108 protein-coding genes and 2 riboswitches are annotated in these 97,767 nt (G+C 40.3%); of the genes, 21 read left to right on the top strand and 87 right to left on the bottom strand.

The genetic code is table 11. The annotated features are described in order from the left end of the window. Window positions 1-241: 241 nt before the first annotated feature. From ACFSY7_RS06395 to dapB, 11 genes are all read right to left on the bottom strand, one after another. Entirely contained in the window at window positions 242-589 is a 348-nt protein-coding gene (locus tag ACFSY7_RS06395; protein ID WP_020189633.1) for a YpoC family protein, read from the bottom strand. Then, window positions 586-1,245: an endonuclease III gene (nth, locus tag ACFSY7_RS06390; RefSeq protein ID WP_126990654.1), complete on the bottom strand. Its 660-nt coding sequence runs from the start codon at window positions 1,243-1,245 to the stop codon at window positions 586-588. The genes ACFSY7_RS06395 and nth overlap by 4 nt, the downstream gene beginning before the upstream one ends. Before the next feature lies 1 nt (window position 1,246). Next, the gene (locus ACFSY7_RS06385) at window positions 1,247-1,966 is read right to left on the bottom strand and encodes a DnaD domain protein (RefSeq protein ID WP_380147245.1); all 720 of its coding nucleotides are present in this window, start codon (window positions 1,964-1,966) and stop codon (window positions 1,247-1,249) included. A 248-nt stretch (window positions 1,967-2,214) separates the two neighbouring features. Then, window positions 2,215-3,507 carry an asparagine--tRNA ligase gene (gene asnS / locus ACFSY7_RS06380; RefSeq protein WP_126990656.1) on the bottom strand — a complete coding sequence of 431 codons (1,293 nt, stop codon included), beginning with the start codon at window positions 3,505-3,507 and terminating at the stop codon, window positions 2,215-2,217. Between the two features lie 90 nt (window positions 3,508-3,597). Continuing rightward, window positions 3,598-4,083, bottom strand: coding sequence for a cell wall elongation regulator TseB-like domain-containing protein (locus ACFSY7_RS06375; RefSeq protein WP_380147244.1), 486 nt, complete (start codon window positions 4,081-4,083; stop codon window positions 3,598-3,600). A gap of 36 nt (window positions 4,084-4,119) precedes the next feature. Next, entirely contained in the window at window positions 4,120-6,927 is a 2,808-nt protein-coding gene (dinG, locus tag ACFSY7_RS06370; RefSeq protein WP_449274623.1) for an ATP-dependent DNA helicase DinG, read from the bottom strand. Between the two features lie 96 nt (window positions 6,928-7,023). Then, entirely contained in the window at window positions 7,024-8,007 is a 984-nt protein-coding gene (locus ACFSY7_RS06365; protein ID WP_380147243.1) for a biotin--[acetyl-CoA-carboxylase] ligase, read from the bottom strand. Then, a complete protein-coding gene (locus ACFSY7_RS06360) occupies window positions 7,991-9,154 on the bottom strand; it encodes a CCA tRNA nucleotidyltransferase (RefSeq protein ID WP_380147242.1) in 1,164 nt (387 codons plus the stop codon). The genes ACFSY7_RS06365 and ACFSY7_RS06360 overlap by 17 nt, the downstream gene beginning before the upstream one ends. Then, the gene (gene bshA, locus ACFSY7_RS06355; RefSeq protein WP_020189625.1) at window positions 9,135-10,280 is read right to left on the bottom strand and encodes an N-acetyl-alpha-D-glucosaminyl L-malate synthase BshA; all 1,146 of its coding nucleotides are present in this window, start codon (window positions 10,278-10,280) and stop codon (window positions 9,135-9,137) included. The genes ACFSY7_RS06360 and bshA overlap by 20 nt, the downstream gene beginning before the upstream one ends. 78 nt (window positions 10,281-10,358) lie before the next feature. Continuing rightward, the gene (gene mgsA / locus ACFSY7_RS06350; RefSeq protein WP_380147240.1) at window positions 10,359-10,778 is read right to left on the bottom strand and encodes a methylglyoxal synthase; all 420 of its coding nucleotides are present in this window, start codon (window positions 10,776-10,778) and stop codon (window positions 10,359-10,361) included. Between the two features lie 17 nt (window positions 10,779-10,795). Continuing rightward, window positions 10,796-11,593 carry a 4-hydroxy-tetrahydrodipicolinate reductase gene (gene dapB, locus ACFSY7_RS06345; RefSeq protein WP_020189623.1) on the bottom strand — a complete coding sequence of 266 codons (798 nt, stop codon included), beginning with the start codon at window positions 11,591-11,593 and terminating at the stop codon, window positions 10,796-10,798. A 200-nt stretch (window positions 11,594-11,793) separates the two neighbouring features. On the opposite strand from dapB, the gene ACFSY7_RS06340 reads away from it, so the two are divergent. Beyond that, the gene (locus ACFSY7_RS06340; RefSeq protein ID WP_020189622.1) at window positions 11,794-12,654 is read left to right on the top strand and encodes a YitT family protein; all 861 of its coding nucleotides are present in this window, start codon (window positions 11,794-11,796) and stop codon (window positions 12,652-12,654) included. A gap of 124 nt (window positions 12,655-12,778) precedes the next feature. On the opposite strand, the gene ACFSY7_RS06335 is transcribed toward ACFSY7_RS06340, so the two are convergent. The 26 genes from ACFSY7_RS06335 to prsW all read right to left on the bottom strand — a co-directional run bounded on the left by ACFSY7_RS06335 (window position 12,779) and on the right by prsW (window position 36,295). Further along, window positions 12,779-13,504 carry a C40 family peptidase gene (locus tag ACFSY7_RS06335; RefSeq protein WP_380147239.1) on the bottom strand — a complete coding sequence of 242 codons (726 nt, stop codon included), beginning with the start codon at window positions 13,502-13,504 and terminating at the stop codon, window positions 12,779-12,781. Between the two features lie 251 nt (window positions 13,505-13,755). Beyond that, a complete protein-coding gene (locus tag ACFSY7_RS06330; RefSeq protein ID WP_044527275.1) occupies window positions 13,756-14,436 on the bottom strand; it encodes a zinc metallopeptidase in 681 nt (226 codons plus the stop codon). Between the two features lie 58 nt (window positions 14,437-14,494). Then, on the bottom strand, window positions 14,495-15,088 hold the full coding sequence (locus ACFSY7_RS06325) for a DUF1405 domain-containing protein (RefSeq protein WP_126990658.1): 594 nt from the start codon (window positions 15,086-15,088) through the stop codon (window positions 14,495-14,497). Between the two features lie 273 nt (window positions 15,089-15,361). Beyond that, window positions 15,362-15,916, bottom strand: a complete 555-nt coding sequence (locus tag ACFSY7_RS06320) for a ReoY family proteolytic degradation factor (protein WP_380147238.1) — start codon at window positions 15,914-15,916, stop codon at window positions 15,362-15,364. Window positions 15,917-15,937: 21 nt separating this feature from the next. After that, window positions 15,938-17,197, bottom strand: coding sequence for a tetratricopeptide repeat protein (locus tag ACFSY7_RS06315; RefSeq protein WP_020189617.1), 1,260 nt, complete (start codon window positions 17,195-17,197; stop codon window positions 15,938-15,940). Window positions 17,198-17,367: 170 nt separating this feature from the next. After that, the gene (gene aroA, locus ACFSY7_RS06310; protein ID WP_380147237.1) at window positions 17,368-18,654 is read right to left on the bottom strand and encodes a 3-phosphoshikimate 1-carboxyvinyltransferase; all 1,287 of its coding nucleotides are present in this window, start codon (window positions 18,652-18,654) and stop codon (window positions 17,368-17,370) included. Between the two features lie 16 nt (window positions 18,655-18,670). Beyond that, on the bottom strand, window positions 18,671-19,768 hold the full coding sequence (locus tag ACFSY7_RS06305; protein ID WP_126990660.1) for a prephenate dehydrogenase: 1,098 nt from the start codon (window positions 19,766-19,768) through the stop codon (window positions 18,671-18,673). Continuing rightward, complete coding sequence (gene hisC / locus ACFSY7_RS06300) at window positions 19,765-20,868, bottom strand: histidinol-phosphate transaminase (RefSeq protein ID WP_380147235.1); 1,104 nt, start codon at window positions 20,866-20,868, stop codon at window positions 19,765-19,767. Before hisC ends, ACFSY7_RS06305 begins: the two co-directional genes overlap by 4 nt. A 24-nt stretch (window positions 20,869-20,892) precedes the next feature. Beyond that, complete coding sequence (aroH, locus tag ACFSY7_RS06295; protein WP_020189614.1) at window positions 20,893-21,255, bottom strand: chorismate mutase; 363 nt, start codon at window positions 21,253-21,255, stop codon at window positions 20,893-20,895. Further along, window positions 21,252-22,340, bottom strand: a complete 1,089-nt coding sequence (gene aroB / locus ACFSY7_RS06290) for a 3-dehydroquinate synthase (RefSeq protein ID WP_380147234.1) — start codon at window positions 22,338-22,340, stop codon at window positions 21,252-21,254. Before aroB ends, aroH begins: the two co-directional genes overlap by 4 nt. A gap of 3 nt (window positions 22,341-22,343) precedes the next feature. Continuing rightward, on the bottom strand, window positions 22,344-23,525 hold the full coding sequence (gene aroC, locus ACFSY7_RS06285; protein WP_020189612.1) for a chorismate synthase: 1,182 nt from the start codon (window positions 23,523-23,525) through the stop codon (window positions 22,344-22,346). A 228-nt stretch (window positions 23,526-23,753) separates the two neighbouring features. Continuing rightward, window positions 23,754-24,524 (bottom strand): CheR family methyltransferase, encoded by a 771-nt coding sequence (locus tag ACFSY7_RS06280; RefSeq protein WP_380147249.1) that lies wholly within the window; start codon window positions 24,522-24,524, stop codon window positions 23,754-23,756. A 131-nt stretch (window positions 24,525-24,655) separates the two neighbouring features. Beyond that, window positions 24,656-25,075 (bottom strand): nucleoside-diphosphate kinase, encoded by a 420-nt coding sequence (gene ndk, locus ACFSY7_RS06275; protein WP_380147233.1) that lies wholly within the window; start codon window positions 25,073-25,075, stop codon window positions 24,656-24,658. Window positions 25,076-25,173: 98 nt separating this feature from the next. Beyond that, entirely contained in the window at window positions 25,174-26,148 is a 975-nt protein-coding gene (hepT, locus tag ACFSY7_RS06270; protein WP_380147232.1) for a heptaprenyl diphosphate synthase component II, read from the bottom strand. A gap of 18 nt (window positions 26,149-26,166) precedes the next feature. After that, window positions 26,167-26,871 carry a demethylmenaquinone methyltransferase gene (locus ACFSY7_RS06265; protein WP_020189608.1) on the bottom strand — a complete coding sequence of 235 codons (705 nt, stop codon included), beginning with the start codon at window positions 26,869-26,871 and terminating at the stop codon, window positions 26,167-26,169. Window positions 26,872-26,891: 20 nt separating this feature from the next. Beyond that, window positions 26,892-27,638: a heptaprenyl diphosphate synthase component 1 gene (locus ACFSY7_RS06260; protein ID WP_126990664.1), complete on the bottom strand. Its 747-nt coding sequence runs from the start codon at window positions 27,636-27,638 to the stop codon at window positions 26,892-26,894. A gap of 33 nt (window positions 27,639-27,671) precedes the next feature. Continuing rightward, entirely contained in the window at window positions 27,672-27,893 is a 222-nt protein-coding gene (gene mtrB / locus ACFSY7_RS06255) for a trp RNA-binding attenuation protein MtrB (protein WP_126990665.1), read from the bottom strand. 64 nt (window positions 27,894-27,957) lie between these two features. Then, window positions 27,958-28,551 carry a GTP cyclohydrolase I FolE gene (gene folE / locus ACFSY7_RS06250; RefSeq protein WP_020189605.1) on the bottom strand — a complete coding sequence of 198 codons (594 nt, stop codon included), beginning with the start codon at window positions 28,549-28,551 and terminating at the stop codon, window positions 27,958-27,960. Between the two features lie 223 nt (window positions 28,552-28,774). Further along, complete coding sequence (locus tag ACFSY7_RS06245) at window positions 28,775-29,050, bottom strand: HU family DNA-binding protein (protein WP_020189604.1); 276 nt, start codon at window positions 29,048-29,050, stop codon at window positions 28,775-28,777. A gap of 644 nt (window positions 29,051-29,694) precedes the next feature. Further along, window positions 29,695-30,714, bottom strand: coding sequence for an NAD(P)H-dependent glycerol-3-phosphate dehydrogenase (locus ACFSY7_RS06240; RefSeq protein WP_126990666.1), 1,020 nt, complete (start codon window positions 30,712-30,714; stop codon window positions 29,695-29,697). 13 nt (window positions 30,715-30,727) lie between these two features. Further along, window positions 30,728-32,038 (bottom strand): ribosome biogenesis GTPase Der, encoded by a 1,311-nt coding sequence (der, locus tag ACFSY7_RS06235; RefSeq protein WP_020189602.1) that lies wholly within the window; start codon window positions 32,036-32,038, stop codon window positions 30,728-30,730. 179 nt (window positions 32,039-32,217) lie between these two features. After that, complete coding sequence (gene rpsA, locus ACFSY7_RS06230) at window positions 32,218-33,399, bottom strand: 30S ribosomal protein S1 (protein WP_020189601.1); 1,182 nt, start codon at window positions 33,397-33,399, stop codon at window positions 32,218-32,220. Window positions 33,400-33,486: 87 nt separating this feature from the next. Next, on the bottom strand, window positions 33,487-34,077 hold the full coding sequence (locus ACFSY7_RS06225) for a lysophospholipid acyltransferase family protein (RefSeq protein WP_020189600.1): 591 nt from the start codon (window positions 34,075-34,077) through the stop codon (window positions 33,487-33,489). A 1-nt stretch (window position 34,078) separates the two neighbouring features. Continuing rightward, window positions 34,079-34,750 carry a (d)CMP kinase gene (cmk, locus tag ACFSY7_RS06220; protein WP_020189599.1) on the bottom strand — a complete coding sequence of 224 codons (672 nt, stop codon included), beginning with the start codon at window positions 34,748-34,750 and terminating at the stop codon, window positions 34,079-34,081. Between the two features lie 108 nt (window positions 34,751-34,858). Then, window positions 34,859-35,515, bottom strand: coding sequence for a flagellar brake protein (locus ACFSY7_RS06215; protein ID WP_126990668.1), 657 nt, complete (start codon window positions 35,513-35,515; stop codon window positions 34,859-34,861). Between the two features lie 93 nt (window positions 35,516-35,608). After that, entirely contained in the window at window positions 35,609-36,295 is a 687-nt protein-coding gene (gene prsW, locus ACFSY7_RS06210) for a glutamic-type intramembrane protease PrsW (RefSeq protein ID WP_020189597.1), read from the bottom strand. Between the two features lie 52 nt (window positions 36,296-36,347). On the opposite strand from prsW, the gene ACFSY7_RS06205 reads away from it, so the two are divergent. Further along, window positions 36,348-37,319, top strand: a complete 972-nt coding sequence (locus tag ACFSY7_RS06205; protein WP_020189596.1) for an asparaginase — start codon at window positions 36,348-36,350, stop codon at window positions 37,317-37,319. Window positions 37,320-37,534: 215 nt separating this feature from the next. Here the strand turns inward: ACFSY7_RS06205 and ACFSY7_RS06200 are convergent, their stop codons facing one another. The 5 genes from ACFSY7_RS06200 to ACFSY7_RS06180 all read right to left on the bottom strand — a co-directional run bounded on the left by ACFSY7_RS06200 (window position 37,535) and on the right by ACFSY7_RS06180 (window position 42,847). After that, on the bottom strand, window positions 37,535-38,197 hold the full coding sequence (locus ACFSY7_RS06200; protein WP_020189595.1) for a GntR family transcriptional regulator: 663 nt from the start codon (window positions 38,195-38,197) through the stop codon (window positions 37,535-37,537). A 163-nt stretch (window positions 38,198-38,360) separates the two neighbouring features. Beyond that, entirely contained in the window at window positions 38,361-39,320 is a 960-nt protein-coding gene (locus ACFSY7_RS06195; RefSeq protein WP_380147248.1) for a YpdA family putative bacillithiol disulfide reductase, read from the bottom strand. 125 nt (window positions 39,321-39,445) lie between these two features. Then, window positions 39,446-40,330: a LysM peptidoglycan-binding domain-containing protein gene (locus tag ACFSY7_RS06190; RefSeq protein ID WP_380147231.1), complete on the bottom strand. Its 885-nt coding sequence runs from the start codon at window positions 40,328-40,330 to the stop codon at window positions 39,446-39,448. 75 nt (window positions 40,331-40,405) lie between these two features. Further along, a complete protein-coding gene (locus ACFSY7_RS06185; RefSeq protein ID WP_380147230.1) occupies window positions 40,406-41,827 on the bottom strand; it encodes a RecQ family ATP-dependent DNA helicase in 1,422 nt (473 codons plus the stop codon). A gap of 3 nt (window positions 41,828-41,830) precedes the next feature. After that, the gene (locus tag ACFSY7_RS06180; RefSeq protein WP_380147229.1) at window positions 41,831-42,847 is read right to left on the bottom strand and encodes a helix-turn-helix domain-containing protein; all 1,017 of its coding nucleotides are present in this window, start codon (window positions 42,845-42,847) and stop codon (window positions 41,831-41,833) included. Window positions 42,848-42,952: 105 nt separating this feature from the next. On the opposite strand from ACFSY7_RS06180, the gene ACFSY7_RS06175 reads away from it, so the two are divergent. After that, window positions 42,953-43,201, top strand: a complete 249-nt coding sequence (locus ACFSY7_RS06175; protein WP_020189590.1) for a ferredoxin — start codon at window positions 42,953-42,955, stop codon at window positions 43,199-43,201. Between the two features lie 88 nt (window positions 43,202-43,289). Continuing rightward, window positions 43,290-44,072 carry an enoyl-ACP reductase FabI gene (locus ACFSY7_RS06170; RefSeq protein ID WP_380147247.1) on the top strand — a complete coding sequence of 261 codons (783 nt, stop codon included), beginning with the start codon at window positions 43,290-43,292 and terminating at the stop codon, window positions 44,070-44,072. Between the two features lie 79 nt (window positions 44,073-44,151). Here the strand turns inward: ACFSY7_RS06170 and nikC are convergent, their stop codons facing one another. From nikC to ACFSY7_RS06145, 5 genes are all read right to left on the bottom strand, one after another. After that, window positions 44,152-45,033: a nickel transporter permease gene (gene nikC / locus ACFSY7_RS06165; RefSeq protein WP_020189588.1), complete on the bottom strand. Its 882-nt coding sequence runs from the start codon at window positions 45,031-45,033 to the stop codon at window positions 44,152-44,154. Window positions 45,034-45,044: 11 nt separating this feature from the next. After that, complete coding sequence (locus tag ACFSY7_RS06160; protein WP_020189587.1) at window positions 45,045-46,049, bottom strand: ABC transporter permease; 1,005 nt, start codon at window positions 46,047-46,049, stop codon at window positions 45,045-45,047. A 115-nt stretch (window positions 46,050-46,164) separates the two neighbouring features. Continuing rightward, the gene (locus tag ACFSY7_RS06155) at window positions 46,165-47,772 is read right to left on the bottom strand and encodes an ABC transporter substrate-binding protein (RefSeq protein ID WP_380147228.1); all 1,608 of its coding nucleotides are present in this window, start codon (window positions 47,770-47,772) and stop codon (window positions 46,165-46,167) included. An 11-nt stretch (window positions 47,773-47,783) separates the two neighbouring features. Further along, on the bottom strand, window positions 47,784-48,785 hold the full coding sequence (locus ACFSY7_RS06150; RefSeq protein ID WP_020189585.1) for an ABC transporter ATP-binding protein: 1,002 nt from the start codon (window positions 48,783-48,785) through the stop codon (window positions 47,784-47,786). Further along, window positions 48,760-49,767 carry an ABC transporter ATP-binding protein gene (locus tag ACFSY7_RS06145; RefSeq protein ID WP_126990676.1) on the bottom strand — a complete coding sequence of 336 codons (1,008 nt, stop codon included), beginning with the start codon at window positions 49,765-49,767 and terminating at the stop codon, window positions 48,760-48,762. Before ACFSY7_RS06145 ends, ACFSY7_RS06150 begins: the two co-directional genes overlap by 26 nt. Before the next feature lie 335 nt (window positions 49,768-50,102). Here ACFSY7_RS06145 and ACFSY7_RS06140 point away from each other — a divergent pair, with 335 nt between their 5' ends. After that, entirely contained in the window at window positions 50,103-51,020 is a 918-nt protein-coding gene (locus tag ACFSY7_RS06140) for an MHYT domain-containing protein (protein WP_380147227.1), read from the top strand. Then, window positions 50,965-52,173: an EAL domain-containing protein gene (locus ACFSY7_RS06135; RefSeq protein ID WP_380147246.1), complete on the top strand. Its 1,209-nt coding sequence runs from the start codon at window positions 50,965-50,967 to the stop codon at window positions 52,171-52,173. The genes ACFSY7_RS06140 and ACFSY7_RS06135 overlap by 56 nt, the downstream gene beginning before the upstream one ends. Before the next feature lie 46 nt (window positions 52,174-52,219). On the opposite strand, the gene ACFSY7_RS06130 is transcribed toward ACFSY7_RS06135, so the two are convergent. Together ACFSY7_RS06130 and ACFSY7_RS06125 are read right to left on the bottom strand one after the other, a co-directional pair. Next, a complete protein-coding gene (locus tag ACFSY7_RS06130; RefSeq protein WP_380147226.1) occupies window positions 52,220-53,410 on the bottom strand; it encodes an MFS transporter in 1,191 nt (396 codons plus the stop codon). A 78-nt stretch (window positions 53,411-53,488) separates the two neighbouring features. Then, a complete protein-coding gene (locus tag ACFSY7_RS06125) occupies window positions 53,489-54,835 on the bottom strand; it encodes a C40 family peptidase (protein ID WP_380147225.1) in 1,347 nt (448 codons plus the stop codon). Window positions 54,836-54,952: 117 nt separating this feature from the next. Here ACFSY7_RS06125 and ACFSY7_RS06120 point away from each other — a divergent pair, with 117 nt between their 5' ends. The 3 genes from ACFSY7_RS06120 to ACFSY7_RS06110 all read left to right on the top strand — a co-directional run bounded on the left by ACFSY7_RS06120 (window position 54,953) and on the right by ACFSY7_RS06110 (window position 57,156). After that, complete coding sequence (locus ACFSY7_RS06120; protein WP_126990682.1) at window positions 54,953-55,531, top strand: metallophosphoesterase family protein; 579 nt, start codon at window positions 54,953-54,955, stop codon at window positions 55,529-55,531. 60 nt (window positions 55,532-55,591) lie between these two features. Next, window positions 55,592-56,482 (top strand): LysR family transcriptional regulator, encoded by an 891-nt coding sequence (locus ACFSY7_RS06115; RefSeq protein ID WP_126990683.1) that lies wholly within the window; start codon window positions 55,592-55,594, stop codon window positions 56,480-56,482. A 119-nt stretch (window positions 56,483-56,601) separates the two neighbouring features. Continuing rightward, window positions 56,602-57,156, top strand: coding sequence for a biotin transporter BioY (locus ACFSY7_RS06110; protein ID WP_380147224.1), 555 nt, complete (start codon window positions 56,602-56,604; stop codon window positions 57,154-57,156). Window positions 57,157-57,302: 146 nt separating this feature from the next. Here the strand turns inward: ACFSY7_RS06110 and ACFSY7_RS06105 are convergent, their stop codons facing one another. Both ACFSY7_RS06105 and ACFSY7_RS06100 read right to left on the bottom strand, forming a co-directional pair. Continuing rightward, window positions 57,303-57,521, bottom strand: coding sequence for a hypothetical protein (locus ACFSY7_RS06105; protein WP_020189577.1), 219 nt, complete (start codon window positions 57,519-57,521; stop codon window positions 57,303-57,305). Between the two features lie 54 nt (window positions 57,522-57,575). Further along, complete coding sequence (locus tag ACFSY7_RS06100) at window positions 57,576-58,160, bottom strand: ECF transporter S component (RefSeq protein ID WP_020189576.1); 585 nt, start codon at window positions 58,158-58,160, stop codon at window positions 57,576-57,578. Window positions 58,161-58,335: 175 nt separating this feature from the next. Continuing rightward, a riboswitch (FMN riboswitch) is annotated at window positions 58,336-58,469 on the bottom strand. Window positions 58,470-58,633: 164 nt separating this feature from the next. On the opposite strand from ACFSY7_RS06100, the gene ACFSY7_RS06095 reads away from it, so the two are divergent. Then, window positions 58,634-59,017 (top strand): GNAT family N-acetyltransferase, encoded by a 384-nt coding sequence (locus ACFSY7_RS06095; protein WP_380147223.1) that lies wholly within the window; start codon window positions 58,634-58,636, stop codon window positions 59,015-59,017. Between the two features lie 23 nt (window positions 59,018-59,040). Here ACFSY7_RS06095 and ACFSY7_RS06090 read toward each other — a convergent pair whose 3' ends face one another. The 8 genes from ACFSY7_RS06090 to ACFSY7_RS06055 form a co-directional block, all read right to left on the bottom strand. Beyond that, on the bottom strand, window positions 59,041-60,831 hold the full coding sequence (locus tag ACFSY7_RS06090; RefSeq protein WP_380147222.1) for an ATP-binding protein: 1,791 nt from the start codon (window positions 60,829-60,831) through the stop codon (window positions 59,041-59,043). Further along, window positions 60,821-61,540 carry a response regulator transcription factor gene (locus tag ACFSY7_RS06085; RefSeq protein WP_020189574.1) on the bottom strand — a complete coding sequence of 240 codons (720 nt, stop codon included), beginning with the start codon at window positions 61,538-61,540 and terminating at the stop codon, window positions 60,821-60,823. Before ACFSY7_RS06085 ends, ACFSY7_RS06090 begins: the two co-directional genes overlap by 11 nt. A gap of 67 nt (window positions 61,541-61,607) precedes the next feature. Then, the gene (ccsB, locus tag ACFSY7_RS06080) at window positions 61,608-62,792 is read right to left on the bottom strand and encodes a c-type cytochrome biogenesis protein CcsB (protein ID WP_380147221.1); all 1,185 of its coding nucleotides are present in this window, start codon (window positions 62,790-62,792) and stop codon (window positions 61,608-61,610) included. Next, window positions 62,782-64,362, bottom strand: a complete 1,581-nt coding sequence (gene resB / locus ACFSY7_RS06075; RefSeq protein ID WP_380147220.1) for a cytochrome c biogenesis protein ResB — start codon at window positions 64,360-64,362, stop codon at window positions 62,782-62,784. Before resB ends, ccsB begins: the two co-directional genes overlap by 11 nt. Window positions 64,363-64,373: 11 nt before the next feature. Further along, window positions 64,374-64,901, bottom strand: coding sequence for a thiol-disulfide oxidoreductase ResA (resA, locus tag ACFSY7_RS06070; protein ID WP_380147219.1), 528 nt, complete (start codon window positions 64,899-64,901; stop codon window positions 64,374-64,376). 96 nt (window positions 64,902-64,997) lie between these two features. After that, window positions 64,998-65,732, bottom strand: a complete 735-nt coding sequence (locus ACFSY7_RS06065; RefSeq protein ID WP_020189570.1) for a pseudouridine synthase — start codon at window positions 65,730-65,732, stop codon at window positions 64,998-65,000. Between the two features lie 77 nt (window positions 65,733-65,809). Continuing rightward, the gene (scpB, locus tag ACFSY7_RS06060; RefSeq protein WP_020189569.1) at window positions 65,810-66,400 is read right to left on the bottom strand and encodes an SMC-Scp complex subunit ScpB; all 591 of its coding nucleotides are present in this window, start codon (window positions 66,398-66,400) and stop codon (window positions 65,810-65,812) included. Further along, window positions 66,372-67,148 (bottom strand): segregation/condensation protein A, encoded by a 777-nt coding sequence (locus ACFSY7_RS06055; protein WP_380147218.1) that lies wholly within the window; start codon window positions 67,146-67,148, stop codon window positions 66,372-66,374. The genes scpB and ACFSY7_RS06055 overlap by 29 nt, the downstream gene beginning before the upstream one ends. Window positions 67,149-67,205: 57 nt before the next feature. Here ACFSY7_RS06055 and ACFSY7_RS06050 point away from each other — a divergent pair, with 57 nt between their 5' ends. Beyond that, window positions 67,206-67,697 carry a DUF309 domain-containing protein gene (locus ACFSY7_RS06050; protein ID WP_126990690.1) on the top strand — a complete coding sequence of 164 codons (492 nt, stop codon included), beginning with the start codon at window positions 67,206-67,208 and terminating at the stop codon, window positions 67,695-67,697. A gap of 43 nt (window positions 67,698-67,740) precedes the next feature. Here ACFSY7_RS06050 and ACFSY7_RS06045 read toward each other — a convergent pair whose 3' ends face one another. Continuing rightward, window positions 67,741-68,112: a GNAT family N-acetyltransferase gene (locus tag ACFSY7_RS06045; protein ID WP_020189566.1), complete on the bottom strand. Its 372-nt coding sequence runs from the start codon at window positions 68,110-68,112 to the stop codon at window positions 67,741-67,743. Window positions 68,113-68,211: 99 nt separating this feature from the next. Continuing rightward, a complete protein-coding gene (lysA, locus tag ACFSY7_RS06040) occupies window positions 68,212-69,519 on the bottom strand; it encodes a diaminopimelate decarboxylase (RefSeq protein WP_380147217.1) in 1,308 nt (435 codons plus the stop codon). Between the two features lie 291 nt (window positions 69,520-69,810). On the opposite strand from lysA, the gene ACFSY7_RS06035 reads away from it, so the two are divergent. After that, entirely contained in the window at window positions 69,811-70,086 is a 276-nt protein-coding gene (locus ACFSY7_RS06035; protein WP_380147216.1) for a hypothetical protein, read from the top strand. A gap of 302 nt (window positions 70,087-70,388) precedes the next feature. On the opposite strand, the gene ACFSY7_RS06030 is transcribed toward ACFSY7_RS06035, so the two are convergent. The 6 genes from ACFSY7_RS06030 to ACFSY7_RS06005 form a co-directional block, all read right to left on the bottom strand. Then, window positions 70,389-71,528 (bottom strand): amidohydrolase, encoded by a 1,140-nt coding sequence (locus ACFSY7_RS06030; RefSeq protein WP_380147215.1) that lies wholly within the window; start codon window positions 71,526-71,528, stop codon window positions 70,389-70,391. Between the two features lie 113 nt (window positions 71,529-71,641). Beyond that, window positions 71,642-72,946, bottom strand: a complete 1,305-nt coding sequence (locus ACFSY7_RS06025; RefSeq protein WP_380147214.1) for a pyrimidine-nucleoside phosphorylase — start codon at window positions 72,944-72,946, stop codon at window positions 71,642-71,644. A gap of 35 nt (window positions 72,947-72,981) precedes the next feature. Continuing rightward, window positions 72,982-74,181 carry a phosphopentomutase gene (gene deoB, locus ACFSY7_RS06020; RefSeq protein WP_020189561.1) on the bottom strand — a complete coding sequence of 400 codons (1,200 nt, stop codon included), beginning with the start codon at window positions 74,179-74,181 and terminating at the stop codon, window positions 72,982-72,984. Window positions 74,182-74,265: 84 nt separating this feature from the next. Beyond that, window positions 74,266-75,168 (bottom strand): site-specific tyrosine recombinase XerD, encoded by a 903-nt coding sequence (gene xerD, locus ACFSY7_RS06015; RefSeq protein WP_020189560.1) that lies wholly within the window; start codon window positions 75,166-75,168, stop codon window positions 74,266-74,268. A 99-nt stretch (window positions 75,169-75,267) separates the two neighbouring features. After that, entirely contained in the window at window positions 75,268-75,729 is a 462-nt protein-coding gene (fur, locus tag ACFSY7_RS06010) for a ferric iron uptake transcriptional regulator (RefSeq protein ID WP_020189559.1), read from the bottom strand. A gap of 208 nt (window positions 75,730-75,937) precedes the next feature. Beyond that, window positions 75,938-76,480: an NUDIX domain-containing protein gene (locus ACFSY7_RS06005; RefSeq protein WP_380147213.1), complete on the bottom strand. Its 543-nt coding sequence runs from the start codon at window positions 76,478-76,480 to the stop codon at window positions 75,938-75,940. A gap of 71 nt (window positions 76,481-76,551) precedes the next feature. Between ACFSY7_RS06005 and ACFSY7_RS06000 the strand changes: the two genes are divergently transcribed. Next, the gene (locus tag ACFSY7_RS06000) at window positions 76,552-77,454 is read left to right on the top strand and encodes an aldo/keto reductase (RefSeq protein WP_020189557.1); all 903 of its coding nucleotides are present in this window, start codon (window positions 76,552-76,554) and stop codon (window positions 77,452-77,454) included. A 325-nt stretch (window positions 77,455-77,779) separates the two neighbouring features. Here the strand turns inward: ACFSY7_RS06000 and ACFSY7_RS05995 are convergent, their stop codons facing one another. The 5 genes from ACFSY7_RS05995 to yneA all read right to left on the bottom strand — a co-directional run bounded on the left by ACFSY7_RS05995 (window position 77,780) and on the right by yneA (window position 81,340). Next, window positions 77,780-78,040, bottom strand: coding sequence for a YqkE family protein (locus ACFSY7_RS05995; protein WP_126990696.1), 261 nt, complete (start codon window positions 78,038-78,040; stop codon window positions 77,780-77,782). Between the two features lie 72 nt (window positions 78,041-78,112). Next, window positions 78,113-78,358, bottom strand: coding sequence for a YneF family protein (locus ACFSY7_RS05990; protein WP_126990697.1), 246 nt, complete (start codon window positions 78,356-78,358; stop codon window positions 78,113-78,115). A 160-nt stretch (window positions 78,359-78,518) separates the two neighbouring features. Continuing rightward, a complete protein-coding gene (gene tkt, locus ACFSY7_RS05985) occupies window positions 78,519-80,513 on the bottom strand; it encodes a transketolase (protein WP_380147211.1) in 1,995 nt (664 codons plus the stop codon). 203 nt (window positions 80,514-80,716) lie between these two features. Continuing rightward, window positions 80,717-80,962 carry a DUF896 domain-containing protein gene (locus ACFSY7_RS05980; RefSeq protein ID WP_020189553.1) on the bottom strand — a complete coding sequence of 82 codons (246 nt, stop codon included), beginning with the start codon at window positions 80,960-80,962 and terminating at the stop codon, window positions 80,717-80,719. Between the two features lie 72 nt (window positions 80,963-81,034). Then, window positions 81,035-81,340, bottom strand: coding sequence for a cell division suppressor protein YneA (yneA, locus tag ACFSY7_RS05975; RefSeq protein ID WP_126990699.1), 306 nt, complete (start codon window positions 81,338-81,340; stop codon window positions 81,035-81,037). Window positions 81,341-81,499: 159 nt separating this feature from the next. On the opposite strand from yneA, the gene lexA reads away from it, so the two are divergent. Next, window positions 81,500-82,120, top strand: a complete 621-nt coding sequence (lexA, locus tag ACFSY7_RS05970; RefSeq protein ID WP_020189551.1) for a transcriptional repressor LexA — start codon at window positions 81,500-81,502, stop codon at window positions 82,118-82,120. A 100-nt stretch (window positions 82,121-82,220) separates the two neighbouring features. On the opposite strand, the gene ACFSY7_RS05965 is transcribed toward lexA, so the two are convergent. Beyond that, window positions 82,221-82,670, bottom strand: a complete 450-nt coding sequence (locus tag ACFSY7_RS05965) for a hypothetical protein (RefSeq protein ID WP_380147209.1) — start codon at window positions 82,668-82,670, stop codon at window positions 82,221-82,223. A gap of 423 nt (window positions 82,671-83,093) precedes the next feature. Here ACFSY7_RS05965 and ACFSY7_RS05960 point away from each other — a divergent pair, with 423 nt between their 5' ends. From ACFSY7_RS05960 to ACFSY7_RS05950, 3 genes are all read left to right on the top strand, one after another. Next, window positions 83,094-84,335 (top strand): 5'-nucleotidase C-terminal domain-containing protein, encoded by a 1,242-nt coding sequence (locus ACFSY7_RS05960; protein WP_380147208.1) that lies wholly within the window; start codon window positions 83,094-83,096, stop codon window positions 84,333-84,335. Between the two features lie 20 nt (window positions 84,336-84,355). After that, the gene (locus tag ACFSY7_RS05955; RefSeq protein WP_380147206.1) at window positions 84,356-84,682 is read left to right on the top strand and encodes a 5'-nucleotidase C-terminal domain-containing protein; all 327 of its coding nucleotides are present in this window, start codon (window positions 84,356-84,358) and stop codon (window positions 84,680-84,682) included. A gap of 229 nt (window positions 84,683-84,911) precedes the next feature. Continuing rightward, complete coding sequence (locus tag ACFSY7_RS05950) at window positions 84,912-85,538, top strand: DUF4309 domain-containing protein (protein ID WP_380147205.1); 627 nt, start codon at window positions 84,912-84,914, stop codon at window positions 85,536-85,538. A 328-nt stretch (window positions 85,539-85,866) separates the two neighbouring features. Then, a riboswitch (cobalamin riboswitch) is annotated at window positions 85,867-86,053 on the bottom strand. Window positions 86,054-86,095: 42 nt separating this feature from the next. Here the strand turns inward: ACFSY7_RS05950 and ACFSY7_RS05945 are convergent. From ACFSY7_RS05945 to ACFSY7_RS05935, 3 genes are read right to left on the bottom strand one after another with little or no spacing between them, the layout of a single operon-like run. Further along, on the bottom strand, window positions 86,096-86,572 hold the full coding sequence (locus ACFSY7_RS05945; RefSeq protein WP_380147204.1) for a glutathione peroxidase: 477 nt from the start codon (window positions 86,570-86,572) through the stop codon (window positions 86,096-86,098). Between the two features lie 12 nt (window positions 86,573-86,584). Next, window positions 86,585-88,600 (bottom strand): FRG domain-containing protein, encoded by a 2,016-nt coding sequence (locus ACFSY7_RS05940; protein WP_126990703.1) that lies wholly within the window; start codon window positions 88,598-88,600, stop codon window positions 86,585-86,587. A gap of 49 nt (window positions 88,601-88,649) precedes the next feature. Then, window positions 88,650-89,537: a LysR family transcriptional regulator gene (locus tag ACFSY7_RS05935; RefSeq protein ID WP_380147203.1), complete on the bottom strand. Its 888-nt coding sequence runs from the start codon at window positions 89,535-89,537 to the stop codon at window positions 88,650-88,652. Between the two features lie 103 nt (window positions 89,538-89,640). On the opposite strand from ACFSY7_RS05935, the gene ACFSY7_RS05930 reads away from it, so the two are divergent. Then, on the top strand, window positions 89,641-90,810 hold the full coding sequence (locus ACFSY7_RS05930) for an MFS transporter (protein WP_380147202.1): 1,170 nt from the start codon (window positions 89,641-89,643) through the stop codon (window positions 90,808-90,810). 114 nt (window positions 90,811-90,924) lie between these two features. On the opposite strand, the gene ACFSY7_RS05925 is transcribed toward ACFSY7_RS05930, so the two are convergent. After that, window positions 90,925-91,287: an immunoglobulin-like domain-containing protein gene (locus ACFSY7_RS05925; protein ID WP_380147200.1), complete on the bottom strand. Its 363-nt coding sequence runs from the start codon at window positions 91,285-91,287 to the stop codon at window positions 90,925-90,927. Between the two features lie 445 nt (window positions 91,288-91,732). Here ACFSY7_RS05925 and ACFSY7_RS05920 point away from each other — a divergent pair, with 445 nt between their 5' ends. The 3 genes from ACFSY7_RS05920 to ACFSY7_RS05910 all read left to right on the top strand — a co-directional run bounded on the left by ACFSY7_RS05920 (window position 91,733) and on the right by ACFSY7_RS05910 (window position 92,959). Then, complete coding sequence (locus ACFSY7_RS05920) at window positions 91,733-91,960, top strand: hypothetical protein (RefSeq protein ID WP_380147199.1); 228 nt, start codon at window positions 91,733-91,735, stop codon at window positions 91,958-91,960. A gap of 135 nt (window positions 91,961-92,095) precedes the next feature. Continuing rightward, the gene (locus tag ACFSY7_RS05915) at window positions 92,096-92,611 is read left to right on the top strand and encodes a DUF4352 domain-containing protein (RefSeq protein WP_380147198.1); all 516 of its coding nucleotides are present in this window, start codon (window positions 92,096-92,098) and stop codon (window positions 92,609-92,611) included. Window positions 92,612-92,629: 18 nt separating this feature from the next. Beyond that, complete coding sequence (locus tag ACFSY7_RS05910) at window positions 92,630-92,959, top strand: hypothetical protein (protein WP_380147197.1); 330 nt, start codon at window positions 92,630-92,632, stop codon at window positions 92,957-92,959. Between the two features lie 71 nt (window positions 92,960-93,030). Here ACFSY7_RS05910 and ACFSY7_RS05905 read toward each other — a convergent pair whose 3' ends face one another. The 10 genes from ACFSY7_RS05905 to ACFSY7_RS05860 all read right to left on the bottom strand — a co-directional run. Next, window positions 93,031-93,465 carry an HNH endonuclease gene (locus ACFSY7_RS05905; protein ID WP_380147196.1) on the bottom strand — a complete coding sequence of 145 codons (435 nt, stop codon included), beginning with the start codon at window positions 93,463-93,465 and terminating at the stop codon, window positions 93,031-93,033. Window positions 93,466-93,514: 49 nt separating this feature from the next. Continuing rightward, a complete protein-coding gene (locus ACFSY7_RS05900) occupies window positions 93,515-93,979 on the bottom strand; it encodes a hypothetical protein (protein WP_380147195.1) in 465 nt (154 codons plus the stop codon). 95 nt (window positions 93,980-94,074) lie between these two features. Next, complete coding sequence (locus ACFSY7_RS05895) at window positions 94,075-94,488, bottom strand: hypothetical protein (RefSeq protein WP_380147194.1); 414 nt, start codon at window positions 94,486-94,488, stop codon at window positions 94,075-94,077. Window positions 94,489-94,502: 14 nt separating this feature from the next. After that, window positions 94,503-94,919: a hypothetical protein gene (locus ACFSY7_RS05890; RefSeq protein WP_380147193.1), complete on the bottom strand. Its 417-nt coding sequence runs from the start codon at window positions 94,917-94,919 to the stop codon at window positions 94,503-94,505. A gap of 165 nt (window positions 94,920-95,084) precedes the next feature. Next, entirely contained in the window at window positions 95,085-95,342 is a 258-nt protein-coding gene (locus tag ACFSY7_RS05885) for a hypothetical protein (RefSeq protein WP_380147192.1), read from the bottom strand. A 52-nt stretch (window positions 95,343-95,394) separates the two neighbouring features. Further along, a complete protein-coding gene (locus tag ACFSY7_RS05880) occupies window positions 95,395-96,180 on the bottom strand; it encodes an N-acetylmuramoyl-L-alanine amidase (protein WP_380147191.1) in 786 nt (261 codons plus the stop codon). Window position 96,181: 1 nt separating this feature from the next. Next, window positions 96,182-96,589, bottom strand: coding sequence for a phage holin family protein (locus ACFSY7_RS05875; protein WP_380147190.1), 408 nt, complete (start codon window positions 96,587-96,589; stop codon window positions 96,182-96,184). Between the two features lie 72 nt (window positions 96,590-96,661). Further along, window positions 96,662-97,042 (bottom strand): hypothetical protein, encoded by a 381-nt coding sequence (locus tag ACFSY7_RS05870; RefSeq protein ID WP_380147189.1) that lies wholly within the window; start codon window positions 97,040-97,042, stop codon window positions 96,662-96,664. A 78-nt stretch (window positions 97,043-97,120) separates the two neighbouring features. Then, window positions 97,121-97,300 carry a hypothetical protein gene (locus tag ACFSY7_RS05865; RefSeq protein ID WP_380147188.1) on the bottom strand — a complete coding sequence of 60 codons (180 nt, stop codon included), beginning with the start codon at window positions 97,298-97,300 and terminating at the stop codon, window positions 97,121-97,123. Between the two features lie 67 nt (window positions 97,301-97,367). Next, the coding region (locus tag ACFSY7_RS05860) for a collagen-like triple helix repeat-containing protein (RefSeq protein WP_380147187.1) at window positions 97,368-97,767 on the bottom strand (400 nt) is incomplete at its 5' end.

Genomic DNA, 97,767 nt, shown 5'->3' with positions numbered 1-97,767 from the left:
GCTTGCGAGCGAGGCGGCTTCCGCCATGCCCCAGGAAAGCGTCCGTCAAATTTAGCTGAAAGAACGTGTCTTTTTCTTTGTCTCACTTTCGTGGGTCAGTTCCAAACACGTTATTTTCTTTTTTTAGCGTTCGCAACGAAAAACCGGCACCGCGCCACAGCGCGATGCCGGTTTTTCTTATGCTCATAGGAGCGGTTGTCTTTACACGTATGTCAAAGCCTCTTTTTTTGCGTAAGTCTCATTATTTTTTCAAGCGCAGACGTGCACAGCGTTTTTTCGTTTCAATGAATAATTCATCTAACTGACGATAGCATGCATATTGTCCTGGACGTGTTTTTACAAATTGCAAACGTTCCATACCATTGATTGGCAACACTTCATATGTTTCGCTCACTTGTAAGGCATCTGTTGTATTTGAAGCATTTTGAATAAATTGCTCGTAATGTACAATCGCTTGCTCCATTAAAGCTTTCACCGCTTTATCACGATTATGATGTGCTTCATGAATTGCACGTTCTTGTGTTTCCCACATTGCAAACCATTCATCTACCGCTTCTTTTGAAATTTTTTCTTTATGTGCTTCTATCATCGGGTGACAAGTCCTTTCTTAAAACGCTTCTGCCCTTCTCGACAGTCATCAAATAATGGGCATGTATGACACCCTGGACGTTGCGCCTTACAATGATAGCGACCAAAGAAAATCATTTGATGATGTGCTTTATTCCAGCGCTCAATTGGCGTTTTACGCATAATTGTTTGTTCAACCTCTAAGACACTATCTTTCCAGCGACAAAGGCCTAAACGCTTCGTAATACGCTCTACATGCGTATCAACTGCCATTGCAGGTACATTGAAGGCAACCGATAATACGACATTTGCTGTTTTACGCCCTACGCCGGGCAAAGTAACAAGTTCTTCACGGTCTGCTGGAATCTCGCCATTATAAACGTCTAATAAACGCTGGCATAGCTTTTGAATATTTTTCGCTTTACTACGAAATAAACCGATTGAACGAATATCTTGCTCAAGCTCTTCAAGAGGCACCGCCAAATAATCTTCTGGTGTTTTATATTTTTGAAACAATGTTTTCGTCACTTTATTAACGAGTACATCGGTACATTGCGCAGATAATAACGTCGCAATCGTTAATTCAAACGGATTATCATGGACGAGTTCACATTGCGCATCTGGGAACATCGCATCCATCTCATCTAAACAATGTAACCATTGCTTAATTGTTAACATGCTATTCCTCCTCTTCTAGCCAATTGTAAAAAGGCGCCCGTTTGACAGGTTGCGTTAGTTCAGGCTGCTGTTGTAGTTGCTTTTTCAAATTATGATCACGGAAGTTCTGCGCATAACGATCCGCTTCTTCAACCGTTTTAATATTGTTTTTCTTCCAATCAAATAAAATACGGTCAATGTAACGCATCGTTACTTTTTGTGCTAATACGGCTTCCATAAGTGCCTTACGAATTAAAGCAGGTGTGTGATGATCTTGGTCTAACCACATCGCCACAGTTTCTGCTTCCATTGGTGATAAAAGACGACCAAATTCTTGCTCAAATAAGCGGAATAATTCGCCTTCTTCAATCTCAATTTGTTGTTCTTGCACTTGTTGTTTTTCATTTGTTGCACAATCTAGTAATCGCATCCACAGTGGCATTAAATTAATTTGTTCATAAAGAACACCATCTGTAATATTTTGTACAATTTCAATGTAGCCATTTTGCATTAAGCGTTGCATCGCAGCTGAAATCGCATCAGCTGATAAATGCATACGTTCTGCAATACGATTTGGCGTTGGGAATAATTCGCCTTCATCATGAAATGCCTGTAAATGCATAATAAGCATGGCATCATTGTCGGCAATCATAAGCTCTTTATAATATTGAAAAAAGAGCTGTGAAATGGTCACATTTCCACGCTCAATCCACGTTTGGAGCCTTTTTTGTTGTTCGTTCACGTATGACTCCTCCAATGCAAAATTGTTATGTCTTCTCAGACGTTCAATGCTCATTATAACACTACCTATTCGCGCTTTGCTACCTTTGAAATGGTTCAACTTTTTTATCGTTTCTATAAAAAAGAACCACATTTCTTTTGAAATGTGGTTCGACTGACTGTTGTAACTTTTCCTGCCCTGTCTGGTGGGCAAGGTCATTGCTAGAAATGGTCTGGATTTCTAGCAATGCTAGCTGCTTACTAAACGTACTATGGGTAAATACGGTTTAATAAACGTGGGAATGGAATTGTTTCACGTACATGCTCTGCACCTGTAATCCATGCAACGGTACGTTCTAAACCTAAACCAAAACCTGAGTGAGGAACTGAACCGAATTCGCGTAGTTGTAAGTACCATGCGTATGCTTCTGGGTCTAAACCAGCTGCTTCGATTTGTTCTTTCATTAATTTATGATCCCAAATACGTTCAGAACCACCGATAATTTCACCATAGCCTTCTGGTGCGATTAAGTCAGCGCAAAGCACGACATCGTCACGATCTGGGTGTGGTTGCATATAGAATGGTTTGATACCTTTCGGATAACATGTGATAAATACTGGTAAATCAAAGTGATTTGCAATAGCTGTTTCATGTGGTGCACCGAAGTCATCACCCCACTGAATATCATCAAAGCCTTCTTTGTGTAAAAATTCGATGGCATCATCATAAGAAATACGTGGGAATGGCGCTGTTACTTTTTCAAGCTTCGCTGTGTCACGACCAAGTACTTCAAGCTCTAATTTACAATTTTTCAGTACAGATTGAACAACATGTGCAACAAATTGTTCTTGTACTTCAAGTGATTCATCATGTTCAACGAACGCCATTTCTGGTTCAATCATCCAGAACTCGATTAAGTGGCGACGTGTTTTTGATTTTTCGGCACGGAATGTTGGACCGAATGAGAAAACTTTACCAAGTGCCATTGCAGCAGCTTCCATGTAAAGTTGGCCTGATTGAGAAAGGTATGCATCTTGATCGAAATATTTTGTATGGAATAATTCAGATGTTCCTTCTGGTGCAGAACCTGTTAAGATTGGTGGATCGACTTTTTTGAAGCCATTATCATTAAAGAACTCATATGTTGCACGAATAATTTCATTACGTACGACCATATTAGCGTGTTGTTTTTTAGAACGTAACCATAAGTGACGGTTGTCCATTAAAAATTCAACACCGTGTTCTTTTGGTGTGATCGGATAATCATGTGCTTCTCCGATAACTTCAATTCCTGTTACTTGTAGTTCGTAACCGAATGAAGAGCGTGTATCTTCTGTTACTTCACCTGTTACATACATTGATGTTTCTTGGTGAAGTGCTTTTGCTGTTGCAAAAACCTCTTCATCGTTTGCTTTTACGACAACGCCTTGCACGAAGCCTGAGCCGTCACGTAATTGTAGAAATGCGATTTTACCGCTTGAACGTTTGTTAAATAACCAAGCGCCAATGGTAACTGTTTCACCGACATGCTTAGGCATATCTGAAATCATAATTTTTGTCATAGTATCCTCCATTTAACAGCGATTCGCTATAGTTTTCATTACCATTATATACAAACATCTAGCAAAAGACATAATTATTTCTATTTTACATTACAAATTCGTAATTCGCTTCCACCAATTACCTGAAGTGTATGTGATATACACGTAATTCAGTTTGTCATTTTTTGTTTTATACGTTATTTCCCATACCGCACCTGGTTTTTCTAAACCCAGCTTCGTATGGAGCACGCGTTTCATATTTGGATCTTTTTTCTTGACGATTTCCACTGCTTCTTCTGCTGAAATGCCATTTTTCATTTTCAGTGCAGGTCCTTTTTGATTGACCTGATCTTGCAATACAAAGATCGCCTTATCTTTATTTTTGCTATCCTTACCAATTACCGTCACATACGAAGATGTCCCATTGTAGACGTAAGATTCGCTTACTTCTTTTAACTGCTTATTTTGAATGACGGCATCTTCTGCTTGGCTTTCAATGCTACGAAACGGTGAGTATGCACTCCAACCGATAATAACGACTAACACGAGTGCCAAACAAACGAAAAATATGGATAAGAATTTTAACCAGTTTTTCATGTTATCACCTTATACGTTTAAGTTGTACGAACCTGTTCATACTTCATCATTATACCAATGTTCTAATTGTAACACCATATCCCCAAGCGGAACTTTTTCAACAGGGACATTTGGTAGAGCATCTAAAAACTGATGGCCATATGATTTTGTCTCAATTCGGCGATCCAAAATAATAAATGCCCCCTTATCATGTGACGAACGAATTAAACGGCCAAAGCCCTGTTTAAAGCGAATAATCGCCTCGGGAAGAGATAGTTTATAAAATGAATTCATGCCTTTTGCCTGTAATGCATCTGCTTTTGCTTTAAACACCGGTTCGTTTGGTGAGGTAAAAGGCAAACGCACAACAATAACTGCTGACAATGCATCCCCTGGTACATCAACACCTTCCCAGAAGGAATTTGTGCCAAATAATACCGAGCGCTCGAATTTTTGGAACATTTTTAATAGCTTCATGCGGCTACCACTTGAAACACCTTGTGCAAACAGCATAAATTCTTCAAGTTGGTCGGTTTCTTGAATAAGCATAACGGTCTTTTTCAACATTTCCTGCGATGTAAATAATACAAAGCATCGACCATTTGTAGCAAGCACCGTTTCAACAATCGCCTGTGCCACATGCTCAATGTAAATCATTTGTGATACGCCTTTAATATCTGGCATATCGTCCACAATATATACTTGTGCGCCTTCATAATAGGAAGCAGGTGCTTGGAATTGATACAACGGCACCGACGCATCAATTCCTAGCTGATTGGCAATAAAGCGCGTATTCTCGGGAGCTGTTAATGTACCAGATGCCCATACAATTCCCATTTTGCCACGGAATTTATCAAAAACACTCATAACCGTGCGCTTAATACTTAACGGTTTTTTCATAATTTGAATACTTCCTGGTAAGCTACGGGCATCAAGCTCTAGCCACATCGTTTCAGCACGGCGTTGTTGTAAGAACAAAGCATCCCACTCTGCATGTTTTAATGCTAATTCGTCTAGCCAGTAATGCCAATCATCTAATGTTGCCTGCTGTGATAAAGGCAATTCATCTACTTGTTGTAAATAAACAGTCGTCAGTTGCTTAGCACTTGCTAAAAAGCGTCCTAAATGTTGACTAACTTCGCGTAGTAAAAGTTGCTCAATTTGCACATCTTGCCATAAAAATGTATATTTCATTGACCTTGTAACACCGGCTGGTAAATTTAAATACTTCGTCATTTGTTTCATGGCGCGTTCAAAGGAATCCAGCATATTGCCAAAATATTGCTGACACTCGAGCACCTTGCGAATATGAACACGTCCTGATGACTCGATACGTGCATAGAAATCATGCTCGAGTGTGCGCTGAGACATCGAGCCTAATTGACCGAGTACATACTTCCATTCTCGATATAAAAACACCGTTTCTTCACGTACCATTGCCGCTTGCACCATCTGATGCGCCTCATCAATAATCCAGCCATCAATATTGTTTAGAATCGGTTCTGAACGCTGTAGATCCGCAACAACCATCGCATGATTCGTCACAATTAAATCGGCTGACTTACATTGCTCAAGTGCTGCCAAATAAAAGTCAAAAGCTCCCTTGCGACGCGTATCTTTTGTGGTGTCACTACGACGTACCTTTTCTAAAAATAAATGGCCGCCACCTGATAAATTTAGTTCCGTCAAGTCCCCAGATGTCGTTTCTGCTAACCACGTAATAAATTGCATCTTCGCAAAGTTCTCATCATAGGAATCATCGAATACTTGAACCATATCACTAAAACGGTCAATATCGACATAATGCTTCATGCCTTTTAATACCGCAATATTCGCTTTCATACCAATAATGGCTTCGGCTTTTGGCAATTCCTCCATTAACAACTGCTCTTGTAAATGTGAGGTATATGTACTAATGACCATTTTGCCGTCATGACGCGCCGTATAAATCATCGCTGGAATCAAATAGGCTAATGTCTTGCCGATACCTGTTGATGCTTCCATCAATACTTCTTGTCGATTATTTAATGAATTCCAGACACTATCCATCATACGGAATTGACCGTCACGAATTTCAAATCGTTCAAACTGAGCTTCAAACAATGTTTTCTTCGCTTCTAGTGATGCTGGGTAACTACATTTTTTCACCTGTTCTTTTACTACAGGTACCTGTTCTTTTAATGTGACGCCACGGTATATCGTATACCCTATTGGTTTTTTCGTACCTTGCCTTTTCTCACGAATAACGTCAAAAAGCAACGCTGAAATATTGGTTTTCGCCTTAAAAGAACGCTTATGCAATTGTTCAAGCACACGTAGTGGTAACTGTAGCATTTTATCGTAACATGCCTTTAATAAATAGGCGGTCGCTAAGGCATCATCATCTGCACGATGGGCTTTTTGGTGAATGATACCAAGCTCTAACGCTAAGTCTTGCAACTTATAGCTATACGATGTTGGGAATAAAATTTTCGCTAATTCAACCGTATCAAGTGATTTCCCTTGCCATAACGGAATCCCACAGCGCGTAAACTCTGATTGTAAAAATGGTAAATCAAAGTCGATGTTATGCGCGACAAAAACCGTCCCCTGTAGTTTTTCATATACGTCGTATGCGATGTCCTGAAATGGCAACGCATGCGCGACATCCGCGTTTGAAATATCAGTTAAATCCTCAATAAACGACGGGATGTTTTGCTCTGGATTAACAAATTTCGTGTAAGTATCCACGACTTGCCAATCTTTCATAAACACAATCGCAATTTGAATAATGCGGTCGCCTTGCTTTGAAGAATGCCCTGTTGTTTCTAAATCAACAACAGCATACGTTTGACTTTCCATAAATACTTCACACTTTCCGTTCATAATATACTTGATTTTATCATATATCCTACATGTAAGCCTACTAGATTCCTGTAATAAAAAAGAGAGGCTCCGCGTATAATGCGAATCCTCTCCTTTTTATGGTTCTAATGAAATATCGGCCGAATAAACACCTTTAATTTCACCATTATCTAATTTAATTTTTAAGACGCCATCATCTGTAATTTCAACAGCTTCCCCAATTAGAACATCACGTAATGTTGTCGCTTTAATGCGCTGACCTAGTGTGCATGAATAGCTTTCCCATTGTTTTTTAATGTTTTCAAAGCCTTCTATTACATACTCAGCGCTATAGTGTTCTAGATAGAATAAAATACGCGCAGTTAATTCTGCACGATCAATTTCTTTTTTTGCCTGTAATTTTAATGACGTCGCAATGCCTTGAATTTCTTCAGGGAAATCTTGTTGCTCATGGTTCACATTAATACCAATACCCATAATAAGTGCATTCACAAGATCTGGTTCAGACTGCATTTCAGTTAAAATGCCGGTGCATTTCAAGCCATTAATTAATAAGTCATTTGGCCATTTAATTGCCGGGCGCACGCCTGTTACGTCTTCAATACCTCGCGCAACAGCAACTGCTGCTACGAGCGTAAACTGCGGTGCTTTATGTGTTGGCACATCTGGACGTAAAATAACACTCATCCAAATTCCTTTCCCCTTTTGTGACTGCCATTCGCGCATCATACGACCGCGTCCTGCTGTTTGCTCCTCACAAATAACAAGTGTGCCTTCTTTTGCACCCTCCTGTGCAAGTCGGTGAGCAGTTGGTTGTGTCGAATCGAGTACTTCTTCATAAAAAATAGTATGGCCGAAATGTGTTGTTTCAAGTAGGGCTTTAATTTTTGCTGGGTCTAAATTATTCGCTGCTTGTTTTAAAATATAGCCTTTTTTACGAATGGTTTCGATTTCATAGCCTTCTTCTTTTAATTGGTTAATATGTTTCCAAATCGCTGTGCGTGAAATATTTAATTCATCTGCGATTTGTTGACCAGATAGTGGTTCATTTCCAGCCGCTTGGAGCCGTTTTAGTAATTCATATTTAAAATTTCCACTCACGTTCAAACCATCCCCTTATGTGTTGTTCGTCGTTTAGAATCGTCCCATCCAACACACCATTTAATAGTTGTTGTAATGCTTCTTTTAACCATGGCCCACCCTTCTGACCACTCCAGGCTAAAAATTCCTTGCCTGTTACGGCAAGATCATTTTTTTGTTGAATCGGTAGCGCTGCTTTAGTTGCTAAAATGTCTTCCACGGTATGATTCGTCTGCCATACATGGTTGGCAATCATCGTAGCGGCTTGCCACACCACTTCGTCAAGATCAAATAACTCACGTGGTGTCGGTGCCGTTTTTAGCGTTTGTAATGCCTGAAATACATGCTTCACAAAGCGCTGTTCCTTATTTGATCCACGATAGCGAGAAATCAGCTGCACATCTTGCTCTAGGTAACTAAAGAACGCCCAACCAGTTAATGAATCTTGTGCTTTAAAGCCGCGCCACTGCTCAATTGTTTGAAATGAACCCGGTAAATATGTAGAGAGCCCTGTATCAACAAGTAACTGAAAAGCTCGATATGGCTGTCCACTACGAACAATTTGATCAAACTCCGCTTTAATGCGCTCAATGGCAATAAAGCGTAAATCTGCAGCGCGTTTTTTCATCGCGGTATACGTCTGCTGTTCAACATCAAAGTTTAATTTTGCGCTAAAACGTACAGCACGTAACATACGCAGTGCATCTTCTGCAAAGCGTTCCTCGGCCACACCAACTGCGCGAACGATATGTGCTGCTAAATCATCTTGCCCACCAAATAAATCAACGATGTCCGTTTTTGAACGTAGTGCCATTGCGTTAATCGTAAAATCACGACGACGCAAATCCTCCGCTAAATCCGTCACAAAATCAACGTTATCCGGGCGCCGGTGGTCTGCATATGTGCCTTCTGTACGGAATGTTGTGACCTCAATTGGTTCACCCATATCAAGTACAAGAATCGTGCCATGTTCAATACCAATATCGACCGTTTTTTGAAAAACCGTTTTCGTTTGTTTCGGCGTTGCACTCGTTGCGACATCGACATCATGCACGGGTACACCTAATAATGTATCGCGCACTGCGCCGCCAACAACGACTGCGTCATAGCCTGCTAGCTGCAAAGCATCAATAACCTTGAAGGCTGCATCAAATTGCATCGTTGTCATGACGTGCCACCTTCTCATACAATACTTCATATTGTTCAACAATTTTTTCTGCACGGAAATGCTCATGTGCATGTTTTCGTGCTGCTTCACTAAATGAAGCTAGCTTCGCATCATCCTGTAATAACGAAATAGCTTTTTTTGCTGCCGCTTCGGTATCGCCTAATTCAACAATATAGCCATTTTCACCTTCGACAATGACTTCTGGAATCCCACCAATATTCGTTCCAATACCTGGTACACTACAAGCCATTGCTTCGAGCAATACAAGACCAAACGCTTCTTTTGAAGACATCAGTAGTTTTAAATCACTAATAGAATATAATTCAGCTAAATTATCTTGACGACCAAGGAATAAAATATCATCTGTATAGTCGCTCGCACGTGCTTGTTTCATCACTTCATGCTTTTCTGGTCCATCTCCAACAAGTAATAACTTCGCTGGAACTTCTCGGCGAATTTTCAAAAATGTTTCCACAACATCAGGTACATGCTTCACCTTACGGAAGTTCGACACATGGATAATGACTTTTTCATGGGCTGCAATGCCAAAGCCTTCTTTTAACTCTGCATTATCACGTTTATAATATTCACGCATATCGACAAAATTATAAATCGTTTCAATTGGTTTTGTCGTGTCGATTAATTCATAGGTTTGTTGTTTTAGTGAATCTGAAACAGCTGTAACAATATCTGATTTATCGATACCGTATTTAATAGCTGTTTGTAATAATGTATCCTCTCCTAGTACAGTAATATCCGTACCATGAAGTGTTGTGACGATACCGATATTACAGCCACACATATCTCTCGCAAGCACTGCGCAGACCGCATGTGGAATCGCATAATGCATATGCAACACATCCAATTGTTCTTCTTTTATTACATCTGCAATTTTACTTGCCAGCGCTAAATCGTACGGTGGATATTGGAATACCGAATAATTATTAACTTCCACTTCATGGAAGAAAATATTTGGATACACTTTATTTAAGCGAAACGGCATGCTGGATGTAATGAAATGAATTTCATGCCCGCGCTCCGCTAGCATTTTCCCAAGCTCTGTCGCCATAACGCCAGAGCCACCGACTGTCGGATAGCACGTAATTCCTATTTTTAATTTTCTCATCCGACCCGTCCTTTCTTTGTTGTTCAATATCATACTAAAGGTGTAGCTACGATTAGCTACACCTTATACAGTATCATATTATTTCGTTTGTGAGGCACTGCGACGCTCAGCAAGTAAGCGCCAGTCAATAAAGCCCTCTTGTAAACCTTTTAACAGCACTTCCGCTGTCCCCATATTCGTAGCAAGGGGGACTTGATAAACGTCACACAAACGCATTAACGCCGAAATATCCGGCTCATGTGGTTGCGCTGTCAATGGATCGCGGAAAAAGAGCACTAAATCCATATCATTGATGGCTATCATGGCACCAATTTGTTGGTCACCGCCAAGTGGACCCGAACGGAAGCGTGTAATCGTTAAATCCGTTGCTTCCATAATACGCAGTCCCGTTGTCCCTGTGGCAAACAACTCATGTTCAGCCAAAATTTGCTCATATGCTACTGAGAATTGCACGATATCATCTTTCTTTTTATCATGCGCAATTAAAGCGATTTTCATAAAAAAACGCTCCTATCTTATAATAAATTTTCTAAGCCGTAAACTAGTTCATTTAAGTCGACTACTTTTTCAATACATAATTTCACACCCGACATAAACGAAGCGCGATTATATGAATCGTGACGAATTGTCAGCATTTGGCCTTCGCCACCAAATAACACTTCTTGATGTGCAACAAGGCCTTGTAAACGTACGCTATGAATACGCATCCCTTCGATATCGCCACCGCGTGAACCTTGGATTGTTTCATGTTCCTCAGGATGCCCTTGTTTATGGGCTGGGCGATTTTGAGCGATTAACTGTGCTGTTTTGACACCTGTACCAGATGGTGCATCTAATTTTTGGTCATGATGTAGTTCGATAATTTCAACATCTGGCATATATTTCGCCGCTTCTGCCGCAAATTTCATCATTAACACTGCACCAATCGCAAAGTTTGGTGCGATAATTGCGCCTGTGCCATTTGCTTTCGCTAAATCCGTTACTTCTTGCAATTGCTCATCTGTAAAACCTGTTGTGCCGATAACTGGACGTACATGATGCTCGAGCAATGTTTTCGTATGTGTATAGACGGCTTTTGGTGTCGTTAAATCAACAAATACGTCCGGCTTGGTATCCTTGATTAACGCTTCTAAATCTGTATAAACCGCAACGTCATAGTTTTCTGGAAATTCACTATATGCTGTTAGGTTCATCGCAATCTCACGATGGTCCAATACAGCTACAAGCTCCATATCGGTCGCTTTCATTACGGTATGTACTGCTTCTTTCCCCATTTTACCTCGTGGTCCTGCAATTGCTACGCGAACTGTCATTATTTCATTCCTCCAATGTGTATGTATCCCCTTGTTATCGCTTAGAACGTAAAACGTGTCGCGATTAAGGTTGTCAATTATGTGTAAATAAACGATAATAGAAACCTATGAGCCAGCTGATAAACGGCTTACACATAGTGTACCAAAATTTTTTGTAGTCGTGTATGACTTGACTGAAAAATCATCTAGGAGGGACTTGTTTGAAACTCAAAAACATTGTGTTCATCATGCTAGGTGCTGCGCTTTACTCATTTGGTCTCGTTAACTTTAATATGGAAAACGAGCTCGGTGAAGGTGGCATTACTGGTGTCACACTAATTTTATACTTCGTCTTTAGCCTTGACCCCGCTTTAATGAACATCATCTTAAATATTCCGATGTTTATTATCGGCTGGAAAATTCTCGGACGTCGTTCATTTATTTATACATTAATTGGAACTATTTCTGTATCACTCTTTATTAAAGTGTTCCAGCATATGAACTTCCATATTGACCTACATGACGATATGCTTCTTGTAACACTGCTTGCTGGTGTCTTTTTAGGTGGGGGTCTTGGTATTGTATTCCGCTACGGGGGTACAACAGGTGGTGCAGATATTATCGCGCGTGTTGTTCATAAATATTTTGGTTGGTCGATGGGCAAGACGATGTTATTAATTGATGCCATTGTTATTTCTTTATCGATGTTGACGTATTTAAATGCACGTACAACAATTTATACGCTCGTATTTGTATTTGTTTGTGCAAAAGTTATTGATTTTGTGCAAGAAGGTGCATATGCTGCACGTGGCGCATTTATCATTTCAGGTGAATATGAAGCCATTGCTGCTAAAATTGCGAAACAACTTGATCGTGGTGTCACATTGCTACATGGGAATGGCTATTATACACGCGAAGAAAAACGCGTTATTTATTGTGTCGTTTCTAAAAATGAATTATTTAAATTAAAATCGATTGTGAATGGGATTGACCCACACGCGTTCATGAGTATTTCAGAAGTTCATGACGTTGCAGGTGAAGGCTTTACACTCGATGATAAAAAGCAACCAATCAACCGATAGACAAAAAACGACCGAATGTATAAAAATTTATACATTCGGTCGTTTTTCGTTATATTATCAAAAGACTTCATTATCATAATAAAATAAAAAAGGATGCCTCATAAGAGACACCCCATTGTATGAACTAGCGGAATGTACCGTAACCTACGATACGTTTGTTCCAGTAACCATCATAAAGGTTTGAGTATTTAACTTGTTTACCAGCAGCATGTAATAATTTATTGTTACCAGCGTAGATTGATACGTGTGATACACCGCCACCTGATGTGTTAAAGAATACTAAGTCACCAACTTGTAATTGTGATTTAGAAATTTTCTTAGATGCTGTGTATTGTGCACCTGATGTACGTGGAATTGATTTACCTAACGCATTGCGATATACATAACTAGTGAAACCTGAGCAATCAAATCCTGATGGTGTTGTGCCGCCCCATACATATGGTATGCCTAAGAAGCGTGCGCCATAAGAAATTGCTGAGCTAAAGTTTGAAGAATTTGATACTTGTGTAACTTTTTTAGAAGATAAATATTTAGCATTCATCCAACCTTTTTTACCTGAAGCTGTACCATATAGCCACGTTGCACCACCAACAACTTTTTTCTTTGTTACATTTACTTGTTTGCCTTGTTTTAATGTTTGAACTTTTGCAGATGTAGCACTTGCAGATTTACGCATGTTTAATGTACCATCTGAAGAGTTTACAAATAATTTTGCTTTGTATGCAATTGTTGTTGCTGCTTTTGCTTCAATTGAATCTACTGGTGAAAATGTTGTAGATGTAGTTACTACTCCTGATAGTCCTACTGTAAATGCTAGCGCTAGTGATGTCATCGTTTTTGTTAATTTCATAGTGTTTATGTTCTCCATTCATATTCGTTATTTTTTTTATATAATTAAGTTAGTATTTTTAAATGTTAGTTTGTGTTGCTTTTCACAATCATTACTTTACACAATAAACAATACGATAAGAGGTCAAAAACATTACAAAAATGTAACAAACATAATACATTATATGACGAATTTTGATATAAAACTGATTTTCGAATTAAATAAACATAAAAAAACATCAATTCCCATAATAGAAATTGATGTTTTTTTGATTAGTCTTCTCTGTTATTTCCCATACCTGTATACATTAGTAATAAACGTGCTAATTCCATAACAGCCGTTGCTGCTGCTGCAACATATGTCATCGCTGCGGCATTTAATACTTTACGAGCGGAAGCTTCTTCTTCATTGCGAATAATGCCTAATTCAACAATTTGGTTCATTGCGCGCTTAGAAGCATCGAATTCTACTGGTAATGTCACCAACTGGAATACCACACCGATTGCTAATAGGATAATACCGATTAACATTAGTGGTTGCCAAGAAGCAATCATCCCAATCATAATGAAAATCCATGAAGCATTTGATGAAATAGTAGCAGCAGGAACTAATTTAGAACGTACTGTTAAGAAATTATACGATTCTTTATGTTGAATCGCATGACCAACTTCATGGGCTGCTACTGCAGTACCTGCAACAGAGGCCTCATAAAAATTACTCTCTGATAAGCGAACAACGCGGTCAGTTGGATCATAATGATCCGATAACACGCCCGCTACTGGCTCCACGCGAACATTCTCTAAACCATTCATATCTAAAATACGACGCGCCACTTCTGCCCCCGTCATATTAGAAGTCGATTGAACTTGTGAATATTTTTTATATGTCGACTTCACTTTTCGCTGTGCATAAAGTGGTAATAACATTAAAACAGCGAAATAAACAATCATCATACCGATAGACACTGTTTACATTCCTCCTATATCATTCATAGTTCTATTGTATAAGGCGCTAGTACTTCCTCGCAACTAAAAGGCTTCGTTTATACACAAAAAGCGCAAGTAAAATACTACCAATTGATAGCCAGAATGTGAAATAGGCAATTCCGTTCATATACTCATTTAATACACTATAAATCGGCATTTGACCAAAAACATAATCAATGATTTCATTATGCAAGACGATAATCGCTGTAATGATAATATGCACCGGTTTAAAATCATATTTCGGTATGTACAGCAGTGCCTGTACTGCCATTAGCCCATGACTTGCAATGAGCATATACGCCTGCCAGCCCACATTGCCATCTAATTGAATGATTGTAAAGATATTCATAACAACAGCCCAAATTCCATACTTTACATTCGTAACGAGTGCTAATGCTTCAAATATGCGAAAATGGCGATCCATGAGCCAACCGACAATGGCAAAGCAGAAAAATAATGTCGCTGTTGGACTATCTGGTACGAAAAGCCAAAAGATTGGCGCAGTTTGTTCTAGCTGCCAACCGTACCAGATATAGCCATAAACTGTTCCACCAATATTAATGAGCAATAGTAAAACTAAAAACCATTTTGCGAATAATATATTTCGTATCAATTGCATCGTTCTCCCCCTTTATTTGATTATAGGTGAAAAGCGCCTACTTGCGTAGAAAAAGACAACTCAAGCTCAAAAAAGGAGCATAAGAAAAGAAGAGGCTGGGACAAAACACGCCATTTTCCTTTTTTAGCGTTCGCAATGAAAAAACCGGAACCGCGCTACAGCGCGATTCCGGTTTTTCTTATGCTCATATGAACGGTTGTTTTTATACGTATGTCAAAGCCTTTTCCTTTTACTTTCAATTGATAAATTGAGTTTGAATCTGTCCTAGTCTTTTTATTGCGCTGTCTCTGCTTCTAAATCGTTTAATAAAGCGGTTAGTTCTAAAAACTTGTCTTTATTGCCTGCATCGAGTGCTGCATCGATTTGCTGTAATAAATTACTATGTTGGAATTCATAGACGCTTTTCGATAACATTTTCTGCGCTACTTGCTTATCTTCCGACGAAATTTGCATATACGAAGAAATAAACGGATTCTCTTCTAGTACCGCTAAGTATTGTTCAGCTGGCGGTTGTTTCGGAAAGTTCAATTGAATATAAATTGCTTTTTCATTATTCATACGTAAATCATGGAACGATTTCTCTGGATCCGCTGTCATAATATTGCCTTTATAAAAGCGGAATGGGATACCACTTGATTCAGTCGTTGAAATAACGAGTGCACGCGGACAGTAATGCGCATCTTCTACAAAATGCACTTGGCTTAATAAATCATCATCGCCAATAATATAATTTAAAATCCATACGCATTCGCGACGTTTTAAATCAAAACGTTTTAAAAACCAACGGACAAATGTTTTTTTATCTTTGTTTGAAATAGATGTTTCCATTAATATCACTTCCCCAAATGATTATTGTTCATCAAAACGAGTAAGTAAATCTAGCCATTCTTGTTCTTCTGGCTGTAAGGCATTTAATTTTTTCGCCACTTCTTTCGCTTTATCATGCTGGCCATCTTCCAATAGGAAGTATACATACTTCTCTAAGAATAAAGCATCGTCATCATGATCTTGATACGCATTTGCATAATGTTTACTCGCTTTCTCATAATCCTCTAAGCGATCGTATGCAGCTGCAGCAAATGTAGATAATGTTGACCATTCAAAATCGATTGTGTGTAATCCTTCAACAATTTCAATAAGTTCTTCATCGCGTTCATCATTTGATAGCATTGACACAAGCGTTAACACCGCTTCCATATACTCTGGGTCTAATGCAATCGCTTGACGTAAAAATGCCTCTGCTTCTTCTGGTAAGCTATTTTTAATGGCCATTTTACCAGCAAATAAATACAGTTCCTTATCGTACTCATCTCTAGTAATACCCTCTTTGATTACTTCTAACGCCTTTTTATTGTTTTCTTGCATAGCATAGCTTTGCGCTAACAATAAGTATCCTGCGAAGTAGTCAGGGTCAAATACTTTCAAGTCTTCTAAATAGCGGATGGCTTGCTCATATTGCTCCGCTTGAAATGACGCATACGCCGCACCAAATAATAAATCGGCTGATGTCGTATCTTTTAGCGCATGCTGATAATAATGAAGCGCTTCTTCATACGAGCCGCCTTGGCGATGAACGTCCGCTAAGCGTTCGATAATACGAACCCCTGCAATTTCTTTATCGGTTGCATACACTTCTTCGTAAAGTCGTGCTGCTTCAGATAAACGGCCCATTTCCATCATTAATTCGGCTTTTGCGAATAATAATAACGGCTCTGCGGGAAGTAACTCCATCGCGTGATCAATATGACGCTCTGCTACCTCATATAGCCCTTGCATTTGATAATAATCCGCTAAAGCTAATAGCGCCTGTGGGTACTCAGGTGCATCTTCTTTGACGTCCATTAACATTTCAAGTGCTTCATCCTCTGCTTCAAGTTCCATTAAAACGGTTGCGCGGTCAATTTTCAACTGTGCTTCCTCTGGGAATAAATAAACAAGATGTGCATAAATTTCATCGGCTTGTTTTAAATAACCGAAGTTCATTAAGTAATCAGCCATTTCATATTGTTCGTTGGCATCGGCTGATACGAGTAAATCCTCGATAGCATGATGTAATGCATGTAAATCACCATTTTGAATGGCCTCAATAATTGGTTGTTGCGTGTTCATAATACTCACCTGATTCTACGAAATTTGTCATTCCTTTATCGTACAGGAGCGCATCTTTTTTCTCAAGAAAAATGCCTAAAAAGCACAACTTCGCTCATAACTATATCGAATCAGTGAATTTAAAGACATAAAAAGCAGAAATCATGCTCACGCACAACTCCTGCTTCTCATTATTGTAACGTTGATAAATCATCAAAGAATGTTGGATACGATACAGCAATACAATCCGCATCATCTAACGTAACATCACCATCTGTAATTAATGCTGCAATAGCACCCATCATTCCAATACGGTGGTCACCATATGTATGAAGTGTTGCACCATGTAGCGGTGTTGGTCCTTCAATAATCATGCCATCCTCTGTTGCAGTAATGTTTGCACCAAGTTTTGTCAGTTCATCAACAACCGCATCAATACGATTGGTTTCTTTTACTTTCAATTCTTCCGCATCTTTAATAATCGTTTTCCCTTGTGCTTGTGTCGCAAGAAGCGCAATAATCGGAATTTCATCGATTAATCGCGGAATAACAGCGCCGCCAATCGTTGTAGCCTTTAAGTTAGACGTTTTCACAACAATCTTACCGGTTGGCTCTGCAGCCGCTTCGTCATCGATTGTAATTGTCATATTGGCACCCATTGCTTCAAGTGCCTCAATAATACCTGTACGTGTTGGATTTAAGCCGACATTATGCAGTGTAATCTCACTCTCATTCGCTAGCGCGCCCGCTACTAAGAAAAAGGCTGCTGATGAAATATCACCAGGGACAGATACATGTGTTGCAGTAAGTTTTTGCCCACCTCTAAAAGTAATGACGCCATCTTTAGATGTAATGTCCGCACCAAACTGGCGTAGCATGCGCTCCGTATGGTCACGAGAAGGTTCCTGCTCACGAACAATCGTTGTCCCGTCTGCATTTAGCGCTGCTAATAAAATTGCCGACTTCACTTGTGCACTTGCTACAGGCATCGTGTAATCGATTGGTGTAAGTATTTTCCCTTGTACGGCAAGCGGCGTGTACTGACCATCTGCACGCCCTGTAATATGGGCGTTCATGTCGCGTAGTGGATTGATGACACGCTTCATTGGACGTTTACCAATTGAGGCGTCACCGTTTAACACGGCATGGACGGATGAGCCTGCTAATAGACCAAGCATTAGTCGCGTCGTTGTGCCTGAATTGCCGGTATATAAAATGTCGGTTGGCTCCTGCCACGCATCCATGCCATCGCTTGTAATCGTAACATTTGTATCATCAAGCGTGATATCGACACCGAGTTTACGGAAGCAATCGATTGTGCTCAAACAATCATCACCTAGTAAAAAGCCTTCCACCGTTGTTGTACCTTTTGCAATCGCACCAAACATTACCGAACGATGCGAAATAGATTTATCTCCCGGTACAGTAATCGTCCCCTTCAATGAAGGTTTTTTAAATTGTAACGTTTTAGACGTCATTAAAATTCCTCCTCGGTTACGCAATATAATATTCGTATGGGCTACGTGTTTTAATGCATTCAGCCGCACGATTACGGTCCTCTTCACTCGTAAAGCTTACGACTAAAATACCGAATACATCTTCACGCGTTTCAACGATTCGAATATTGGTAATACTAATGCGTTCTTGTGCAAGTAATGCCGTTACTTCCGCAATACTACCAGGATGATCAGGTACGTCAATATATAAATCATACGTCGAGAACATCGCTCCTTGCGTTAATGGTAAGTCATCACGGAAGTTCTTTGCCCCTGCAAAAAACGCGGTAATTTCTTCTTCATTGTCACGCTCGATAATCGCTTCAACCCGAGTCATCTCCGCCTGCCAACGATGAAGTTGTTCTAATATATGTTTCTTATTTTGCTGTACAATATCGCTCCACATTTGTGGCTCTGAGGCAGCGATTCTTGTCATATCACGAAAACCACCCGCAGCTAATTGTTTCGTTAACTTGTTTCCGTCGTTTTCTTCGGATAATTGATGCACAAGTGATGCGGCAACAACATGTGGAAAGTGTGACACAATCGACGTCATATGGTCATGCTCATCGGCATCAACAACCATCAATTTCGCATTTGTTAACTTTAATAGCTCATGAAGCTGGTCGACATGTGCAGGGTTTTCACCTGCTAATGGTGTCAGCATATAATATGCATTTTCAAATAAAATTGGTTTTGCCGCAAGCACTCCACTTTTATGTGATCCTGCCATTGGATGTCCACCAATAAATGAAATGCCTTTCGCTTGTAACTCACTCGCCTTATCCATAATTAAACTCTTTGTACTTCCCGTATCAGAAACAATTAAATTCGGCGGAAGTTCCCATGATTTTAATTTTTCCATCCATTCAAGCGTAGCATTGACAGGCGTTGCAAAAATACACACATCTGCATAACGAATTGCTTGCTGTGGATCTAGCGTCGTTTCATTAACAACACCTAACACTTTTGCACTTTGAAGCGTATCTGGATTTGCATCATAACCGATCACCCAGTTTTGCGGTGATTTTTGTAGAGCGAGCGCGATGGAGCCGCCAATGAGTCCGAGCCCTACGATCAGAACGGTTTGTCTCAAGCAAGTACGCCTTTTTTCGTTAAGATATCTTCCAGTTGTGCAAGTAATCCAGCATTTTGTTGTTCAGTGCCAATCGTAATACGTAAATAATTTGGTACGCCAAGTGCCGCACCGCTACGAACGATATAACCGCGAGACATTAACTCTTGGAATACTTCATTACTATCTGCTTTAATTTCGAATAAAATAAAGTTTGTTTCAGATGGGTAATAATCTAAGCCGTGTTTTTCACAAAAAGCAATATATTGTTGCTTACCTGCTGCATTAATTGCGCGACATTTTTCAATATAACCTGTATCACTTAGAGCAATTGGAATAATCGCTTGTGATAACACAGTGTTGTTAAATGGTCCACGAACAGGATCTAATTTACGCACTAATGCTTCTTGACCAATCGCATAACCAACGCGGAAAGCCGCAAGACCGTATGCTTTTGAGAATGTACGCATTAACAGCACATTGCTATACTGTTTATAAAGTGGTAATGTATCTGCATAATCTGGGTCCATCACATATTCGACATACGCTTCATCTAATACGACTAAAACATCTTCTGGTACTTTTGCTAAAAAGTTTTGAATCGCAGCAGTTGGTGTAATACCACCTGTTGGATTATTCGGGCTACATACCCATACAACCGATGTTTGATCATCAATTGCCGCAAGCATTGCATCTAAATCATGTTCACGATTCGCATTTAATGGTACTTCACGTACTTCAGCGCCTTCGATAACCGCATTTAATTTATATTGTGAGAATGTTGGTGTTGCCATCACTGTATTCGTTTCTGGTGATAAAAGCGCGCGGCAAATAATGCTAATTAACTCATCTGAGCCATTGCCGAACAATAAGTCTTTTTCTGCAACACCGGCATGGTTAGCCACAGCTGTACGCATATCTTGTGCGTAACCGTCTGGATATAGCGCAAAATTAAAATCGGTATTTTTTAAGAATGCATTTACTTTTGGTGAGCATCCTAGTGGATTTTCATTTGATGCTAATTTTGTAATTTCATCTAAACCAAATTCACGTTTTACCGCGTCAATCGGCTTACCTGGTTCATATGCTTTTAATCCTTTTACTGTTTCTTTCCATTTCATCAAAATCGCCTCTTTATAAATTGTTTATTTCACTAAATCCGGTCGTAATTTTACGGCTTCATTTAAGTAAATATGCTGTATATCTTTTTGTGCTACAGTTGTTTCGACATGTACCATCAAGCGGATGCAAAGCGGCAAAGCGCCTTCTACATTCATCTCATGCATACACATAACAGGTACATAATCCCAGCCGTCATATGTACGTACTGCTTTTGCTGGGAATGCGGCTGTAATATCCGGTGTCGTCGTCGCAATAACAGATGCTACATCTGCTGCATCAACATCATTCGCTGCAATAATCGCATGTAATAGCTTCGTTGTTTCTGCTAATACAAGAGCTGCATCATTTTGAGCTACGGTAATGGCTCCTCGAATTCCTCGAATCATTTCTCCACCTCCTGTAAAAGTGCACGTAAGCGCGCATCTGTTTGACGCGCTTCTTCGGCTGAAATTTTCTGTACAAATGGCTCCCCTACTTCGTTTAGTAATACAAATTGTAGCTCGCCATACTCGACTTTTTTATCTTTCATCATATACGTCAGTAGCTCATCGAATGAAAACTCGTGCACGGCTTCAAATGGATACGCACTACGTAGCGCAAACGCAAATACCTCTTTCGTGAACTCATGTGTCAGCTTACTATGATTTTCTCCGAGTAACAGTGCGTACACGATACCAATCATGACCGCTTCACCATGTGCTACTTTTCCAAAGCCAGACGCCGCTTCAATTGCGTGACCGTATGTATGACCAAAGTTTAAAAACTTACGCACTGAATGCTCTTCCTCATCCCGCTTGACGATGTCCGCTTTGACGCGAATGCCATTTTCAAGCTGCTGTTCAAGTTCTTGCTGTTTAAAATCATAAACAGTATGTTGCAATAATTGTTCAAGCCATTGTTTATTCGAAATCAATGCATGTTTTACCGTTTCTGCCATTCCAGAGCGCACTTCACGTTTTGGTAATGTCTCTAAGAAACGAATATCATATAACACGGCTTCTGGCTGATAGAAAGCGCCAATCATATTTTTACCAAGTGGATGATTAATTGCTGTTTTACCGCCTACTGCTGAGTCATGTGCTAAAATTGTCGTCGGAATTTGCACGAATGGCACACCGCGCATAAACGTCGCTGCTACATACCCTGTTAAATCTCCTACTGCACCGCCACCAAAAGCGAAAATCATCGTTTTACGTGTCGCTTTTTGCTCAAGTAAAAATGTTTGTACAGCATAGTAATTTTCGAATGTTTTACATGCTTCCCCAGCTGGCATCACATGCACTGTAAAATCATAAGGGAATACGTCTGTAAAGGTTTGCTTATGTGCCGCCCAAACATGTTCGTCCGTTAGCACAATTAGCTTATCCGCCTTGTTGATTTTGTCATCAATCGTCGCGACAGCCTCCGTTAAATTACGGTTGCCAATCACTACTTCATATTGGTGAGAAGGCGTTTCAACAGGTATTTTCATGACTTAAAACTCCTTCGCGTATTGTTTAATATCATCAATTTGTTTTTTCAGTTGTGGAAATTGATCCGCATGGAATTGATCTAGTAATGCTTTCGCGATTTCAAATGCAATGACATGCTCTGCCACAACAGATGCTGCAGGCACTGCACAGGCATCACTGCGCTCAACACTCGCTTTAAATTCCTCTTTTGTTTCGATGTCCACTGATTTTAATGGTTTATATAATGTTGGAATTGGCTTCATAACCCCACGTACAACGATTGGCATACCTGTAGACATTCCGCCTTCAAGACCACCTAAGCGATTTGTACGACGTGTATAGCCTTGCTCTTCATCCCAAATAATTTCGTCATGCACTTGAGAGCCTGGCACATGTGCCGCATCAAAGCCAATCCCGAATTCAACACCTTTAAAAGCATTAATTGATAGCATTGCTTGTGCTAATTTCCCGTCTAATTTACGGTCATAATGGACATATGAACCAACGCCTGCTGGCATCCCTTCTACGACAACTTCGACAATGCCGCCGATTGAATCGCCCGCTTTTTTCGTAGCATCAATTAATTCCACCATTTTAGCTGAAGCCTCTGCATCTGCACAGTAACAAGCATCCTCTTCAATAATGGCACGAATTTCTTCTACAGATTTGCCAGCAGTTGCAGCCTTATCTGCTTCTACACCACCGATTTCTGTTACGTAGCCAACAATATTAATGCCTAACTCTGCTAATAATTGTTTTGCTACTGCACCAACAGCGACACGTACCGTTGTTTCACGTGCTGATGAGCGTTCTAAGACATTTCGTAAATCGCGGTGACCATACTTCATCCCACCAACTAAATCTGCATGTCCGGGGCGTGGACGTGAGATTTGACGTTTAATTTCTGAAGGATCGATATCTTCAGCTAACGGCTCTGCACCCATAATTTTTGTCCAGTGCGACCAGTCATCATTTGTTACAACAAGTGCGACCGGTGAACCTAATGTTTTACCGTGACGTACACCTGATGTAATTTCCACTGTATCGGTTTCAATTTGCATACGACGACCACGACCGTGACCACCTTGACGACGTTTTAACCCTTTATTAATATCTTCTGCTTTTAATGGTAATAATGAAGGAAGCCCCTCAATAATTGTTGTTAATTGCGGTCCATGTGACTCGCCTGCTGTTAAATATCTCATATTAAACACTTTCTCCCTTCAACGCATTAAATTATATGTTTTTCACTATAACATATTTTTTCGTAAATTACAGTACTAATTCCTATTATACACATAAATTGACTGAACTTTTTAATAATTTTAACGTGTTATTTTTTTGTAGCATAGTTTGTAAGAGCTTACATATTCGTGAAATTAAAAAAACGAGAAATTGTATATTGCACAAATTCTCGTTTAAATGTTGTTTTATTATTTTTTTCGGTAGAAGAATGTATCCTCAATTTCAAAATCATAACGTGCTGGATTAAAGATTTGCTCCGTACTGCCAACAAATAGCACACCACCTGGACGTAATGCTTTACTGAAGTTTGTATAGATTTGATCCTTTGCTTCCTCAGTAAAATAAATCATGACGTTACGACAAACGATTAAATCAAAATTACTATCATACTTATCTTTTAATAAATTATGATTTTTAAACGTCGTCGTTTGCTTAATATCATTCGATACTTTATAAAACGAGCCATCCTGTGTGAAATATTTAGATTTCATATTGGCTGGTACTTCTGCTAATGAGCGTTCTGGGTAAATACCCGCTTTCGCTTTCGCAATCGCATTATTATCTAAATCCGTCGCCTGAATCGCAATTTGTGATAACGGTACATGATTAGATAATACCATTGCTAATGAATAAGGCTCTTCTCCAGTCGAGCATGCCGCACTCCAAACTTTCAAGCGCTTATTATCTTTTAACAGTCTCGGGAAGATTTTTTGCTGCAATACTTCCCAACGCTTGCCGTTACGATAAAATTCTGAAACATTAATCGTCATACGGTCTAAAAATTCATCAAGTAACGCACGGTCGGCTTCAATGCCTTGATAAAAATCAACAAAACTTTTAAAGCCTTTCTTTTCATAAAGCGATGTTAAACGTCGTTTCATTTGCGCTTCTTTATATAAAGCTAAATCGATGCCTGTTTTTCGTTTAATGCTTGCCACAAACTGTTCATAATCTGTCATATGCATTCGTTTCCTCTCCTAAAGTCCTATGTCTATTATACTGTATGATGACCTATAAAAAAAGCACACTATCCGAAAAGATAGTGTGCTTTCAAGCGAAGCGTTATGCTTCTACTTATTCAAAAGTCGAATTAGTGTAATTCGTTTTCGTTGAAGAATAAGCCGATTTCACGTTCAGCTGATGCTAAAGAGTCAGAACCGTGGATTACGTTGTGTGATACTGTAGTTGAGTAGTCACCGCGGATTGTTCCAGGAGCTGATTCAGATGGGTTAGTAGCGCCCATCATAAGACGTGCTACAGAAATAACGTTTTCGCCTTCCCATACCATAGCAAATACTGGACCAGAAGTGATGAAATCAGTTAATTCACCGAAGAATGGTTTTTCAGCGTGCTCTGCGTAGTGTTTTTCAGCAAGCTCTTGAGAGATTTGCATAAGTTTAGCACCTTTAAGTACGAAACCTTTACGTTCGAAACGATCTACGATATCACCGATTAATTGACGTTTAACGCCGTCTGGTTTAACCATTAAAAATGTTGTTTGGATAGCCATGTTTAATTACACTCCTTCAAGTTATATACAGGTTTTGAACCCAAAATAAATAGTATCATTGAATAAAGCAAGATTCAACAAATTATATGCAGAATCGCTTAAAATTTACGTTTCCCCATGTATAAAGCGATATCTCGTAATGATTTCTTCACTTTATTGTCAGGTAATGCGTCAATTTCACGCAATGCTTTTGCTAAATATAAATCGCTTACGTGCTGTGCGCGCTTTATCGCATCAGACTTACGCATCAGTCTCAGCATATCTTGGCGCTGTGATTCAGTCATTGAACCATCAAGTGCCTTTTCCATTAACGGACGAATTGCTGCATCACTACGTGCATAGAGTGCCGGCAACGTAACATTCCCTTGCATCAAATCACTGCCTGCTGGTTTACCGAGCTTTTTATCTGTCGATGTGAAGTCTAAAATATCATCGATGATTTGAAAGCTCATGCCAACATAATAGCCAAAACGCTCTAAATGCCAGGCAGTACGTGCATCCGTCCCCCCAGCAATCGCACCTAAGCGACAGCTTGAGGCAATTAAGATGGCCGTTTTCCGCTTAATACGACGGAAATAATCACGTAAGTTTTGGTCGAGTGTACGTTTATCTTCGACTTGTAAAATTTCGCCGATACAAATCTCTACCATCGTTTTTGACAGTACTTGATGCGCTTCTGCTTCATCAATATACGTCATATGTTCTAATGCTCTCGCAAAAATAAAGTCGCCGTTATACATCGCAATGCGATTGTTAAACTGTGCTTTAACTGTTGGACGACCTCTTCGCATTTCTGAATTATCAATGACATCATCATGCACTAACGACCCCATATGGATAAGCTCTAGCGGCACCGCTACATGCTTAACCTTTTGGATATCGTATTGTCCGAACTTAGCTGCTAGCAAAACAAAAACTGGGCGAAGACGTTTCCCCCCAGCTTGTAATAGATGTAGAGAAGCTTCATTCAGAAAGTGTGAAGACGAGCCCACCGCTTTTTCTAATTCTTTTTCGATGACATCGATATCTGACTTTAAGTCAGCATAAAGCATTTTTAGCTTCATCTTTTCCACTTGAATACCTTCTCTCGCCTATTGCTGTTTTTTATAGCCAATGTGCACCGCTGCTGCGCCACCGCTATATGGTTTGTATGTGACGTTCTCCATACCTGCTTTTTCGAACATTTTTTTCAGTTGTTTGACACCTGGGAATACGTTCGCAGATTCTTGTAACCAAGAATATTCTTTGAAGCTTTTCGCAAATAATTTCCCAAATACAGGCATAACATAATGGAAATAAAAGCGGAATAGTTGACGGTAGCCTGGAATTTCTGATTGGGATGTTTCAAGGCAAACTACTTTACCACCCGGTTTTACAACACGATTCATTTCGCGTAATGCTTGTAAATAATCTGGAACATTACGAAGGCCAAAACCAACTGTTACATAATCAAATGTATTATCTTCAAAAGGTAACTCCATTGCATTCCCTTGAAGTAAGGTAATGTTGTCGATATCCTTTGTTTTTTCAATGCCAACGTTTAACATGTTTTGGCTAAAGTCTAGACCATATGCTTCTCCTGTTGGTCCAACAGCTTCAGACATTGCTATCGTCCAGTCTGCCGTACCACAGCATACATCAAGCGATTTAGAGCCAGGTTTTACTGCCATACGCTCCATCGTATCTTTACGCCATAATTTATGCAATTGGAAACTGATGACCGAGTTCATCGTATCGTAACTGCCTGAAATATTTTCAAAAACTTCATGTACACGTTGTTCTTTCGTTTGTGCCATTGTGTCAACCTTCTCTCAAATTAATTCGTTTTTAGCTCATGAATGCGACTTACAATCCATTCTTTCACATCATCATGCACTAGTGGAGAAGTGGAAACAACATTTTCATACGTTGTAGCGAGCATCTCTTGTGCTTGTCGTAATAACGCTTCTACGTCATCATGGTGTGTCGCTAACGCTTTATAAAAGAGCGTAGTTTCGCCTTTTGACAACGCAGCTAATTCCTCTGCAAGTCTATTAAGTAATAAGCCATTTTCAGCAAATGGAATGTATTGTTCAAGATGATAGTGTTTGAAGAAATGACGAATTGAATCGCTTTCAATTGTCGTCAGCATCTGTAACCACACATCCATCGTTTGCTGTGCGTTTTCATAGAGCTTCGTTTTCTCCTCACTTATTGTAGCAACAGCTTCGGTAATTGTGCGAATCAAAAGCACATCCCCTACTTCAGCAAGCGTCGCATAATAAGCACCACTATACAAATCCCCTGCTAATACAGCCAGTTGTTGTGCCTTTGATGTTGCGTCAAATTCTTCAATTAATTCATGCGTATTAAGTGCCGCTAAATTAATAGCGACCCCTATTGCCGCAAGGTCTTGCTTATCTGACCAACGCTCGCCATTGAGTGCTGGTAATAATAAATAAAATAATTCATCATCTGAAACAACGGGTTGACCTGTATATTCAAGGAGCGTTCTATGATGCAATTTCATGAAAATGTTTTGTTTAAATTGTGCTACTCGTTGCTCGATAGTTGTTGCAATCATAAAATTTCTCCATTCAGTTCATTTCGTTGAAACCTATTTTTTGGGACCGCTATGTGCTACGCCATGTGCTGTTTGAATTTCCGCTTTACCACGAATTTTCATCGCAGACGTATTATCTGTAAATTGTGCAATCATTACTTCACCATTATCTAGCTTTTCAGCATGATGAAATTTTGTATCATCACCGCGTGTTAGACCGATAACATGAACGCCATCTTCCTCAGCGCGAATAACAACATAATCGTTTTGTGCCATGCCTTCCGTCTCCTTCTAAAATAAAAATTTGCTCTTTTTATCATACCATAAAAAGAGACCTGTTTTAAGACATTTGAATGAATGAAAGAATTTCAGAACGTTTCACTTCATCTGTTTCAAAAATTCCTTTCGCAACCGTTGTAATCGTTTTTGCACCTGGTTTTTTAATACCGCGCATCGTCATACACATATGCTCTGCTTCGATTAAAACATAAACACCTTTTGGATTTAATTTTTCCTCTAGCACCGTTGCTACTTCTGCTGTAATACGTTCTTGTAATTGAGGGCGGCGTGCAACTGTATCGACCGTACGCGCTAATTTACTTAAACCTGCTACAACACCATTTTGTGGAATATAAGCTACATGCGCTTTGCCGTAAAATGGCACAAGATGATGTTCGCACATTGAGAAGAATGGAATATCTTTCACTAAGACAACTTCATCATGCCCTTCATGAAATACCGTTTCAAAGTACTCACGTGCATCTGTATGAAGCCCTGCAAACATCTCTGCGTACATTTTTGCAACACGCTTCGGTGTATCTTCTAAGCCCTCACGAGTCGGATCTTCACCAACAGCTTCTAAAATCATCGTTACAGCTTGCTTAATTTTATCTAAATCAACTTTGTTATCTGTATGTTCTGTCGTGTTTGTCAATGTTTCGTTCCTCCATTAAAAGCAATACATTTCTCAAACTAGATGTTAGCATAATGATAGGCCACAAGCAAAGTTTCATTACATGAAAACAACAGAAAATTGCAACTTCAGGAAAATTCATTTATGTAATTAAAAAAGCGTTTCGCTAATTCACGAAACGCCACATTTCTATAAAACAAAAAAAGAACAGCTTTTGCTGTTCTTTTTTATGTAATACGCAAAATTAGCCTTTGACAGCATCTTTAAGCGCTTTACCTGGTTTGAAAGCAGGTACTTTGCTTGCAGCGATTTCGATTTCTTCGCCTGATTGTGGGTTACGACCTTTACGAGCCGCACGTTCACGTACTTCGAAGTTACCAAAACCGATTAGTTGTACTTTATCACCTTTTGCAAGTGCATCTTGGATTGTTTCAAATACAGCTTCAACTGCTTTGCTCGCATCTTTTTTAGAAAGTTCTGCAGCTTCTGCAACAGCATTTACTAGTTCTGTTTTGTTCATACTAGTCACCTCCTCTCAACGGTTGTCAAAATCATGTAAAAAGATTATCACACTCTAATATTGCTATGCAACCATATTTATACTCCTTTTACCGACTTTCATCAACTTTAATCCTCATTCATCTAAAATAGACCTTTTAACCTATCAATAAACTTGCGATAGCGCTGTTTCTACGCGTTTTCGACTGTTTTATTCATATTTTTATTATGTTCGATAAAACATCTTTTTTGCAACTAAAAAAGGTTGATTTGGAAAAATATTTTTTATACCAAAATACTTTTACGAATGAAAAAATCCATTATTGGAAAAAATAACCTTTATTTATTTATATACGAAATCGAACATACGTTCATATATTACGAACAAATTGTATAAAATAGTATAAATTATCCGCTTTTAAATGTTTTTTTAGTGGATAAAAGTTTGTATTATCCGTTTTTCATATTTTAACAATTTTATAGCAAAAAAATAAAATGGTAGTTTTAGAGACGTCGAAAATCGTTGAACTACTGATATATCAACGTTTCTTCTCTTTTTCGCTTCAGATAATAGCGCTATTTTTTTAGGTCATTTGCATTAGTTATTTTATTTTCGCATACAAAAAAGCTAGCAAAAATATTTTTTTGCTAGCTTTTTTTATCGCATTAATTATTATAAATTTCATCCATTTCACGTTTCTTCATGCGCAGCATTAGATCATCGACCGCATCAAGTGGTGTCTTATCTTCAAATAACACACTATATAATGCAGCTGAAATCGGTAGTGCGACATCGTATTTTTCAGCTAATTGATGTGCTGCTTTCGCTGTGCGTACGCCTTCTACGACCATACCCATTTCATCTAAAACTTGCTCAAGCTTTTTCCCTTCGCCAAGCATAAAGCCAGCGCGGTAATTACGTGAGTGTACCGATGTACATGTAACGATTAAGTCACCCATACCTGTTAAACCCATAAATGTTAAAGGCTTCGCGCCCATTTTGACGCCCAAACGTGAGATTTCAGCAAGGCCACGCGTAATCAGTGCAGCCTTCGCATTATCCCCGTAGCCAATACCATCAACAGCACCTGCCGCTAAGGCAATGACATTTTTAAGAGCGCCACCGACTTCTACGCCAATGACATCTGGATTTGTATACACACGGAAATATTGATTCATAAATAAATCTTGCACACGCTCAGCAGCTACTAAGCTTTCACAAGAAGCTGCGACAGTTGTTGGATGCTGTTTAACAACTTCTTCTGCATGACTCGGTCCAGATAATACAACAAGGTCTTCAATAACAGATGCCGGTAACTCTTCTCGCATAATTTCTGAAATACGTAAAAGAGAGCCTGGCTCAATTCCTTTTGACACATGAACAAATAATACAGGCTTATCTAATGTTTGCATCATTTTTTGACATGTTTCACGAATACCTTTTGTTGGAACGGCCATTACAACAATTGAAGCATGCTCGATTGCTTGTGCCATATTCGCTGTTGCGTGTAGATTCGCTGGTAATGTAACGTCTTTCAAGTATTTTGCATTGGTATGATGTTCATGAATTTCTGTTGCCTGATCCTCTCGATGTGACCAAATCAATGTATCATGTCCATTATCTGCTAACACTGTTGCAAGTGCAGTTCCCCAAGAACCGGCACCTAATACCGTTACCTTCTCCATCGTTATCGCTCCTTTAGTCTCGTGCACGTGTAATAATACGGATTGGTGTTCCTTCAAAATCAAATGTATCACGAATACGGTTTTCTAAGAAACGCTCATACGTAAAGTGCATTAGTTCTACATCGTTGACGAATACAACGAATGTTGGTGGTTGAATCGCTACTTGTGTACCGTAGTAAATGCGTAGACGACGCCCTTTATCTGTTGGTGCAGGGTTACGTGCAATCGCATCCATAATCACTTCATTTAGGATACTAGATTGTACACGCATTGTGTGGTTATCATGTACGCGGTTAATAACTGGTAATACATCATGTACACGTTTCCCTGTTTTCGCTGATGTGAAAACAATCGGTGCATAATCTAGGTAAACAAATTGTTCACGAATTTCCTCGATTTTTTTGTTCATTGTTTTTTCGTCTTTAACAACGGCATCCCATTTGTTCATAACAATGATAATGGCTTTGCCGGCTTCATGCGCATAACCTGCAATTTTCTTATCTTGTTCTTGAATGCCTTCTTCACCATTTAATACGACTAAAACAACGTCTGAACGTTCAATTGCTCGCATTGCACGAAGCACTGAATATTTCTCAGTTGTTTCATACACTTTCCCTTTTTTACGCATACCGGCTGTATCGATAATAACGTATTCTTGGCCATTGTATTCGTATGGTGAATCGATTGCGTCACGAGTTGTACCCGCAACATCTGATACGATAACACGTTGGTCCCCTAAAATTGCATTTACTAATGATGATTTACCAACGTTTGGACGACCGATTAATGAGAATTTAATAACGCTATCATCATAATCTGTATCATCTTGTTCTGGGAAGTTCTTCGCACATTCGTCTAGTAAATCCCCTAACCCAAGACCGTGAGACCCTGAGATTGGATATGGATCGCCAAAACCTAATGAGTAGAAATCCCAAATTAAATCACGCATATCTGGGTTATCGACTTTATTGACTGCTAATACGACCGGTTTTTTCGTTTTGTATAAGATTTTCGCAACTTGCTCATCTTCCATTGTGACACCTTCACGACCATTCGTCATGAAAATGATAACATCGGCTTCGTCCATGGCAACTTCTGCTTGTTGGCGAATTTCTTCTAGGAATGGTTCATCTCCTAGTTGAATACCACCTGTATCAATAATATTAAAATCATGTGTTAACCATTCTGCTGAGCTATAAATACGGTCACGAGTTACACCCGCTACGTCCTCAACGATGGATACGCGTTCGCCAACGATACGGTTGAAAATAGTTGATTTCCCTACGTTCGGACGGCCGACGATTGCGATGACTGGTTTCGTCATAGTTTACTTCATCCTTCCAGCTTTCATATCTTTCATTTATAAGGCAACAAAAAAGATGATGGTACGGAAACGTCCCATCACCTAATCCGTATACTTTCCATTTGTATTTCATTTTATCAAAGTTATGTCTTAAAGAAAAGAAAAACAGACGAATTCATGTGAAGTCGTCTGCCTTTTTATTATTTATCGTCTGTTTTAAAGTCCTTTAGCTGTTCGCCTAAAAGATCGCCAAATGAGAAGCCACTTTCTTGTTCAGGAAGGTCATACTCTTCCTCTGTTGGCTCATCATTGTCTTCTTTTTCTAGTAATTCGCGAATGCTCAGTGCCAGTCGTTTTTCATCTTCACTTACTTCAAGTACTTTCACTTGAACTTCTTGACCTTCTTGCAGCACTTCATGTGGCGTATTAATATGTTTGTGTGCAATTTGTGAAATGTGTACTAAACCTTCTACACCTGGGAACACTTCGACAAAGGCACCAAACGTTACAAGACGGCGTACAATGCCATCTAGTACTGCTCCTTTTGGCGCTTTCTCTTCAATGCCTTCCCATGGACCTGCTAACGTATCTTTAATGGATAATGAAATACGTTCGTTGACCGGATCAACAGAAAGTACTTTTACTTGTACTTTTTGGCCTTCTTTTAACACATCATAGACATTTGAGACATGCTCATGTGCTACTTGTGAAATATGCACAAGACCATCAACGCCGCCAATATCAACGAAAGCCCCAAATGCCGCGATACGTTGAACCGTACCATCTAACACGTCGCCTTCTTTAATTGTATTGATGACCTCAACTTTTTTCTCTGCTTTTTCGTCTTCTAATACTGCACGATGCGATAAAATTAAACGGTTTTTATCTTGATCCATTTCAACGATTTTGAATTTCAGCGTTTTCCCTTTATAATCGTCAAACGTTTCAACAAAATAATCTTCTACTAATGAAGCTGGTACGAAACCACGTACACCAAGGTCAACAACTAAGCCGCCTTTAACAACGTCTTTTACTTCCGCTTCAAGTACTTCGCCAGCATCGAATTGCTCTTTTAATGTTTTCCACGCTGCGATGGCATCGACTTGGCGTTTCGAAAGAACATAATTTCCTGTGCCTTCTGAATCAGCTGATGGCTCTTCTACCTTTTTCACCATCACTTCGAACTCATCACCCGCTTTTACAGCATCTGATGCTTTTTCGACATGTAAACTTGATAACTCACTAATTGGAATGATACCGTCGTATTTTGCATTTTCAATCGATACAATGACGCGATTATCTTCAACAGATTCTACACGCGCCTTGACGATATCACCTTCGTGTAATTCTTTTACTTCATTCAGATTCATTTCTTCAGACATATGTAATCCTCCTTCACATCGATTACCTTTATTTTAGTTGATAGAACGCTTAAAAACAAAAATTAGCTATTACAAACGTACTATTTTTTATTTTTGCTCGTATTCGTCTAGAATTTGTTGAATTCCAGACATAATAACCGCTGTTACTTCCTCGGCTTTTGCACGACGTTCACGATAAGGTGTCATATCGATTGGCTTACCGAAAACAACTGTAATCGGATGGAAGCGTTTATATGGTCCAATGACGGCACACGGTAACACAACAGCATCGCCACCACGTAGCGCAAAGAAACCCGCGCCGCTAAACCCTTCCCCTAGCTTGCCATCTTTACTACGATGACCTTCCGGGAATAAGCCGACAACATTGCCATCTTTTAAAAGGTTTAGCGCTGTACGTAGTGCTTGTCGATCACTAAAGCCTCGTTTAACAGGAAAAGCATTAATCTTTGGTAATATACCCTTAAGTACAGGTACTTTAAACAATTCTTCTTTCGCCATAAAGTAAAGAGAACGTGGTGCAGCAATTCCTACAACAGGTGGGTCAAAGTTCGAGATGTGATTCGAACAGATTAAGACGCCGCCTTCTTTAGGAAAGTTGTCACGGCCAATTACTTTTACACGATAAAATGGAAACAGTACCGTTTTTACAACGCCACGTGCAAATTGATAGAATTCCATATTAAGCCATCCTTTCACTCGCTAATTTTAAAATGGCATCTGCTGCTTCATCGATTGATAATGTCGTTGTATCTAAGAAAATGGCATCTTCCGCTTGTACAAGGGGTGATGCTTCGCGTTCGCTGTCCATCTTGTCGCGCAGTGCAATTTCTTGCTGTAGTTGTTCAATAGATGATTCAATACCGCGTTTATTATTGTCTTCAAAACGGCGACGTGCACGTTCTTCTACCGTTGCAGACATGAATACTTTTAGTTCAGCTTGTGGTAATACAGCTGTACCGATGTCACGGCCATCCATTACGACACCACCGCGCGCAGCCATATCATGTTGTAAATCGACCATAATAGCACGCATTGCCGCATGTGCCGCTACTTTTGAAACGTTGGCAGAGATATTTGGGAAACGAATTTCTTCTGAAACATCTTCACCATCTAATAGTACGCGTTGACCATTCTCAGCTGGTACAAGCTCGATTGTTGAGTCCTTTAATAAGTCTGCAATCGCTTGTTCTGAGTCTAAATCAGTACTTGTACGTAAGGCTTTTAATGTTAAGGCGCGGTACATCGCACCTGTATCAATGTATGTGTATTGAAGCTTTTCAGCAGCAATTTTTGCTACTGTACTTTTCCCAGCACCAGCTGGTCCATCAATGGCAATTTGAATATTTTTCACGCTAAATTCCTCGCTTTCTTTCTAAAGTAGTATTGTATCATATAATACCCGGAATCGAACATTGCGAGCACATAAAAAAAGAGCGAGCACGGTGGCTCACTCTTTCGATTAATAAGACATTTCTTTGCGGTAATTAATGAGTTGCCGCTCAAAGCAAAAACGCGTAATTATTTTCCGATCCACTTCATCGGTATCAACGAATTGAATGGGGACAATTTTTTGTTCATCCTTTTCGATAATCCGAATAATTCGCCCTGTAACGTGGACATACTGCGTACCATCCTCTTCTTTTGCAAATGGCAACACCAGTGTTAATTCCACTTCATCATCAGGCTTCAACGGTAAGAGGCGATTTAAATAAATTGCAATGCCACCAGCGCTGACGTCCGCTGTCACAAATTGATAAAATTGATTGTCATAGCGCATTGCGACATCTATCGCCGTTTCAACGCGTACATATTCCCGACGCTGAATTTTTTCGATGTCTTCATCTGATGGTGCGGCTAATCGTATCATCGGGATATTTGCTTTTTTACGTCCTAAAATCGTCGTGAAAAAAGCATGTGCCACTTTCTTATCGTCAATAAATGTTACACGAAATGTATCACCGACATTTAAATAGACCGTCCGTTTTGTTACATTGTGAATTGGATAATCAATAAAAATTTCTCCATCTAGCACATCGACTACGCGACAACTATAGCGTTCTGGCGTGTCTTGATTGATTGTTTCTAGCGTTAAATTTGTCCCGATTTTAAAATCCATCGGTGCCCCTCCCCTATGCAACTACTTTTTTATGTGATGTTGGCTCTAGTATACATGATTTAACGCCTATAAACCATACCAGAAATAGGATTTTTAACCTATTTTTTCATCATTATAGGACTTTTCCATCAATATCGATACTAAATGCTCGTGTGCACGTTTTACTTTTCGCAGTGCAAACCACCATAAGAAAATCATAAAGGGAATGACAATATAATCCCAGTTGCCAGGTAATAACAGCACCGCATTATAAAGAACATGTAATAAAATCGGTGTACTAACCGACCAGACGAGCCATGTTTTCTCGCTCTTTAGCTTTGAAAACTTTGCTTTGCCTAAATAAAAGCCCATCACAACGCCAAATAATGCATGACTAGAAACGGGTAATAATGCGCGCATCAACGCAGTATCAACACCGTAGGATAGTAAGTACAGTATATTTTCAACGGTCGCAAAGCCAAGGGATAAGGACACACCATATAAAATCCCATCATAAGGGTCATCAAATTCGACATGGTTATAAATAATTAACATTAATAAAAACCATTTAAAAAACTCTTCAATAATCCCTGTGAACAAAACTTCTTGTATAATAGGATTTGTAAAAATATGTTCTTCTTTTAAAACATATTGTAAAAATAAAATAGGGAATGTTAACGCAGCACCGTAAATAAATGCATGCAGCAAATTACGCGGTTCGGTCGCCATTTGGTTACGCAAGTAAAAAAAGCTAAGTAGCGCAAGCCCCGGTGCAATGGCGACGGATAAGAGGATAAGCATCGCAGTCTCCCTTCTCCGTTTTTTTCTATTATATATTATATGGAGGTATAGCATGAAAAAGAAAATTTTACTTATTCATACAGGTGGTACTATTTCAATGCATGTTAGCGAGGATACGGGGGCAGTTGTTCCTGATACAATCAATCCGCTAACAAAGGAACATGAAAAATTGGAACGTTTAGCGGCGATTACCGAAATCGAAGCTTTTAATTTACCATCGCCACATATGACTCCTGAGCATATGTTAAAGTTGCGTAATATCATCAATGACCAGCTCGCACATGCAGCATTTGATGGCGTCGTAATTACGCATGGTACCGATACATTAGAAGAAACGGCTTACTTTTTAGATTTAACGACAAAATTTGAGGCCCCGATTGTCATGACGGGTGCAATGCGCTCATCAAATGAGCTGGGCGCAGATGGTTTGTACAATCTTGTCGCTGCAATTCGTGTTGCAAGTGATGAGGATGCACGTGGTAAAGGTGTATTAGTCGTCATGAATGATGAGATTCATCAAGCGGTCAATGTTACGAAAACATCGACCTCTTCTGTATCTACATTCCAATCTCCGCAGTACGGACCGATTGGCTTAGTAACGAAAATGACCATTCACTTTCACCATGCCCCGATTACACGTGAATTCGTTGACGTACAAAGTTTAACAAAACGCGTTGCGATGTTAAAAGTATATGCTGGAATGGACGGCGATTTAGTCGATGCGGTCATCGATGCAGGGTATGATGGTCTTGTACTTGAAGGCCTTGGTCAAGGCAATGTGCCACCTGCGCTTGTTCCGAGTATTCAGCGCATGATTCAAAAACGTCTGCCTGTCGTCCTTGTGTCGCGCTGCTTTAACGGTATCGCACAAGGTGTCTACGGCTATGATGGTGGCGGTAAGCAGCTCGAAGACATGGGGGTGCTGTTCACGACAGGTCTTAATGGTCCAAAGGCACGCCTTCGCCTTTTAATTGGCTTAAACCAATACCAGCAACCACTTGAAATGTCACGCTTCTTCCAATAAAAGCATGACTAATCAAAAGAAGAGGCTAGGATAGACGTGTAAAAACAACCTCTGATATGAACATAAAAAAACCGGAATCGCGCTGTGGCACGGTTCCGGTTTTTTATTGCGAACGCTAAAAAAGAAAAATGACGTATTTTGTCAAAGTCTCTTCTTTTCTTATGCTTATTTTTCAGCTGGACATTTCGTAGTATTCCAGTCGTTTCTATTAATAATTATTTTGTGCGAGATGCATATTCCTCTGTTGCACGTACCCAGTTTTGCTTTGTAATGGCATGCGCTGTTTCGGCATCCTGCGCTTCAAGGGATGCAATTAACTTCTCATGCTCGACAACAGATTGTGCGGTTAAAATAATCGAGTTATGGAAGAATAAGCGGCGCACATGTGCTTGAAAATTCGACACAGGATTTGCAATATATTCATTTTCTGCTTCTTGAATAATTAATGTGTGCAATTCATCATCTAGTTTTAACGCTAAATAGAAGTTTTGACTTTCAATTGCTAACGCAAATTCCGCATTTTTAGCGCGTAGCTGTTGGATAAATGAAGCTGTTACGCCTTTTTGAGATACTTCCTCAGCAGCTAATGCTTGCAATGCCGCTAATACGGGTAAAATCTTTTCGACATCGGCATTATTAACAGCGGTTACTTGTGTTGCTACACCGGGATGCATTTCAACAAAGCCCTGTGCATTTAATAATTGTAATGCTTCGCGTACGGGCGTACGACTGACGCCTAGCGCAGTCGCAAGCTCTGCATCATTTAATTTTTCTAATGGTTGCAACGTCCCATCAATAATCCATTCTTGTAGTTGTAAAAAGGCACGTTCCTTTGCTGATAAACGTGCGGGTTTCATGAAGTCCTTTGGTATTGGCATCGTGTCACCTCTCCCGAATTCTTATATATTGCATACATTATAAACTACATTTAAATACGTGACAAATTTCGCTAAGACAATTTTTACGTCCTCGTAATATATTGCATACATAAACGCAGTAAAAAAAGCACTACTTAGCAAAGTAATGCTTAATTCACTAATGTTATTTCGCCGTAATACATGCAGCGATTTGGTCGCCGTGGAAGCGGCCATTTTCGATAAAGATTTCATTTGCATTATTACCTGCTGCAATAACACCCGCAATAAACAACCCTTCCACATTTGTTTCCATTGTTTCAGGATTAAATGTTGGACGCCCTGTTTCAGCATCTACTGTCACACCCATTTCACGAATAAATGAGTGATCTGGGTGATAGCCTGTCATCGCAAAAACAAAATCATTCGCAATGACTTTTTCTTCACCATCCACTGTTAATGTCACTGTTGTATCATCGATTTTTTCCACGCTTGTATTAAATAACATCTGAATACTTTCATCACGTGCAAGTGCCGCAAAATCTGGTAGTACCCACGGTTTAATGCTTGATGAGTATTCACTACCACGATAGGCAACTGTCACACGAGCCCCAGCTTTATGCAGTGCAAGTCCCGCATCAATTGCTGAGTTCTTGCCACCAATTACAAGTACATCCGTATCAAAATAAGGATGCCCCTCTTTGAAATAGTGCATCACTTTCGGTAAGTTTTCACCGTCAATGCCCATATAATTCGGATGATCGTAGTAGCCTGTCGCAATAACCACATACGGTGTTTCATACGTATCCTTAGATGTTTTCACAATAAATGATTGGCCTTGCTTTGTAACATGCTCGACCTTCTCAAAACGATGGATTTGAATATCTTTTCGTTTTACAACCTCACGATAGTAAACGAGTGCTTGATTACGTTTTGGTTTTTGACCTTCAATAATAAATGGTACATCGCCAATCGCTAATTTTTCACTTGATGAGAAAAATGTTTGGTGCGTTGGGTAATTATAAATCGCATTCACGATATTGCCTTTTTCAATGACGATTGGGTTTAGTCCAATTTTTTGTAAAGCGATTGCTGCCGCAAGACCACAAGGGCCACCGCCAACAATAATCGCATCTTCTTGACGCATAGTTGTCATTCCTTTTTATATCATATTCTTTACCGAATCTATTTTACTATATATTTGAAATTTGTCACTTGTTCGAGCTCATTAAAAAAGAGGCTCAGAATATTTCCTGAACCTCTCTTTATTCCTTATTGCATTGGTAAGGCAATTTTTACGCCTGCTTGTACTTTATCAGATGATAAGCCATTTAACTGGCGGATTTGTGCTGCTTTTGCTGTTGAACCGTAGTAACGGATTGAAATACTTTGAACGGTATCTCCTGCAGAGGCATTGTGTAAATAGCCATTTTGGATTGATTGGCGATAAGCTGATGTTGTTGTATTTGGTGCTGCACCTGCAGCTTCTTTTGCAGCCTTTTCTTTTGCTGCTTTCTCAGCTGCCGCTTTTTCGGCTGCGGCCTTTGCTGCGGCCTCTTTTGCTGCTTTTTCCTGCGCAGCTTTTTGCGCCGCTGCTTTTGCTGCTTTTTCAGCTGCCGCTTTTTCGGCTGCGGCCTTTTGTGCTGCTGCTTTTGCTGCAGCCTCTTTCGCTGCTTTCTCTTTTGCAGCCTTTTCTTTGGCCGCTTTTTTCTTCGCTATCCGTTCTTTTTTCGCTTTTTCTTCAGCCGCTTTTTTCTTTTCAGCTTTTTCTTGCGCTTCTGCTGCTTTTTTTGCTTTTTCTTGCTCTATTTGTTGTGCTTTTGTTTGCTTGTCTTTATCGTCATCAGTTGCAACAGCACCACTATTAGATGAACCGTTGCCATTGCTTGATTGTACATTTACATCACTATTTGCTAAATCTTGTGTCGTTTTATCACCGGAATTTGCAAAGAAACTAAAGTACACGAGAATCAGCACAGGTACAAGAACAAAAATACTGCCTAAAATTGTAATTAATTTATTATTATTCTTTTTCTCTTGTCCATTTCGAGCCGCTCTACGTGAAGCACGTCCGGGATTTGTTTGTGCATCGCTACCAGCCACTTCAATGGATTGACGATGCGCTTCAACTTTATCTCGATAGTTATTTTGAGACATGTTTATCCCCCTTTTTCATAGCCATTTCATATTATAATATGCGCTTTGTCGTTTGAAAAGCATTCCGTCGTCGCTTCAATTAAATGGTAATAAATGTTTGAGACGCCATTGCCAGTTTTCCAATGCTTTTGGTTCATTTTTTTCGATATATGGTGCTAAAATCTCGCTTTTCTGCAATCCACAGCCTGAACAGCAATTTTTTGGTTTTTCTAGCAATTCCTCATCAAAATAGGCTACTAATTGTGTGCGAATACATGGCGCTGTGATAATTTTTGCAAGGGCCATCACCTGCTGTTGCTTTTCTGACGCTAGCTCTTGAATTTTTTGTGACACTTGTAAAGGAGCTAGCTGACGCATCCAATAGTGCAGGACACGAAAAGCTGTTTCGGTCATTTCTCCGGCTTCAACAAGCTGCTGTGGCTCCTCACACGCCATGTAACGCGAAATATGCCAATCTGTTGGTAAATCAAGTGTTGCCATTTCAAGCGTACGCTCCGCATCACGTTTTTCATAGTAAAGCGTCGCTAGCGCCTCACCACCGTCACGCCCTGCTCGTCCAACTTCCTGCATATAGCTTGCGACATTTTGTGGCAGATGATCATGAATAATTTGACGGATATTATTTTTATGAATCCCCATACCAAATGCATTTGTCGCACAAATCCAGTCTACTTCATCATGCATAAACTGACGCTGTACAAACATGCGGTCCTGCTGTTCCATACCACCGTGATAAAAAGTAGCACGGATACCTACTTGTTGCAGCATGGACGCATATTCCATCGTTCGTTTACGCGACTGCGTATAAATAATGCCAGGTCCTTCAAACTGCGTAACTTGCTGAATAATGGCATTCGCCTTCTCAAACGATGTCGTTTCAACTGCTTCATAATGAATGTTTTTACGGTCAACTGAATGAATAAATGTCGATACTTTTTCCATGCCTAAATAATGCGTAATATCCCTCATAATTTGGTTCGTTGCAGTCGCACTAAGCGCCAAAATTGGTGGCCGCTCTTTCGGAAGTGCCTCTGCAATTTGTAAATATTCCGGACGGAAATCAAAGCCCCACTGCGAAATACAATGGGCCTCGTCAACAACGATTAGTCCTAGCTTCATCTGTTGCAAACGATTCTTTACAGCATCACTAGCAAGCATTTCAGGTGATAAAAATAAAAAACGAAAGGCATCGAAGTGCTGCCATACAAACTGTTTATCATCAAATGATAAAAAAGAGTTCAGTGCTGCCACGCGTTTTTCCCCAAACTGTCGCAATTGCTCCACCTGGTCTTGCATTAATGATAATAACGGCGAAATGACAAGGATGGTTCCTTCAACAACATACCCTGGCAATTGATAGCAGAGTGATTTCCCCATACCTGTTGGTAGTAATGCTAGCGTATCATGCCCACTAAGTACCGCTTCAATAATTTCTTGCTGGCCCTCACGAAACGCATCATAGCCAAAGCGCTGTTGTAAAATTTGTTGTAACTCCATCATTTATTCCCCCTTTGCCGCAAGCACTAAACGAATTTGAAAATAACTTGCTTGTGGAACACTCTCTTTAATTATGCGTAGCTTCGTCGTTTGTAGCTGCTTTGTACGTTCACGAATCGCTAGCGCAAGCTCCTCTGGCACAAACTGCGTCAATGGAAACTGTGGATCATTCATCGCCATCTCGGCTAAATGGTCTTCAATTGTACTCGTTTTTAGACGACGATACTGCGCAATTTGCTCCAATGAATAGCCCTTATAAAAAAGGTCAGCTGTTTTTTGTGTCGATTGTGTTAACAATTGTTCAATCCGGATATTTTGCGCTAAATCAGCGAGTAATGGATAATTGCGCACTTCATTTATCATGCTATGTAAACAGCTAGTAAAACGTAACTGCAAGCTTAATATATCCTCGTCTAAGAAAACGGCTAGTTGCTGCCATGTATAACCGCTTTGTTGATATCCGCTTAGTCGATAGCTTAACACTTGCTTTGAACGCTCCTCGACTGGTAAGCTAGCAACCAACTCCATTAATTGTGTCGTAAACTGTTGTTGAAATGCAGGCTGTTGGAAATCGTGATACCGTAAATAATCTTTTACAAAGCGCTGTGTGACACCGTCTTGCTCAATCGGCAAAAAGCGCATCGTATGGGGTGCATTCGAAAGCGTTTGAACAACGAGTGCCAAACGTTTAAAAAACGACAGCTCTCGTCCGCGATAATGCCAGCCATCGAAACCTACAGGACGGAAATCTTCTATTAATTGACGTCCTTTATCGGTCACGACGACATTTTCCTCCGTCAAAAGGATGAATTGTGCGGTAAAAATTTCTTCAATATAGGTATCGTATTGAGCCTTGGTCAGTTTTGGTGTTATACTGAAAAAAGGATACAATTGAAAAAGCCCGACATCTTGAATCGTCTGACCAGATTTTTTCCCTTTAAATAGGTGATAAACGGCAGATGATCCGCGCTGATTGTTGTATCGGGCAAAAATAGACACGATTAATTTAGTAGCAAACATGTATATTTCCTCCCAGTTCTAGTAATTTAGGTTGAAATGTGCGAAAAAGCGACTTAAAATAGTATAGTGAATATAAGAACGAAGAAAAGAAGGAGAGATTTAGAGATGGCTAAATTTACAATCGTCGATAAAGATACTTGCATCGCTTGTGGCGCTTGTGGCGCTGCTGCACCAGATATCTATGACTACGACGACGAAGGTATCGCATTTGTTATTCTTGATGATAACACAGGTACTGTTGAGATTCCAGAAGACTTAATGGAAGATATGGAGGACGCTTTTGAAGGCTGCCCAACTGATTCAATCAAAGTGGCAGACGAAACTTTCGACGGCGACGCGTTAAAATACGAATAATCTTTCCGCCCTACAAATTGGTTGTAGGGCGTTTTTTTTTATGCTATATTAGTATCAGGTACTAACAGTAAGTTACATACAGGAGGCCATTATGGATATTTTACAATTAAAAGATAAAAACGTAATCGTTATGGGTGTTGCCAATGACCGTAGCATTGCATGGCATATTTCAAAAGCCTTATTTGATGCAGAAGCACATATTATTTTCACGTATCGTAAAGAACGTTCCCTATCAAAATTAACAAAGCTTTTAGCTGATTATGATGAAAGCCGTTACTCAATCGTACAATGTGACGTGAATAGCGACGATAGCATGACAGAAGCGTTCACTAGCATCGGTGAAAAATATGGTACGATCCACGGTCTTGTGCACTCTGTTGCATTTGCACATGCAGAAGATTTAAAAAATCGCTTCGTTGAAACATCTCGTGAAGGTTATGCGTTTGCACAAGATACAAGCGCCTATTCATTAATTAAAGCCGCACAACTTGTACGCCCTTATATGACAGAAGGTGGCTCAATTATTACGATGAGCTATCTTGGAGCTGAGCGCGTATTAGACGGTTACAATGTCATGGGTGTTGCGAAAGCCGCATTAGAAGCAAACGTACGCTATCTTGCAAGTGATATTGGCCAAGACAATATTCGTGTCAACGCCATTTCAGCTGGCGCCATTAAAACATTAGCAGCAAAAGGCGTCCCTTCATTTAACAAAATTTTAAATAAAATTGAAGAAGTTGCGCCATTACGTCGTAACATTACACCACAAGAAGTGGCAAATATGTCTGTCGTCATGCTAAGTGCCTTATCAACTGGTGTGACAGGTGAAGTGATTCACGTCGATGCTGGCTATAGTATTTTAGGTATTTAAGTTCTTTATAAACATAAAAAGAAGGAATCGCGCGTTGGCGATTCCTTCTTTTTGTTGCGAATTTATCAGTCACGATTTTTTAGTTTTTCATTTTCGGATCGAGTGCATCGCGTAACCCATCACCCATTAAGTTAAAGCCAAGTACCGTTAACATAATCGCAATACCCGGGAAAATCATCGTCCACGGGGCATTCACTAAATAAACGCGCGCATCCGCAAGCATTTTTCCCCATTCAGGAGTTGGCGCTTGTGCACCTAAGCCTAAGAAGCCAAGTGCCGCTGCTTCAATAATCGCCGTCGCTACAGCAAGTGTCCCTTGCACGATAACAGGTGCCATCGAATTTGGCAATATATGCTTAAATAAAATTCGCGCATCTTTCATACCAATCGCTTTTGCTGATGTAATGTATTCCTCTTGCTTTATACTCAGCACTTTAGAGCGAATCAAGCGCCCAAAGTTCGGAATATTAACGATGGCAATGGCAATTAACGCATTTTGAAGTGATGGGCCAAGTACCGCCACGATTGAAATCGCTAGTAAAATACTTGGGAACGCCAGCATAATATCAAAAATACGTGAAATAATTGTATCGACCCAGCGGCCATAGTAGCCCGCTAAAATACCGAGTAAGCTCCCGACAACAATCGAGCCAATCACTGAGAAGAAGCCGACCCATAATGAAATCCGTGCACCGTACAAAACACGTGAGAAAATATCGCGGCCAAAATCATCGGTACCAAACCAGTGCGTGCCAGATGGTGGCTGCAAGCGCTGTGTTAAATTTTGTTCATTAATGCCTTGTGGCGCAATAAGCGGTGCCAAAATGGCTAAAATAATAAACACGAGTACAATCCCTGCACCGATGAGGGATACTTTGCTTTTCTTAAAGCTACGCCATGCATTAAGCCACGGCCCTGCTTCTTTTGCTTTCACGGTAGAAAGTGTTTGCTGTGTAGCCATTAAAATCCCTCCTAGTTATATTTAATCCGCTTATCAACAAAGCTGTATAAAATATCCACAATTAAATTAATTAAAATAAACAAGAACGCAATAATTAAAATACCAGCCTGAATAACTGGATAATCACGGAAGCCAATCGCATCGTAAATATAGCGTCCTACACCTGGCCAACTAAAGATGGTTTCCGTTAAAATGGCGCCCCCTAATAGTAAACCCGTTTGTAGTCCGATGACCGTTAATACCGGAATAATGGCATTTTTCAATGCATGCTTATACACGACTAAAAATGTTTTTTGACCTTTTGCGCGTGCCGTACGAATATAATCCGCACGCATTACTTCAAGCATGCTTGAGCGTGTCATTCGCGCAATAATGGCCATTGGAATCGTCGCAAGCGCCAGTGCCGGTAAAATTAAATGCTTTACGACATCGCCGAATTGGTCAAAACGTCCTTGGACGAGCGTATCAATTAAATATAAATGCGTAATCGGCTCAACTGGATTCCGCGCATCTTCACGCCCAGATGTTGGGAGCCAGTCGAGCTGAATGGAAAAGCCCCACTGGAACATTAGCCCTAACCAGAAGATGGGCATCGATACACCGATTAATGCTAAAATCATCGCTGCATAATCGAACCATGAATTTTGGAACCACGCGGAAATAATGCCCGCATTCACGCCAATAACGATTGCTAATACCATTGCACAAAATGCTAGCTCAATCGTCGCCGCTAAATACGGCCAAATCTCTGTTGAAATGGCTTCGCGTGTTCGCATTGATGTACCCAAGTCACCGCGTAATAGCTCACCTAAATATTGAAAATATTGCACGTACCATGGGTTATCTAAACCTAAACTTTCACGTAGCGCCTTGACCGCTTCTGCTGTCGCTTGCTGGCCTAAAATAACTTGTGCCGGATCTCCGGGTATTGCTCGAATAATTAGAAAGACGATAAACGTCATTCCTAAAAGGACAGGAATTAATTGCAATAAGCGTCTTCCGATATAACTCAACATTGGCCGTCACCTCTCTCATTTGAAAGAGGATGCCTTACGCGATGCATTTACAAGCTGTTCGATGCAAGGCATCAACTCACTGTAAAGGCCGGCACTGTAGGACACCCCCTAAGGATTAATTCACTTCAATTGTGTCAAAAATATCTGAGCCTGTTGGATGCGGCTTGAAGTTTTTGATTGTGCTCTTACCTGCTAAAATTGGTGTTGAATAAGCAAGTGGTACCCAAGGCGCTTCCTCATGAATGATTTTTTGCGCTTTTTCGTATAATGCATTACGTTTGTCTTCATCTGTTTCTTTTTGTGCTTTTAATAATAATTTATGTGTTTCTGAGTTTTTGAAGTACGTGTAGTTATTGCTACCGATATTTGATTCATCTAATAATGTGTACAGGAAGTTATCCGCATCGCCGTTATCCCCTGTCCAACCTAATAGGAATGCATCTGCTTCTCCTTTTGCTGCTTTATCAAGATACGTAGCCCACTCATACGTTACGATTTTTGACTTGATGCCAACATCATCTAAGTTCTTTTGGATTGCTTCTGCAATTTTTTGACCATCTGGCATGTATGGACGTGGTACTGGCATTGCCCATAATTCGATTTCTTTGCCATCATAGCCCGCTTCTTTTAATAATGCTTTCGCTTTTTCTGGATCGTATGGGTATGCTGAAATGTCTTTGTTAAAGCCTGATACTGCTGGTGGCATTGGGTTTGATGCCACATCTGCTTTGCCTTCGTAGAATGCCTTCACAAGCGCTTCTTTATCAATTGCGTAGTTTACAGCTTGACGTACACGTTTATCATCAAATGGCTTACGTGTTACCGTCATACCTAAGTAACCAACATTTAATGACGGACGTTCGATTAATTGTAAGTTGCTATCTGCTTCAATGCTTGCTGAATCTGACGGGCTAATGCCTGTCGCTAAATCGATTTCACCTGTTTTTAACGCATTTAAACGTGTTGAGTTATCTGGAATTGATTTGAAGACGACTTTATCTACTTTTGGTAAGCCTTCTTTCCAGTAATCTGCATTTTTCTCAACCGTTACGCTATCATTACGTTTCCATGATACGAATTTGAACGGACCCGTACCAACTGGATTATCACCAAATTTGTCGCCTGCTTTATCGAATGCTGTTGGTGATGCCATGCCGAATGGGCTCATCGCTAAGTTTTTAAGAAATGGTGCTTGTGGATTGTTTAATGTAATCACAACTGTTGTGTCGCCATCTGCTTTTACTTCTTTAATAACAGCGGCATCTTCACCTTCAAAGCCACCAAACATTGATTGGAAGTAAGGAAATTTTTCTGCATCACCTGTCATCCAGCGTTCAAAGTTTTTCACCACTGCATCGGCATTGAAGTCGGTACCGTCATGGAATTTCACACCTTCTTGTAATGTGAATGTGTATTCTAACCCATCATCTGATACTTTCCACTCTTTTGCTAAGCCTGGTTGCAGTGTTGTATCTTGCTCACCAAAGCGGATAAGCGTTTCAAAAATATTTTGTGTTACGGCGAATGATTCCCCATCTGTTACCGTAATTGGGTCAAGTGACACAGAGTCGCCGCCACGACCAAAGATCAATGTGCCGCCGCCCTCACTGTCGCCTTTGTTTGAATCACCATCTGATGATTTTTCACCAGAGCCGCCACATGCAGCTAATACGATTGAAACAAGCATCGCGACTAATACAACGAGTAACCTTTTTTTCTTCATAAAAATCCCCCTTAATTCGATTGTTTTATATCATTGCGATGTGCTTCATCATAAAGATGGCACGCCACAGAATGACCTGGTTTGATTTCATTAAAGACGGGTACTTGCTGTGAACAAACAGCCATTTTATGCGGACAGCGCGTATGGAATGTGCAGCCGCTTGGCGGATTGGATGGACTTGGGATATCGCCTTTAATGAGCTCTGCCTCTCGTTTAAAATCCGGGTCCGGAATCGGCACAGCAGAAAGAAGTGCCTGTGTATACGGATGAAGTGGCTCCTCGTATAAGCTTTCGCTATCTGCTAGCTCGACAATATGCCCTAAATACATCACACCGACACGATTGCTAATATGACGCACAACACCTAAATCATGAGCAATAAAAATATACGTCAGCTTAAACTCCCGCTGTAAATCTTGCATCAGATTTAACACCTGCGCCTGCACAGATACATCGAGTGCCGATACAGGTTCATCGGCGATAACAAGCTTTGGATTTGTCATTAGCGCCCGTGCAATGCCGACGCGCTGACGTTGCCCACCTGAGAATTGGTGCGGGTAACGCTTGGCGTGAAAATCACTTAGTCCAACGATATTGAGCAGTGACATTACACGTTCTTTGCGCTCCTTCGCATTGCCAATACCGTGGACAATAAGCGGCTCCTCTAAAATCTTGCCAATGGTATGACGTGGATTAAGCGACGCATACGGGTCCTGGAATACCATTTGAATGTCGCGGCGCACTGCACGTAGTTCTTTGTTGGATAATTCTGAAATTTTATGCCCTGAAAAAGTAATATTGCCTTCTGTCGGCTCTAATAAACGCATTAACATACGTCCGGTCGTTGATTTCCCGCATCCTGATTCGCCGACAATACCAAGCGTTTCACCTTCATATACTTCAAAGGACACATCATCAACAGCCTTTACATGCCCAACTGTATGTGTAATAACCCCTGCCTGAACCGGAAAATACTTTTTTAATCCTTCAACTTTCAATAACGGCTCGTTCATCCGCTACCACCTCCTCCGTTAAAAAGCAGCGTGATTTATGCTCTGGCGACACGACGTATAACATGGGCTCTTCTAAACGGCAGCGCTCAAAAGCAAACTCACAGCGCTCCGCAAATCGACAACCCTGCGTCACAGAACCTGGTTTTGGTACATTCCCTGGAATCGCATAAAGACGTTGCTTTTTATAGCGCATATCTGGAATCGATTGAATTAAACCTTTTGTGTACGGATGTTGTGGATTTTTAAAAATCTCATCGACAAGTCCTTCTTCGACAATTTTGCCACCGTACATCACGACCACACGCTCGCATGTTTCCGCTACGACACCGAGGTCATGCGTAATCATCATGACGGCTGTATTCAAACGACGGTTTAAATCTTTCATCAACGCTAAAATTTGCGCTTGAATCGTTACATCAAGCGCTGTTGTTGGTTCATCTGCAATTAAAATCGCCGGGTCACACACAAGTGCCATCGCAATCATGACACGTTGCCGCATACCACCTGATAATTGATGTGGATAATCTTTAAATAATTCTTCTGCTCGCGGTAGTCCAACAAGTTTCATCATCTCAATGGCACGCGCACGAATTTGCTTTTTCGACCACTCTTTATTGTGAATGGAAATGGCTTCGGTAAGCTGACTGCCAATTGTAAATAATGGATTCAGTGAGGTCATCGGCTCTTGAAAAATCATCGCGATATCTTTCCCGCGAATTTTTCGGAATTCTTTTTGAGAAAATGTTGTTAAATCTTGGTCCTTGTATACAATTTCACCGCCTGTTATTTTACCAGGTGGCGATGGAATTAGTCCCATAATCGATAAAGATGTGACACTTTTCCCACAGCCAGATTCTCCAACAACGCCTAGAATCTCCCCCTCATAGAGAGAAAATGATACGCCATCAACAGCTTGCACTGGTCCATCATCCGTAAAAAAAGTCGTTTCAAGCTCACTTACACGCAATAATTCTCTTTTCAATGCATATTCTCTCCTTTCTGTGTTTTGACAAAAAACTATTTTCCACTATTTTATAAGGAACTTGCATAAAAAGGCAATACTTTTCTTCTATACCTTTAATTATATTTAATACCATTTATTGGTTGTTTTTTCTGTTTTCGCAATATATTTTTTTAATGCAATGTATGTAAACCGAATCATTTTGGTTATATACTGTTCCTATACATCATTTAGGAAAAAATCACTTAAAATTCTAAATTATTCGTTTTTTTAAACTTTATTTTTTTCTGTCAAAAGGGAGTATTTTACTAAAAAGAGGGTATTTAAGAAAAGATAAATTTGAACTTATGGAAAGAATGGAGACGATCAACTTGTGTTTTCATGCGAATAACGCATTAGTAGAGATCCAGCAACACTATGCGATTCTGATCGTTTTACTATCAATTTTAACATCCTGCATCGCCTCTTATACCGCTGTGTCACTTAGTCAACGGCTTGGGAAGAACAGCTTAATTAATCCTACTGCCTGGCTCATCATGGCAAGTATCGCGATGGGGCTCGGCATTTGGGCCATGCATTTTATCGGTATGACCACTTTACAATTACCGATTACGATTCATCATAACTATCCGCTAACAATTGCATCAATGATTCCTGCATTTATTGCATCGTTTTTAGCTTTTTATGTAGCGAATCAGCCACGAACAAACACGCGTATGTTGCTTATGGGCGGCTTTTTTATGGGCCTTGGCATTATCGCCATGCATTACCTTGGAATGGCAGCGATGACACCTACACACCCTGTAATCATGCAGTACACATTATGGCTTGTGATTCTATCAGTTATAGCAGCTGTAGGAATTTCAATTTTAGCCATCTTTATTTTACATAATGTAGCTAAAAAACCTTTATCTAGTATGGTTTCAAAATTTATAACAGCTCTTTTGCTAGGCTGTGCAACATCGGCGGCACATTACATCGGTATGGCAAGCGTCCATTTCGTACGTACATCATCTGAGCCAATGAATGTGATATCACACACACAAGATATGCAATTTATGATTATCGCCATTATTGCCAGCTTAACGATTATTTTTTCTTTATTATTAGCAGCAAGTATTGTCGACCGTAATTTGGAGCGTCGTTTCATTTATTTTGATACGCTGACGCATTTGCCAAATCGGCGCCATTTCTTAAAAAAAGTAAAAGGCAAATGGCATAATTTATGCCATTGCACTTATCAAATTCCCGAATTTATTAAGCTTCCATCATGAATTTAATTACGAATTAGAAGATGAGCTCTTACTATTAATTTCAAAAAAATTAAAGGATAGTATGCCACCTTATACGAAGCTATACCGTATCGATGATCAATCCTTTATTTTTATCGCGAAGGATCATCAGGCAGCCATTGAATTAAAACAGCATTTAGAAGTCATTCAACGTCGTTTGCAAAAGCCTCTATTCCTTGGTAAACATGAGTTTAAAATTACGGGTACCGCAACCATTGCACTAAACGAGCATAATGAGTCTTATGAGCGGATGTTTTTAAATGTGCAAGCCGCAATGGAGCATCCAACCACGTCACATAAAAATTTCCACATCGTCAATTATGACCATCGATTGCATACGCGTAATTTTACGACGCAGCTAGTAGAAGGTTTAGATGATGCACTGAAAAATAACGAAATCTTCCTTGTCTACCAACCAAAAGTATTAGCCAAAACAAATCAAATTATTGGTGTTGAGGCATTAATTCGTTGGCAGCATCCTGTTTATGGCATGCTAGCGCCAACTATTTTCTTACCGATTTTAGAAGCTAATCATAAACTATTTTATTTGACCGATTGGATTATTGAAGAAGTTTGTCGTATGTTAAGTCAGCCTGTCACGGAACAGTTCATTCCTCAACAAGTTGCCATTAACATTCCCGGACCGTACTTAACATCACCGCGTCTAAAAGAAACGCTTTTGACGATGACAGCACTTTACAATATTCCACCTGTGCAAATCGAGCTTGAAATTACGGAAACGAGTTTCATTCGTGAAATCGATAAAGCTGAAGATATCGTGACAATGTATCGCACGCTTGGCTTTTCAGTGGCACTCGATGATTTTGGTACAGGGGTGTCATCTCTCGCTTATTTAAAACGTATTCCAATTACAACGTTAAAAATCGATAAAGCCTTTATTAATGATGTACCTACATGTGAAAAAGACACATTGATTTTACAATCGATGATTCAGCTTGCGGAGTCATTAAATGTTCATTTGATTATCGAGGGTGTGGAGATGAATGAACAAATTAATTATTTACTGAAAAATTGTGAAAACCCCATTATTCAAGGCTACTACTATTCAAAGCCCTTGCCGCTTGAAGCATTGCAAATTTGGCATAAGCAGTTTCATGAACAATTCGTATATTAACATTCAAAAAGCCGGAATCGTCATGACAATTCCGGCTTTTTGAATGTTATAGCTCTTTTGGTTTTTTCCATGCAAGTGTAATCATAAAGCTTAGACCTAGCACAATCATCGCAAAATAATACGGTAAATGTACTTCCATATCAAATAAAATGCCGGCTATAGCAGGTCCCGCAATATTACCGATACTCGTAAACATGGAGTTCATGCCACCAACAAAGCCTTGTTCATTACCAGCAATTTTAGATAAATACGTCGTCAGTGCTGGACGAATTAAATCAAATGTTAAAAATACAACAATTGTAACGAAGAAAATAACCGCATAGGAATTGGATTTAATCATAAAAATCATAAAGAGCGCTGCAATAAGCATGCTGACACGAATCAAATTGATTTCGCCCATTTTACGTGTTAAGCCATCAAATAAAAATAGCTGGAATACCGCTCCGACAATCCCACTTACGGTTAGCAATGTCGCAATATCTCCGGCTGAGTAATTTAGTTGATGATCTAAAAATAATCCGTACACGGTTTCATAGGTTGCGAGGCCAAACGAGGAAATAAAAATAACGACAAAGGGAATCGCAAAAGATGGTAATAAAAGTTTTTTCCATTGCTGTGTATTGCCATTCGCTTGTTTTTCACTTGCCACATAATTGCTTTCCTTTAAGGCGAATAAGGAACCTACTGCCCCGACAAAACCAAGTGCCGCGGCTACATAAAATGGCATGCGTGTATCAATTTGCGCTAGGAACCCGCCAATGCCTGGCCCTAAAATAAAACCGGTATTAATGACAGCTGAAACGAGTCCCATTGCTTTTGAGCGCTGTTCAATCGTCGTAATGTCCGCAACATAGGCGGTAACTGCAGGCATAATAAAAGCTGCACTGATTCCGCCAATAAATCGTGCCGCATATAAAACACCAACATGTGTTCCGACGGCAAACAGCAATTCTGAGAAGCCAAAAATAATCATGCCGATAACGATTAATTTCTTACGTCCATAGCGATCAATCCAGCGCCCCGCAAGTGGTGAAAAGATTAATTGTGTGATCGAAAATGCGGACATTAAATAGCCCATTGTAGCGCCGCTCAAGCCCATTTCATTCATTAACGTCGGCATGACCGGTACAATTAAGCCAATACCTAAAAAAACGATTAATAAATTCGATAACACAAGCCAAATTAGTGGATTAAATCCTCTCACAGTACCCCTCCTTAGTAAAAATCCTTTCTTCATCGTACGCTAGTAATAACTGACTTTCAATCAAAAAAAGATGAAACGTACACGTTTGCATACATTCCATCTTTTTTCATGTTAATTCACCCCAGCAAATCGACCATAGCCAACAATATATTGACTCCAGTGCCCAGCCAATTTATCAATTGTAACACCACGATTTTGCGAGTTTAGCATCCGCCCATCGCCTAAATAAATCCCGACATGTGCGACACCTTTACCATAGCTAAAGAATACTAAATCACCAGCTTTCGCTTCAGATGCGCTAATTTTTGTCGAAGCAGCATATTGTTGTGCAGCCGTACGTGGAATCGTAACGCCGTTTTCTTTAAAGGACCAGCTCGTTAAGCCCGAGCAGTCAAAGCCTGTGGATGGCTTATTTCCGCCCCAAACATACGCTGTACCCATATATTTACTCGCCTCTGCAATAATCCCCTTTGCCGTTGCACTGCCTTCAACTGTTGGCGTTTGCTGATCGGCATCGGTTGTTTTGGCGCCAAAATTCGTATTACCAGCATTGCCGCCTTCAGTGGAAACTGTTGCTGTATTGATTGTTGTGTCTGCAGCCGCTTTTGTATCTGTTGTCTTTGTCGCATCTGCAGTTTCCGTTGTGTCCGTCGCAGTCGCTACGTCCGTATTGTCAGTTGTTACCGTACGCGCTTGTTGCTGTGCCGCTGCGGCAGCCTCTGCTTGCGCTTTTTCCTGTGCTGCTGCTTCCGCTTGCGCTTTTTCAATCGCTTCCTGCTGTTGCTGTTGCATTTGCTTTAATTTTGCCGCTTGTTTTGCGGCCTTTTTTTGCTTTTTCGCCAGCTTTTCTTTTTCTTTTTTTGTCGCAATTTTTTCTTTTAATGCCAGTGATGCTGCCTTATTTTCCGCACGCTTCACCGTCATTTCCTCGTATTGCTGTTGCATCATTTGAAATTGCCGCTCAAGTTCTTTCTCTTTTTTTACTAATGCGGTATGCTGTTTTTTAAAGGTTGATGATTGTGCATGCTGTTCTATACGCATCGCTTCATCGGCATCAATAATTTTTTTTACGGACAATGTACGTGTCACAAGGTCTGTAAAGCTATCGGCGCCAAGAAAGGCTTCTACGTATGGACTAAAGGTCGAATCCTGTGCCTGATACGCTTTCATACGCTTGGCAATAATTTGTTGGCGGTCACTTAACTCTTCTTTCGTCACCGCAATATCCGCCTCTGAATCAAGTAATTCTTCTTGCAATGCGTCATACTGCGCGACATATGTATCGAATTGTTGTGTCATCGTCGTCATTTCTTGTTCTAACGCTTTAATTTGTACATCAATTTCTTTTTTATCGGCTGTTAATTGTGTCGACGTTTTGGCGTCACTCGCTACTGGATAGAGCGAGGTTGTCGCTAAAACCGCTGTCAATACGACGGCCATTGTTCGTGTCTTTTTCATCATTCACAACCCCTATCTATCGTTTATCATAGCATAAATGACATACAAAACTAGCTCTTTAAAGTAGCTGTTATGATACAATTTAATTACTATTTTTTAAAAGCGAGGTCTTTTTACATGAAATATGCCCTAATTGGTGATATTCATTCGAGTATCGACGATTTACAAGCTGTTTTCCACCAAATTCAAACGATTCCTGATACACCGACCATTATTGGTATGGGCGATTTATACGAATGCAAAATCGGCAAGAAAAAAGTAGCGACATTAACAGCACCACTGCCACTAACTGACGCACAGGAGAATTCGACACAGTTTGAATCAATGCTGACATTTCCCTCAATTCGTGGCAATCAGGAAGAACGTATTATGCGCGCGACCGGACTTTCTTTATATAATCATTTACCGCTTGTCATGCCTATCGATGGCGCTCGTCTCATTCATGGGCATCAATTCGAATGGTCAGCAGATTGGCAGCCGCTCACAACGCATTTACCAGACGATACGCTCGTCTTTTTTGGCCATAGTCACGACTCTGTACTATATCGTAAAAAGAAGCCACAATCTTTTACATTTGGCGAGCCGATTCTACTAGAAAAGAAGAAATACGGTATTAATGTTGGTTCTGTTGTCGATAACCGCGAATGGGTGCTTTATGATTCGAGCGCACGTACTATTACATTTATGAAAGCTTGATTTATCTGCACAGTTTCCATATTATGAAGGTAATGACATGCTTCACATGGGGGTAATTTGGTGGAATGGCAACAACTTGAGTATTTTCAAATGCTCGCAAAAATTCAGCATATGACAAAAGCGGCTGAGAAGTTATCAATCTCACAACCTGCGCTTAGTCGCTCGATTGCGAGATTGGAGGATGAGCTTGGCGTCCCACTATTTGAACGACAAGGACGCTCGATTCATTTAAATCGCTACGGGGAGCTATTTGAGCATCGTGTAGAACGTATTTTAAATGAATATCAATTAGGCTTAAAGGAACTACAGCAACTAGTCGATCCAAATCATGGCGAAATTTCTCTTGGCTTCTTACACACACTCGGGACAAATATTGTGCCGGATTTAATTCGTCTTTTCAGAACGAAGCATCCAGATATTCATTTTTCATTGAAGCAAAACTATACACATTTACAATTGAAGCATTTATTATCAGGCGATTTAGATTTATGCTTAATGGCGAAAATGGACGTGCCAAAACCAATTCACTGGACCGAATTATGGCGCGATGAATTATTCGCCATCGTCCCAAGCGACCATCCATTATCCAAGCGTTCAAGCATTACAATTCACGAGCTTGCGAATGAATCCTTTATTTTAATGAAACCTGGCTATGCCTTACGCCTACAAGCAGATCATTTATTCGAGCAAGCGAAGTTTCAGCCGCATATTACATTTGAAGGCGATGAAGTGTCGACGGTGGCTGGCTTTGTTATTGCAGGTCTTGGCGTTTCGATTTTACCGGATGGCCTTGAAATTAACCAAAAAGGCATTTCAAAGCTTCATATTACAGGCATGAATGCTGAGCGAATTATCGGTATGGCTTGGTCTGAGGGGCGTTATTTGTCTCCTGCGGCAAAAGCGTTCCAACAATTTATTTTTGATTATTTCGATAAACAGCAGCCATCTTAAAAAAAGAGTTCAACTACGATGTAGTTGAACTCTTTTTAGTAAACCTATAATAAAAAAAGGTTGACGAAAATGTTCTCTTTCGCTATGATAAAGTCATTCCAAACGAAGGGGTGTCGTTTATGCAACATCATAAATTAAAAATGTGGATTGTTTCCGCACTATTTGCCGCCATTATTGCGATTTTCGCACAGCTGACGATTCCGTTACCATTAATTCCGATTACCGGCCAAACATTAGCCGTCGGATTAGCGGTCACAATTCTAGGCCTACGCTATGGCACATTATCCGTACTACTTTACATATTACTTGGTGCTATCGGCTTGCCGGTCTTTAGCGGTATGACTGGAGGCATTGGCATTATTTTAGGGCCAACAGGTGGCTATATTGCCGGCTTTATCGTGCAAGCACTGGCGATGGGACTTTACTTTAAAAAGTTTGGTTATTCAAAAGCACAGGCCATTATCGCTAATATTTTAGGTATGGTTATTACACTCGCCTTTGGGACAGCTTGGCTAAAAGTACTGGCAGATTTAACATGGATGAAAGCCGTACTGTCAGGCACGGTACCATTTATCATTGTAGGCTTACTAAAAGCCGTTATTGCCGGCTGGGTGGGCGCGATTGTACGTGAACGCTTAGTAAAAATCCGTTTGCTTGAAACGAAAACGGTTTAATACAAAAGAGGCTGGGACATATGTATACAAACAACCGTTCATATGAGCATAAGAAAAACCGGAATTGCGCGGTAGCGCGGTTCCGGTTTTTCGTTGCGAACACTAAAAAAGGAAAATGTTGTGTTTTGTCCCAGCCTCGTTTTTCGTTACACTAATTTTAAAAAGAAAAGCGCTAGCGCTAACACCATGAAGGCAATGGTAATGAAACGATAATGCTTTATCCATGCCTCTACCGCTAAAAAGAGCAGCACAACAAAGACGATCCATTCAATCGATTGAGTAATAAGCGGTTTTTCTAAAAACACATCAACAACAATAAAAAGAATAAGTCCCACTAGTAAACTATAGCGTATACCGGTTACCAAGCGAATTCCCCCATTATGTAAAAAAGAGAGCCGTAGTAACGACTCTCTTTTTGATTATTTACTTAAGTGCAAGCGTTGTTGTTTTTCAATCCATGTGTGTAACACTTTAAATAACACCATGACAACAACTGTTAGGATAACACCTTTTAAAATATTAAATGGTAAAATCCCAATTGCGATTGATTTCACTAAAACAGCACCTGTATCAACAGGCATGTTTAGGAAATAGTTGTACATCGGCATAAATACGAAGTAATTTAGTAAGCTCATGCCTACTGCCATTGTTACTGTTCCTGTCACTAAACCGAATGTTAAACCCTTTCTCGATTTCATACGACGTTGGATGAAGTACACTGGCATGATGAATAATAACGTTGTTACAAAGTTTGCGATATGTCCAACTGGTACACCTGTTGGGCTTCCTTGCATAAACCAATTGATGACATTTTTAAAGAACGCAACGCCAATACCGGCTACGGGTCCTAATGTAACGGTTGCAAGCAATGCTGGCACGTCACTAAAATCAATTTGCAAAAAGGCTGGAAACGGTGGTAGTGGGAATTGGAACAGCATGAGTAATGCTGCGATTGCTGACAGCATCCCAACAGCTGTCATTTTTTGTAATTTCGTGTTTTTCATTTGTCAAAGCACTCCTTTTGTGCGATTCACTTCACAAAAAGGAAAGATGCAGCTTACTTACTTGTAGTTGCCATTTATAAAAGAAAACCCTTATGTGCAGTCGCAACATAAGGGAGAATAAGGCATCGTCAAATAAGCGACTTAATAAGCAAAATTGCTCGTTTAAGTGCTGTACCTTCACCTTCTCCCATCCAGACTATACTGTCGGCTCCAGAGTCTCACTGAATCAGCGTTTTACGGCTCGCGGGCTTTAAACAATACTGTTTATTTACCGCCGGTCGGGAATTACACCCTGCCCCGAAGATGAATCATATTATTATTTTTTACACTTTTATCATACATAACAACTTGGAATTTGTAAAGTGCAACTACTTTAAATTCGAGATAATTTTTTTTAAGACTTAAACTTTCGGGTATACCTTGCGCGAGGTAATTGAATAAACCCGTTTATTTCAATCGGAGAAAATAGTGCCATGCGTGAGGCTATTCACCAAAAATTACGTGCGCATAATGATCACTTTATTGACCGAAGCGCACAGCGTGACTTTACAATTACAATTTGCGACAACGAACAGCTCATTGCCGGGCTTGCGGGCGAGATTTTCGGTCAGTGGATGCTAATTGTTTATTTAATCGTTGATGAATATTACCGCAAAAAAGGATATGGTGAAACGCTTTTAGTAGAAGCGGAAGCGCTGGCACGTCAAAAGAGCTGTCAGTTTATGGCGCTATCGACATTCGACTTTCAAGGACCGCATTATTATACGAAATTCAGCTTTAAGGAAGTGTATGTACGGCGACATTTCCCACAGACTGGCTCTGAGCATTTAAAAAAAATTATAAAAAAACACGGGTAGCGATTTTGTCGCTACTCGTGTTTTTATATTTGCTCTAATGGTAAATAGAATATAAATGTCGTGCCTACATCGACCGTACTTTCAACTAAAATACGACCTTTATGTGCTTCGACAATATTACGTGCAATGGCAAGCCCAAGTCCTGTGCCCGCCTTGCCGCGTGTACGTGCTTTATCCGCCTTATAAAAGCGCTCAAAGACATACGGCAAGTCCTCTTTTGGAATTCCTGCCCCGTCATCTTGCACGCGAATACGCGCAAAGTTCACTTGCTGGTCAACAAGCACCTTCACATGCCCACCATTTGGCGTGTGGCGAATAGCATTATCGATTAAATTCGTCAGCACCTGCTCAATGCGGTCTTGGTCGACAAGTAGCGTCGCCTCATTCGTAAACGTAGATTCAAACGATACATCAATATTTTTTTCACGACCACGCTGCACAAATTTTTGCGTAATACGCTCAAAGGTTGGATTGATTGGGAAAACATCTTCATATAATGTAATATTCCCTGATTCCATACGTGCTAAGTCCAGTAAATCATTTACAAGACGGCCCATGCGCTGTGATTCATCGTAAATAATACGGATGATTTCCTTTTGCTCTTGCTCATCTTGCACGATGTCATCAACGATTGCCTCTGCATAGCCTTGTAACATCGAAATCGGTGTTCGTAGCTCATGCGATACATTGGCAATAAAATCGGAACGCAGTTTTTCAAGGCGATGCTCTTCCGTTTGATCACGAATGACCGCTACCGCGCCGCGTACCTTATTGCTCGCACTATAAAGAGGACTAATTGAAATGATGTAATACACGCTATCAATTTCAAGCTCCTCTTCTAACTGCTCCTCAAGCTCAAGCACATGGTCAAGCATATGATAGATTTCAATTGGTAGTGGCTTTTCACTATCGCTGCCTTTATTTAGGAACCAATCTTGTAGCAATAGCTCCGCTGGTGGATTGCTTAATAACACAGTACGGTCCTTATTAAACGTAATTACCGCATCGGTCATTGACGTCAAAATACTTGAGAGTTGTTCTTTCTCCTGATTAATGACTTCAACATGATGTTTTAGCTGACGACCCATTTGGTTAAAGGCTGTGCCAAGCTGCCCAATCTCATCGTTTTGAAAAACGGGCACCTTCGTATCAAATTTCCCCTTCGCTAAATCAAACGCCGCTTCACGCATTTTTCGTAGCGGACGTGTAATACGCGATGATAGGAAGAACGTAAATAGCGTCGTCAAAACGAGCGCAATCGCTGCTGCTAAGAAAACAATTTTTGTCGTCTGCTCGGTCGTACGGTGAATGGCATCTGGACTTTGATAAATATAAATGACGCCATGCTCAGCCGATGTCGTTTCAATTGGATACGCCATCACAATATACGATTCTTTTTTATTTTTTTCAGTCGACGATGGCAGCATCATTTCTTTAATAACCGGTGTCTTTGATGTAAATGCCTTATTTAACTTCTCCGACTGTGTAATTTCATCTCGAATGGCTTGTCGATTTTCACCAGACTGTAGTGAAATGACGACATCACCTTGTTTTTCAGCAACGAGTGCATTCGTTTCGTCACTAATAATATCCGATAAAATACTTTTTGTTTCTTTTACGGAATAGTGGTGGTCGTCCATAATACGCGCGACGACGGCCGCCTCTTGCTTTAAGTTTTTTTCAGCTTGCTGTGTATGGTAGTTGTTTAGAAATTCAAGCATCAGTACTGTAAAAACAAACAGTACAAATGAAACGAGAAGCAATATGGTTCCCCATAGCTTCCCGACAATACTATTCCAAACGTTAATCTTCATCTACAACCTCAAATTTGTAGCCAACGCCCCATACTGTAACAATCATCTTCGCTGCACTTTCAGATACGCGATTTAATTTCTCACGTAAACGTTTCACATGCGTATCTACTGTACGAAGATCGCCGAAGAAATCATAATGCCATACTTCTTTTAACAGTTGCTCACGATCAAATACCTTGTCCGGCGCTTTCGCTAAGAAGTATAGTAGCTCATACTCTTTCGGTGTTAAGTTTACTTCGGTACCATCTGCTGTCACGCGGTGCGCATCATGGTCGATAGTTAAATGTTTAAAAACGACTAAATCTTTTGATGAAGCCGTTGTTGAAATTGGCGATGTTGTAGCAGAACGGCGTAAAATCGCTTTAATACGTAACACGACTTCACGTGGGCTAAATGGTTTCACAATGTAATCGTCAGCGCCTGTTTCAAAGCCTTCGACACGGTTTGCTTCTTCCCCTTTAGCTGTCAGTAAAACGATTGGCGTTGTTTGTGTTTCGCGGATTGCGGCACACGCCTCTAAGCCATTCATTTCTGGCATCATAATATCTAACACGATGGCATGATAATCACGGGCTGAAGCCATTTCAACAGCTTGCACACCGTTTTCACCTTCGTCCACCTCATATCCTTCTCGTTCTAAATACATTTTCAATAAACGACGGATTCTATCCTCATCGTCCACGACTAAAATTCTAATTTGCTCTTCCAAGCTGATCCCTCCTAGATTGCGTTACTTCTATTGTACAATTACCCTTTCAAAATGAAAAGAAAATCATCTACTCGGCATAGGAATGCAGCCCTGCAATAATTAAGTTAACCGCAATTAAGTTAAACATAATAATCGCAAAGCCTAAAACCGCTAGCCAAGCTGAGCGTTTCCCTTCCCAACCACGCGATAGGCGTACATGTAAAAAGGCGGCATAATAGAGCCACGTAATGAGTGCCCATACTTCTTTCGGGTCCCATCCCCACATACGACTCCAGGCTTCCTGTGCCCAAATCATCGCAAAAATTAATGCGCCGAGTGTAAAGACCGGAAAACCGATTAACACTGAGCGATAACTTATTTCATCAAGTAGGGGTAATGTCGTTTTTTGAACGAACGGCTGCAATACCGCAGCGAGTCGTCTGCGTAAAAGTATGCGTAGCGCACCATATAGAACGGTCCCAGCAAGCAATGACCAAATGACCGTCGTTAATTTTTTCGCATTAATCCATGCTGGTACTTCAACAAGTGGCTCGAATGCGTCTGTTGTTTGTGCGTCGTATTGATGCATGCCAATAAGCGCTGGCGTGTGATACGTAATCGCAGCACTTTCGCCCTCCTTATCAACATATGTATAGCTTGCCTCGTATCCTATCGCATTGAAATAGCTTGTAATCGCCACAAAACCGATGACAACAACGAGCGTATACAAGATAAATTCTAGCCAAAAGCGCTCCATCGAACGTTTGGATACATCCATCACCTTTAGTAAATAAATCAGACCACTAAAGGCGCTAATCGCTAATATGGCTTCACCAATCACGGTCGTTAACACATGAATCGTTAGCCAGTAGCTTTTCAGTGCCGGAATAAGCGGTGCTACCTCGCGCGGAAACATACTCGCATAGGCGATAATAATAATCGCAACCGGTAAGGCAATTAATCCAAGCGATGGCACGCGGTACAACGCATATAAAATTAAAAAGGCCCCGACGACACACATGCCAAAAGCCGTCGTAAATTCAAACATATTACTAACAGGGGCATGCCCTGTATAAAGCCAGCGCGTCACAAAATAGCCAACATTTGCGGTAAAGCCAATGATACTTACAACAATGGCGGCTTTTGAAAAGCGCAAATGAGAACGCTTCTCCTGCTCTTTCTTCCCATGAACAGCACCGCCAAACAACAATGTTGCGACTAAATAACAAATAAACGCTGTGAATAATAATGTACTACTAATACTAAGAAGCATCGTTATCGCCTTCCTTTTCGCGCTTGTCATCAAATGAAGGCAGCGCTAATTTTTCAGTTATATCGGCAAGCTCTTTTTTAAATGCATAACCTGCTTTATTCGCATGAGCTGCGAGTAAATAGGCTTCTGGTGTCTGCTTTATCCAAACGCGACGATGACTCATATAAGAGCCAATGATAACGCCCAGCATAAAGATGATCCCCCCAACAATTAAAACGGGTATGGTTACATCCTTACGTACTTTAAGACCTGTAATATCCCGCGTATCTGCTGATTTAAAGACCATTTTATACGCCGTTTCCCCTAAAGGCTCGCTCGTCTTTTGAATTTGCACAAAGCTCGTTTCACCTTGCTTTGTCTCGGCTGTATACATGTTAAATAAAAAGGCCGGGTTATTGGGGTTTGGCGATTTGGTTTGTGGGGCACCATCTGCATCAAAGCCATCAAAGTCGGGGTAATAGCCCGCAAGTTCGACACGTGCGCCATTTTTTAATGCATAGCGCTGCTGCGGATTGGCTAAATCAATCGTTACGTCACCAAGAGATTTACCTGATTTTTTTTCCGTTAATTGAAAGGTCATCGTTTTTAATTCATCGAGGCGATAATCCATTTGATACAGCGCATAGCCATCAAACTTCGCTGGATGATTGACCTGAATGGATGCCTGCTTTAACTCCTGAAGATTTGCAGTATCACCAGCAAGCGTATCCCATTTATAAATGACCGCCTTCGTTTCGTATTTTTTCGCAACGGAATTCACGGCATTTTCAACACGTTCACCGTCATACGTTTCTAATATAAACGCTTTATTTTCCACGAAATACCCCGCGGCACCTGGTATCGCCGTTGTATCTCCTTCGCGTACCCATAGCTCCTCGTCGACATAAAAGCCTGGTACGAGGCGAAGCATAACACCGCTTAAAAAAATCAGTAGCCCGACATGATTAATATACGGGCCAAAACGTACAAAACGGCCTTTTTCGGCTAATAGCGCGTTATCCTCTAATCGAACGCGGTAGCGCTTCGTTGTTAATACGCGGGCCGCTTCTTCTAGCGTTAGTTGTTCACGTGGTACCTTTAGCGTAAAGCGCTGGCGTTTTAAAAAGTTATCGTGCTTTGTAACACGCTGATTAAACAATGCTTTAAATAATGGCACCCCACGGTCAATACTCGCAATGACAATCGATGCCGCAAGCGCTAACACGAGCGTTTGGAACCACCAGGAATTGTATAAGTCCGCAAAGCCAATCGTATAATAAATCGTCCCAAAGACACCATATGTTTGGGTATAGGCTTCTTTTGGAGATGCAAACGTTGAAGTATCGACAAACAATACTTGCGGCAAAATGGTACCGAGTGACGCCGCAATCAATGTCAACACAATTAACAGCACCCCAAATTTCACATTGGAAAAGAGCGCCCATATTTTATCGATGAGCGTTTTCTTTTTCGTTTTCGAACGAATTACTGCGCCGTCATAGCGCATATCAAGCTCTGTCGTTAAGGGCTTGCCGCAACGCTCACAAAGCTGTGCGCCGTGCGGATTCGTATGCCCACAATCACACTTCATGTCTTCCACCTCTAGTTCGGCTGAATCATCTTCATATTATTTTTAATCTCTTCATCGGTCATTTCACCGGTAATAATTTTAACGATTTTCCCATGTTCATTAATAAGCATCGTCGTTGGAAGCGGGTCGATATTATACGCCCGCAACACACTTTTGGACGTATCAATCGCTACCGGAAACGTCATCCCGTATTGCTTCATAAATGTTTTCACTGCATAGTCTGACTCCGCAACATTAATAGCCAGTAGCTTGACGCCTTTATCTTTAAACGTTTGGTAATGTTTATCAAATGCCGGCATTTCCTTTTTACAGGGCTCACACCACGTACCCCAGAAATTAAGTACAATACCTTGGCCTTTATAATCCGTCAATGTATGCTGCTTTCCATCAACATCTTGTAGTGTAAAATTCGGCGCCGTATCGCCGACTTGTAGTACTGCACGCTCCTCTTTTGTTGCCGCACTATAGACCGTATAAATAATGGCCACCACTAAAATCGCAATGATGCTGCCACGTATCCATGCACGCTTTTTCTTCATCCTCTATCCCTCCCTGAGTATCATAACGTTCAATTATGTACAAAAAATGAAGAAAAGCGGATAAAATCGACATTTCGACTTTATCCGCTCATTTTATTATTTACCGATTTTACCTGTTTGCGCAAGTGCACGAAGTTGTTTTACTTCATGCGGTGTTAATTCACGCCAGTCACCAGCGTTTAAGCCATATGTTGTTAGGAAGCCAAATTGTTCACGTTTTAACTTGCTCACGCGGTAGCCGACTGCCTCGAACATACGACGTACTTGACGGTTACGGCCTTCATGAATTGTTAATGATACGATTGATTTTCCTTTTTTCGCATCTGATGAAATCACGCGTACTTTAGCTGGTGCTGTCTTTCCGTCTTCTAGCATCACACCACGCTCTAATTTACGAATCTCTTCACGTTTAATTAAACCATTGATTGTCGCGATATATGTTTTTTCCACATTGTATTTTGGATGCGTTAACACATTAGCGAATTCGCCATCATTTGTTAAAATAAGCGCGCCAGTCGTATCGAAATCAAGACGTCCTACTGGGAAAATACGTTCATTCACTTGTTTGAATAAATCAACAACTGTATCACGACCACGGTCATCTGTTACAGCTGAGATTGTATTACGTGGTTTATATAATAAGAAGTATACTTTGTCTTCTTGTTCAATTTTCACATTATCAACTTCAACTCGGTCAGTTGGTGTTACTTTCGTGCCTAGCTCGCGGACAACTTTACCGTTGACCTTCACTTGACCATCTAAAATTAATTGTTCTGCTTTACGGCGCGATGCGATACCTGCATGCGCAATTACTTTTTGTAAACGTTCCATTATTAAAAAATCCTCTCAATCGTCTCCCGACGGTATTGTATTGCTTGTACTACTTTACAAGACTTTTCATAAAAAAGCTATTTTGTTTGCGCAAAAGCTTCTTGGAATTTTGACATAAATAAGTCTTGCTCTTCTTCTATATCAAATTCTTCCACTTCAAGCGGTGGTAAATCTTCGATGCGATTTAAGCCAAAATAGTTTAAAAACTCAGTCGTTGTGCCGTATAAAATGGCACGACCTGTCCCTTCTACGCGGCCCACTTCTTGAATTAATAGCTTTTGATTCAATGTATGCAGTGGACGCTCACATTTTACGCCGCGTAAATCTTCAATCTCTACACGTGTAATCGGCTGCTTATACGCCACAATTGCTAATACCTCAAGTGCCGCCTGGGATAGACTCTGTGCCGGTGGGTTTTCCACAAGCTTCTCAATTACCTCTGCGTTCGCCGGTTTTGAAATGAGCTGATACGTACCTGCAAGTTCTTTTAACATAATGCCACGCGCTTCGTCGTGATCATAGCGTGCTTTTAATTCACTTAATGCCTCTTGTAGTTCCGTCGGCTCACTATCTGTTAACTGGGCAAGCTGATGTAATGTCAGCCCGTCCTCACCAATAACGAACAATAAGCTTTCTATTTTACTCATCAATGTTGTCAAATTGTTCATCGTCGATGTCTTCCTCTCGTAATTGAATAAATAATTGCTCAAAGTTTTGTTGTTGCTCTACCGAAACGATTTGACGCTTCATTAATTCTAATAGCGATAAAAACGTCACAACAAGCGTTTCGCGGTCATCTGATGGAAAAAGCTCATGAAATTCTGCGCGCCCCTGCATCGTACGCAATGCATCGATAACGGTACGCATTTGTTGTTTTACGGTTAACCCTTGTTTTGCGACACGCGTTGCGAGTGGTGCACGCATTTTTTTTCGCTTCAGCATTTTTTGGAAGGCTACTACCATATCATAGACATTGACCGATAGCTCAAGCTGTAACTGTTCTTCCTCCATATATTGCGACAAATCAGTTGGCGGACGCGTATACATTTGCACGCGCTCTTGCTCGCGTTCTTTTAACTGGAACGCCGCCTCTTTAAATTTACGGTATTCGACTAAGCGGGCAACTAATTCATCACGTGGATCGACTTCATCGACATCTAACTCAATATCATCAAGCTCTCCTTCATGAATCGGTAGCAGCATTTTACTTTTGATTTCAAGCAATGTTGCGGCCATCACTAAGTATTCGCTCGCCTCATTTAGCTCTAGTACTTGCATCGCTCGTAAATGCTCCATATACTGAGCAGTAATCTGTTTCATTGGTATATCATATATATCAATTTCCAAGCGGTGAATTAAATGTAATAATAAATCCAAAGGACCTTCAAAAGCGTCCAGTTTTACCTCGTAAGACATACACATCATCCTGACAAAAAATAGATTCAATCTAAAGTATAGAGGAAAGGAAGCAAAATGTACAAACGTTCTTTCGTGTTATTTTTAAGTTATTTCAATCGTAATCGTGATTATTTTGAATGTCATGAAGTGTTAGAAGAGCACTGGAAAGAGGTGGCGCCAGGTGTGCGCGATCATGAGCTTGTCGGCTTTATCCAACTGGCCACTGGCATGTATCACTGGCGACGGGGCAATTACCGCGGTGCACAGACGATTCTTGCTAAAGCATCACGTCATCTTCGCCTACATCCGACAAGCAGCTATTACACTGGCATTGATATGGCGACGCTGTTAGCGCAGCTGACACATATCGAACAGCAAGTACAGCAGCAGGCGCCATTTAAGCCCTTTGCAATTTCTATTGTAGATGCGAAATTACAAGCACAAGTTGCCGCAGCGCCACTTCCTGACTTATCGGAAGACTTCATTCGTGATAAGCATAAGCTCCGCAATCGTGACGACGTGATTTTACAGCGCGCTGAGCGTTTAGCTGCGAAGCACCCGCACTAAAAAAAGAGGCCTCCACTAGTCGGAGACCTCTTTTTCTATGTTGTTAAAGATGGGCATTCTCTTTTGCAATTTTTGTCGCAACATTATCATAATAACGCTGAACAATTTGACAAGGAACTAACTCGCCACATGCTTCCTCTGCCGCTACGGCTTCAAGCATTTGGCGCCCAATCCCTTCCCCGCGGTGAGACGGATCAACTGTAATGTGGCGCACAACCCAGTGCTCTGGTTGTTTCTCAACGCCTACTAAGCCGATATAATCTTCCTCGCATTTCCATAAGTAAAGCTGCCAGTCATCTTCGTTTTCATATATACGAATCGTTTGCTGCAATACCTTGAGATTTTTCTCTTCTGGCATGAAAGAAAGTAGCCCCATCGCTATTTTTTCGAATGCTTTTTTATAACGATATAACATGTTTTTATCCCTCTTCTTTTTTCGCCTCAAACTTCACTTTGACTATCCTACACGAAAAAATCGAACGACGCAACATTTTTTCCAAAAATTAGGAAACCACTACCATTTTAATTCAATATCTAATTGAGCCATATCCTCATAGCTTTCACGTTTCACTGCAAGCTGATGGTTGCCATTTTCGACGAACACAACTGCCGGACGTCCTACGCGATTGTAGTTTGAAGCCATTGAATAGCCATAAGCTCCTGTACAGAAAGTCGCCAAAATATCACCTGTTTGTACTTCTGGTAGCTTAATATCTTCAATAATTTTATCGCCCGATTCACATAATTTACCTGCTACTGTGTAATTTGTCGTTAATGCGGCATTCATATTATTCGCAATCGCACCCTCATATTTTGCCTCATAAAGTGCTGGACGAATATTATCACTCATACCACCATCAACCGCGATGTATTCACGTACATCTGGCACCGTTTTATGAGAGCCTACTGTGTAAAGTGTTGTCCCCGCATCACCGACTAGTGAACGGCCGGGCTCAATCCAAATTTCTGGTAGCTCAATACCAAAGGCCTCCGCTTCTTTTTTCACGGCTTTAATCATATCATCCACGTAAACGGCTGGTTCAAGCGGTGCATCTTCTGCTGTATAACGGATACCAAAGCCGCCTCCTAAATTTAATACCGTTGCTTCAAACGCGTATTGTTGCTTCCATTCAGCCATTTTATCCACAACCTTTTTCGCTGCTAAGCTAAATGCTTCTGTTTCAAAAATTTGTGAGCCGATATGACAGTGCATGCCTTTTAATTGTAAATACTCATCTTCGTATAATGCTTTGAATGCTTCATCTGCTTGACCATTTGATAAATCAAAGCCAAATTTCGAATCGGCTTGTCCTGTTGTGATGAAATCGTGTGTATGTGCCTCGACACCTGGTGTCACACGAATTAAAACTGCCATTTTTTGTTGGCGCTCGCGTGTTAATTGTTTTAATAGCTCAATTTCATAAAAGTTATCAATCACGATACAGCCGATTTTTGAATCAAGCGCATACGTTAATTCTTCAACACTTTTATTATTGCCATGGAAATGAATCTTTTCTGTTGGGAAGCCTGCTTTTAGCGCTGTGAATAATTCACCGCCTGATACGACATCGACAGATAAGCCTTCCTGTTGTGCTACTTGGTAAATAGCTACAGCTGAAAAAGCTTTTGATGCATAGGCAACTTGCGCTTTGACGTTTTCTTTTTTAAATGTCTCCACAAAACCTCGTGCACGCTCGCGGAAAAGCGCAATATCGTAAATGAATGCTGGTGTGCCGTATTCTTTTGCTAATTCAACCGTATCGACGCCACCAATCGCTAAATGACCTTCTGATGTTACGGTTTGTGTTCCATATAAATGCATATTCATTCTCCCCTAACCACATTGTTGAAATATTCGTAAAAATTATTATACTCAGAACTTTAACATAAAAAAAGGCGTAATTCTAATTTTTTCGAATTTTTATGTAGAACACTGTATAAATGAAAGAAAATTGGTCGTTTCTTCTATTAGTGCGTATTTTTAAAACGTCCTTTGCTAGCAAGTGAAAAAAATTCACCCTTTCCTTACACATATGCTTCTTTGAAAATCCTTTATCAGAAATACTTGATAAGCTCAGAAAGCGTCTTTTGGCTACGACATAGTTAAAAATAAGTGCCAAACAATGCCGATATGCATAATAAAAAAGCTTGCGCTATTAATTATCTTGCAGAAAGCAGTCAAGCAAAATTTTTATTCACTATTTTTGCGCATATCATTATTATTTTTGCGCTTATAAAAAAGCCTGTTTTCATGCAAAATGGGTTAAAAAAGGTCGTTTCCGATGCTCTACCGGGTTGTTTTAAGCGACGAACTCGTGCAACTAGCTTGCTCTCTGTCATTTATTTTACACGCGCTAAAATGCGCCATTTTATAAGTACAGTAGCGTGATCTTTGTTCAAAAAAAGCCCCAAACAACGTGAAACGGGGTGAAAATCGACCTCTAGCGGATGTTTTTGAGCCGTTTTTGTCAATACTGCGTGCTAAATTATATTAACTATCGCCAGCTTTATCGTATTTATTTGCGTCTACTCGCTATTCAAGCAAATGGTTGCGCAATATGCAGGTCTATCAGCTTAGCGTTGACACATATTCAAAAATATGTCGTATCGAAAAGACGCTTTCTCGGCTTTTGACGAGTTTTAATTTTTCACAACAAAAAAGCATGTTCACTCGTGAACATGCTGAAAAGATTATGCTTCTTGCCACTGCGCTAATACACGTACTGCAAGCTCTGCGAAATAATTAGCCGCAACGCTTAAAGCATCTTCTGTCAAACGGAATGCGGGATGATGCCAGCCATGTGGTCCATCGACGCCCATCCAGACGAAAAAGCCTGGAATCGTTTGCTGATAAAAGGCAAAATCTTCGCCCGCAGGATTTGGAATGGCTTCTACTGCTGCATAGCCAATCGCTTCTGCCGCCTCACGTGCAACTGTTTCAAAGCGCACGGCATTATCTACAACTGGTAAGTACGGAAACCACCGGAAATTCGCTTTCGCACCGTAACTTGCGGCAATGCCTTCTGCAAGCGCGCGCATACGTTTACCCGTTGTTTCACGGTCTACTTCTTGGAATGAGCGTACCGTTCCTTCTAATTCGGCTTTTTCCGGAATGACATTCCACGTATTACCGGCTTGGAATTTTGTGACCGATACAACGGTATTACTAAATGGACTTAGGTTACGGCTCACAATTGATTGGAAGCCAGCAACAATTTGCGAAGCAATGACGATGGGGTCAATGGTGTCATTTGGAATACCCGCATGACCACCAATGCCTACTACATCTAATTCAAAACGGTCCACACTCGCCATTAATGAACCTGATTTTACACCAATCGTACCTACTGGTAATTCCGGTTTATTATGCATACCAAAAATCGCGGCAACATTTTGTAGTACACCTTTTTTCACTACATAATCTGCGCCCTGCGCTACTTCTTCTGCTGGTTGGAAAATAATGCGCACCGTACCTTTTAACTCAGCTACACGCTCTTTTAATAAGAGTGCAGCCCCAAGAATCGATGTCGCGTGAAAATCATGCCCACATGCATGCATGATGCCATCATTTTTTGATGTGAATGTTACGCCAGATTGCTCCGTAATCGGTAATGCATCAATGTCAGCACGTAAGGCGATTAACGGCCCCGCTTGTGCCCCTTTAATTTCTGCAACGACGCCCGTTTCTAAACCAAAATCAATAATGTCAATGCCCGCTTCTGTTAGCCAATTTGTTAAACGCTTTGTCGTTTCGTACTCATGAAATGACAACTCTGGATGCTCATGTAGCTCTCGACGATATGCCACTAATTTTTGTTGTAAATCCATCATTTGTTCCTTCTTTCTATCTTCTTGTGTTTCATCGTATGCTCGAACGACATGCTTGTCAATATTCAAATAATCAAAAAAAGCGCCAGGAACATGTCCTAGCGCTTTTTTGCCGATTACTCGGTAATCACTTCTTCAATTAATGCTGGAATGGCTGGTTTAGTATCGACAATTGAAATATTCGCATAGATTTTTTCGATAACTTCTTGCACATCTTCGCGGTTCGCGTAGATTGTTACAAGTGAGTCGCCCTCTTCTACGGCGTCACCCACTTTTTTGTGTAGCATTAACCCAACAGCTAAATCGATTTCAGATTCTTTTGTTGCACGTCCTGCACCAAGTAGCATCGCCGCTGTCCCGATTTCATCCGCCACAATATGACCGATAAAGCCTGCTTGTTTTGCTGGAACTTCTACTTTGTATTTCGCCTGAGGTAATAGTGATGGATCATCTGCTACTGCAGGATTGCCGCCTTGTGCCTCAACAAATTTCTTAAACACGTCTAGCGCCTTACCGTTTGCAATCACTTCTTTTAGCTGTTCACGTGCTTCTTCCAGCGTTGCGGCATGCCCTGCTACAACAACCATTTGAGAGCCAAGTGTTAAGCATAGCTCTGTTAAGTCCTCTGGGCCATTGCCTTGTAATGTTTCAATCGCCTCTTTTACTTCAAGCGCATTACCGATTGCTGCGCCAAGTGGCTGGTCCATATCTGAAATGATGGCCATTGTTTTACGACCGACTGCATTCCCGATTTTCACCATCGCTTTCGCTAATTTAATCGAGTCTTCCTTCGTTTTCATAAACGCACCGTCACCTGTTTTAACGTCTAACACGATCGCGTCAGACCCAGCAGCGATTTTTTTACTCATAATTGAGCTCGCAATTAACGGAATGCTTGAAACAGTGCCTGTTACGTCACGTAATGCATACAGTTTTTTATCAGCCGGTGTTAAATTCCCTGATTGTCCGATAACAGCTACTTTAATGTCATTTACTTGTTTCACAAACTGCTCTGTCGTCAATTCCACATGGAAGCCTTCAATTGCTTCTAACTTATCGATTGTACCACCTGTATGACCTAGACCACGACCACTCATCTTCGCTACCGGAACACCCGTAGCCGCTACTAATGGGCCAAGTACAAGCGTTGTTGTATCACCCACACCACCTGTCGAGTGCTTATCAACTTTTACGCCATCGATGGCAGACAAATCAATTTGGTCACCTGATTCAACCATTGCCATTGTTAAATCAGCACGTTCGCGGTCCGACATATCTTGGAAGTAAATGGCCATTGCTAAGCTACTCGCTTGATAATCTGGAATTGTACCATTTGTATAACCTTCAATAAAGAAGCGAATTTCTTCTGTTGTTAATTCATGTCCGTCGCGTTTCTTTTCAATAATATCTACCATGCGCATCGTATAATCCCTCATTTCATCAAGTTAAAATCAAGTTAGTTTAAGTCATTTAAGAAACTGTCACCGTACTGTGGTAGCGAGACGTCGAAGTTATCCGCTACCGTTGCGCCAAGTGACGCGAAAGTATTCATTTTAGGTAATGCTTTTCCGCCATTAACGAAGCGTTTTGAATACGCGATTAATGGCACATATTCACGTGTATGATCTGTCCCTGGGAAGGTTGGGTCATTGCCGTGGTCTGCTGTGATTAATAATAAATCATCCTCACCCATTGCCTCTAACACTTCTGGTAAGCGGCGGTCAAACTCTTGTAATGCCTCTCCGTAACCAAGTGGATCGCGGCGGTGACCGAAGTTCGCATCAAAATCGACTAAGTTTAGGAATGATAAGCCATGGAAGTCACGTTTTACGACATCCACTAATTTATCCATACCGTCCGTGTTGTCTTTTGTACGAATGGCTTCTGTGACACCTTCGCCATTGTAAATATCTGAAATTTTACCAAGTGCGATAACGTCTAAATTGGCATCTTTCAGCTCATTCATTACGGTACGACCAAATGGTTTTAATGCATAATCATGACGATTAGACGTACGTGTAAAGCTTCCTGGCTCACCAACGAATGGGCGTGCAATGACACGACCTACTAAAAATTCTGGTTTTTGTGTGAGCTCACGTGCGATTTCACAAATTTTATATAATTCATCTAACGGCACAATATCTTCATGTGCGGCAATTTGCATAACAGGGTCAGCAGATGTATAAACGATTAAGGCACCTGTTTCCATATGCTCCTTCCCGTAATCCTCGATAACCGCTGTACCTGAGTACGGTAAGTTACATAAGATTTTTCGTCCTGTACGCGCTTCCAATTCATCTAATAATTCTTTCGGGAAGCCTTCTGGGTATACTTTAAATGGTTTGTCGATGTTTAGGCCCATGATTTCCCAGTGACCTGTCATCGTATCTTTTCCTACAGATGCTTCTTGCATATAGCCAAAATAAGCCTCTGGTTTGTCAACGCTTGTCATCCCTTGTAAATCTTCGCGGCCCACTAAGCTACGAATATTCGTATAACCTAAACGTTCCATATTTGGCATATGAAGCCCTTTCATTTCTTCCGCGATGTGCCCTAGTGTATCAGCACCTACATCATTAAAGTTTGCTGCGTCTGGAGCTTCGCCGATTCCGACAGAGTCCATAACGATTAAGTGAATACGTTTAAATGGTTTCATTAGAAAAACCCTCCTATCAATTACTTACATTCTAACAAATTTTCATGAAAAATAAACGTCAGACCTCTGACATTCTAAAAAAAATTACGCACGTGGATGGAACGTCTTATAAACCTCTCGTAGACGTGTTTTACTAATATGTGTATAAATCTGCGTCGTTGAAATATCCGCGTGACCTAACAACTCCTGAACAGCACGTAAATCTGCGCCATTTTCAATCAAATGGGTCGCAAAGGAATGGCGGAAAATATGCGGTGTCATCTTCTCAATCCCCACTTTTGATGCGTATCCCTTCAATAGCTTCCAAACACCCTGTCTCGTTAACCTTTTCCCTCGTTGGTTTAAAAATAACGCCTCCGTGCGATTCTCTGGCTTTTCAAGCACAAAGCGCCCCTGGTTTAAGTACGTCTCGCAAGCCGCAATGGCTGATCGACCTAGTGGCACAATGCGCTCCTTTCCACCTTTACCGAAAACGCGCACAAAGCCCATCGTCAAATGCAGGTCCTCACAGTTTAAATCAATACACTCTGAAATCCTCATTCCTGTCGCATACAACAGCTCTAGCATTGCACGGTCGCGTATATTTGCAGGTGGCTTCGCATTTGCAGTCGCATTAATAAGGGCATCTACTTGTTCAATCGTGAGCACTTCAGGCAGCTTCTGCTCAAGCTTCGGGAGCTCAATATGAACGGTTGGGTCATTGGCGCAGCGTTTTTCACGTAATAAAAACTGATGAAATGACCGAATGGCAGAAATATGACGCGAAACAGTACGCGCGGTATTCCCTGCTTCACGCAACTGTTGTAAATGAAGTAAAATATGTACCCGTTCAATATCATCGAAATGCTTTATGTTTTGCACTTCAAAAAGATGCGTAACATAGCTCATTAGATCACGCTCATATGACGTGAGCGTATTGGCCGCAAGCTGTCGCTCCACACGTAAAAAGTGCAAATAATCCGCTACGGCATCTGTTTGTTGTTCCATCTAATCCCTCCAATAAAAAAAGGACAGCATCTGCTATCCTTCCTCTAAGCTATAAACGTATCATGCTGTCCTATCTACTAGCTTATTCAATAGGAAGTTTTATTGTTCATCTTCGTTTGCATGACGTTCATTACAACGCCAGCAAATACCATGAAATGTTAAGCGGTGGTCCTTAACTGTGAAATTCCAGCGTTTTTCAACGACTGCTTCAACATCGTCAAGCAAGTCTTCTTGAATTTCATCAACGGCGCCACATTCGATACAAACAAGGTGGTGATGGAAGTGAGCTGCGCCTTCTTGACGAAGATCATAACGAGAAACTCCGTCACCGAAGTTAATTTTATCGACAATTTTTAGCTCTGTTAAAAGCTCTAATGTACGATATACTGTCGCTAGCCCAATTTCCGGTGCTTTTTCTTTTACGAGTAAATAAACATCCTCAGCGCTGAGGTGGTCTTCTTCGTTTTCTAAAAGCACGCGTACCGTTGCTTCACGTTGCGGCGTCAGTTTATAGCTCGCACCATGTAGTTGTTTTTTAATACGATCAATACGGCTTTCCATATGACGCCCCCCTAAACTGTTCCTATTATACCAAACTCTAAATTATATTTTCAATATGATATAAGTTATTTAAATTAGAATGATTACTAAATTAGAATAATTATAAAATGATTTTCAATTAGTAACTGCTACATGGACTATATTAGCGAAATATCATAAAAAATCAACTATTTTCACTTAAATCGGGAGTTTCTACATAAGAATCATTCTATTTCCTTTGTTGATTGTATAGCCACATGACCGCAATAATCGTTTTCGCATCACAAATCGCACCTTGTGCCATGAGGTTTTGTGCTTCTTCTAATGTAATCGCTGACATTTCAACAAATTCATCGTCATCTAATGCCGCAGGGTTGTCGAGTTTGAAAATATCGCGTGCGACAAAAATGTGCACGACCTCGTCACAAAAGCCTGGTGATGTCACAACCTCTTGTAAATACGTTACGTTTTGCGTGCCGTAGCCTGTTTCTTCCTCAAGCTCGCGTAGCGCACAAACCGTTAAATCCTCACCCGGCTCGATTTTACCTGCTGGAATTTCGACGATTGAGCGATTTAATGCTTTACGGTATTGTTCGACAACAATTAATTTGCCATCCGCTGTAATCGGGATAATCCCAACCGCACCAGGATGTTTGACGATTTCGCGCTTCGCTTGTTCCCCGTCTGGTAATGTTACAGTATCTACTTGTACTTGAATAACGCGGCCACTAAAAATCGGTTCTGTTGCAATCGTTTTTTCTTCAAATTTCATGCTCTTTTTTCTCCTATCATTTTCCTTTTACTGCTATTCATTGTACCATGTTTTAAAAGGAGGCGTTTAGTATGCGCACACGAAAATTAGGACAAAGTGAGCTACATATTTCAGAGTTAGGTTTTGGGTGTATGTCGCTGCCATTAGAACGAGCGGAGGCTCAAAAAATAATTGATGTGGCGGTCGATAGCGGCATCAATTATTTCGACACAGCCGACCTCTATAATAAGGGGGAAAATGAACGCATCGTCGGGGACGCGTTAAAAACAAAACGCGCGGATATTTATATTGCCTCAAAAGTTGGCAATGTGTGGAATGCAGATGGAGATGGCTGGCACTGGGATGCGTCGAAGGAGCATATTATTAGTGGCTTAAAGGATAGTTTGACACGTCTACAAACCGATTATCTAGACTTTTACCAGCTTCATGGCGGTACACTCGATGATTCCTTTGAAGAAGTAACAGATGCATTTGAGACGCTAAAAAAAGAAGGGCTGATTCGCGCTTACGGCATTTCATCGATTCGTCCAAATGTGTTAAAAACGTTTTTACCAATGAGTGCGGCGGATGGGGTTATGATGCAGTATAGCGCCCTCGACCGTCGCCCAGAGGAATGGTTTGATTTCATTACAAAGCAAGGTGCTTCTGTCGTGTCACGTGGTACGGTCGCAAAAGGCTTATTAACGAATGAGTGGGCGAAGCGCTTGCAAAAGCATGATGGCTATTTATCGTATTCACAGCAGCAATTAACGGATACACTTGGCCATATCGCTGATGCGTATCCTGACGTCCTATCAGCAGCAATTGGCTACAATTTAGCGCACCCGGCTGTTGCAAGCACGATTGTTGGCGCCTCTAACGTGGCACAACTAACACAAAATATCGATGCGTATCACCGTCTGCCAGCTGATTTTGATTATGCCGCACTAGCAGGTTTAACAAAAAAAGAACTGTATACGACACATCGCGACTAATATGAAAGGATAGCGGTTCGTCACAAAAAAGGTATTACTTTTTTGGACTGCGCTAAAGAGCTGACACAATATAAAAAGTAAAAAACACTTTCAAGGATATACATCTTTGAAGGTGTTTTTTTTAATGGGCAAAACCGATAATCGAACCTTATAAAAGAGTGGAATGAATATATATGCTTAGTACGGTTTAATACATAGCATCAAAAAAGAGCAAAGAAAAGGCGTTATCATGCGCATACCCCGAACGGCACGCCTACTGATAACGCCATCATTGAGCTATTCTTTCTTAAAAGGCTTTTAAGAATCCAAAATGAGTTTTAATACTTTATTTTTTTGAATTGGTATCGCCAAAGCCGTACTCATCTAATAGTTCAGAAAAGGACATGTTTTTCTCACGTTGCTTTTTCTCTTTTATCGCTTGTTCTTTCGCTGCTTGTTTGGCGGCTTGCTCTTTTTGCTCTAATTCTTTTTTAGCATTTTTTAACTGCGCAAGTAAATCGCCACCAAGTTGATCAGCTAATGTTACTTTATCATCTTGTTGTTTTTTTGCGCCACCCTGTGCTTGACGCTGTTGTTTTTTTGCCATGAAAAATTCCTCCTATAAAAAACAGCTACCTAAACGGCTCAATATTGAGTTATCAGGTAGCTAGTCAAACAATTATTTTTTATTTTTTTTACCAAGTTGTTGGTCAGTTGCTTTATTCATTTGAGACATTACTTGACGTACTTGTTTTTCAGATGGTTTACGACCCATTTGCGTCATCATCATACGAAGCATATCTTCATTGATTGGTGGATTTTCTTTAAGGTATTTCATCATATATTGACGAGCCATAAAGAAACCGCCGACAGCACCCACGATAAGGGCTACAATGATAAGAACGATAGCTAATGCTGTATTCACGTAGTTTCCTCCTCTTTTGCATAAAACGAGATAAATCTCTCCGAAAGTCATTATACAATAAAAACTTTATCGTTACTAGCGTTTGCGGAATTTCATCCTTCGTTCACAATTAAAAAAAGACGAAGACGGCCTTTTCGCCCATCTTCGTCTTCCTTTTCTATTAAAGTGCTTTTACTTTAGAGACAACGTTTTCAACTGTGAATCCGTACTCTTCAATCACTTTTTCACCAGGAGCAGAAGCACCGAATGTATCGATAGCAAGTACATCGCCTTCGAAGCCAACATATTTATGCCAACCGAATGATGCCGCCATTTCGATTGCTAAACGTTTTGTTACTGCTTTTGGTAATACCGCTTCTTTATAAGCTGCATCTTGTGCATCAAAGCGAGCCATATCAGGCATTGAGACAACTTGTGCGTCAATTCCTTCTGCAGCTAATGCTTGTTGTGCCTCAACAGCTAAACCTACTTCAGAACCTGTTGCGATAAGAATCGCATCTGCTACGTCTTTTTTCGCTGGCGATACAACGTATGCACCTTTTGCAACGCCTTCGTAAACCGTTTCTTTATCTGCATCAAGAACTGGTAAGTTTTGACGAGAAAGCACTAATGCCGTTGGGGTTGTTTCTGATTCTAACGCAAGTTTCCACGCTGCTGCTGATTCCGTTGCATCTGCAGGACGGATAACAGAAAGGTTTGGCATTGCGCGTAATGCTGCTAAGTGTTCGATTGGTTCGTGTGTTGGACCATCTTCACCGACAGCGATTGAGTCATGTGTGAATACATATGTTACAGGTAAGCCCATAAGTGCTGATAAACGAATTGCTGGACGTACATAATCAGAGAATACGAAGAATGTACCGCCAAATACGTTTAAGCCACCGTGAAGTGCCATCCCGTTAAGTGCTGCACCCATTGCGAATTCACGTACACCAAACCAGATATTACGGCCTTCTGGTGTTTGTGCTGAGAAATCGCCAGCGCCTTTGATTGTTGTTTTATTTGAGCCTGCAAGGTCAGCAGAACCACCGAAGAATGATGGTACAGCTTTTGCGATAGCATTGATTACTTCACCTGAAGATGAACGTGTCGCTACTGATTTACCAGCTTCGTATACAGGGAAATCTGCATCGAAGTTTTCTGGTAATTTACCAGCGATGGCATTTTCAAATTGCGTCGCAAGTTCTGGGAATTCCGCTTTATAACCTGCAAGTAATTCATTCCATTTTGCTTCTACTTGTGCGCCATTTACTTCAGCTGCTTCGTTGAATGTTGTATATACTTCTTCTGGTACGAAGAAATCTTCGCCATCCCAGCCGTAAGCTGCTTTTGTTAATTTTACTTCGTCCGTGCCTAGTGGTGCACCATGAGAATCTGATTTACCAGATTTGTTTGGAGAACCAAAGCCAATAACTGTTTTGATTTCAATTAAAGTTGGTTGGCCTTTATGTGATTTTGCTTGTTCGATTGCAGTATTGATTGCTTCAACATCTGTACCGTCTTCTACTGAAATGTAGTTCCAGCCATAAGATTTGAAACGATCTGCTGTTTTGTCAGAGAATGATTTATTTAAATCACCATCTAAAGAGATGTCATTTGAATCGTATAAAACGATCAGTTTTTCTAAGTTTAAGTGACCAGCAAGTGACGCTGCTTCTGCAGAAACACCTTCCATTAAATCACCATCGCCACAAAGTGCGAATGTATAGTGATCGACAACATTGTAGTTTGGTTTGTTGTATGTTGCAGCTAAATGTACCTCAGCCATTGCCATACCAACGGCCATTGAGATCCCTTGACCTAATGGACCTGTTGTTGCTTCTACGCCTGCTGTGTGGCGGTATTCTGGGTGACCTGGTGTTTTAGAACCCCATTGGCGGAAGCTTTTGATTTCTTCCATTTCAAGGCCGTAGCCACCTAAGTGAAGAAGGCTGTAAAGTAACATTGAACCATGACCTGCTGATAAAACGAAACGGTCGCGGTTGAACCAAGTTGGGTTTTTAGGGTTATGGTGCATTTGTTTTGTCCAAAGCGTGTAAGCCATTGGTGCTGCACCCATTGGTAAACCTGGGTGACCTGAGTTTGCTTTTTCAATCGCATCGATTGATAAAGTACGAATCGTATTAATTGCTAACTGATCTGCTTGTTGCGTCATTGTAATATAGACATCCTTTCTAAAATAAGCAAAATATTGTACTACCTACAGTCTAGTCAAAATTGGTAAAGAATACAATGATTTTTCAATCAATTGTAAGCGCTATGAAAAAATATTCCAATTTTCAAAATATTACATCACTCAATTTTTTTCTAACTAGGAATTAAAAAACAGCAGACGTCTGACAACGGCTGCTGAATTCATTAGTTAAGACGATTTAATTTTGATTTGATTTCTTGTACTTGTTTTAATTTGTCCGGTGTGACGTCATTCCCTTCTGGGTCCATGACACGAACATTTTCAATTGTACGACGCATATTGCCGCGGAAAGCTTGCAAGTATTCTTGACGAAGTGCTGATTGTTCTTTTGCTTCTTCCTGTGTTAGTGTACCTGCTTTTTTCTTTTTCGCTAATGCATTGATGCGGTTAATTTTTGCTTGTGGTAACATATTTTTTCTTCCCTTCATATACTACTACTACAAAGGTATGAAAAAATTGGTCTAAACGCAAGCATTTCGCCTTTATTTATTTGTTGCGACTTCGATTTGCTCTATGTTGTGGTGGCCATTTGGCACATTTAACTCATCGCCGACATATAGACGGTCCTCGTAAATGGCATTTTCACGCTTCACTGATAAAATCCAATCTTCTCGGTCCATATCGCCTTTATAACGCTCCGCTAATGTCCACAGCGTATCGCCATCTTCGACTTGAATTATGCCAAAATCTGTTGTATCGAAAAGTCCATGTATTGTTAGAAGCATACTCCATACTACAATCGCTGATATACCGGCTGTTGCACCATTTTTCTTCATCCACTTTATCACGAAAATCACCCTTTCGAATATACGTTCGGAATATGTGTTCTTATTTTAAAACGAACAAACATTCGTGTCAACTATTTTTTTCGAACTTATGTTTGCATTGTTTGTTCGCATTTGTTATACTCGGAGTACGATAGGTATAGACTAGGTGAGGTGAAAAAAATGAAAAAAGTTTCAAAGAGACAAGAAGACATTTTAGCTTTTATTAAAGAAGAGGTCCGCACAAAAGGGTATCCACCTTCTGTACGTGAAATCGGTGAGGCTGTTGGACTAGCATCTAGTTCAACTGTGCATGGGCATTTAGCTCGTTTAGAAAGTAAAGGATTAATTCGTCGTGACCCAACAAAGCCACGTGCTATTGAGGTATTAGATACAGCGGATGAAGCCGTTAAGAAAAAAGACGTACTCCATGTGCCACTTGTAGGAAAAGTAACGGCTGGTATGCCGATAACTGCAATTGAAAATATTGAGGAGTACTTCCCTATTCCATCGTCTTACGCGACATCAGATGACCATATTTTCATGCTTGAGATTATGGGCGATTCGATGATCGAGGCTGGCATATTAAATGGTGACTATGTTATCGTCAAACAACAATCATCTGCAAATAACGGTGAAATTGTTGTCGCGATGACAGAAGAAAATGAAGCAACAGTAAAACGCTTCTATAAAGAAGAGCACCACTTCCGCTTACAACCTGAAAACGCCACAATGGAGCCAATCATCGTTGAAAAGGTTTCTGTTTTAGGTAAAGTAGTTGGCTTATATCGTACAGTGATGTAACAATCATTTATGATTTCGTCATAAGGAGGAGATTGACATGTCAGTCTCTTCTTTTTTCTTTCGCAAAAAAAGAGGCTAGAATGTCTCCGCCTCTCCCACTCTATGTAGCAGCTAACTTCATCGCAATCATGGCTACGATTAATTGCTCCTCATCACTTACTTCTTCTAATGCGGTTAATCGAATCACATGCGTCACCTCTATCATCATTTTCACACAATTATCCATCACAAACTCAAAGACTTGTTGTCCTCTGCGGACTTCATACGTCGTCCCGCGAATCGATGCACAATAACCCTCTCGTATGGTTGTCGTATCTAGGATGGTGCCATATGTCGGTAACACGAGCTCATAACCTTTCGCTACTGCCATAAAATGTGGCTGAAAAGTTCCGATGAGCTGTTGTTTAGCCGTCATCACTTCATAAATAGCATGATACGTTCGCTGTCCCTTCATTAAAAACGGATGCTCCTGCTTCAATCGAACCTCCCCAATTTCTTCATTCCCCAAAAACACTTTCACTACCGGCGCTGCCGTTAAACATGTCGTCAATTCAATGCTTCCTCTCACACGATTATTTCTACCTTCTATTATTATATGCTTGTCGCTAACATGCTAGTTAAATACGTCTCCTGCTTATTAAATTATGGTCAATTTGTGACGATATACCAGGACTGAAAATTCCATTTAATTCCTTTTTTTAAATGTATTTAAAATCATAATTGTGAAAATAAAAATATTGAATCATAATTATTTTATCACTATAACACAATTTATAAGGAGGACTTTAGAATTATTCGTTCGAAATTTCTAGTTTCATTAAGTGCGACAGCCGCACTGTTCTGTGCATTATCAACAACTGCTGATGCCAAAACAACAGCAAAGAACGTACCTGTACAATTTTTAGGGATTAATGACCTAAACGGATACATTGATAGCACGTATACAAATAGTGCAGGAAAAACAATTGGTGGCATGGCTTCTCTTGCTTACAATTTATCAAAAGAAAAACAAGCATTTGCGAAAACAAATAACTTAAAATCAGCCAATACAAACTCAATTTCTGTACATACAGGTGATATTTTAGGTGGTGGCCCTGCCATTTCTAGCTTGCTTCAAGATCATCCAACCATTTCGATTTTAAATGCGATGAATTTCCAACTTGGTGTCATTGGGAATCATGAATTAAATGACGGTTTAGACGAATTTTTACGCGTGATTCAAGGAAAAAAAGCCACATATGATACACCAAATTATGATCTTGTAAGTCGTTATAAAATTGAAAAAAGTAACACAACGCTTTTAGCGGCAAATGTCGTCAATAAAAAGTCGAAAAAAACGATTTCTGGCTTTAAACCATATGAAATTAAAACGATTAATGGTGTAAAAGTTGGTTTTATCGGCGTTGTTGACCCATATGTACAGCAATTAATTATGCCGACACATACGAAAAATCTTAGCTTCACAGATCCTGCAAAGGCCATTGCGAAATACGATAAGGTACTACGTAAAAAAGGTGTAAAGGCCATTGTTGTCTTAGCTCATGCTGGCGCTGAAAATACAGGTACATCGAATCAAACAATCGAAACACAAGCAGCGAAGCCAAACAAAGCACAAGTTGGCGGTTCTGTCACACAAATCATTGATAAATTAGATAAAATCGCACCAAATCATTCTGTTGATATTGTCTTTGGTGGACATAGTCATTCATTCGCTAATGGTCTTTATGGTAAAAAGAATATTCGCGTTGTCGAATCATTCGATTATGGTAAATCATACAATGTCGCAACAGGTAAAATTAGCACGACAACAAATGATTTCGTGAAAACGCCAGCAGCTACTGTAAAATACAATTACACGCGCTCAAATACAGTAATTAATAAAAATAGTGTCGTAAAAAATGTGAATCGCATCGTGCAAAATGCCGCTCAATTAACAGCGACTGTGACACGCGCTCAAATTGCGACACTTGATGCAGAGCGTTTATCAAGCGTCCGTATAGCTAAAATTGGAGGCTCAGCTGTCGGTAATTTAGTAGCAGACTCACAGCTTGCCCTAATGAAAAATTTAGAACGTCATGTCGATTTTGCATTCACAAACTCTGGTGGTGTACGTGACGATTTAGTCGCAACAGTAAAAGATGGGCGAAACATCATTACATGGGAAGCTGCGCAAAAGGTTCAACCATTCTCGAACTTCCTATACACTGGACATTAACAGGGGCTCAAATCACTCAAGTGTTAAATGAGCAATTCTCAGGCGGTCGTGGCTTAGAAGTAGCCGGTCTACACTATACGTACAACGACAAAGAAATCGTTGATGTTTTTGTCGGCGATAAATCAAGCTCAGAAAAAATTGTTGCGAATAAATCGTATACTGTCGTGTTAAATAATTATTTAACAGGCGGTGGCGATAACTTTCCAACATTTACAAAGCTTAAGAACAGTGAAATTATTGGCATCGATACTGATACATTTATCAACTATTTAAAAGCAATGAAAATGTGCCAACAGCCTATACACCGCGTAGCGTTCAAGTTGAAAAATAGCGTTCTTTCATGTTAAGAAAAAGCAGAAACCTCGTAGTGACACGGTTTCTGCTTTTTTCATATTACGTTTTTATCAAACAGTTTCTTTCTTTTAAAATATGGACATTCTACAGCTACATACCTTCAAAACAATGATTCAAATGATAGAATTTCTTTTTTTCTGTAAATCATCATTTAACAGCACAGAAGTTTTGCTATAATTATAAACGGTATTCTTTTACCGAATTCCTATAGGAGGGGTTGCAATGAAACTCACCCGACTTATCGTACCATGTGTACTAGCGACTGCATTGCTTCAAGGCTGTGCCTCTAGTTCATCAACAAAAGAAACGTCAACAGAAGATAACAAGACGACTTCGAATGCCGCAACGACTTCTACGAAAGATACGAATGCTTCTTTAAAAAATAATAATGTAGCGAATCCAACAGCCTTTTTAACAGAAACTGTAGCAGCAGCGAAAAAAGGCCAGCTTCCAAATGTGCCATTTACAGTTGGTCAAACAACGTATACACAAGTGGAAGAACAATGGAGAAAACCAAACTTATCTTTTTTAAATACAGCAAATTATGTACAATACCGTGTAGCAAAGAAAGAACAAATTGCTTATGGGGTGGGTATTGGACGCGGCCATATTTTATATGAATTACGTGCATTTGTAGCAGATGATGGTAAAACACCATTATCAAGTATTTCTTTTAAGGCGATTAAAAAGCAATTAGGTCAGCCATCTATTAAAACAAAGCTAGGACCAGACCGTATTTGGAGCTATGCAGCAGGTAATTTCATGTTGAAATTCACCGGCTCAACTAAGGACCATACGTTACATCATATTTCTGTCTACAGTAAAGTTTATGATGATTCGAAGCAATAAAATAATACTTAGACACCATCTAAGTATGAAAAAGCAGGAACGCGCCAATCGCTTCCTGCTTTTTGTATTGTTTCAAAAAAAAAGAGACCGGCGCAAGGCCAGCCTCTTTTTCCGCTTGAAGATGATTGATTCATAGTTAGAATTTGGGGAGTTCATAACGGAATGCAAATATTCATCATTGAAGGGATTCAAGCGATTGAGTATAGGTGAGTTGAAGTATCTATACTTATCTCTCACAATAAAGTTTAAAAAACAGCCCTTCACACAGAAGCAGCTGCCATCTACAAAATAATCTGTAGCCAACATCTTCCTATCCTCGTAGGTAAACTAGATGCTTTTGCATACGGCAGGTCTCCTGGCTCATACCTCTCGTCTTCTCGCCCTTCCCGCTAAAAAGCAGTGGTTATGCAAGTTTGACCGGTATTTACAGTTGCGGGACAGCGTTTGACTTTCACAAACTTCCCTTTTAAGTAAAATCACTTTGAAGATTTTACACCGCGTGCTGCATATTCGATTTACATTTGTAAGTATACCAAACGTTTACTGATTTCGCAATATTATAATAATTTCTCAATCGCCTTTTTTAACGATTCTGGTTTATCTTTTGACGCAAAGCGCTCGACAACCTTCCCTTCACGGTCAACTAAAAATTTCGTGAAGTTCCATTTTACACTTTCGCTACCTAAAAAGCCTTTAGCGGACGATGTCATAAATTTAAATACCGGCTCCGCGTGCTCCCCGTTCACATCTGTTAGTTCATGCATTGGAAATGTCACGCCGTAGTCACGGCGACAAGCAGCAGCCGCTTCCTGCCCACTGTCTAGCTCCTGCTTAAATTGATTTGACGGAAAACCTAATACGACAAAGCCTTGATCCTTGTACTCTTCATAGAGTTTTTCTAAGCCATCAAATTGTGGTGTGAAGCCGCATTTTGTTGCGGTGTTCACCACTAAAACAACCTGTCCTTTGTATTTCTCAAGTGAATACTGTTCCCCGTTTTCAAGTGTCGCGTTAAAATCATATAAATTTGTCATCAATTCATCCTCCTATTTCGCTAATACTGTTCGTTTTAAATAGCTTGCAACGCGTTCGTAATCTGGATAAATGGTGGATTCATTAATTTCAATTACGTCCAACCATTCCTGTAAATCTGCCTTGACGTCTGACGGTAGAATATACCGAACTTTAATACCATTTTTCGCTTCCTCTAATAGCACTTCTAGCATATCGATTAGACGTGGATTTAAAATATCCTCATAAACTGCTAAAAAGGCTTCAATCGAGCGCACATCATCATTTTCATTTGAAGTACGATAGCGAATTTCCTCGATTTTACGCTCACATTCATTGCGCTCTAATAAGCCGTTAATAATAAAGGCCCCGTGCTGCCGAACGATGCGCGTATTATTTTGAATCGGACGTACGACTAAAATATCAAGCATATCCATCGGGTTAATATTTGATGTATAATTAACGCCCTTTTTACTCATTTCATGGACAAGCTTATGCACCGATGCGTGGCTATTAAAGTCCTCAATCATCGTATCTCGCACTGCTAAAACACTTTTTCGCTTCGAGCTCATTCCATTTACTAAAAAATCATCAATGACTTTGTTGAGGCTCGTCAAAATACATTTAATCGCATGTACTTTGATTTTATTTTTGTCATTGTACGATAGCAGTGGCAGCGTTGCGAGCATTTCAGCCTTATCGCTATCATAATACTCAATACCCCGCTCTTCCTCCGCAAACACTAAAAATTCTCCATCCATGTCAGGTTCCATCTCTGTAGCAAAAAATAATGCGATTAACGGGCTACTCGTTAAATCGAGTAAACGCGTCGGTAATGAGTAATGTTGCATCGATGCAAGCACCTCAAGTCCTCGACTATACTGTGACAATTCCTCTGAGCATTTAATATGCAAATCACGATACATTTTTTCTTCCGACTCTAGCCATTTCTGCTTCCTATAAATACTTGGTGCTAAGCTATAGTTCGAATCACTATGTCCACGGTACATGAAATGATATTCATCAACCTCATACTCATCATACTGACGTGATTCATCAAATAACCGGCTATAAAACGGTGTAATATGCTGTAGCTTCACGAAGATTTCATTTTGATCGTCATCACTATCTAAAATATTACGCAGTGTATGACTTGATTCAAATTCGCCGAGATGATTTAAAATCCACTCTGATTCTTTGCGGTACGCCCTCAGCTGCCATTCATTCGCCTCTTCATGTAAAATCCGCCCATCATATTGCTGCTGCTTCCGATTTTGATTAATAAGCATTTTATTAAAGGCACTCTCATCTTCAATAAACTCAAGCTGATACATCATCGCATTGTACATATAAAGCTTCTTGTGATGCGTGGTCGTGCGGAAAATCATAAATTGAAATACTTTTTTCAAGCGCTGCATAAAGTGACTTTTCAGTGCACGGTTGTCCTGCTCAAAGGCATTTAAGTCGCGGTCTAACTCAATTAGTCGCGATTTTAAATTACGAATGCTTTTTGAAATATCATTAATTTTCCGATTTAAGGAAGACCGTTTTCGACGCGATAGTTCTAGCTTATCATGCAATTCCTTTTGCGCGAGCTCCTCTGAAAGAATCGCCTGGTCATCTAATGCCTCTTGCTGCTGTATTTCTAAATTAAAACGTTGTAGCATCCGTTCATTCATCCGGTCTAGTGCTTGCTGCTGCTTCGCAATCGTTGTTGATAGCGTCGCATATTCCTGCCTACGCTCTGTGTATAATGCAAATAATTCACGTTGCTTCGTATTGTTATCTGAAATCAGTTGTCGCTGTCCTTCTCGCTCGCGCAAATACACTTCATAGTCCGTTTTAAGTAAGGTAACCGCTTCTAATAAGCGTTCAAAATATAGTTTACTAATCCGTTCGCCACTCTTTGTAAAACGTGATTCAATCCACGCTTTCATCTCCTCAATGGAGGTAGCATCTAGGCCATGTGTGCGTAAATAATCATCGACGCACACGTAATTATTCATATCGAGAAAGCTACCAATATGTTCAAAGTATTTTTCAGTATTCATGTAAACGCCTCCTCGCCCTCATTATATAACGATTGCGTTTTTCATACTTCTAAAAACTATTATTTTGTTGCCCACTTGTGAAATCGACAAATAACTGCGCCGAGGCGGTCAACACACCGCCACGTTTCCACGCAAGGCCAATATCACGTGTACAGTCCATATCTGTTATGGTAAAGCGGTGAATAGGTAATGCCTCTAGCCCAGAGTAATACGGTAAAATACTAATGCCAAGATCCGAGGAAATAAGCCCCGCAACCGTCGGCACATCCGTCCCTTGGAACACCATTGTTGGCATAAAGCCCGCTTCACGACACCACTTTACAAATTGCTGTTGCATCAGCTGCTCATCCTTAAACCCCACAAAGTCATACGCCGCAAGCTGTGCTAGTGGCCACGCACCTGACATAGCGAGCTCATGCGCATTTGCACAATAACCATACAATTGCTCACGCTTTAGCGGCACCCAATTTTCCGCGTCAAATGTGTGACTAAAATTAGTAATAAGGCATAAATCAATGTCTCCGCGCTCCAATAAATCAAGCGCCTCCTTCGAGCTACACTGCACTAAATCAAAACTCACTGCCGGATAGACTTGTCGAAAATCACGTAAAATTGTCGGTAGAAGCGTTGTACCAATCGATTGTAAAAATGCTAAACGCACCGTCCCTGTCGATGGATTTTTCATTCCTTGTAGTTGTTTCCTTCCTTGCTCTAGCTCCTTTAAGGCACGCTCGACATACGGTAGAAAAGCTCGCCCGTAGCTACTACTGTCAATCGAGCGTCCCGTACGATTAAATAATGGCACCTCTAGTTCGTCTTCTAGCTTATGAATGGCCTTCGTCAATGCTGGCTGTGATACATGCAGTCGCTCCGCTGCCTTGCCATAATGTTTTAATTCCGCTATTTCTTTAAAATAGCGTAGTTGATGCATCTCCATTTCGAGCTCTCCTTTATTAACTAAAAGTTATTAATTTAATAATAACTAAGTATTAGACGTTATGAAAGTGTGGGCGTATCATAAAGAACAAGGAGCTGGCATTATGACATCAAACATCATGTGGGGCATGCTTATCGGTAGCATGGTCACATTCGCAAATTTATATGGTCCACAAACATTTATTCAGCATTTTACAAACGATTTTCACTTAACATCATCACAGGCAAGTTTGGCGTTGTCGATTTCAACGTTTACGCTCGCCTTTAGTATGTTAATTATGGCCGCCATCTCGAATTCTATCGGCCGCAAAAATATTATGGTCTTTTCATTAATTAGTTCGTCACTACTTTATCTCGTCGTTGGCTTCGCGCCCAATTTCGAAACTTTACTCGGCATTCGCGCCTTGCAAGGCATCGCACTCAGTGGCTTTCCGGCCATCGCCGTTACGTATTTAGCAGAAGAGCTTGCGGCAAAAGAGTTTCCAAAAGTACTTGGCATTTACATTACCGGCAGTGGCTTCGGTGGTTTTTTCGGACGTATTGTGTCTAGTACGATGCTCGATTTAACAAACTGGCATGTCGCCATTTGGACACTCGGCACCCTAACAACGGTCTTATCTATCGTCTTTATGCTTTTAATTGCACCTTCTAAAAACTTTCATAAGACGCGCTTTTCATTCCACAACTGGGGACACGGCTTACTTGAAGCATGTAAAGATGCGAAACTACTGTACTTTTACGGCCTAGGCTTTTTAGCACTTGGTGTATATGTCGCAGTCTTTAACTTCGTCGGCTTCCCGTTAATGGCACATTACGGCCTCAGCCAAACGATTGTTGGCTTCGTCTTTATCTTTCAGCTACTCGGCTCGATTGGTTCGATGACGGTAGGTCGTTTAAGCGGTCGTTTCACACGTGGGCAAATGCTGCGCGTCAGCCTTGTCGTGACCGCGGTTGGTCTCGCCCTTACGATGATGCCCTCACTCATTAGTATGCTAGCTGGGTTATTCATTATTTCATGTGGTTTCTTTGCGTGGCATAATCTTGTCAGTGGCTGGGTTTCAAGTTCTGCAGCACCGGATGTAAAAGCCTATGCATCTTCCCTTTATTTATTGTTTTACTATATCGGCTCGAGTGTCATCGGTACGTTAGGCGGTCACTTCTATGACCTATACGACTGGAACGGCGCCGCCTTATTACTTATCGGCTGTACCGCACTTGCCTTCGTATTCGTCGTACTTATAAAATTACGCATTAAGCATACCGCTGTAGCATAAAAATCTCAGACAACATAAAAAGAAAAAGACACGTTCAAAGATTAAAATCTGCTGAAAAATCGTGTCTTTTTCTTTGTCTCACTCACATGGGTCAGTTCCCATGTATTTGCTTTTTTAACGAATACTAAATTCTACACTAGTGCGGTAAGGTCCTATCATTTTTACAAGGCGATACATCCCCACCGTTAGCGCACCATATGTATGCGCCCAGTTGATGTCTTCGGTAGTATGGCCATGTGCAGGTAATGTAATGGCAAGTAAGATAACCGCAAATGGCCCGGCATCAATCGTGTACCATGTATTCTTTTTAAACACGTCAATTTCATAGCCGACGCCATATACAAGCTCTTCGCTTGTATGATTCATTATTGCTAGTTGGAGTGAATGCGCTGTGACAGAATTTTCTACAAGCTGTAGTGACACCTGCGTTTGCTCGAGTAGTTGCTGCGGCGCTACGGTTAGATTCATATGATTCATTGTCCCTACTACTTAAACAGATGAAAGGGGCATGCTCAGTAGAAAAAATCTTTTTCATGCAAACACACCCCTTTCATTTCATTATAAACAAAAAATCCCATGCGAATGATCGCGTGGGATTTTTTCAAGCATCGATTGAATGAATCGACTTAGTATGTTTTCATGTATTGTTCGCGTTCCCATGGGTGTACATTCGTACGGATTATATCACCCCAAAATATAGCGTACTATATCGTCTTTAAACCCTTATAAAACAGCAAATAAATAATTAGTAATCCATTCCGAAACGATAACAAACTAAAATTTTTTGGTCCATTTTTTGGTCCAACTATTTTACTGGACCAAAATGAGTTTTCCGCTACTTGTCGAGCATTCGTAAAAGAGTGATAAATGTATAGTTGTCATTACTTAGTTTTAGGGATATCACATGTAAGGTGTGTTTTTTATGGAACAAATTATCGTACCACTATCAAACAAATTAATCGCTGTATTAGAGCAAACAAAATTAGATATGCTAAATGGTTGTCGGCATGGCATCGCAAAAGCAATACGTCGTGAAGAACCCGAAAAAATCGCTTATTGGGAAGAAGAAATGGAAGAAATTAAGCAGCTTACTTACGAAGAACTGCATGAGTTATTTATTGATGTTCAGTATCGTAATTTAACTGCTTAACACAAAAAAAAGAGGGTGTGATGCCCTCTTTTCTTATACATATCATATTTATATAGAAGAAACACATAAATTTATTACATACAATACTTAACATCAAAGATAAAATTAAAATATACAAATATTGGAGGTTATGACATGAAAAAATGGTTATTTGCAACAGTAGCCACAAGTGCTCTGCTTTTAGCTGGTTGCGCGGAAACATCTGTTGAGGACGTAACGAAAGATGAAAAGTCATCTGCATCAGATAAAAAAGAAAAAGATGATTCTAATAAGATTTACGGAGTAGGCGATACAGTGAAAATTGATGGTGTTAAAATCACTATAGAAAATGCAGAATTCACACCGCCTGCTGAATATGGCGCACCAGAAAAAGATGAAGTTCTTACGTTAGCGTTAAAAGTTGTAAACACAAATAAAGAATCTGCGTTCATTGATTCGACAGATTTTAAACTATACGACAAAAACGGTGAACAATTCGATAGTTATTTTAGTTATGACGAAATGGAAATCAGTGCAGATCTAAACGCTGGTAAAAATAAAAGCGGAAAACTGTACTATGACGTAACAAAAGAAAGTGCGTATGAGTTAATATATCAACCTGCATTTTCGTGGGACGACAAAGAAGTTAAATGGAAAATTAAAGTTAACTAATAGGAGCGAAAATATAATATGAAGATTTGGGTAGCGGTATTATCAATTTTAGGCGGTCTTGCAGGGCTTGCTAGTGGATTTATGGTGACAGCGTTTGGCGTAGGTTTTAGTGAGGATGCAATGGCCGATAGCGGCGCGGCAGTATTTTGGGTATCATTCTTATCAATTTTCTTCGGATTCTTAGCTTGGAAATTCCCGAAATTCTCTGGTATCGTACTATTGATTTGCGCAATCTACGGATTTATCGCAAATGGATTATTCTTTACTATCGCATTTATTTTCTTATTTATTGCGGGTATCTTATCATTCTTTATCAAAAAGAAGCAAACAGTATCAGCAACGGCGTAGAAGTATTAAGAGTAGGTAAAACAGTGTTTTATACCAATGTAAAAAGGCTGCCAAATGGTAGCCTTTTAATTTTATCTATACGGCTCATGCAACTCTTGCTCTGCTTTTTTACGAGCAGCTATTGCATCGTCTTTGTCTTTAAAGTAGCCTAATTTTTTTGTTTTGTTTTGAAATCCAATATACGCTACCCATTTTTTTCTGTCTTTTAAATATGTTACACCTTTGACACCACTTGTATTCCGAACATGCAATTTACTTTTCAGTGCGGATCTACGTGTCCCGTCTACCGCATCTTTTGCGATGTGCTTAGATGTAGCGTCACTTTTGCTACATCCACAACTTGTGCGTTGTCCAGCTCGCAAAGCCCCTGCTGTTGCAAATGTTGTTTTCCCACAATCGCACTGGCATAGCCAACGCCCAGGTTTATCTTTGGTCCCTGGTGTAAAACTAATAGCTTTCAATTTACCGAATTTTTCTCCTGTTATATCAATTCTGTTGTGACTCATACATATCCTCCTAAACGTGCAAAACCCCTCGCTTGAGGGGTGTGGTGTTTTATTTATATTGGCCTGTCACAATTAATGAATAACTTCGAGCAACGTACAAATTTTTGCTAGCATCTTCGTTGTGTCGAGCTACGCAAACTTGCGGAACTTCATCGCTAATTTCGTAGTTGTTTTCAACTAGATATTGTTTCATAAGTTCAAAAATATCTTCGTGTTTCATTGCATTAAATACGTCATACTTCGCATCTGTTTCTGTCGGGTCTAACGCTCGAATTGGCGACCACACGATGCCGTCATCATCTAAGATTTGAGAGCAAACGATTTGAATCTTGTGCGGTGTTTCGAACTCGATGCGTTCGATACCTACGTCGTTTGGGCCGACATCGTATTTACGTAATCCGTACTGCGATGTAGTTTCAATTTTTGTGTTTTTTAACTCCCGCATATAATCCGGCATTTCCGAAATATTCGCGAAATCTTTAGCTGCACATGTAACTTTTTTTAATTCTTTCATTTGATTTCCCCCTAAGTGTTTGTTTTTTGTGTGTTGTTCTTGCTGTTAAATACATATTATCATCATTTGGAATTTTCGTCAACGAAAAAACGAAATTAATTTAAAATGTATTGTTCTGCAGCTTCTTGTAATTCGCGCATTGTAGTCTTGTTGCAATTATCTGCCATGTGCAGCTTGTTGTAAATCTCCACGACGTCACCTTGATGCTCTGTCCAACTGTTTACGTCAGAATATACATTAGTCCAAACGCTCAAATTGTCGCGATCAAGATAGATGCGCGCAGGTCCTTGCCAATTATTAAACTCACCCACGGCCTTTTTAACGCCTTTTAGCTTAATTTTTGGGCGTATTTTCGTTGGTTGCGGTTGTCCTTTTAAAATGGCCCATTCGCGTCCTAAACGCTTTGCTTCTAAGCGACCTTCTTCACACCAAATTCGAACGTTCTGCGGTGTGACATTCCACTCTTTCGCTAATTCGTCTGCTGTTGTAATTTTATCTAAGATACCCATATTATTTCCTCCTATTATTGTGAGATTGTTGATACAAAGCCGTTTTCGTTATATTCTTCCATGATGCGCTTGATTTCAAATGTTGTTACGTGGTGCTGGGACAGGTCTATTTCAAACGATTCTTTTGTGATTTTGTAAGTATCATTTGAAATTTGCAGAAACCCTTTCCAGCCATTTAAGTTGAAGTAAATTCGCGAAAATCCAACTGGTTTAGTCCAAAGGTTAGCACTGCGGTCGAAATCATTTGAATCGCAATCCATAAAGCGAGTTAACACTTTGACAGTGTCAGCCGAGTGTTCGATTTTAGTTGGAGTTTTGAACTCTGCCCACGCCATTTTTAAGGCTTCTGCAAAGTATTCTTTTGAGCTACCTCCGAATTTGATAACTGCTGTCTTTGCGATTTCCCATGCTTTAATCATTACGTTTTTCATTTGATTTCCCCCTAAGTGTTTGTTTTTTGTGTGTTGTTCTTGCTGTTAAATACATATTATCATCATTTGGAATTTTCGTCAACGAAAAAACGAAATTAATTTAAATTATTTTTGCGCAAATAAAAAAAGCCCCAATCCTCTTATATAAGAAGAAAGGGGCTGATGTTACATATTTTCAATTGATTCCAACCGTTCTCGCCAGTCTTTACGTAGTCGCCAACCCCATCCCTCGTTATAAAATATAGGGCTGACATTGTTTTGACGCATCCATGTGTACATTGCTTTGACGGCCTTATCCTCCGAAAGAAATAGATAGTTATTTTTCACATTACTGCTGTAAGCGGCTTTGCGTGGGCGTTCTGCTAAATCTTCGCATAACTCGTACCAATCGGCTAAATCTTGCGCATTAGGCTTTGATGACATCATATCACTCCTTTTGCAAGGATATAGCCGTTCAATACATAAGTTAAACTTATTATTTTGCTGTGAATTTAACAAACTTGCTTGATGCGGTGATATACGTGCCACTCACTGTCTTGTATTGATAAGCCCCGCCCACGTAAATGCGGTCTGTAACGGTTAATACAGTGCCTTTTGCGACTGTGCCGGTAGCTTTGTTCCAACGTGGACCGTCATAGTAATTTAGCTTATCCAATGTTTTAATCGTGCCTTTTACTTTATCTGCAGCAGTTTCTTTTTTCTTCGATGCAGTTGTTACGGTTTTGCCGCCTAATTTTGCTTTTACAGCGTTTTTGAAGCGTGTCCACTCACTTGATTTACTTACCCAAGGTGCAGGACAGTTTTTACCTGTCACATCGTAATGACGGTATAAATCATCTGTATCTAGCTTGTATGTTTTGCATAGATCCGCAGTAACTTCGACAGCTTGATTAAAAGTAGCTGCCGCAATTGTACCGTCCTTTTCAATGCACATTTCAATGCCAATTGTGCTTAGGTTCGCATTAGCCCCGAGCTTACCAGACGCGCCGCGGTACGCTTTGCCGCCGACATATTTCTGTACGTCATTAGCATGATAGCATACCTCGTTTAGTGGTACGATGCAAAGTGATTCCTTGCTGTCGATGAAGATGTGAGCGCCTGCGTAACGTCCTCCACCGCCATTACCGAAGTATCGACGATGATTGTCTGCACTTGCTCCGGGATTGGCTGTGTAGTGAAGGATGATGCCTTTTGTGCTACCGCGCTTAGCACCTGGGCGAGTGTATTTGTTTACCGTAATGTGTTCGTTTTTAAGCGCCATATTATTTTCCGCCTTTCATTTTATCTTCGATTGCTTTCTTCACTTTGTCTTGGTCAATTTCTTCTAAAATTCCCGGCATGTTCACACCTAATAGCTTCAAGTTTTCAGCGATTGAACCGCCCTCTTTATACACGAATATCGCCAATGTAGCGCCCGATAGGTAGAAGTTCAGTCCTAACGTAATATCAATCACAATCACGAACATAATCGCCACCATCTCGCCAATCCAACGAATTAGCCCCTCACGCATAACGCGTGATTTATAATGTGCTACACCCTTCCATGTCTTTAATAATCCTGTAGCAAAATCCATTGCCTTGAAAATGATGTACACGAGTAAAAGCCCTTGTATTGCTTTTGGGAAGTAAGCAATAAAGGGATGTGCAATGATATGATTTAATGTTTCCATATTCTAATCTCCATTCGTTTATCTATTTTTTGTATATAAAAAGCACACCCGATTTGGATGTGCTTGATGTGTTTATTTGTTTAAAATTTTTAATGCATTTGCAAGGTATACGTCTAGCGGTTTTTCAGATACATGATTAACTCGATGTTCTTTATCGTCAAATGTACTAGAAACTTTATGTCGCCATTCCGTTAACATATGCTCTGGTGATTTGTCGCTAGCAAATTCGTTATTCCCGATATAAGATAGCGCCATGACGGTTTTTACATCTGAATCGTCAAGATTGTTAAGATAGTCCACTAATTCGCTTTTTGCCTTATGCTTAGCTTGTGCATTAGCTAAAATATCATTTGTTTTAGCTTCAGTATGCTTTTCTCTGAATCGTTCGTATAAAGTAATTACATCGTTAATTATACTGACTTCTTTTTCGTTTAAAACACTCACTTCTTCCATCTCCCTTCACCTCAATTATCTCAACTGCGGCAAAGGTTTGGAATCGTAGGTTTCTGCTATTTTTAATAACATCCTTCATTAATCTACTTCATATAAATATTTCACACCTACGTGACCTGTTTTCTCACGAATTTTATCGCAAATTAATCGTACCAATTCTTCTTTTTGTATGTCTTTTGGAACATCAATCTCTACGGATTCTACACTTTCTAATACTTCACCGTTCCTAGCGTATGGATACTTAACATTAAATTCCATATGAACACCCCTTTTACTTATTATCATGGCAAAAGCATGTAATTCATATAATATATTTCTGCTATTTTTAATATACAAATACCAAACCATCTTTATTGGCATTTAATTTTAAGGACCATGCTACCGTTGCGCCATCGACAGTCATTGTATTATCTCCACCACTACTGTTTTCGGCAGCTTCTTTGGCCTGTTTCGCTAAATCATATGCACTTTTAACAGACGCAGCACTTGCAATGTCTGTAGTGGATTCGCTTGTAACGCTGGTAACGATATTTGGTTTATCTGTGATACCAGTCCAACTTGTAGTACCTGCTGGACCCACATCTCCTTTGTCACCCTTTGGACCAGGCGGACCCTGTTCGCCAGCATCGCCTTTCGGTCCTTTTAACGAAGCTAACTGTTCCACGGTAAAATCTGAATAAACAAATGGATCACCTTTATCACCCTTTGCACCTGCAGGACCAGTT

The sequence above is a fragment of the Kurthia populi genome, assembly GCF_042686175.1.
GTDB lineage: Bacteria > Bacillota > Bacilli > Bacillales_A > Planococcaceae > Kurthia > Kurthia populi.
This window is presented reverse-complemented; position numbering and strand designations above follow the sequence as displayed.

Bases quoted from the DNA above. Each gene is read 5' to 3' on its own strand.
- ACFSY7_RS06005 (WP_380147213.1), bottom strand. From the start codon at position 76,480: ATGAAATTTGAAGAAAAAACGATTGCAACAGAACCGATTTTTAGTGGC.
- der (WP_020189602.1), bottom strand. From the start codon at position 32,038: ATGACGAAACCAGTCATCGCAATCGTCGGCCGTCCGAACGTAGGGAAA.
- ACFSY7_RS05905 (WP_380147196.1), bottom strand. From the start codon at position 93,465: ATGAGTCACAACAGAATTGATATAACAGGAGAAAAATTCGGTAAATTG.
- xerD (WP_020189560.1), bottom strand. From the start codon at position 75,168: ATGGAACAACAAACAGATGCCGTAGCGGATTATTTGCACTTTTTACGT.
- scpB (WP_020189569.1), bottom strand. From the start codon at position 66,400: ATGAACAATTTGACAACATTGATGAGTAAAATAGAAAGCTTATTGTTC.
- dinG (WP_449274623.1), bottom strand. From the start codon at position 6,927: ATGAACGGAAAGTGTGAAGTATTTATGGAAAGTCAAACGTATGCTGTT.
- ACFSY7_RS06055 (WP_380147218.1), bottom strand. From the start codon at position 67,148: ATGTCTTACGAGGTAAAACTGGACGCTTTTGAAGGTCCTTTGGATTTA.
- ndk (WP_380147233.1), bottom strand. From the start codon at position 25,075: ATGGCTATCCAAACAACATTTTTAATGGTTAAACCAGACGGCGTTAAA.
- mtrB (WP_126990665.1), bottom strand. From the start codon at position 27,893: ATGGCACAAAACGATTATGTTGTTATTCGCGCTGAGGAAGATGGCGTT.
- ACFSY7_RS06360 (WP_380147242.1), bottom strand. From the start codon at position 9,154: ATGACAACGATGCAATTTGATGCAGCCTTCAAGGTTATTGATGCTTTG.
- ACFSY7_RS06120 (WP_126990682.1), top strand. From the start codon at position 54,953: ATGAAATATGCCCTAATTGGTGATATTCATTCGAGTATCGACGATTTA.
- ACFSY7_RS06065 (WP_020189570.1), bottom strand. From the start codon at position 65,732: ATGGAACGTTTACAAAAAGTAATTGCGCATGCAGGTATCGCATCGCGC.
- ACFSY7_RS05890 (WP_380147193.1), bottom strand. From the start codon at position 94,919: ATGAAAAACGTAATGATTAAAGCATGGGAAATCGCAAAGACAGCAGTT.
- ACFSY7_RS05885 (WP_380147192.1), bottom strand. From the start codon at position 95,342: ATGTCATCAAAGCCTAATGCGCAAGATTTAGCCGATTGGTACGAGTTA.
- ACFSY7_RS06240 (WP_126990666.1), bottom strand. From the start codon at position 30,714: ATGGAGAAGGTAACGGTATTAGGTGCCGGTTCTTGGGGAACTGCACTT.
- mgsA (WP_380147240.1), bottom strand. From the start codon at position 10,778: ATGAAAATCGCTTTAATTGCGCATGATAAAAAGAAAGATGATATCGTG.
- ACFSY7_RS05940 (WP_126990703.1), bottom strand. From the start codon at position 88,600: ATGAATACTGAAAAATACTTTGAACATATTGGTAGCTTTCTCGATATG.
- ACFSY7_RS06100 (WP_020189576.1), bottom strand. From the start codon at position 58,160: ATGAAAAACACGAAATTACAAAAAATGACAGCTGTTGGGATGCTGTCA.
- ACFSY7_RS05865 (WP_380147188.1), bottom strand. From the start codon at position 97,300: ATGGAATTTAATGTTAAGTATCCATACGCTAGGAACGGTGAAGTATTA.
- ACFSY7_RS05870 (WP_380147189.1), bottom strand. From the start codon at position 97,042: ATGGAAGAAGTGAGTGTTTTAAACGAAAAAGAAGTCAGTATAATTAAC.
- rpsA (WP_020189601.1), bottom strand. From the start codon at position 33,399: ATGTCTGAAGAAATGAATCTGAATGAAGTAAAAGAATTACACGAAGGT.
- ACFSY7_RS06140 (WP_380147227.1), top strand. From the start codon at position 50,103: ATGGAGACGATCAACTTGTGTTTTCATGCGAATAACGCATTAGTAGAG.
- ACFSY7_RS06030 (WP_380147215.1), bottom strand. From the start codon at position 71,528: ATGATGGATTTACAACAAAAATTAGTGGCATATCGTCGAGAGCTACAT.
- ACFSY7_RS05945 (WP_380147204.1), bottom strand. From the start codon at position 86,572: ATGACAAATTTATATGATTTTAACGCGACACTTGAAAACGGGGAACAG.
- ACFSY7_RS06090 (WP_380147222.1), bottom strand. From the start codon at position 60,831: ATGAAGATTAACGTTTGGAATAGTATTGTCGGGAAGCTATGGGGAACC.
- ACFSY7_RS05935 (WP_380147203.1), bottom strand. From the start codon at position 89,537: ATGGAGATGCATCAACTACGCTATTTTAAAGAAATAGCGGAATTAAAA.
- nikC (WP_020189588.1), bottom strand. From the start codon at position 45,033: ATGGCTACACAGCAAACACTTTCTACCGTGAAAGCAAAAGAAGCAGGG.
- aroA (WP_380147237.1), bottom strand. From the start codon at position 18,654: ATGACGTCTAAAACGTTACAATTTAAAAAACCTTCATTGAAGGGGACG.
- resA (WP_380147219.1), bottom strand. From the start codon at position 64,901: ATGAAGAAAAAGCGTGCATGGATACGTGGCAGCATCATTGCGATTTTA.
- prsW (WP_020189597.1), bottom strand. From the start codon at position 36,295: ATGCTTATCCTCTTATCCGTCGCCATTGCACCGGGGCTTGCGCTACTT.
- ACFSY7_RS06050 (WP_126990690.1), top strand. From the start codon at position 67,206: ATGTACAAACGTTCTTTCGTGTTATTTTTAAGTTATTTCAATCGTAAT.
- ACFSY7_RS06265 (WP_020189608.1), bottom strand. From the start codon at position 26,871: ATGGCACAAACGAAAGAACAACGTGTACATGAAGTTTTTGAAAATATT.
- ACFSY7_RS06205 (WP_020189596.1), top strand. From the start codon at position 36,348: ATGAAAAAGAAAATTTTACTTATTCATACAGGTGGTACTATTTCAATG.
- nth (WP_126990654.1), bottom strand. From the start codon at position 1,245: ATGTTAACAATTAAGCAATGGTTACATTGTTTAGATGAGATGGATGCG.
- ACFSY7_RS06000 (WP_020189557.1), top strand. From the start codon at position 76,552: ATGCGCACACGAAAATTAGGACAAAGTGAGCTACATATTTCAGAGTTA.
- ACFSY7_RS06325 (WP_126990658.1), bottom strand. From the start codon at position 15,088: ATGCAATTGATACGAAATATATTATTCGCAAAATGGTTTTTAGTTTTA.
- ACFSY7_RS06315 (WP_020189617.1), bottom strand. From the start codon at position 17,197: ATGAACACGCAACAACCAATTATTGAGGCCATTCAAAATGGTGATTTA.
- ACFSY7_RS05920 (WP_380147199.1), top strand. From the start codon at position 91,733: ATGGAACAAATTATCGTACCACTATCAAACAAATTAATCGCTGTATTA.
- lexA (WP_020189551.1), top strand. From the start codon at position 81,500: ATGAAAAAAGTTTCAAAGAGACAAGAAGACATTTTAGCTTTTATTAAA.
- ACFSY7_RS05875 (WP_380147190.1), bottom strand. From the start codon at position 96,589: ATGGAAACATTAAATCATATCATTGCACATCCCTTTATTGCTTACTTC.
- ACFSY7_RS06280 (WP_380147249.1), bottom strand. From the start codon at position 24,524: ATGACAGATTATGAACAGTTTGTGGCAAGCATTAAACGAAAAACAGGC.
- ACFSY7_RS06130 (WP_380147226.1), bottom strand. From the start codon at position 53,410: ATGAAGAAAGGATTTTTACTAAGGAGGGGTACTGTGAGAGGATTTAAT.
- ACFSY7_RS05925 (WP_380147200.1), bottom strand. From the start codon at position 91,287: ATGAATCATATGAATCTAACCGTAGCGCCGCAGCAACTACTCGAGCAA.
- ACFSY7_RS06125 (WP_380147225.1), bottom strand. From the start codon at position 54,835: ATGAAAAAGACACGAACAATGGCCGTCGTATTGACAGCGGTTTTAGCG.
- fur (WP_020189559.1), bottom strand. From the start codon at position 75,729: ATGGAAAGCCGTATTGATCGTATTAAAAAACAACTACATGGTGCGAGC.
- aroC (WP_020189612.1), bottom strand. From the start codon at position 23,525: ATGAGATATTTAACAGCAGGCGAGTCACATGGACCGCAATTAACAACA.
- ccsB (WP_380147221.1), bottom strand. From the start codon at position 62,792: ATGCTTCTTAGTATTAGTAGTACATTATTATTCACAGCGTTTATTTGT.
- ACFSY7_RS06110 (WP_380147224.1), top strand. From the start codon at position 56,602: ATGCAACATCATAAATTAAAAATGTGGATTGTTTCCGCACTATTTGCC.
- ACFSY7_RS06335 (WP_380147239.1), bottom strand. From the start codon at position 13,504: ATGAAATTAACAAAAACGATGACATCACTAGCGCTAGCATTTACAGTA.
- aroH (WP_020189614.1), bottom strand. From the start codon at position 21,255: ATGATTCGAGGAATTCGAGGAGCCATTACCGTAGCTCAAAATGATGCA.
- bshA (WP_020189625.1), bottom strand. From the start codon at position 10,280: ATGAGAAAATTAAAAATAGGAATTACGTGCTATCCGACAGTCGGTGGC.
- ACFSY7_RS06195 (WP_380147248.1), bottom strand. From the start codon at position 39,320: ATGCGTCAAGAAGATGCGATTATTGTTGGCGGTGGCCCTTGTGGTCTT.
- ACFSY7_RS06025 (WP_380147214.1), bottom strand. From the start codon at position 72,946: ATGCGCATGGTAGATATTATTGAAAAGAAACGCGACGGACATGAATTA.
- ACFSY7_RS05895 (WP_380147194.1), bottom strand. From the start codon at position 94,488: ATGGGTATCTTAGATAAAATTACAACAGCAGACGAATTAGCGAAAGAG.
- ACFSY7_RS06330 (WP_044527275.1), bottom strand. From the start codon at position 14,436: ATGATGATTGTTTATTTCGCTGTTTTAATGTTATTACCACTTTATGCA.
- ACFSY7_RS06175 (WP_020189590.1), top strand. From the start codon at position 42,953: ATGGCTAAATTTACAATCGTCGATAAAGATACTTGCATCGCTTGTGGC.
- ACFSY7_RS06375 (WP_380147244.1), bottom strand. From the start codon at position 4,083: ATGAAAAACTGGTTAAAATTCTTATCCATATTTTTCGTTTGTTTGGCA.
- resB (WP_380147220.1), bottom strand. From the start codon at position 64,362: ATGAAGTGTGATTGTGGGCATACGAATCCGCACGGCGCACAGCTTTGT.
- ACFSY7_RS05930 (WP_380147202.1), top strand. From the start codon at position 89,641: ATGACATCAAACATCATGTGGGGCATGCTTATCGGTAGCATGGTCACA.
- ACFSY7_RS06160 (WP_020189587.1), bottom strand. From the start codon at position 46,049: ATGTTGAGTTATATCGGAAGACGCTTATTGCAATTAATTCCTGTCCTT.
- ACFSY7_RS06045 (WP_020189566.1), bottom strand. From the start codon at position 68,112: ATGTTATATCGTTATAAAAAAGCATTCGAAAAAATAGCGATGGGGCTA.
- tkt (WP_380147211.1), bottom strand. From the start codon at position 80,513: ATGACGCAACAAGCAGATCAGTTAGCAATTAATACGATTCGTACTTTA.
- ACFSY7_RS05880 (WP_380147191.1), bottom strand. From the start codon at position 96,180: ATGGCGCTTAAAAACGAACACATTACGGTAAACAAATACACTCGCCCA.
- lysA (WP_380147217.1), bottom strand. From the start codon at position 69,519: ATGCATTTATATGGAACACAAACCGTAACATCAGAAGGTCATTTAGCG.
- ACFSY7_RS05960 (WP_380147208.1), top strand. From the start codon at position 83,094: ATGGCTTCTCTTGCTTACAATTTATCAAAAGAAAAACAAGCATTTGCG.
- ACFSY7_RS06180 (WP_380147229.1), bottom strand. From the start codon at position 42,847: ATGTTTGCTACTAAATTAATCGTGTCTATTTTTGCCCGATACAACAAT.
- ACFSY7_RS06150 (WP_020189585.1), bottom strand. From the start codon at position 48,785: ATGAACGAGCCGTTATTGAAAGTTGAAGGATTAAAAAAGTATTTTCCG.
- ACFSY7_RS06260 (WP_126990664.1), bottom strand. From the start codon at position 27,638: ATGATTGCAACAACTATCGAGCAACGAGTAGCACAATTTAAACAAAAC.
- ACFSY7_RS06395 (WP_020189633.1), bottom strand. From the start codon at position 589: ATGATAGAAGCACATAAAGAAAAAATTTCAAAAGAAGCGGTAGATGAA.
- ACFSY7_RS05950 (WP_380147205.1), top strand. From the start codon at position 84,912: ATGAAACTCACCCGACTTATCGTACCATGTGTACTAGCGACTGCATTG.
- ACFSY7_RS05915 (WP_380147198.1), top strand. From the start codon at position 92,096: ATGAAAAAATGGTTATTTGCAACAGTAGCCACAAGTGCTCTGCTTTTA.
- hisC (WP_380147235.1), bottom strand. From the start codon at position 20,868: ATGAAATGGAAAGAAACAGTAAAAGGATTAAAAGCATATGAACCAGGT.
- ACFSY7_RS05995 (WP_126990696.1), bottom strand. From the start codon at position 78,040: ATGGCAAAAAAACAACAGCGTCAAGCACAGGGTGGCGCAAAAAAACAA.
- ACFSY7_RS06320 (WP_380147238.1), bottom strand. From the start codon at position 15,916: ATGGAAACATCTATTTCAAACAAAGATAAAAAAACATTTGTCCGTTGG.
- dapB (WP_020189623.1), bottom strand. From the start codon at position 11,593: ATGACAGTTCGCGTAGCAATTGCAGGACCACGAGGTAAAATGGGGAAA.
- ACFSY7_RS05900 (WP_380147195.1), bottom strand. From the start codon at position 93,979: ATGAAAGAATTAAAAAAAGTTACATGTGCAGCTAAAGATTTCGCGAAT.
- ACFSY7_RS06190 (WP_380147231.1), bottom strand. From the start codon at position 40,330: ATGTCTCAAAATAACTATCGAGATAAAGTTGAAGCGCATCGTCAATCC.
- ACFSY7_RS06245 (WP_020189604.1), bottom strand. From the start codon at position 29,050: ATGAACAAAACAGAACTAGTAAATGCTGTTGCAGAAGCTGCAGAACTT.
- ACFSY7_RS06200 (WP_020189595.1), bottom strand. From the start codon at position 38,197: ATGCCAATACCAAAGGACTTCATGAAACCCGCACGTTTATCAGCAAAG.
- ACFSY7_RS06185 (WP_380147230.1), bottom strand. From the start codon at position 41,827: ATGGAGTTACAACAAATTTTACAACAGCGCTTTGGCTATGATGCGTTT.
- ACFSY7_RS05980 (WP_020189553.1), bottom strand. From the start codon at position 80,962: ATGTTACCACAAGCAAAAATTAACCGCATCAATGCATTAGCGAAAAAG.
- ACFSY7_RS06225 (WP_020189600.1), bottom strand. From the start codon at position 34,077: ATGGAATTCTATCAATTTGCACGTGGCGTTGTAAAAACGGTACTGTTT.
- ACFSY7_RS06155 (WP_380147228.1), bottom strand. From the start codon at position 47,772: ATGAAGAAAAAAAGGTTACTCGTTGTATTAGTCGCGATGCTTGTTTCA.
- asnS (WP_126990656.1), bottom strand. From the start codon at position 3,507: ATGACAAAAATTATGATTTCAGATATGCCTAAGCATGTCGGTGAAACA.
- ACFSY7_RS06095 (WP_380147223.1), top strand. From the start codon at position 58,634: ATGCGTGAGGCTATTCACCAAAAATTACGTGCGCATAATGATCACTTT.
- aroB (WP_380147234.1), bottom strand. From the start codon at position 22,340: ATGAAAATACCTGTTGAAACGCCTTCTCACCAATATGAAGTAGTGATT.
- deoB (WP_020189561.1), bottom strand. From the start codon at position 74,181: ATGAAACCATTTAAACGTATTCACTTAATCGTTATGGACTCTGTCGGA.
- ACFSY7_RS05910 (WP_380147197.1), top strand. From the start codon at position 92,630: ATGAAGATTTGGGTAGCGGTATTATCAATTTTAGGCGGTCTTGCAGGG.
- ACFSY7_RS06215 (WP_126990668.1), bottom strand. From the start codon at position 35,515: ATGGATTTTAAAATCGGGACAAATTTAACGCTAGAAACAATCAATCAA.